This is a genomic window from Collinsella aerofaciens, from assembly GCF_040910325.1.
Classification (GTDB): Bacteria; Actinomycetota; Coriobacteriia; order Coriobacteriales; family Coriobacteriaceae; genus Collinsella; species Collinsella aerofaciens_BL.
Genome location: NZ_JBDGAV010000001.1, coordinates 1 through 115343 on the forward strand (window position 1 = coordinate 1; position 115343 = coordinate 115343).

The 115343-nt window shown below is 61.6% G+C and carries 95 protein-coding genes (1 of these 95 running past the window's edge); 65 read left to right on the forward strand and 30 right to left on the reverse strand.

Going from position 1 to position 115343, the window contains the following annotated elements; genetic code table 11:
• Positions 1–406 precede the first annotated feature (406 nt).
• From bilR to AB5Z25_RS00035, 7 genes are all read left to right on the forward strand, one after another.
• Positions 407–2437 carry a bilirubin reductase, long form gene (gene bilR, locus AB5Z25_RS00005; protein WP_368134418.1) on the forward strand — a complete coding sequence of 677 codons (2031 nt, stop codon included), beginning with the start codon at positions 407–409 and terminating at the stop codon, positions 2435–2437.
• A 449-nt stretch (positions 2438–2886) separates the two neighbouring features.
• Positions 2887–3282, forward strand: coding sequence for a helix-turn-helix domain-containing protein (locus tag AB5Z25_RS00010; RefSeq protein ID WP_055310268.1), 396 nt, complete (start codon positions 2887–2889; stop codon positions 3280–3282).
• 284 nt (positions 3283–3566) lie between these two features.
• Positions 3567–6449: a proton-conducting transporter transmembrane domain-containing protein gene (locus tag AB5Z25_RS00015; protein WP_368134420.1), complete on the forward strand. Its 2883-nt coding sequence runs from the start codon at positions 3567–3569 to the stop codon at positions 6447–6449.
• 12 nt (positions 6450–6461) lie between these two features.
• Positions 6462–7076, forward strand: a complete 615-nt coding sequence (locus AB5Z25_RS00020; protein WP_368134421.1) for an NADH-quinone oxidoreductase subunit B family protein — start codon at positions 6462–6464, stop codon at positions 7074–7076.
• On the forward strand, positions 7076–7795 hold the full coding sequence (locus AB5Z25_RS00025) for an NADH-quinone oxidoreductase subunit C (RefSeq protein WP_368134423.1): 720 nt from the start codon (positions 7076–7078) through the stop codon (positions 7793–7795). Before AB5Z25_RS00020 ends, AB5Z25_RS00025 begins: the two co-directional genes overlap by 1 nt.
• A 5-nt stretch (positions 7796–7800) precedes the next feature.
• Entirely contained in the window at positions 7801–8889 is a 1089-nt protein-coding gene (locus AB5Z25_RS00030) for a hydrogenase large subunit (protein ID WP_368134424.1), read from the forward strand.
• 7 nt (positions 8890–8896) lie between these two features.
• On the forward strand, positions 8897–9238 hold the full coding sequence (locus AB5Z25_RS00035; protein WP_368134425.1) for a 4Fe-4S dicluster domain-containing protein: 342 nt from the start codon (positions 8897–8899) through the stop codon (positions 9236–9238).
• 798 nt (positions 9239–10036) lie between these two features.
• On the opposite strand, the gene AB5Z25_RS00040 is transcribed toward AB5Z25_RS00035, so the two are convergent.
• Together AB5Z25_RS00040 and AB5Z25_RS00045 are read right to left on the reverse strand one after the other, a co-directional pair.
• The gene (locus AB5Z25_RS00040) at positions 10037–10666 is read right to left on the reverse strand and encodes a response regulator (RefSeq protein ID WP_368134427.1); all 630 of its coding nucleotides are present in this window, start codon (positions 10664–10666) and stop codon (positions 10037–10039) included.
• The gene (locus AB5Z25_RS00045) at positions 10663–11808 is read right to left on the reverse strand and encodes a sensor histidine kinase (protein ID WP_368134429.1); all 1146 of its coding nucleotides are present in this window, start codon (positions 11806–11808) and stop codon (positions 10663–10665) included. Before AB5Z25_RS00045 ends, AB5Z25_RS00040 begins: the two co-directional genes overlap by 4 nt.
• A gap of 197 nt (positions 11809–12005) precedes the next feature.
• Here AB5Z25_RS00045 and AB5Z25_RS00050 point away from each other — a divergent pair, with 197 nt between their 5' ends.
• From AB5Z25_RS00050 to AB5Z25_RS00075, 6 genes are all read left to right on the forward strand, one after another.
• The gene (locus tag AB5Z25_RS00050) at positions 12006–12944 is read left to right on the forward strand and encodes an ABC transporter ATP-binding protein (RefSeq protein ID WP_349071247.1); all 939 of its coding nucleotides are present in this window, start codon (positions 12006–12008) and stop codon (positions 12942–12944) included.
• Between the two features lie 9 nt (positions 12945–12953).
• Complete coding sequence (locus AB5Z25_RS00055; protein ID WP_368134430.1) at positions 12954–14141, forward strand: ABC transporter permease; 1188 nt, start codon at positions 12954–12956, stop codon at positions 14139–14141.
• Positions 14128–15333 carry an ABC transporter permease gene (locus AB5Z25_RS00060; RefSeq protein ID WP_368134431.1) on the forward strand — a complete coding sequence of 402 codons (1206 nt, stop codon included), beginning with the start codon at positions 14128–14130 and terminating at the stop codon, positions 15331–15333. The genes AB5Z25_RS00055 and AB5Z25_RS00060 overlap by 14 nt, the downstream gene beginning before the upstream one ends.
• A 325-nt stretch (positions 15334–15658) precedes the next feature.
• Positions 15659–16372 carry an ABC transporter ATP-binding protein gene (locus AB5Z25_RS00065; protein ID WP_368134432.1) on the forward strand — a complete coding sequence of 238 codons (714 nt, stop codon included), beginning with the start codon at positions 15659–15661 and terminating at the stop codon, positions 16370–16372.
• Positions 16373–16380: 8 nt separating this feature from the next.
• Complete coding sequence (locus AB5Z25_RS00070) at positions 16381–19047, forward strand: ABC transporter permease (RefSeq protein ID WP_368134434.1); 2667 nt, start codon at positions 16381–16383, stop codon at positions 19045–19047.
• A gap of 206 nt (positions 19048–19253) precedes the next feature.
• Complete coding sequence (locus tag AB5Z25_RS00075; protein WP_368134436.1) at positions 19254–20459, forward strand: DUF362 domain-containing protein; 1206 nt, start codon at positions 19254–19256, stop codon at positions 20457–20459.
• Between the two features lie 164 nt (positions 20460–20623).
• On the opposite strand, the gene AB5Z25_RS00080 is transcribed toward AB5Z25_RS00075, so the two are convergent.
• On the reverse strand, positions 20624–21589 hold the full coding sequence (locus AB5Z25_RS00080) for an alpha/beta hydrolase (RefSeq protein ID WP_368134437.1): 966 nt from the start codon (positions 21587–21589) through the stop codon (positions 20624–20626).
• Between the two features lie 186 nt (positions 21590–21775).
• Here AB5Z25_RS00080 and trhA point away from each other — a divergent pair, with 186 nt between their 5' ends.
• The 8 genes from trhA to AB5Z25_RS00120 all read left to right on the forward strand — a co-directional run bounded on the left by trhA (position 21776) and on the right by AB5Z25_RS00120 (position 31005).
• Positions 21776–22459 carry a PAQR family membrane homeostasis protein TrhA gene (gene trhA, locus AB5Z25_RS00085; RefSeq protein ID WP_172676303.1) on the forward strand — a complete coding sequence of 228 codons (684 nt, stop codon included), beginning with the start codon at positions 21776–21778 and terminating at the stop codon, positions 22457–22459.
• 110 nt (positions 22460–22569) lie between these two features.
• On the forward strand, positions 22570–23943 hold the full coding sequence (locus AB5Z25_RS00090; protein ID WP_368134439.1) for a hemolysin family protein: 1374 nt from the start codon (positions 22570–22572) through the stop codon (positions 23941–23943).
• 24 nt (positions 23944–23967) lie between these two features.
• On the forward strand, positions 23968–24801 hold the full coding sequence (locus AB5Z25_RS00095) for a cyanophycin synthetase family protein (RefSeq protein WP_368134440.1): 834 nt from the start codon (positions 23968–23970) through the stop codon (positions 24799–24801).
• 136 nt (positions 24802–24937) lie between these two features.
• Positions 24938–25327, forward strand: coding sequence for a YtxH domain-containing protein (locus AB5Z25_RS00100; RefSeq protein ID WP_035136593.1), 390 nt, complete (start codon positions 24938–24940; stop codon positions 25325–25327).
• The gene (locus tag AB5Z25_RS00105) at positions 25327–26082 is read left to right on the forward strand and encodes a PRC-barrel domain-containing protein (RefSeq protein WP_055252569.1); all 756 of its coding nucleotides are present in this window, start codon (positions 25327–25329) and stop codon (positions 26080–26082) included. The genes AB5Z25_RS00100 and AB5Z25_RS00105 overlap by 1 nt, the downstream gene beginning before the upstream one ends.
• 72 nt (positions 26083–26154) lie before the next feature.
• A complete protein-coding gene (locus AB5Z25_RS00110; protein WP_368134441.1) occupies positions 26155–27561 on the forward strand; it encodes a polysaccharide deacetylase family protein in 1407 nt (468 codons plus the stop codon).
• 328 nt (positions 27562–27889) lie between these two features.
• Positions 27890–29734 (forward strand): magnesium transporter, encoded by a 1845-nt coding sequence (locus AB5Z25_RS00115; RefSeq protein ID WP_349104313.1) that lies wholly within the window; start codon positions 27890–27892, stop codon positions 29732–29734.
• 74 nt (positions 29735–29808) lie between these two features.
• Positions 29809–31005 (forward strand): Nramp family divalent metal transporter, encoded by a 1197-nt coding sequence (locus tag AB5Z25_RS00120; RefSeq protein ID WP_099432833.1) that lies wholly within the window; start codon positions 29809–29811, stop codon positions 31003–31005.
• Positions 31006–31558: 553 nt separating this feature from the next.
• Here AB5Z25_RS00120 and AB5Z25_RS00125 read toward each other — a convergent pair.
• Positions 31559–33775, reverse strand: a complete 2217-nt coding sequence (locus tag AB5Z25_RS00125) for an acyltransferase family protein (protein ID WP_368134443.1) — start codon at positions 33773–33775, stop codon at positions 31559–31561.
• Positions 33776–33961: 186 nt separating this feature from the next.
• On the opposite strand from AB5Z25_RS00125, the gene AB5Z25_RS00130 reads away from it, so the two are divergent.
• The 12 genes from AB5Z25_RS00130 to AB5Z25_RS00185 all read left to right on the forward strand — a co-directional run bounded on the left by AB5Z25_RS00130 (position 33962) and on the right by AB5Z25_RS00185 (position 45964).
• The gene (locus AB5Z25_RS00130) at positions 33962–34924 is read left to right on the forward strand and encodes a ribokinase (protein WP_368134445.1); all 963 of its coding nucleotides are present in this window, start codon (positions 33962–33964) and stop codon (positions 34922–34924) included.
• Positions 34925–34954: 30 nt separating this feature from the next.
• On the forward strand, positions 34955–35929 hold the full coding sequence (locus tag AB5Z25_RS00135; protein ID WP_368134446.1) for a nucleoside hydrolase: 975 nt from the start codon (positions 34955–34957) through the stop codon (positions 35927–35929).
• Between the two features lie 226 nt (positions 35930–36155).
• Positions 36156–37166: a LacI family DNA-binding transcriptional regulator gene (locus AB5Z25_RS00140; RefSeq protein ID WP_368134447.1), complete on the forward strand. Its 1011-nt coding sequence runs from the start codon at positions 36156–36158 to the stop codon at positions 37164–37166.
• Positions 37167–37407: 241 nt separating this feature from the next.
• Complete coding sequence (gene tnpA / locus AB5Z25_RS00145) at positions 37408–37866, forward strand: IS200/IS605 family transposase (protein ID WP_368134448.1); 459 nt, start codon at positions 37408–37410, stop codon at positions 37864–37866.
• A gap of 304 nt (positions 37867–38170) precedes the next feature.
• Positions 38171–39571 (forward strand): L-fucose/L-arabinose isomerase family protein, encoded by a 1401-nt coding sequence (locus AB5Z25_RS00150; protein WP_368134449.1) that lies wholly within the window; start codon positions 38171–38173, stop codon positions 39569–39571.
• Positions 39572–39573: 2 nt separating this feature from the next.
• Positions 39574–40410, forward strand: a complete 837-nt coding sequence (locus AB5Z25_RS00155; protein ID WP_368134450.1) for a transketolase — start codon at positions 39574–39576, stop codon at positions 40408–40410.
• Positions 40403–41341, forward strand: coding sequence for a transketolase family protein (locus AB5Z25_RS00160; protein WP_368134451.1), 939 nt, complete (start codon positions 40403–40405; stop codon positions 41339–41341). The genes AB5Z25_RS00155 and AB5Z25_RS00160 overlap by 8 nt, the downstream gene beginning before the upstream one ends.
• A gap of 171 nt (positions 41342–41512) precedes the next feature.
• Positions 41513–43000: an FGGY family carbohydrate kinase gene (locus AB5Z25_RS00165; protein ID WP_368134452.1), complete on the forward strand. Its 1488-nt coding sequence runs from the start codon at positions 41513–41515 to the stop codon at positions 42998–43000.
• 141 nt (positions 43001–43141) lie between these two features.
• Complete coding sequence (locus AB5Z25_RS00170; protein WP_346963378.1) at positions 43142–43450, forward strand: DUF6198 family protein; 309 nt, start codon at positions 43142–43144, stop codon at positions 43448–43450.
• A 26-nt stretch (positions 43451–43476) separates the two neighbouring features.
• Complete coding sequence (locus tag AB5Z25_RS00175; RefSeq protein ID WP_368134454.1) at positions 43477–44415, forward strand: ROK family protein; 939 nt, start codon at positions 43477–43479, stop codon at positions 44413–44415.
• A gap of 271 nt (positions 44416–44686) precedes the next feature.
• Positions 44687–45175, forward strand: a complete 489-nt coding sequence (locus AB5Z25_RS00180) for an S-ribosylhomocysteine lyase (protein ID WP_118652431.1) — start codon at positions 44687–44689, stop codon at positions 45173–45175.
• Positions 45176–45319: 144 nt separating this feature from the next.
• Positions 45320–45964: a DUF4867 family protein gene (locus AB5Z25_RS00185; RefSeq protein ID WP_346963377.1), complete on the forward strand. Its 645-nt coding sequence runs from the start codon at positions 45320–45322 to the stop codon at positions 45962–45964.
• Positions 45965–46159: 195 nt separating this feature from the next.
• On the opposite strand, the gene AB5Z25_RS00190 is transcribed toward AB5Z25_RS00185, so the two are convergent.
• Positions 46160–47266 (reverse strand): ATP-binding protein, encoded by a 1107-nt coding sequence (locus AB5Z25_RS00190; protein WP_117747030.1) that lies wholly within the window; start codon positions 47264–47266, stop codon positions 46160–46162.
• Positions 47267–47669: 403 nt separating this feature from the next.
• Between AB5Z25_RS00190 and AB5Z25_RS00195 the strand changes: the two genes are divergently transcribed.
• The 4 genes from AB5Z25_RS00195 (at position 47670) to AB5Z25_RS00210 (ending at position 53238) form a co-directional block, all read left to right on the forward strand.
• Entirely contained in the window at positions 47670–49100 is a 1431-nt protein-coding gene (locus AB5Z25_RS00195; protein ID WP_368134456.1) for a 6-phospho-beta-glucosidase, read from the forward strand.
• Between the two features lie 225 nt (positions 49101–49325).
• The gene (locus AB5Z25_RS00200) at positions 49326–51125 is read left to right on the forward strand and encodes a histidine kinase N-terminal 7TM domain-containing protein (RefSeq protein ID WP_368134458.1); all 1800 of its coding nucleotides are present in this window, start codon (positions 49326–49328) and stop codon (positions 51123–51125) included.
• Complete coding sequence (locus AB5Z25_RS00205; protein WP_368134460.1) at positions 51125–52621, forward strand: sensor histidine kinase; 1497 nt, start codon at positions 51125–51127, stop codon at positions 52619–52621. Before AB5Z25_RS00200 ends, AB5Z25_RS00205 begins: the two co-directional genes overlap by 1 nt.
• Positions 52618–53238: a response regulator transcription factor gene (locus tag AB5Z25_RS00210; protein WP_368134461.1), complete on the forward strand. Its 621-nt coding sequence runs from the start codon at positions 52618–52620 to the stop codon at positions 53236–53238. The genes AB5Z25_RS00205 and AB5Z25_RS00210 overlap by 4 nt, the downstream gene beginning before the upstream one ends.
• A 110-nt stretch (positions 53239–53348) precedes the next feature.
• Here AB5Z25_RS00210 and AB5Z25_RS00215 read toward each other — a convergent pair whose 3' ends face one another.
• From AB5Z25_RS00215 to AB5Z25_RS00240, 6 genes are all read right to left on the reverse strand, one after another.
• Positions 53349–54191, reverse strand: coding sequence for a hypothetical protein (locus tag AB5Z25_RS00215; RefSeq protein WP_368134463.1), 843 nt, complete (start codon positions 54189–54191; stop codon positions 53349–53351).
• A gap of 80 nt (positions 54192–54271) precedes the next feature.
• A complete protein-coding gene (locus tag AB5Z25_RS00220) occupies positions 54272–55510 on the reverse strand; it encodes an SPFH domain-containing protein (protein WP_368134465.1) in 1239 nt (412 codons plus the stop codon).
• Positions 55511–55558: 48 nt separating this feature from the next.
• Positions 55559–56881 (reverse strand): hypothetical protein, encoded by a 1323-nt coding sequence (locus tag AB5Z25_RS00225; protein ID WP_270226369.1) that lies wholly within the window; start codon positions 56879–56881, stop codon positions 55559–55561.
• 24 nt (positions 56882–56905) lie between these two features.
• Positions 56906–57643 carry a DUF4428 domain-containing protein gene (locus AB5Z25_RS00230; protein ID WP_022094560.1) on the reverse strand — a complete coding sequence of 246 codons (738 nt, stop codon included), beginning with the start codon at positions 57641–57643 and terminating at the stop codon, positions 56906–56908.
• Positions 57644–57917: 274 nt separating this feature from the next.
• Positions 57918–59429 carry a nucleoside hydrolase-like domain-containing protein gene (locus AB5Z25_RS00235; protein WP_368134467.1) on the reverse strand — a complete coding sequence of 504 codons (1512 nt, stop codon included), beginning with the start codon at positions 59427–59429 and terminating at the stop codon, positions 57918–57920.
• 176 nt (positions 59430–59605) lie between these two features.
• A complete protein-coding gene (locus AB5Z25_RS00240; protein ID WP_368134469.1) occupies positions 59606–60943 on the reverse strand; it encodes a carboxylesterase family protein in 1338 nt (445 codons plus the stop codon).
• 490 nt (positions 60944–61433) lie between these two features.
• Here AB5Z25_RS00240 and AB5Z25_RS00245 point away from each other — a divergent pair, with 490 nt between their 5' ends.
• The 8 genes from AB5Z25_RS00245 (at position 61434) to AB5Z25_RS00280 (ending at position 69893) form a co-directional block, all read left to right on the forward strand.
• Positions 61434–62861 carry a PTS transporter subunit EIIC gene (locus tag AB5Z25_RS00245; protein WP_368134470.1) on the forward strand — a complete coding sequence of 476 codons (1428 nt, stop codon included), beginning with the start codon at positions 61434–61436 and terminating at the stop codon, positions 62859–62861.
• A 211-nt stretch (positions 62862–63072) separates the two neighbouring features.
• Positions 63073–64386, forward strand: a complete 1314-nt coding sequence (locus AB5Z25_RS00250; protein WP_368134472.1) for a glycoside hydrolase family 140 protein — start codon at positions 63073–63075, stop codon at positions 64384–64386.
• A 245-nt stretch (positions 64387–64631) separates the two neighbouring features.
• Positions 64632–66173: a helix-turn-helix transcriptional regulator gene (locus AB5Z25_RS00255; RefSeq protein WP_368134473.1), complete on the forward strand. Its 1542-nt coding sequence runs from the start codon at positions 64632–64634 to the stop codon at positions 66171–66173.
• Between the two features lie 144 nt (positions 66174–66317).
• Complete coding sequence (locus AB5Z25_RS00260; protein WP_368134474.1) at positions 66318–66770, forward strand: hypothetical protein; 453 nt, start codon at positions 66318–66320, stop codon at positions 66768–66770.
• 17 nt (positions 66771–66787) lie between these two features.
• A complete protein-coding gene (locus AB5Z25_RS00265; RefSeq protein WP_368134476.1) occupies positions 66788–67114 on the forward strand; it encodes a hypothetical protein in 327 nt (108 codons plus the stop codon).
• Positions 67115–68350: a hypothetical protein gene (locus AB5Z25_RS00270; protein WP_368134478.1), complete on the forward strand. Its 1236-nt coding sequence runs from the start codon at positions 67115–67117 to the stop codon at positions 68348–68350. It abuts the gene before it with no gap.
• Between the two features lie 74 nt (positions 68351–68424).
• The gene (locus AB5Z25_RS00275; protein ID WP_368134479.1) at positions 68425–69180 is read left to right on the forward strand and encodes a hypothetical protein; all 756 of its coding nucleotides are present in this window, start codon (positions 68425–68427) and stop codon (positions 69178–69180) included.
• 35 nt (positions 69181–69215) lie between these two features.
• The gene (locus tag AB5Z25_RS00280) at positions 69216–69893 is read left to right on the forward strand and encodes a hypothetical protein (RefSeq protein WP_368134481.1); all 678 of its coding nucleotides are present in this window, start codon (positions 69216–69218) and stop codon (positions 69891–69893) included.
• 63 nt (positions 69894–69956) lie between these two features.
• Here the strand turns inward: AB5Z25_RS00280 and mgtA are convergent, their stop codons facing one another.
• A complete protein-coding gene (gene mgtA, locus AB5Z25_RS00285) occupies positions 69957–72725 on the reverse strand; it encodes a magnesium-translocating P-type ATPase (protein ID WP_368134482.1) in 2769 nt (922 codons plus the stop codon).
• A 439-nt stretch (positions 72726–73164) separates the two neighbouring features.
• Between mgtA and pyrE the strand changes: the two genes are divergently transcribed.
• A complete protein-coding gene (gene pyrE, locus AB5Z25_RS00290; RefSeq protein WP_117630014.1) occupies positions 73165–73848 on the forward strand; it encodes an orotate phosphoribosyltransferase in 684 nt (227 codons plus the stop codon).
• Between the two features lie 319 nt (positions 73849–74167).
• Here pyrE and AB5Z25_RS00295 read toward each other — a convergent pair whose 3' ends face one another.
• Both AB5Z25_RS00295 and AB5Z25_RS00300 read right to left on the reverse strand, forming a co-directional pair.
• Positions 74168–75022: a MurR/RpiR family transcriptional regulator gene (locus AB5Z25_RS00295; RefSeq protein WP_368134483.1), complete on the reverse strand. Its 855-nt coding sequence runs from the start codon at positions 75020–75022 to the stop codon at positions 74168–74170.
• A gap of 42 nt (positions 75023–75064) precedes the next feature.
• Positions 75065–77665, reverse strand: a complete 2601-nt coding sequence (locus tag AB5Z25_RS00300; RefSeq protein ID WP_368134485.1) for a glycosyl hydrolase — start codon at positions 77663–77665, stop codon at positions 75065–75067.
• Between the two features lie 115 nt (positions 77666–77780).
• Here AB5Z25_RS00300 and AB5Z25_RS00305 point away from each other — a divergent pair, with 115 nt between their 5' ends.
• The 4 genes from AB5Z25_RS00305 to AB5Z25_RS00320 all read left to right on the forward strand — a co-directional run bounded on the left by AB5Z25_RS00305 (position 77781) and on the right by AB5Z25_RS00320 (position 82007).
• A complete protein-coding gene (locus tag AB5Z25_RS00305; protein ID WP_368134487.1) occupies positions 77781–78788 on the forward strand; it encodes an AraC family transcriptional regulator in 1008 nt (335 codons plus the stop codon).
• A gap of 172 nt (positions 78789–78960) precedes the next feature.
• Complete coding sequence (locus tag AB5Z25_RS00310) at positions 78961–80409, forward strand: glycoside hydrolase family 1 protein (protein WP_368134488.1); 1449 nt, start codon at positions 78961–78963, stop codon at positions 80407–80409.
• 268 nt (positions 80410–80677) lie between these two features.
• Positions 80678–81214: a PTS sugar transporter subunit IIA gene (locus AB5Z25_RS00315; protein WP_055310775.1), complete on the forward strand. Its 537-nt coding sequence runs from the start codon at positions 80678–80680 to the stop codon at positions 81212–81214.
• A gap of 235 nt (positions 81215–81449) precedes the next feature.
• Positions 81450–82007 carry a hypothetical protein gene (locus tag AB5Z25_RS00320; protein WP_368134490.1) on the forward strand — a complete coding sequence of 186 codons (558 nt, stop codon included), beginning with the start codon at positions 81450–81452 and terminating at the stop codon, positions 82005–82007.
• 316 nt (positions 82008–82323) lie between these two features.
• On the opposite strand, the gene AB5Z25_RS00325 is transcribed toward AB5Z25_RS00320, so the two are convergent.
• The 8 genes from AB5Z25_RS00325 to trxA form a co-directional block, all read right to left on the reverse strand.
• Complete coding sequence (locus tag AB5Z25_RS00325) at positions 82324–82992, reverse strand: HAD family hydrolase (protein WP_368134491.1); 669 nt, start codon at positions 82990–82992, stop codon at positions 82324–82326.
• 105 nt (positions 82993–83097) lie between these two features.
• Positions 83098–84132: a hydrogenase expression/formation protein HypE gene (hypE, locus tag AB5Z25_RS00330; protein ID WP_195232889.1), complete on the reverse strand. Its 1035-nt coding sequence runs from the start codon at positions 84130–84132 to the stop codon at positions 83098–83100.
• Positions 84133–84216: 84 nt separating this feature from the next.
• Positions 84217–85329 carry a hydrogenase formation protein HypD gene (gene hypD / locus AB5Z25_RS00335; RefSeq protein WP_368134492.1) on the reverse strand — a complete coding sequence of 371 codons (1113 nt, stop codon included), beginning with the start codon at positions 85327–85329 and terminating at the stop codon, positions 84217–84219.
• Complete coding sequence (locus tag AB5Z25_RS00340; RefSeq protein ID WP_117736746.1) at positions 85329–85589, reverse strand: HypC/HybG/HupF family hydrogenase formation chaperone; 261 nt, start codon at positions 85587–85589, stop codon at positions 85329–85331. Before AB5Z25_RS00340 ends, hypD begins: the two co-directional genes overlap by 1 nt.
• Positions 85590–85720: 131 nt before the next feature.
• Positions 85721–88189, reverse strand: coding sequence for a carbamoyltransferase HypF (gene hypF / locus AB5Z25_RS00345; RefSeq protein ID WP_368134494.1), 2469 nt, complete (start codon positions 88187–88189; stop codon positions 85721–85723).
• 42 nt (positions 88190–88231) lie between these two features.
• Complete coding sequence (gene nikR, locus AB5Z25_RS00350; RefSeq protein WP_199580128.1) at positions 88232–88744, reverse strand: nickel-responsive transcriptional regulator NikR; 513 nt, start codon at positions 88742–88744, stop codon at positions 88232–88234.
• 1 nt (position 88745) lies between these two features.
• Positions 88746–88994: a hypothetical protein gene (locus AB5Z25_RS00355; protein WP_006235225.1), complete on the reverse strand. Its 249-nt coding sequence runs from the start codon at positions 88992–88994 to the stop codon at positions 88746–88748.
• A 221-nt stretch (positions 88995–89215) separates the two neighbouring features.
• Positions 89216–89536: a thioredoxin gene (trxA, locus tag AB5Z25_RS00360; RefSeq protein WP_195535683.1), complete on the reverse strand. Its 321-nt coding sequence runs from the start codon at positions 89534–89536 to the stop codon at positions 89216–89218.
• A gap of 201 nt (positions 89537–89737) precedes the next feature.
• Between trxA and tnpA (AB5Z25_RS00365) the strand changes: the two genes are divergently transcribed.
• The 3 genes from tnpA (AB5Z25_RS00365) (at position 89738) to AB5Z25_RS00375 (ending at position 91981) form a co-directional block, all read left to right on the forward strand.
• Positions 89738–90133: an IS200/IS605 family transposase gene (gene tnpA, locus AB5Z25_RS00365; RefSeq protein ID WP_195364121.1), complete on the forward strand. Its 396-nt coding sequence runs from the start codon at positions 89738–89740 to the stop codon at positions 90131–90133.
• 5 nt (positions 90134–90138) lie between these two features.
• Positions 90139–91320, forward strand: a complete 1182-nt coding sequence (locus tag AB5Z25_RS00370) for an RNA-guided endonuclease TnpB family protein (protein WP_368134497.1) — start codon at positions 90139–90141, stop codon at positions 91318–91320.
• A gap of 91 nt (positions 91321–91411) precedes the next feature.
• Positions 91412–91981: a hypothetical protein gene (locus tag AB5Z25_RS00375; protein ID WP_368134498.1), complete on the forward strand. Its 570-nt coding sequence runs from the start codon at positions 91412–91414 to the stop codon at positions 91979–91981.
• A gap of 60 nt (positions 91982–92041) precedes the next feature.
• On the opposite strand, the gene AB5Z25_RS00380 is transcribed toward AB5Z25_RS00375, so the two are convergent.
• Complete coding sequence (locus AB5Z25_RS00380; protein WP_368134499.1) at positions 92042–93322, reverse strand: sensor histidine kinase; 1281 nt, start codon at positions 93320–93322, stop codon at positions 92042–92044.
• Positions 93322–94044: a LytR/AlgR family response regulator transcription factor gene (locus AB5Z25_RS00385; protein WP_368134501.1), complete on the reverse strand. Its 723-nt coding sequence runs from the start codon at positions 94042–94044 to the stop codon at positions 93322–93324. Before AB5Z25_RS00385 ends, AB5Z25_RS00380 begins: the two co-directional genes overlap by 1 nt.
• A gap of 293 nt (positions 94045–94337) precedes the next feature.
• Here AB5Z25_RS00385 and nadA point away from each other — a divergent pair, with 293 nt between their 5' ends.
• Genes nadA through AB5Z25_RS00405 form a run of 4 tightly spaced genes read left to right on the forward strand, consistent with a single transcriptional unit; the run spans position 94338 to position 98205 of the window.
• Entirely contained in the window at positions 94338–95363 is a 1026-nt protein-coding gene (nadA, locus tag AB5Z25_RS00390) for a quinolinate synthase NadA (RefSeq protein WP_368134502.1), read from the forward strand.
• A 56-nt stretch (positions 95364–95419) separates the two neighbouring features.
• Positions 95420–96796 (forward strand): L-aspartate oxidase, encoded by a 1377-nt coding sequence (locus tag AB5Z25_RS00395; protein WP_368134503.1) that lies wholly within the window; start codon positions 95420–95422, stop codon positions 96794–96796.
• Between the two features lie 3 nt (positions 96797–96799).
• Positions 96800–97660, forward strand: coding sequence for a carboxylating nicotinate-nucleotide diphosphorylase (gene nadC / locus AB5Z25_RS00400; protein WP_368134504.1), 861 nt, complete (start codon positions 96800–96802; stop codon positions 97658–97660).
• Complete coding sequence (locus AB5Z25_RS00405; RefSeq protein ID WP_316365645.1) at positions 97660–98205, forward strand: transcription repressor NadR; 546 nt, start codon at positions 97660–97662, stop codon at positions 98203–98205. Before nadC ends, AB5Z25_RS00405 begins: the two co-directional genes overlap by 1 nt.
• 176 nt (positions 98206–98381) lie before the next feature.
• Here AB5Z25_RS00405 and AB5Z25_RS00410 read toward each other — a convergent pair whose 3' ends face one another.
• Positions 98382–98633 (reverse strand): ferredoxin family protein, encoded by a 252-nt coding sequence (locus AB5Z25_RS00410; protein WP_158564522.1) that lies wholly within the window; start codon positions 98631–98633, stop codon positions 98382–98384.
• Between the two features lie 477 nt (positions 98634–99110).
• Here AB5Z25_RS00410 and dnaK point away from each other — a divergent pair, with 477 nt between their 5' ends.
• The 5 genes from dnaK (at position 99111) to AB5Z25_RS00435 (ending at position 106072) form a co-directional block, all read left to right on the forward strand.
• Positions 99111–101003 carry a molecular chaperone DnaK gene (gene dnaK / locus AB5Z25_RS00415; RefSeq protein ID WP_006235214.1) on the forward strand — a complete coding sequence of 631 codons (1893 nt, stop codon included), beginning with the start codon at positions 99111–99113 and terminating at the stop codon, positions 101001–101003.
• 2 nt (positions 101004–101005) lie between these two features.
• Entirely contained in the window at positions 101006–101848 is an 843-nt protein-coding gene (locus tag AB5Z25_RS00420; RefSeq protein WP_368134505.1) for a nucleotide exchange factor GrpE, read from the forward strand.
• A gap of 108 nt (positions 101849–101956) precedes the next feature.
• Complete coding sequence (locus tag AB5Z25_RS00425; RefSeq protein WP_368134506.1) at positions 101957–102922, forward strand: DnaJ C-terminal domain-containing protein; 966 nt, start codon at positions 101957–101959, stop codon at positions 102920–102922.
• A 73-nt stretch (positions 102923–102995) separates the two neighbouring features.
• Entirely contained in the window at positions 102996–103412 is a 417-nt protein-coding gene (locus AB5Z25_RS00430) for a heat shock protein transcriptional repressor HspR (RefSeq protein ID WP_195535675.1), read from the forward strand.
• 359 nt (positions 103413–103771) lie between these two features.
• The gene (locus AB5Z25_RS00435) at positions 103772–106072 is read left to right on the forward strand and encodes a hydratase (protein ID WP_368134507.1); all 2301 of its coding nucleotides are present in this window, start codon (positions 103772–103774) and stop codon (positions 106070–106072) included.
• A gap of 571 nt (positions 106073–106643) precedes the next feature.
• Here AB5Z25_RS00435 and AB5Z25_RS00440 read toward each other — a convergent pair.
• Both AB5Z25_RS00440 and AB5Z25_RS00445 read right to left on the reverse strand, forming a co-directional pair.
• Positions 106644–107120, reverse strand: coding sequence for a hypothetical protein (locus AB5Z25_RS00440; RefSeq protein ID WP_368134508.1), 477 nt, complete (start codon positions 107118–107120; stop codon positions 106644–106646).
• Positions 107121–107660: 540 nt separating this feature from the next.
• A complete protein-coding gene (locus tag AB5Z25_RS00445) occupies positions 107661–108329 on the reverse strand; it encodes a hypothetical protein (RefSeq protein ID WP_117770268.1) in 669 nt (222 codons plus the stop codon).
• Between the two features lie 234 nt (positions 108330–108563).
• Between AB5Z25_RS00445 and AB5Z25_RS00450 the strand changes: the two genes are divergently transcribed.
• The 3 genes from AB5Z25_RS00450 (at position 108564) to AB5Z25_RS00460 (ending at position 112352) form a co-directional block, all read left to right on the forward strand.
• Positions 108564–109235, forward strand: coding sequence for a hypothetical protein (locus AB5Z25_RS00450; protein WP_147333364.1), 672 nt, complete (start codon positions 108564–108566; stop codon positions 109233–109235).
• 183 nt (positions 109236–109418) lie between these two features.
• The gene (gene clpB, locus AB5Z25_RS00455) at positions 109419–112046 is read left to right on the forward strand and encodes an ATP-dependent chaperone ClpB (RefSeq protein ID WP_368134509.1); all 2628 of its coding nucleotides are present in this window, start codon (positions 109419–109421) and stop codon (positions 112044–112046) included.
• A 132-nt stretch (positions 112047–112178) separates the two neighbouring features.
• Complete coding sequence (locus AB5Z25_RS00460; protein WP_368134510.1) at positions 112179–112352, forward strand: hypothetical protein; 174 nt, start codon at positions 112179–112181, stop codon at positions 112350–112352.
• A 132-nt stretch (positions 112353–112484) separates the two neighbouring features.
• On the opposite strand, the gene AB5Z25_RS00465 is transcribed toward AB5Z25_RS00460, so the two are convergent.
• From AB5Z25_RS00465 to AB5Z25_RS00475, 3 genes are all read right to left on the reverse strand, one after another.
• Complete coding sequence (locus AB5Z25_RS00465; RefSeq protein ID WP_368134511.1) at positions 112485–113987, reverse strand: hypothetical protein; 1503 nt, start codon at positions 113985–113987, stop codon at positions 112485–112487.
• Positions 113988–114223: 236 nt separating this feature from the next.
• Complete coding sequence (locus AB5Z25_RS00470) at positions 114224–115231, reverse strand: DUF5692 family protein (RefSeq protein ID WP_368134512.1); 1008 nt, start codon at positions 115229–115231, stop codon at positions 114224–114226.
• Between the two features lie 63 nt (positions 115232–115294).
• A protein-coding gene (locus AB5Z25_RS00475; RefSeq protein ID WP_368134513.1) for a TetR/AcrR family transcriptional regulator crosses the window boundary here: on the reverse strand, positions 115295–115343 show its end. Its footprint extends 614 nt past the window's final position; the window shows 49 of its 663 coding nt (coding positions 615–663); its start codon lies off the right edge, out of view; the stop codon is at positions 115295–115297.

A 115343-nucleotide genomic window follows, 5' to 3' on the forward strand; every position in this document is an offset into this window, starting at 1 on the left:
CGCCTTTAGACGCGAGCCCGGAGCCCGTGGGTTATACCCTAAGAGCAAACCACCCTTTTTAAGGGTGGTTCTGATTTATTTCGGGACCGTGTTTTCGGTTCAATTCTCGGCCTCTCAAACAAAATCTCGATCTGTAACATCTAGACCCGATTTGGGCGGCTAGGTGTTACAGATTGAGATTTTCTAGCAGGCGGGTTTGGTTTGTCTCGATCTGTAACAGTAAGACCCAGTTTTGCCGCGTAACTGTTACAGATTGAGACAAACCGAAGGGCCGCCCCGCCCACCCCCATCCACCTGCCGCCACCTGATATTCGCCGATTTTCGTTGTGCCGCTGTACCCCCATGCCATATCCTCTAGACAACTACGCGGCATCATCGCCGCCGCGCCTACAAGAGAGGAATATCCATGACCACACCTGCAACTAAGCTGCTCCAGCCCATTACGGTTGGCCCCCTTGAGCTCAAGAACCGCATTATGTTCCCGCCGCTTACCACCGGTTACGAGGAGCGCGACGGTTCCATTGGCGAGCGCAGCCTGGCTTTTTACGAGCGCCTGGCCCGTGGCGGCGTGAGCTACATCGTCATCGGCGACGTCGCTCCCGTTATGACCGCGAGCCCCACGCCCAAGTTGGCGACCGACGCTCAGATCCCTACGTTTAAGGCACTGGCCGACGCCGTCCACAAGCACGGCGCCAAGGTCGCGCTGCAGCTGTTCCACCCCGAGTACGATGTGCCCGGCGTCGGCCGCATGGTCATGGGTTCCATGGCCGCCGCCAAGGCAGCGCAGGAGGCCAAGGCCGCCGGCGACGAGGAGACCTTTGCCGCCAAGATGGTCGAGTCCAACGAGATTCGTAAGCAGGCCTACGCCAAGCTGCACCACGACATGCAGCACTTTGTGAACGAGGCGAGCGTTGAGCAGCTCACCCAGATTAAGGAGGCCATCGCCGCCTCGGCCGCCCGCGCGCAGCAGGCCGGCATCGACGCCATCGAGGTTCACGGCGACCGCCTGGTGGGTTCGCTGTGCTCGGCCATCCTCAACCAGCGCACCGACGAGTACGGCGGCTCGTTCCAGAACCGCGTTCGCTACGCGCTGGAGGTCGTCGCCGCCATTAAGGAGGCCGCGCCGCAGCTGATGGTGGAGTACAAGCTTCCCGTGATCATGGAGAACCCCGACGGCACGCCGCGCGGCAAGGGTGGTCTGCAGCCCGACGAGGCCTGCGAGTTTGCCAAGCTGCTCGAGGGCGCCGGCATCGACATGATCCAGGTCGCGCAGGCAAACCACACCGGCAACATGGGCGACACCATTCCGCCCATGGGCGCCATGCCCTACAACTGGACGCTGCCCGTGGCCGAGCGCGTCAAGGCTCTGGTCTCCGTGCCGGTGGCAACCGTCGGCCGCGTGGTTTCGGTCGAGGCCGGCGAGAAGATTCTGGAAGACGGTTCGGCCGATATCATCGCGTACGGCCGCTCGCTCATGTGCGACCCCGACATTGCGCTGAAGGCCGCCACGGGTGAGCCCATTCGCGAGTGCCTCAATTGCAACAAGGGCTGCGTCGACGCGATTCAAAACCGCAAGTACATCTCGTGCGTGCTCAATGCCGAGAACGGCGACGAGGCGACCATCGCCATCAAGCCGGGCGAGGGCGACAAGAAGATCGCCGTGGTGGGCGGCGGTATTGCCGGCCTGGAGGCCGCGCGCGTGGCAGCCAAGCGCGGCTACAACGTGACCGTCTACGAGGCGAGCGATCATCTGGGCGGCCAGATTGTGCTGGCGGCCGCGCCCCCGCGCAAGGACGAGATCATGCGCTCGGTCGAGTATTACGAGAAGATTCTGCCTGGCCTGGGCGTGAAGGTTGAGCTCAACCACGTCGCTAGCCCCGCGGACCTCAACGCCGCCGACGCCGCGATTGTGGCCGTGGGCGCGCACGACGTGGTCATCCCCGTTCCGGGTGCCGACTCGGACAAGGTCGTCTCGAGCTGGGACGTGCTGGCCGGCAAGGTGGAGCTCAGCGGCCGCGTCGCCGTCATTGGCGGTGGCCTGGTGGGCACCGAGACTGCCGAGTATCTGCTGCAGCACGGCTGCGAGGTGGCGATCGTGGAGATGCTCGACAAGATTGCCGCGGGCGAGTCTGAGACCATTCTGCCGCTGATTATGAGCGACTTTGCCGAGCACAACGTGGAGCAGCACGTGAAGACCCGCCTGACCGCCATTACTGACGAGGGCGTGGAGGCCGTTCGCACCGCCGAGGACGGCGCCGAGGAGCCGGTGAAGATCGCCTGCGATTACGTGGTGATGGCCGTGGGCTCCAAGGCCAACGCGTTTGACCTGGATGGCGTGACGGTGCCCGTGACCTGCGTGGGCGACTGCTCGGGCGAGCGCACCGCCGACATTGCGAGCGCCATTCGCACGGCGTATCACGCGGCCAACGAGCTGTAGTTGGACATCGCGGCCAGGCGGGGCGGTAGCACGGATCCGTCTCGCCCGGCTGTGTCCCGTCGGGTGTCAACCGGTGCGGGGCCTGCAAGCGCAGCAGGTCCCGCCCTTTTTGTTTTGCTCCAGTGGATGGCAATGCGCGGTAATCATGAGGAGTGAGGACGTCTACTGCATTGCAGATCACTCAAAATTATTGTGGGAGGGGTTAATAACTATATCCTCTATACCAAAGGACATAAAGAGATGTCAATTTTGTTGACAAGCGAATGACGATTAGCTGCGAGTCAGCTACCAGCGTAAATAATCGATAAAGAAATGTCGTAATTTGGTGCCAAATGCCCAGATAACGCCGCGTCTATTTTAATTAACTGCTTTGAGCAAACAGTAAAATGCTACTATCTAACTTGCACGTAAGAAAGCAGATTAACGGTTAAGGCTAAGAAGTGGCAGGTATGTCGGAAGCAACTAGGACTCGCACGCATGCGCCCGAGGTTAGGCAGCGCGCCGTCGAGATCCTCCAAGAGGGGGTCGGCCATCGCGCCCTCGCCGCGGAGCTTGGCATTCCCCAGGCCACAGCTCGTCAGTGGGCCCGCGCGTATGCTGTGGGCGGTGCCGACGCCGTTCTCAACGCCGGTTCGCATCATCACACCTATTCGTACGAAGTTAAGCTCGCCGTGGTCAAGGACCGCTTGGAAAACGGCTTAACGGTTCGCGAGGCCATGATCAAGCACAAGATTCCCAGCGAGTCTTCGGTCAAGGCTTGGTGCCGTCAGTACCGCGAGAGCGGTGAGTCCGCACTGGTCGATAAGCCGCGCGGTCGCAAGCCGCGCGTTAAAAAGGCGAAATAGCAAACGGGATGGTGCGCCCACAGGGGCGCATTTTTCTTGCCGCGCCAACTTTTTGGACCGGTGCGAGCCTATCGGGACATTCTCCAACGTGGCCAATAAACCGCGCAGCGGCCCGCGCGCCTGTCGCCGCGGTAAGGAAACGTTGCCCCTCTACTCCAATGAGGACAGACTCCTTACCCCGTACGCCTAAAACTCCCCAGTTGACCGAAAACCCGCCGCCGCTACTCCTCAACTGAGCTATAACGTTAAACAATTGCAGCGTTTTTGCATGGGGGAGTGATGGTATGACGCTACTGTATTTCCTTACCCTGTTTCCGCTGGTACCGGCGCTGGGCATGCTGCTCGCGCGCGGTGACCGCGCCCGCGATGCGGTAGGGCTTGTAGGCTCCGGCATTATTATGGCGGTGACAGTTGTAGTCGCCGTCATGTTTTTTGGCACGGGTCCGCAGAGCTTTGAGGTCGCCCCCGGCACCTCGCATGTGCTCTCGATCATCAGCTCCGTCATCGACGTAATTCTGTGCGCCGTCATCCTGTACAACGCGCGTAAATATAAGAGCACGCTCACCACGGCGCTCGGCGTGGTGCAGCTGGTGGGCTCGCTCGCCTTTGCAGCTATGACGCTGCCCACGACCGAAGCCGTCACGGCAACGCCGCTCTACCTAGACTACATGAGCGTGATCATGGTCCTCGCCGTCGGCATTGTCGGCAGCCTAATCTGCGTGTATGCCTTGGGCTACATGAAGGACTTCCAAGCGCACGATGAGCACGAGGCTGCGCTGCGCGGGCAGACCGCGCCCGACCGTCGCCCGCAGTTCCTGGCGCTTATGTTCCTGTTCCTCTCAGCCATGTTCGTCATCGTGACGAGCGACAACCTCGAGTGGCTGTTCTGCGGCTGGGAAATCACCACCGTGTGCTCGTTCCTTATGATTGGCTACACGCGCACGCCCGAGGCCATCAAGAACGCCTTTACCCAGATCATCCTCAACATGCTGGGCGGTATCGCGTTTTTGGCCGGACTCATGTACCTGCACGTTAACGGCATGCCGCTGACCATCTCGGGCATGATCGAGCTTTCCGGCGCCGGTACCGCGCAGTCCGCGCTGCTGGTGATGCCGGTCGTTCTGCTGTCGCTCGCCGCCCTTACCAAGGCCGCGCAGATGCCGTTCCATACCTGGCTGCTCGGTGCTATGGTTGCACCCACTCCCACGAGCGCCCTGCTGCACTCGTCAACCATGGTCAAAGCCGGCGTGTTCCTGATGGTCAAGCTGAGCCCGCTCTATGCCATCTATCCCGTGACCGGCTTTATGGTCACGAGTGTGGGTGCCATCACGTTTTTGCTCGCTGCCCTCATGGCCATCTCGCAGAGCAACGCCAAACGAGTGCTCGCGTACTCCACCATTTCCAACCTGGGCCTCATCAGTGCCTGCTTGGGTGTCGGCGCACCCGAGGCCGTGTGGGCGGCCATCTTCCTGATCCTGTTCCACACAGTGGCAAAGTCGCTGCTGTTCCTGTGCGTGGGCACGGCCGAGCATCATATCGGCAGCCGCAACATCGAGGACATGGACGGTATGTTCAGCCGCATGCCGCACCTGACGCGTCTGATGATGCTGGGCATCATGGGCATGTTTGTGGCGCCGTTTGGCATGCTCGTGTCCAAGTGGGGCGCCCTGGTGGCGTTTGCGCAGACCGGCAACGTGCTCATGATCATGGTGCTGGCCTTTGGCTCGGCCGCGACGTTTTACTTCTGGGGCAAGTGGCTTGCCAAGCTTTCGGGCGTCGACCCCACGGCTCAAAACGTTGAGGTCAATGTCCATAAGACCGAATGGATGGCGCTCAACACCATCGCCGCGCTGCTGATTCTGTGCTGCGTGGCGTTCCCGGTTATCTCGAGCGGCCTGGTGTCGCCTTACTTGGCCATGGTGTTTGGCCGCGTGCCGTACGTTATCGGCAAGGACGCCATGTATCTAATGGTCGTTATCGTGGCGTTTATCGCCGTGGTGCTGCTGACTTCATTCCGCGTGAGCAACAAACCGCACGTAAACGTATATCTTTCGGGTGTGGGAACCGACAATTACCGCCATTTCCGCGGCTCGATGGGACGCGAGGTGAAGGCCGAAAAGCGCAATTGGTACTCGGAGGACGCCCTTGGCGAGAAGCGTATTGGCCCCGCGGGTAGCGTCGTGTGCTGCAGCATTATCTTGTTTGCGCTGCTGTGTTGCGCGTGGATTGGGCCCGAGAGACTTGCCATGAGCGCGCCCTCGGTGCTGCGCGGCAAGTATTTCGAAGGCTCGGGCGTCGTGGGCATATTTATTGGTACCGTGGCGTTTGCCTTGCTGGCGCCGCTTGTGGGCGGCCTGATTGACGGTCTTGACCGTAAGCTTTCGGCTCGCATGCAGGGCCGCGTGGGCCCGCGCTTGCTGCAGCCCTTCTACGACGTTGCCAAGCTGCTGCGCAAGGCCCCCGCCAGCGTAAACACCATGGACGATACCTACATGGCGTGTGCGCTCATCTTTACCGTGGTGGGCGGCGGCATCTTTGTGTCGGGCTCCAACACGCTGCTGTGCGCCTTTATGGTGACGCTCGCCGCGATCTTTGTGGTGCTGGCGTCCGCCTCGACGCAAAGCCCGTTTGCCCAGGTCGGCGCCGATCGTGAGTTGCTGCAGGTTATGAGCTACGAGCCCGCCGTTCTGCTGATGAGCGTGGGCTTGTACCTTGCCACCGATAGCTTCGATTCCATCGCCGTGACGGGGCAGTCGGCCCCCATCATCGTGTACAGCGCGCCCATTTTCCTCGCGCTGCTCGCGGTGCTCACCATCAAGCTGCGCAAGTCGCCGTTTGACCTTTCGTACTCACATCACGCGCATCAGGAGATCGTCCAGGGCGTCGCCACCGAGATGAGCGGCGGCACGCTGGCCAAGATGACCCTTATGCACTGGTGCGAGACCGTGCTGTTTTTGATGTGGGTGGGCATGTTCTTTGTTTGGGACAACCCGGTGAGCTGGGTCGTAGCCCTGGTCGTGATGGCTGCGACGTATTTTGTCGAGGTGCTGATCGACAACACCTTTGCCCGCAGCACCTGGCGCAGCTGCTTTAAGCTCGGATGGGGCGTGGCGCTGGTGTTTGGCCTGCTCAACCTTATGCCCATCCTCGTCGACGTATTTATTTAGGAGGCGGCATCCATGGATCATAAAATGTCGCGCTCGCCGTGGGTTATTCATTACGACGGCTCGAGCTGCAACGGATGCGATATCGAGGTGCTGGCCTCGCTCACGCCGCTGTTCGATGCGGAGCGCTTTGGCGTGGTCAACACCGGCAACCCCAAGCATGCGGATATCTTTTTGGTGACGGGGTCGGTCAATGCCCAGAACCTGCCCGTCGTGCGCCAGATCTACAACCAGATGCTCGAGCCCAAGTGCGTGGTGGCCTGCGGTATCTGCGCGTGTTCGGGCGGCGTGTTCCGCGATGCCTACAACGTGATCGGCGGCGTGGACCGCGCGATTCCCGTGGACGTGTACGCGCCCGGGTGCGCCATTCGCCCCGAGACGGTGATCGATGCCATCGTGGAGGCGTGCGGCATCCTGGACCAGAAGGAGGCCGTGATGCGCGCCGGCGGCGATCCGCTCACCGTGGGCGGCGCCGCTACCTGGGACGGTGGCGTTGAGCTGGGCGAGGACGGGTTTGTGGCTGGGGCTGGGGCCGGCGACGCGCCTGCCGGGACGCCCGCCGCGTCCGTCGCTGACGACGCACCTGTTGAGACGCCCACCGCGTCCGTCGCTGCAAAGGAGGCCGAGTAATGCAAAAGGCTATCTATACAACCGTCGGGATCGATGAGCTCCTGTCGCATGTCCAGGCGCTCAAGGGCGTCGGCGCGCGCTTTGTGCAAATGCACGCCGAGCGCAACGTCGACGACGGCTCGTATCGCCTGCTCTATACGTTTATCAACGTTCGTGCTGCTCAGGAGCATATTGCGCAGGACGGCAGCTATGCGATCGAGAACCTGGTGGTTGAGGGCATCGACCAGTACCAGGAGATTCCGTCCATCAGCTCGTATTATCCGGCGGTGTTCCCGTTTGAGAACGAGGCGCACGACCTATTTGGTCTTGCCATTACCGACATGCAGATCGACTTTAAGGGCTTTTTCTACCAGGTCTCGACTGCCGAGCCCATGAGCGTTATCACGCCCGAGGTTAAGGTCGCGCGCGAGAAGGCCATGAAGGTCCGTGCCGCCGCCGAGGCCAAGGCGCGCAAGGCTGCGGCCGAAAAGGCCGCCGCTGCCGCGGCCGCTGCGGGGGAGGCTGCCACGGGCGCTGGCGATGCTGCGGGGGAGGCTGCCGCTCAGCCCGATGCGGCTGCCGGCTCCGATGCTCAGCACGATGAAGCTGCTGCGAAGGCTGCGCTCAAGGCCGCCGAGATGGAGGCAAAGCTCGCCGCCATGGATCCCGAGAAAGCGGCCAAGGTCCGCGCGGCGCTTGCCGCCAAGGCCGCCCGCGACAAGCAGAAAAAGGAGGCGTAAGGTCCATGGCACATCGCTCCGTTATTCCGTTTGGCCCGCAGCACCCGGTGCTGCCCGAGCCGCTTCATCTGGACCTGGTGATCGATGACGACCGCGTCATCGAGGCAATTCCGCAGATCGGCTTTGTGCACCGCGGACTCGAGAAGCTCACCGAAAAGCGCGACATGCACCAGTTTGGCTACATCGCCGAGCGCATCTGCGGCATCTGCGCCGTGGGCCATAGCTATGGCTATGCCAACGCCTGCGAGCGCATGCTCGACATCGAGGTGCCCGGCCGCGTGCAGTATATCCGCACCATTTTGCACGAGCTTTCGCGCATTCACTCGCACCTGCTGTGGCTGGGCTTGCTCGCCGATGCCTTTGGCTTCGAGGCGCTGTTCTATCGTTCGTGGACCCTGCGCGAGCAGATCCTCAAGATCTTCGAGAGTACCTGCGGCGGCCGCGTGATTCTGTCGATTAACGAGATCGGCGGCCTTAAGCACGACATTGAGGACTCCGAGCTGGCAGGCATTGTCCAGACGCTCGATGCCATGCGTCCCGACTACGAGGCCCTGGTGCATACGTTTTTGGACGACAATAGCTGCGGCGAGCGCCTGCATGGCGTGGGCGTGATCAGCAAGAAGGACGCGCTGGACCTTTCGATGGTCGGCCCGTTCGGTCGTGCCTCGGGCGTGGACTATGACGTGCGCATGTTCGGTGACGGTGCCTATGCGGACCTGTCTGCGTTTGAGCCCATCGTTGCTAGCGATGGCGACTGCTATGCCCGCTGCCAGGTGCGTTGTGCCGAGGTCACGCAGGCCATGGACATCATCAAGGAGCTTGTCGGCAAGATCCCGCACGACGGTATCGGCGGGCGTACCAAGCTTACGCCGGCCGACGGCGCGCGCGGCGAGGTTGTGATTGAGCAGCCGCGCGGCGAGGCGTACTACTATGTGCGCGGCAACGGCACCAAGAACCTGGACCGCTTCCGCGTGCGCACGCCGACGTCGCAGAACCTGGCGGGTCTGACGCATGCGCTGCAGGGCGTGCTTCTTGCCAACGTGCCCATGATTATCCTGACCATCGACCCCTGCATTAGCTGCACGGAAAGGTAGGCGCGGCATGAGTTTGCTGACATTTGCCAAGACGGCCTTGGGCTCTATGGTCAAGCAGCCGGTAACGGTGTGCTATCCGCAGGAGAAGCTCGCGGCGCCCGAGCGCCTGCGCGGGCATATCGTCAATGACATGGACGTCTGCATTTGCTGCGGCATGTGCGCGCGTCGTTGCCCGGCGGGCGCGCTTGCGGTCGATCGCAAAGGCGGAACGTGGTCGATCGACCCGTATGCCTGCGTGGTGTGCGGCGAGTGCATCGAAAGCTGCCCCAAGCACTGCCTGACTATGGATACCGCCCGCACTCCAGTCGCGGCGAACAAGGCTCCCACGGTAGAAACTAAGCCGGAGTAGCGCTGGAATTGAGCTGGAATAGGGGCCGGCGGGGCAAAAATGCCCCATCGGCCCCGCGCGTGAACGCGCGGCTAAGCCTCCGCGAACAAAACTATGCCGGAATACGGGGCTGGATTGCGAACCTCCGACCATACAGAAAATTGCAAAAACAAAACCGCAGGTAGATAACCTGCCGTTTTTCAAAAAATGGAGGTATGGATGAGGGTCCCGACTTTAGCCCCGTAATCCGACACAGTTTTGAAATGACACCATATCAGTACCAGCCCCTGATCCCTTGGGGACGGAGGAAAACGGATCATTTTGGCCTCGCGAGGGCCATCGCGTGACCCGTTTGCCACGAAATGGGCCCATCTACTACGTTTAAGCCGCTACCCTCAACCATGGCAAGTAATGCGAAATAAAAACCGCAGGTAGAACGCCTGCGGTTTTTCATGAAAAGCGGGTATGGTCGGGGGTATCGAGTCAAACGTAGTAGATGGGCCGATTTCGTGGCGGGCGCCGTCAGCCGATCTCCGCGGGCGGAAGAAAACGGATCATTTTGGTCCCGTGAGGCTTGCGGAGGCACTCGTGCAGGGCCGCCCGAACAAAACTATGTCGGTTTACTACGATGAATTCGACATTTCCGACCATGACTGCATTTTTCTAAATATTGCAGGCGTTCTACCTGCGGTTTTGCAAGCACGCAATTTGCTGTGGTCGAAGGTGGGCGATTCATCGTAGTAATCCGGCATAGTTTTGAAATGGTATTAAATCGGTTACAGCCATTTTGCTATGCCGGGGCGGTCGGTCGTTGGGCAATTACCCTCGCAGGTAGGCGATGGCAATCTGCGTGCGGTTGCGCAGGCCCATCTTTGCCAGGATCGAGCTGATGTGGTTGCGCACGGTGCCTTCGCCCATGTATGCCGTGGCGGCGATCTCCTTGTTGTCGAGGCCGCGGGCGATGAGCTCGGCGACTTCGAACTCGCGGTCGGTCAGGCCGGCAAAAGCCGCGGGCCGTCGGGGCATGCTCGCCGCGATGCCCACCCCATCAAAATCGATATCCTCGATCGCCTTGCCCTCGAGCACGCGTTTGCCATCCATGACCTGCGTCAATGCTGGCGGAATGGCGGCGATATCGGTCTTGATCAGGTAGCCGCGGGCACCCAGTTTGAGCGCCGACACAATGTACTCGTCATCCGAGAACGTCGTCAGAAACACCACGCGTGCTGCAGGATCACGCTCAAGGATCTCGCGTGCCGCCGAAAGTCCGTCGCGCCCCGGCATCTGAATGTCGAGCAGCGCGATATCGGGCGCGTGCTCAGCGTAGAGCGCGACCGCGTCGTCGCCATTGGCGCCGGTGCCCACTACCTCGATTTGCGGCTGGGCGCCCAGGATGATCTTGAGCGAATCGACCACCAAGCGGTCGTCGTCGACAACGATGAGCCTCATCGGTCCTCATCTCCTTGCTGTTTGGGAACGGTGGCAAACACGCGCCAGCCGCCGGCGCCGGTGCGCGGGCCGGCGGTGAAGGTGCCGCCAAGCGCCTCGATGCGCTCGCGCATGGAGGCGAGCCCCATGCCCTCCGCGGCGCCGCGGCCGCTTGCTTGAACCCCGCCCGTGCCGTCGTCGGCAATGATGAGCTGGTAAAACGACGGATGCTCCATACATCGTACAGTGACAGCATGGGCGCAAGCGTGGCGCATGGTGTTGGAGAGCGCCTCGCGCAGGACCGCCGCAAAGCAGTTGGCGACGTTTGCGGGTGCATGCTCGGCCATAACTTCAAGCTCAATCTGCGGACCGCCGTCCGAGCGCGCGCCTTCGACAATGCGTTCGAGCTGTACGGAAAGGTCGATGGCGTTGTCGTTGAGCGCGTGGACGCTGGTGCGCACAAGCTGGAGCGCCTCGTCAACCGTGCGTTTGACGTCGGCGAAATCGGCGGCAACCCTGGGCTCGTCGGCGTGCACGACGCGCAGGGCCTCGGTCTGCAGCGAGGCGCGCGTGAGCTGGTGGCCGACGTTATCGTGGATCTCGCGCGCGATACGGGCGCGTTCGGCGAGTGTCGCGAGCTCGACTTCGTAGTCCTGACGATCGGCAAGGTCGCGGTTGCGCGCTTCGAGCGCGAGAGCTCGTTCCTGCAGCTCGTCGCGGATGCGGCGCATGCGCTGCTGCTCGCGCTCCAACTGGGCGGTACGTAGCGATAGCAAGGTGGCGGCAACTGAAAGGATGGCGGTCAGTAGAAACGTTCGGGCGGTGAGCGCGTCGGCGCGTAGGTCCGCAATGAGCGCAAAAGCAAAGACGGAGCCAATGCTCAGTGCGATCCAGGCACGCTCACGGTGCACGCGTCGTGCGATGTCATAGAGGGCGAGAGGCGCAAACGGCACAAACGGCGGCACGAAGACGGCCGCGATGATGTAAGCGCAGCTCGCGGCCTCGCTTGTGCGGCGCGTGCGTTCCTTCTGCGCGAGCTCGGCCAGCGAGGTGGCAATAACACCAAGGCAAAACGCCGCGACCAGGCGAGCGTCCACAGCAAGGCCCGTGGCGGCTGCGATGCAGCAAGCCAGCACGATCGATTTGTCGAAAAGCCTGTTCATACGGGTATTGTACGCGAAGCCGCGCGTGGTGGAGGGACCGCCTGCGCAACCGTGACATTCCTCCCACGCGGCAAAGCGGGGACGTCGGCAGGCCGCACGGCCAAGCTCCGCACTCGTGACAAAGCTCACTGGTGCGCGCCGCTTGCTCCTGCGATGATGCAATCGTACCGGGCCGCAATCAACAGAAGGGCCGCCTCATGACAGACATCGTCCACGTCGAAAACCTCGTCAAGCGCTACGACGACCTTATCGCGCTCGACCACTTTAGCCTGAGCATCGCCCCCGGCGAGATCTTTGGCCTGCTGGGCCCCAACGGCTCGGGCAAGACCACGTCCATCAACTGCATTCTGCAGCTGCTCGCCTACGACAAAGGCACCATCGAGCTGTTCGGCGAGCCCATGACGCCCGCCCGCTACGACCTCAAGCGCCGCATCGGTGTGGTGCCGCAGCAGGTGGCGGTGTTTGACGAGCTTACGGTGCGCGAGAACATCGACTATTTCTGCAGCCTTTACGTCAACGACCGCAAGCGCCGCCGCGCGCTGGTGGACGAGGCGATCGACTTTGTCGGGCTGGGCGACTTTACCAAGTTTCGCCCCGGCAAGCTCTCGGGCGGCCTGGCGCGTCGCCTCAACATCGCCTGCGGTATCGCGCACAAGCCCGAGCTCATCTTCTTTGACGAGCCCACGGTGGCGGTCGACCCGCAGAGCCGCAACGCCATCCTGGAGGGCATCTGCCGCCTGCGCGACGAGGGCGCCACGGTGGTGTATACCAGCCATTACATGGAGGAAGTCGAGCAGATTTGCAGCCGCATCATGATCATGGACGGCGGACGTGTGCTGGCGCAGGGCACCAATGACGAGCTCAAACGCATGATTCAAATGGGCGAGCGCGTGACAGTCGAGGTCAGCGCCGTAGAGACCGCCACGGTCGAGCGGCTGCGCGCCCTCGAGCACGTGCTTTCGGTTGAGTTGTCCGGCGGCGAGCTCGTCTGCACCTGCGAAGCGAGCCCGCACAATTTGGTCGACATCCTCGACACGCTGCGCGCCGCCGATGTGGCGCTCGGCCGCGTGTGGAGCGAGCCGCCGACCCTCAACGACGTGTTCCTCGAGATCACCGGCCGCGAGCTGCGCGACTAGGGGGCAGCCATGTTCAACACCATTATCATCACGGTCAAAACGCTGCTGCGCCGGCCGAGCACGTGGGTCTGGGGCGCCCTCTTTCCCATCGCGCTTTCCACGATGTTCATGTTTATGTTTGCGAACCTGAGCTCCGACGGCACGGTCGACCCGGTGCCGGTTGCCGTCGTGGCGGACAAGGTCTGGGACGCTTCGACCTTTAAGGATGTGGCGACGTCGCTTGCCAAGGAAGGCGACGACCAGCTGCTCGAGATCCACGAGCTCGACGACGCAGCCGATGCGAACCGTGCGCTCAAGGCCGGTGAGGTCGCGGGTATCTATACGGTCGACGCTGCGGGCACGCCCAAGCTCACGCTGCTATCGAGCTACGACAGCTCGCGCGCATCATCGGTGCTCACCGATCGCAGCATCCTGGAGACGGTGGCAAGCTCGTATACACAAAATGCCGAGCTCATGTCCCAGATTGCCCAGGACAACCCGGCGGCGCTCGCCGACCCCGAGGCGGTTGCGCGCGCCCTGTCGCTCGAGGGCGGCACCCGCCGCGTAAGCCTGACACGCACCACACCCGACGGCACGGTCATCTACTATTACGCGCTCTTTGGCCTGGTCGCGATGATGTCTGCCGAGTTTGCCGCCTTGAGCGTCATCGACCTGCAGCCCAATCTGTCGGGTCTTGGCGCGCGTCGCTGCGTGGGCGGTCTTTCCAAAACGGCGTCGCTGGCCGGTATCTTTGTGGGCTCGTGGCTGGTCTCCTTTGCCTCGATGGCGATCGCGATCGGCTACGTGCGTCTGGTCGTGGGCGTCGACTTTGGCGGGCGCGAGGGGCTGTGTTTGGTGGGCGGCGCCGCTTCCGCGCTTGCCGCCACGGGCTTGGGACTCTTTGTGGGCACGCTTCCCGTTAAGGGCGGCAAGGCGTCCAAGTCTGGCATCCTCACGGGCTTTGCCACTACGTGCGCCCTGTTCGCCGGCCTCTACGGCGAGCCAGCGATGGCGCTTGCCGACGACGTCGCCCGCGCCTGCCCGGCCGAGTGCTGGCTCAACCCCGTCAAGCTTATCTGCGACATGTTCAACCGCCTGAATTTCTTTGAAGACTTGGGGCCTTTTGCCGTTCGCGCGGGCGCGCTGGTCCTCATGACGCTGGTGTTTGTTGCCGCCGCCACGCTGATTTTTGGAAGGAGCCGCTATGAGCACCTTTAAGACCGCGCTTCGCATGGCGCTGGCGCACCCGTTCTACCTGCTCATCTATACGGTGTTCATTTCGCTGATGGGCGTATTCATCGCGGCATCTGTGAGCTGGAACTCGTCGCAGCTCACCGAGTACAAGCCCTACGACGCCAACGTGATCGTGGTCGACCGCGATGGCAGTGATCTTTCACTTGCGCTCACCAAGCACCTAGGTTCGCGGTTTGACCTGGTCACGGGCGTCGGCGATGACACGTACGACCTTGCGGACGCGCTCTCCAAGAGCAACAGCGCCAAGGGCAGCGCCGACTGCGTGTTCTTTATCCCGGAGGGGTTCGAGGACGACCTGGTCGCGGCTGCCCGCGCGGGGGAGTCCCTGCCCAAGCTCGATGTGACCTACGGTGCCGGCACCATGGCGGCGGCGCTTTCGTCTGCCGAGGCTTCGCGCTGGATCTCGCTCGCGGGCGCTGCAGCCGCACTTGAGCCCACTGCCTCCAACGGCGACGTTGCCAAGGCCGCCGAACATGCCGCTGCAAAGCGCGCGGAGGTCCAGATCGAGCGGGTCAAGGTCGACTCGGCTGCTGCCGCCACGCTCGAGTCGTACTTCAACTTTGGCGCGTACGCGATTATCTCGTCGGTCATCGTATCGGTGGGGTTGGTGTTCTCGGGCATGAACGAGCCCGAGCGCGTGCGTCGTATGGATGCCGGCCCAATCTCCGAGCGCCAACGTTCGCTTGCCGTGTTTGCCGCCGCCGCCGTGCTCACCGTCTGCATCTGGTTTGTGTCGAGCATGATGGGCGTCGTGGGCTTTGCCGGCGCGGTCGCCGAGGTCGGCGTGGGCCGTGTGTGCCTGGCACTGGCGGCGACGTTTGCCCTGGCGTGCACGCCGCTGGCCGTTGGCTTTGCCCTTTCGGGCCTGGGTGCGCGCGAGGAGCTGCTCAATGGCGTGGGCAACCTGCTCGGCATGCTCATGACGTTTTTGGGCGGCGCTTGGATGCCGCTGTCGCTGATGGGCCCGGCCGTGCAGACCGTGGCGCACTTTGTGCCGACATATTGGGTGAACGACGCGATCGGCAAGGCGCTCGCGTCGGACCTGACGTCTGCCATGTTGGGCGACATCGCCTGCGACCTGGGCGTCACCGTGCTCTTTGCCGTGGCCATCGCCGCCGCAGGCCTGGCCCTCTCACGCACCAAATCCCGCGCCTAGTCACCTAGTCATCGGGTACTCATTGGGGACAGACTTAAACGACCAAGAGTGGTCATTGGGGACAGACTTAAACGACTAGTCATTGGGGACAGTCTTTGCCGATCGGCTGTTTTGCCGGCTGGGTTGGCAAAGACTGTCCCCAACTGCCGGTAGGAAAGGAACGTCCCCAACTGCCGGGTGGCGAAAGAGTGTCCCTAACAGCTAGTCATTTAAGAACGTCCCCAATGACTAGTCTGAAATAAAATCCAGGCCTCGCTCCAAAATAGTTCGCCATGGTTTACTATTACGCTCATAAAGTAGTACGAGGCTAACAACGGGGGATACCATGGCAACGCAGGAAGCCTATGTCCAGGTTAAGGATCTCAAAAAGCACTACGGCGACGGTGATGCGCGCCTGACGGTGCTCGACGGCATCGACACGTCCATCAATCGCGGCGAGATCTGCGTCATGCTGGGGCCCTCGGGCTCGGGCAAGTCCACGTTTCTTAACCTGATCGGTGGCCTGGAGGATGCCGACGCCGGCTCCATCATGGTGGACGGCTGCGACCTCACGGTGCTCAAGCCCGCCGACCTGGGTGAGTACCGCCGCCGCGAGCTGGGCTTTGTCTTTCAGTTCTACAACCTGGTGCCCGACCTCACCATCAAGGAAAACATCGAGGTCACGGCGCACCTGTCCAAAAACCCGCTCAATGTCGACGACCTGCTGCGTTCGCTGGGCCTCTACGAGCACCGCAACAAGTTCCCGCGTCAGGTTTCGGGCGGCCAACAGCAGCGCTGCGCCATCGGCCGTGCGCTCGTCAAGAACCCGGGTCTGTTGCTGTGCGACGAGCCCACGGGCGCGCTCGACTACAAGACGTCCAAGGAAATCCTGCAGCTCATGGAGGATGTCAATCACGAGTACGGCTGCACCATCATCATCGTCACGCACAACGCCGCCATCGCCCGCATGGCCAACCGCGTGCTGCGCCTGCGCGACGGACGCATCGTCGAGGATGAGCTCAACGAGTCGCCCGTCGCGGCCGCCGAGCTCGATTGGTAGGCGGCGCCATGACACCTCTCGCAAAACGTCTCCCGCGCGAGCTGCGCCGCAATATCGGCAAGTACCTGGGCATCTTTCTTCTTATGTGCGGAAGCATCGCCCTCACCTCGGGCTTTTTGCTCGCGGCCCACTCCATCGGTTGCCTTATCGACGACATGCGCGATGCGTACACGATCGAGGACGGCCGCGTGACCACCTCCTTCGAGGCCACCAAAGACCAGCTCAAGGCTGCCGAGGACGCGGCCGGCGATGTCGGCGGCGTCACGCTCTACAAGAATTTCTCCATCGACGCCATCATCAAAAAGACCGCCGGCGACGACGGCACCAAGCGCACGCTGCGCACCTATGCGCACCGCACCAAGGTCGATATCGCGTCCTACTGTGAGGGCAGGGAACCCAAGGCGGACGATGAGGTGGCAATCGACCGTGTCTTCGCCACCAACAACGACCTCGCCGTGGGCGATAAGGTCGAGCTTGAGGGCCGCACCTACACCATCTGCGGCATCATGACCCAGCCCGATAGCCAGGCGCTGTTCCTCAACAATTCGGACTTTACGGTGAACACCATCACCTATGGTGTTGCCGAGGTCACCGACGCCGGCTTTGCCGCGCTCGAGGATGCCGGCGGCGCGCCTGACTACACCTACTCCTTCACCTTTGCCGATCGCGATCTCTCCACTGCAGACCGCATCGATGCCGAGCAGGATATGGTCGAGGCGCTGACCGATGCCGATGCGTGCGTCGACGACCTGATCGATGCCGATTCCAACCAGGGCATTGGCTACGCGCGCGACGACGTAGACGGCGACTCCATGATGTGGATGACGCTGCTCGACATCATCATCGTGATCATGGCGTTCGTCTTTGTGGTCCTTACCGACGCCACCATCGAGGAGGAGAGCGCCATCATCGGCACGCTGCTTGCCAGCGGCTATCGTCGACGCGAGATCGTGCTGCACTACCTTGCGCTTCCCGCCATCGCGGGCGTGGTCGCGGCGCTTTTGGGCACTGCGCTCGGCGTCGTGTTCTTTACCGAGCCCATGCGCAGCCTCTATTACGACTCGTACAGCCTGCCGCCCTTCCAGGTGTACTGGAGCTGGGAGATCTTTGTGAAGTGCGCCGTGGTTCCCGCCGCCGCGCTCATTCTCATCACGCTGGTGGGCCTGCTTCGCAAAATGGGCAAGACGCCGTTGCAGTTTCTTCGCCACGAGGCGAGCGGCAAGTCTGGCACCAAGCGCGGCCTGCGGCTGCCGGAGCGAATGGGCTTTGTCTCGCGCTTCCGCCTGCGTATCTTCCTGCGCAACCTGGGCAACTTCGCCACGCTCTTCGTGGGCATTGCGTTTGCCTCGCTGCTGCTGCTCTTTGGCCTGGCGATTCTGCCCACGATGACGCACTACGCCGACAACCTCGAGACAAGCCTGGTCGCCGAGCACCAGTACACGCTCAAGGCTCCGCTGGAGCTCGAGGGCACCGCCGAGGAGCGCGAACAGTGGTCGGCACTCGAGCGCTTGCAGTCGGTTGACGGCGCACTGCTTTCTGCCGCCCAAGATGCCGATGACGAGCTTGACGACGCGGCCGATGCGGCGCAGGCGGCAGCCGATGCCGCGACCGCATCTCCGTCTGCCGAGAGCCTGGCCGCAGCGCAGGACGCGCTCGCCAAGGTCCAGGACAAGAAGGATGCGCTTTATGCGCGCCTCGATGACCTTGCCGATGCTCTCGGCTGCGACCGCGATGAGGCTATCGACCTGATCGGCAAGGCCTCTAAGATTGACACCGACAACGACGATATCCACCCGGTCAATACGACCGATAACGGCGCGGGCGCAATCGCACAGGCTGAGAAATACGCCGTCTACCAGCTGCAATACGACCGCGGTGGCGGAAATGGCGAGGAGACGATTTCCATCTACGGCATCTCGCCCGATTCGCGCTACTGGAAAGGGCTGGACGTCGGCAACGGACGCGTTGTCTTTGGCGGTGGCTTGCTCGACAAGTTTGGCTGGAGCGAGGGCCAGAAGGTCACGCTCAGCGACAAGTACGAGGGTGAGTATTATTCCCTTGAGTACGCGGGCAAGGACTGTGCCTGGGGCTCCAAGTCGGACATGAATATCTATATGAGTATCGACGACTTTAATGAGCTGTTCGACAACGACGCCACCTACTTTAACGGCTATGCGAGCAACAAGAAGCTCGACCTCGATGCTCGTTACTTTGCCGGCGACACCACGCCCGACGACATGCGCGCCGTGGGCGACCAGTTCATCGGCATGATGAGCAAAATGATCGGCATGATGGTTGGGCTTGCGGTGTTCATCTTCTTGCTGTTTATGTACCTGCTGACCAAGGCTGTGATCGACCACAGCGCCCGTTCGATCAGCTACATGAAAGTCTTTGGCTATCGCGATAGCGAGATTTCGCATCTGTACATCCGCTCGATCACATTGTGCGTGGCAGCGTCACTCGTGCTGAGCCTGCCGGTCATTATTGGCTCGCTCACGGCCATCTTCCGCTCGATGTTGCTCGCCTACAACGGCAATATCGAGATCTACGTGCCCGCTTGGTCCATGGCGGCGTGCGCAGGAATCGGCTTTGCGACCTACCTGGTCGTGGCACTGCTGCACACGCGCTCCATCAAGCGCGTCAGCTTGGCCGAAGCCCTCAAAGTGCAGGAGTAGCCATCGGGGACAGTCCTTGCCATTCGTCGGCTCGCCGGCCGGCTGGCAAGGACTGTCCCTAACTGCCGGGCGGCGAAAGAGTGTCCCTTGCGACTGGTCATTTAAGAACGTCCCCAATGACTAGGTTCCGTACTTGACTTTAACTCTGCTTTAACTGGTACCATCCTCTATGTCTGTAACGCCATATAGACCGAGGGGATAGATCTATGACCGCAACTGCACCCGCAGCACCCGCTAAGGTGTACTTCACCAACCTGCGCACGCATGCTCGCGAGAGCCAGCTCGACAAGCTCAAGCGCCTCATCCGTCACGCCGGAATTGAGCAGATCGACTTTGAGAACAAGTTCGTCGCCATTAAGATTCACTTTGGCGAGCTGGGCAACCTGAGCTTTTTGCGTCCCAACTACGCCCGCGCCGTCGCGGATGTCGTGAAGGAGCTGGGTGGCAAGCCCTTCCTCACCGACTGCAACACGCTCTATGTGGGTAGCCGCAAAAACGCGCTCGAGCACATTGATACCGCCTACCAGAACGGCTTTACCCCGTATGCTACGGGTTGCCAGATCATCATCGCCGACGGCCTCAAGGGCACCGACGAGGCGCTTGTCCCGGTCGAGGGCGGCGAGTACGTGCACGAGGCCAAGATCGGTCAGGCGCTCATGGATGCCGATATCGTGATCAGCCTCACCCACTTTAAGGGTCATGAGCAGGCCGGCTTTGGCGGTGCCATGAAGAACCTGGGCATGGGCGGCGGCAGTCGCGCCGGCAAGATGGAGCAGCATGCCGCCGGCAAGCCGAACGTCGCGGCCGAGCACTGCATTGGCTGCCGTGCCTGCGAAAAGATTTGCGCGCACAACGCCATTTCGTTTGACGATACCCGCGAGCGCGAGCTTGCCAACGGCAACACCCGCACGGTGCACGTGGCCGCCATCGACCACGATCGCTGCGTGGGCTGCGGCCGCTGCATCGGCGTGTGCAACCAGGACGCCATCAAGCCCGGCTATGAGGCCGCGGCCGACGTGCTCAACTGCAAGATCGCCGAGTATACGAAGGCCGTCGTCGACGGCCGCCCGAGCTTCCACATCTCGCTTGCCATGGACATCAGTCCCAACTGCGACTGCCATCCCGAAAACGACACGCCTATCGTCAACGATATCGGCATGTTCGCGAGCTTCGACCCGGTCGCCATCGACCAGGCCTGCGCCGATGCCGTCATGGCATCCGAGCCGCTGCCCAACACCGAGCTCACCGATAGCGCGGCCAAGATGGAGCACAACCACGAGCATCTGGAGGGCGAGCAGGCCAAGGACCCCTTCTGCATCACGCATCCCGACACCGACTGGCGCGTGTGCATCGCGCACGCCGAGAAGATCGGCCTGGGCACGAGCGAGTACGAGCTCATCGAGGTCAAGTAGCGTCGTCCTATTGGACGAACCAAGCGCCTTTGTGGCGTTAGTTGAGTAAAAGCCGCCCACGAGCACAACGCTCGCGGGCGGCTTTTCAGAAGTGCGGTGAAAAATCGAATAGCGCGGACCACAAACCGTTTTTTGGCAACAAAACCCCAGACGTTGCTTTTTGCCTAAAAATTCTTGTCGAGGAAGTTGTCGACCGTGTCCCAGTAGAGTTCGGGGTCGACCTGCGCGCTCTTGGCGTGGGTGGCGCCATGGATGGTGAGCTTTTGCTTGACCTTGCTAGCGCACGCGTCGTAGTTTTGGTCGAGCATGCTGTACGGCACAAAGGTGTCCTGGTCGCCGTGGATAAACAGCATGGGAACCGTCGCGTGTTTGAGTTGCTCCACACTGCTCGCCTTATGAAAGTCGTAACCCGCGCGCACGTTGCACACCAAGTTTGCTACATCGAGCAAGGGAAAGCTGGGCAGGCCGAACACGTCCTTGAGCTGTAGGGAAAACTCGTCCCAAACACTCGTATAACCGCAGTCCTCGATAATGCATTTCACGTTTGCGGGCAGAGGTTCCCCCGCGACGTTCATGGCGGTTGCCGCGCCCATCGACTCGCCAAAGACCAGGATGCGCGCCTCGGGGTCAGCCTGAACGATCCGCCCAATCCATGCGACGATGTCGAGGCGCTCGGGCCATCCCATGCCGATATAGTCGCCGCCGGAGCGCTCGTGGGCGCGGGCGGCGGGTGCGAGTACGTTCATGCCGCGGTCGTGGAAGCGTTTGGCGTATCGGGCCATACCGATGGGCTCGTTGGTATATCCATGCAGGCAGACGGCGTAGTCGTGTGTGCTCTCCGACGCAGCAAAATACCAGGCGGCAAGCTCGGTCCCGTCGTTCGCGGTGAGGCTGCTGCTCTCGCGGTTTTCCTTAAACCACGCCCGTGCCTCGCCCTCCTCGGCGTCCATCTGCTCGCCCTTTTCGGCGTCCTTGCCATCCTGCATCATCTTCATGGTGTACGGCGCTTGGGGATTCAGCGCGAAGTCAAACAGAAAGTTGCCGGCAAATCCGAGCAGCGCAACGACAGTCACCAGTGCAACAATGCCGGCTATCTTGAGCTTTCGATGGGAACGTGCGTTTTGAGACATGCGGTATTCTCCTATAAGATGTTAATACATCAACATTTAATGCAAGCGCATTATGGACGTTCGCCGTTGATGCGTCAACAGGCAAAGAATGGGTAAACAAAGGGTCACGTATAGTGCAAATTTCGCACGTACCCAGACGCTTTGATATAGTGTTGAGAACTCTTTACGTTGGAGGATGTAACCGGCATGTCCGATTCGAGCGACAGTTCTAAGCCGCGACCCAAGACCGCGGCCGTTCCACACTACACAGTGGGCGAGGAGATCATGAACTCCGTCACCCATGGTGTCGGCTGCCTGCTGGGTATCGCGGGCCTGGTGCTCCTGATCGTATTCGCCGCCCTGCGCGGCGGAGGCCCGGCCCATATGGCTGCGGCGATTGTCTATGGCGTCAGCATTATCCTCGAATACCTAGCCTCCACGCTCTACCACGCGATTCAGCCCGCGCGCGCCAAGCGCGTGTTTCGCATCATCGACCACAGCTGCATCTACCTGCTCATAGCCGGCAGCTATACGCCGTTTTGCCTCATCACGCTCGCAAACGACGGCGGCGCTGTGCTGTTCTTTGCCGTATGGGCCATCGCCATCATCGGCATCGCCCTCGAGTGCTTCCTACGCGAGCGCCAGCCGCATTGGGTAAGCGGCCTGGTCTACCTGCTGATGGGCTGGCTCGTTGTCTTTAAGCTGCCCGAACTTGTTGCGCTGCTCAACCCCGTGGCACTTGCCCTGCTCGCCGTCGGCGGCGTGTGCTACACCGCGGGCGTGCCGTTCTATATCGCCAAAAACGTGCGCTATCTGCACAGCGTGTTTCACCTGTGGGTGCTCGCCGGCAGCATCTTCCAGTTCATGGCGGTGATCCTCTTCGTAATCTAGCGACCACGCCTGCGCGCCCGCGTTCTCGTTTGGGCGCCGGTGCAATTGCCGTATCCGCCATCAACGTTTTAACCTGACGTCCCGAATCTTGGAGGTTCGAGAAACTCCCGATGGACATAACCATCTCCCTTATCACCACCCTTGTTTTGACCCTCATCAATGGCTACTTCTCTATGTCCGAGATGGCGCTCACCACGGCCAAGCGCGCCGTGCTGGAGCACGAGGCCGAGGAGGGCGACAGGCGCGCCGAGCGCGCCATTAAGCTGGCCGCCGATTCCGACGAGCTGCTCGCCACCATCCAGGTTGCCATCACGCTCGTGGGCTTTGCCTCGTCCGCCGTCGCCTCGACGAGCCTGTCCGACCCGCTCGCCACGTGGCTCATGAGCTTTGGCATCGCGCCGCTCTCCGCTATCGCGCGCGGCCTGGCGCCGGTCATCATCACCGTCGCGGTCGCCTTCGTGTCCATCGTGATCGGCGAGCTCGTGCCCAAGCGCATCGGCCTGGCAAATGCCGAGGGCGTGTCCAAGCAGGTTGTGGGCCCGCTGTCGTTTTTCCAAAAGATCGCCCGTCCGCTCGTGTGGCTGACCGGCGCCTGCTCCGACGGCTTGGCCCGCATCCTGCGCATCAAGAGCGCCGACGACCGCCAGAATGTCTCGGAGGAAGAGATCAAGTACATGGTCTCGGAGCAGGATGACCTGCTCGACGAGGAAAAGCGCATGATCCACGAGATCTTCGACCTGGGCGACACCGTTGCCCGCGAGGTTATGGTGCCGCGCGTGGACACCACCATGTGCGAGGACGACGAGACGGTCGCCGACGTGCTGTCCGCCATGCGCCAGACCGGCTTTAGCCGCATCCCCGTCTATCACGAGGATCCCGACAACGTCGCCGGCATCGCGCACATCAAGGACCTGATTCAGCCTTCGCTCGACGGCAAGGGCGACCAGCCCATCGCCGACTTTTTGCGCGACGCCACCTTTGTGCCCGACACCAAGGACATCCTGCCGCTGCTGTCCGAGATGCAGACCTCGCATGACCAGATCGTAGTGGTCGTGGACGAGTACGGTGGTACGGCCGGCATCATCACCATCGAGGACATCGTCGAGGAGATCGTGGGCGAGATCGAGGACGAGTTCGACCCCGATAACAAGTACCTCACGCGCCTTTCGCGCCGCGAGTGGCTCGTCGATGGGCGTTTTTCGTGCGATGACGCGATTGAGCTTGGTTGGCCGCTCGAGGAAAGCGATGATTATGAGACCATCGCCGGCTGGATTTTGGAGCTTTGCGACTCGGTGCCCGACATCGGAGAGGTGTTTGAGGTCGCGGGGTACAAGTTTAAAGTTCAGTCGATGCGTGGCCAGCGCATCTCGCTCATTCGCGTGATCGCTCCGGCCGAAACCGATAAGAAGGATTCCGAGTCTTCGGCAGAGAAGCCGGCGGCGTCGGGTGCGGGTTCCGCGAATCCGCACGACGGCGACGAGTAGGACAAGGAAGAGTAGGGGAGAGTTATGGCAGGCCTGTTCAACATCCTTAAGGTCACCGTCAGCGAGGACAAGATCTGCGCGCATGTGCTGGTGAACCCCGGCATGCCGCTCATGACCTCGGAGGATATCGAGGCCACGGCGCGCGTGTATTACCTGGTGCCGGCGATTGCCAAGCACCTGTGCCTGGGTGATTCCGGTCGCGAGTTCCAGGACTGCATGGGCCAGACCGAGCTTTGCCATCTGCTGGAGCACGTGACGGTCGAGCTCATGAACGAGACCGGTCTTGCCGGTAGCATCTCGTGCGGCCGCACGCGCGTAAGTGAGCACGACGAGCGCGTCTTTGAGGTTGAGCTTTCGTGCCCCGACGACGCGCTGGCCATCGGTGCGCTGTCTTCGGCCACTTTTATGATGGACTGGGCGTACCTGCACGCCGACCAGCCTGCCCCCGACGTGGAAGGCACGGTCGCGGGCCTGCGCAACCTGGTGCTGGGCATGCGCGCCGAGGCCGAGGGCAAGGATCCTCACGAGGCCGTCGCCGCTGCGAACGGCGAAGATGCTGCCGAGGACGAGGGCGCTGACGAGGGCGATGTGCCGGCCGACGCCGAGCCCGTTGCCGATGCGACCGCCGAGCCTGTTCCCACCGAGCCCCAGGGCGTCCCCAACTTTGACGACGAGCCCCAGGTGGCGATTGATACCGAGGGCGCGGTTGCCGAGAACCACGAGGCCTCCGCTGCCGTCTTTGGCGGTGCTGCGACGGTTCCGGCAGGACCTGCGCATGAGGGCGGCCTGCCGCTCGTGGACGGCGCCGGCGAGGACCCGGGTGCCACGGTGGCCATGCCGGCTATGCCCCAGGAGTAGGCCTACGCGTTTATCACCATCACGTACCTGCGCCTTTGCCGTACGCAGATGAGCGGAGCGGCAAGTGATGCGCTGCGGGTATAATGGACAGCATTCAAACGGTGGGCACCGACGTGCCCGCAGGAGAGGAATGATCATGGGTAAGACTTTCAGCTTTGTCTCCGGCGCACTTTTTGGTGCCGCTGCCGGCGCTATTGTCGGCGTTGCTCTGGCCCCGCGCTCGGGCGCCGAGACCCGCGCCATGGCTGCCGATATCGCCAACGACGCCTGGGACAATATGCGCGACACCTACGAGCACAGCGCCGAGGAGGCCCGTGCTGCGGTGAATGACTTTGGCCCGATGGTCGACGCCAAGACCGACGACCTGCGCGCCAAGGTCGACCTGGCCCGCGAGCGCATGGACCAGCTGCGCGAGCAGCTCAACGACGCCATTTCGGGCGGCAACGTGACGCCTGCCGCCGACGTCGTGGTCGAGAACGCCGTCGAGGCTGATACCGAGGCTGCGGAGCCCTCGACCGAGGCATAATGCGCGCCGGGGATTTTGTCGGCGCCAAGATCTATCGCAAGCCTACCGAGGACAAGCGCACCAAAAAGGACGGCACGCCGCGCAGCCCTAAAAAGCTCGGAAAGATTCACTTTCCGGTCTTTACCCCGGGCGGTACGCGCGTGGTCGGCTTTATGGTCCGCCAGTCCGATATCGCGGGCATGATCGAGCGTCCCGACCGATTCGTGGCGCTCGACGCCATTGGTGTCTACGAGGGCGCCATTGCGGTCGATGACGTCAAGGACACGTACGATGCCGCTGCCGCCAAGCGCCTCGACATCAACTTGGACGATTGCATCATCTGGGTCGGTATGGACGTGCGCACGGAATCGGGCGACGTCGTGGGCTATTGCTCGGATGTGGAGTTCAAGCCGCGTTCGGGCATCGTGCAGGCATTCTATGTGACCGCCGGTGCTGCTTCGAGTGTTTTGGTTGGTGACACGCAGGTGCCGCCGACGATGCTGCGCGGCTATGAGAACGGCGCGATGGTCGTCTCGGACGAGGTCAAGTCGCTCGGGTATTCGGGCGGTGCGGCTGCCAAGGCCGCCGAGGCCAGCGTCGTGGTGGGCGACAAGGTCAAAAAGGGCGCCAAGGTGCTCGACGACAAGGGATCGGTTGCCGTGGACAAGGGCAGTCGCGCACTGGGCAAGCAGCTCGGCAAGACGCGCGGCATGTTCAAGGCCTTTAAGGACGAATACCAAAAGGCGAGCGGAGGCTCGTCAAAAGCTACAAAATAGCGACGTACCAAATGATGGGAGGCAAGCCGGAGACCTGTTGCTCCGGCTTGCTGTGTTTATGGGGGAGGGCATATGCGCCAAAACGGATCCAACTTAAACGGGCGTTCGGGTGCGCGTCCGACGGCGCGCCGCGACCTGGGGCAGCTGCCCAGCGGTCAGCGCAAGCGTCACCGTAAGCCCGGCGCGATGTATCTCAACCATAGCCGCGGCTTTAGCGATCGCAGTGCGCGCATCGGCAACAGCCGCACACCCCGTCGTTCGTCTCGCCTGCCCTATGCGCTCATCGCCGTGGGTTGCGCACTCGTGCTGTTTATCGCTGCCGTCGTGGGCTACGTCAACCGCAGCGTGGACGTGGAGCTCAACGGCCAGAAGACCGCGGTGCGCGTGGGCTCTACGCTGCAGAATCTCATCGACGAACAGGATTTGACTGACACCTACGACGCAGGCGACCTGCTGGCCGTCGATGACAGCGTGCTCAAGCGCCATGGTGGCGAAAAGCTGTCGGTGAAGGTCGACGGTAAGCGCGTGAAGCAGGGCAAATGGGATGGCCGCGAACTTGAGGGCGGCGAGAAGGTGACGGTCAAGGATGGCCGTAACACCTACGAGAAGCACGAGGTTCAGGCTACGGTTATCGAGCCCAAGCTCAAGGTCGAGGGTACGGGCGCTATCGAGTATGTGCAGACGTGGGGTGTCCAGGGCCGCTCCGAGGTGTGGGTTGGTGAGCAGTCGGGCAAGACGCAAGACCGCGGCGAGGTTGTGCCCGCCACCGATTGCGTTGTTGCGTGCGCCAGCGTGGCGCCCAAGGGCAACAAAAAGTACGTGGCGCTGACGTTTGACGAGGGTCCGAGCGGCGCCACCAAACAGATCTTGCAGGTGCTCAAGGAAAAGGGCGTCACCGCGACGTTCTTCATTTCGGGCGATGCGGCCGAGGCCTCGCCTGCCACGGCCAAGGCGATTGTCGATGCCGGGTGCGAGATCGGATCCAACAGCTACAGCGACGATTCGCTCAAGGGTCAGGACCGTGACGCGGTACGCGAACAGATCACGAAAGGCACCGATGCGATTAAGTCGGCGACCGGCGTAAAGACGATGCTGTTGCGTGCTCCCTACGCTGCCTTTGACGAGCAAAACTGGATTGATGCGATGGACCTGGTCTCCGCCGTGGTCTCGTGGAATATCGACTCGGGCGACTGGCTGCTCAACGGTGCCGACGAGCAGGTCTCGACGGTGCTCGATTCGGTGACGCCGGGCAATATCGTGCTGCTCACCGATAGAGACGAATGCGCCGAGCAGACGCTCGAGGCGCTGCCGCAGATTATCGACGGCCTCATCGCCGACGGCTACAAAATCGTGACGCTCAGCGACCTGGTCAAGACGGACACGTCGCTGAGCAAAAAGCTCACCTCGCTGACGAAGGTCACCATGCCCAAGGACGCCGTGCTCCCCCAACTTGCTGAGGACAATGACACCACAGGGTAGTTATTGGGTAGTCATTTAAGAACGTCCCCAATGACTATGTCACGGGTGCGTCAGCGTTTGGTATGCCTGCAATGTGCAGCGCATAAATTCGATGCCGCAGGGCGATGCTGATGCTATAGTTACTGCGGTTAATGAGGGTCAAGAGAAAGGTTACAGGTGAAATCCAAACCTCGACCATACAGTCGATGACCCCATGCAGGTGCTTTTTGCGCATGCACGGGGTGTAAGCGTCGAGCGGCGTGCCGCCCGCGCATGCGTATACATATCCAGAAGCCCCCGGACGCCGCACGCGCGGCCGCGTCCGGAGGAATAATGATGGGGAGCACCATTGAATTATCTGAGTGAGATGCTCAAATTGCCGGTCTTGGACGTCGACGGCGAAAAGCTCGGCGTGGTCAACGATTTTGGTATTGCTACCGGCGAAGTTTTTCCGCACGTGACGTCGCTCGCGTTCCGCGGACCCGGCAAGACGCCGTTTATGATCAGCTGGCGCAAATGGGTCGACCGTATCGACGAGACGGGCGTACACCTTAAGACGTCGGCTACCGAAATTCGCTTTTCGTACCTGCAGCCGACCGAACTCTTACTCGCCCGCGACGTGCTTAACAAGCAAATTGTCGACACGCAGGGCATGAAGGTCGTGCGCGTAAACGACATCAAGTTTTCCATGTCGGGCGAAAATCAGCTGCGCCTACTGGGTGCCGAAGTTGGCGCCCGCGGTCTGCTGCGCGCGATCAGCCCCACACTCGAGCATGTCGTCGAGGGCTTTATGAAGCACCTGGGCAAGCCGCTCAGTGAGGACATCATCGCTTGGTCCTACATGGACCTGCTCGACCGCTCGACCAAGAACATTCAACTCTCGGTGTCGCATAAGACGCTCGGCGAGCTACACCCTGCCGACATCGCCGACATTATCGAGCAGCTCGACCCGCGCCTACGTGCGCAGGTGTTTGCGCAGCTCGATACTGCCCAGGCCGCCGAGGCCATCTCGGAGTTCGATGACGACGAGCTTATGACCGAGATGCTCGAGGGCCTGTCCGATACGGACGCATCGTCGATGCTGGCCATGATGGACCCGGACGACGCCGCCGACCTGATCGACGAGCTCGATTACGAGAAGGCCGAGAAGCTCCTGCGCCTGATGGGCGTCAAGGAGGAGAAGGCGATTCGTAACCTGCTGGGCTATGAGGACAACACCGCCGGCCGCATCATGACCTCGGAGTTTGTCTCGCTGCCCGCCACGGCGACGGTCGGCGATGCCATCGAGGCGATTCGCAAACTCGATGAGGACTTCGAGAGTGTCTATTACGTCTATACCGAGGATCCGAGCGGCATGCTCACCGGCGTGCTCTCGCTGCGCACGTTGATCGTGGCCGACCGCGATGCCACGCTGGGCCAGCTCGCCTATCGCGACCTGGTCTACGTGTCGCCCGACGAGGACCAGGAAGACGTGACGGACGAGATGACCAAGTACGACCTGGTTGCCATCCCTGTCTGCGACGAGAACCGTCATATCCTGGGTATCGTGACCTTCGACGACGCCATGGACGTTATCGCCGAGGAGCATCAGGAGGACCTGCAGATCGCCGGTGTCGGCTCGGGCGATAGCGCGTCGGACGACTCGACGAACGTGCTCAGCTGGTTCGTGCATCGTCAGTACTGGGTCGTCGTGTGGGGCATCGCCTCGTGCATTATGGCGACGGTGCTGGGGACGGCGCTGGGCTCCGCGCATCTGGTGGTGTTCCCCATGTGCGCCATGCCGCTCGTGCTGCTGGCGGCCTCGCGCATGGTGTCGTTCGTCAAGAACTACTTCCTCGAGTACGACGGTCACGACGACGAGCCCAAACCGTACCTGGGATTCTTCTTCCAGAGCACGGGTATGGGCCTGATCCTTTCGCTTGTTACTTACCTGTGCGCGCAGCTGGTGCGCACTGCCGCGTTCCTCGATGCCCCTATGTTTGAGGAGCAGCTCTTTACCGGCTGCTTTAACATCGCGGCCATCATCTGCCTGGTGGGCAACATGAGCGCCGTGATTTACCTGATGGTGCTGTTCTGGCGCGATGAGCACGACCTTAATACGTCGGGTACCGCCATGAACGTCATCGCCGTCATGATCTCGTGTGTGGCGTACTGCATCGCCGCGGTGCTGCTCACCATGTCGGTCATGGGGTAGGTGGTCGCGTGCAAAATACGAAGCAAAAGCCGAGCGCCAAGCAAAAGCTGACCATCGCGGCCATCTTTGGCGCCATGGGCCCCGGTCTTCTGGCGGCGCTTTCGGGCAATGACGCTGGCGGCATCGCCACGTATTCCAGCGCGGGCGCCAGCTATGGCTATAAGATGCTCTGGATGCTTCCCGTCATGACCGTGCTGCTTATCGTGACGCAGGAGACCGCGGCGCGCTGCGGATGCGTCACGGGTAAGGGCCTGGCGTCGCTCATTCGCGAGCGCTTTGGCGTGCGCAAGAGCGTGCTGGCCATGGCAGCGCTGTTGATCGCCAACACGGCGGTGACCATCTCGGAGTTCGCGGGTATCGCGAGCGGCCTTGCTCTGTTTGGCGTTCCGGCGAGCATCTCGGTGCCGCTCGTGGCGCTGCTGGTGTGGATGCTTACCATGTCGGGCAGTTTCCAGCGCATCGAGAAGATTCTGCTGCTGGTAAGCTGCGTGTTCGTGACCTACATCGTCGCCGCGTTTATGGCCGGCCCCAACTGGGGCGAGGTCGCGGTCGACTTGGTCGTCCCCAATATTCAGAACGATCCCAGCTACGTGTCGCTCGTGGTCGCAACGATCGGTACCACCATCGCACCGTGGATGATCTTCTTGGCTCAGAACAACGTGGTCGATAAGAATGCGGGCGAGGACGACATCGTGTTGCAGCGTATTGATACCGTGAGCGGCTCGCTTGCCGCCGATGTCATTGCCGGCTTTATTATCATCACGACCGGTACGGTGTTGTTCCCGGCGGGCATTCAGATTAGCGATGCCGCCGATGCCGCCCGCGCACTGGAGCCCATCGCGGGCCAGTGGTCCACGGTACTGTTTGCCTCGGGCCTGGTCGCGGCGAGCTTCTTGGCCGCCTGCGTGCTGCCGGGCGTTACGTCGAGCGCTATCTGCGAGGCATTTGGCTGGGAGCGCGGTGCCGACCGCAGCTGGGACGAGGCCCCGGTTTACCGCGGCATCATTACGGCCATCATCGGTATCTCTGCCGTGCTGGTGCTTATGCCCGGCGTCGATCTGTTCCAGATTATGATGACCTCGCAGGTCATCAATGGCGTGCTACTGCCCGTGGTTCTGGTGTTCCAGGTGGTTATCGCCGCCGACCGTCACATCATGGGTGCCAACCGCAATGGCCGCGTGTGGAACGTGCTCACTTGGGCGACTATCGCCGTGATTACGGTGCTGACAGTCGTCATGTTTGTGCTGCAAGCGATGGGCTACAGCGCTTAACGCCCACTTTTGCTTCCGAACAGGCCGCAGCGATGGGCTGCGGCCTGTTTTTTGTCTGCTATAGGGTGTTAGTTATATAGCAATGGACAAAAAATGCCAAATAAGAGTACTGTTGCTAAGCGAATAGCATTTACATCCTAAAAGATAATGAACATAGCCTTTAGTATGTTCATTAAAATTGGCTCCAATACGCCTTAAACCAGTCAGGTTGGCTGCTTTAGGGGGTTGTAGGGGTCGCTCGGACGTCATTTTGGGTGGTTTTGCTTGCTACTAAAATGGTAACAGTACTCATATTTGCCCTTTTTTGCCCACAGACCTTTGAGGGTGCGGCGAAAAGGGCTTGTTTTGATTGTTTGGGGCAGGCACGAGGCGCGGAAACGATGTCTGGAGCGACGGAGCGGCCCGGAATTCATCCGTAGAGGTCTTCCTCGGCTGTGTCAGGAGTTGTCCCTAGGTGCCGGCACATAAGGAACGTCCCCAACTACCGGAAGGGGGGGCGTCTGCCGTGGCAGGCGCCCCCCCCTTTCCGGATGTGGGAAGTTTGTGCTGCAGGTTACTTGTCGGTGCCCAGCTTGTGCGGCTTGAGAGCGAGCGCATTGACGAGTGCGTCGGTGGCAGACTTGACGGCTGCCGGCTGCGGATCGTTGACGTGATCCTCGGGATGCACGGGCAGGTCCTTCTTGACGGCATCGTGGATCAAGTCGAGGTACTCAGTCACGCCAGTGGTCGATAGATGCGTGCCATCGCCATCGAACAGGTCGTTGCGGTTGGCACTGTATCCGTACCAGTCGATAACGCGTACGTTCTTGTAGCGCGTAGCGGCGTTGGCGATGGCCTGGTTGGTAGAGCCAACCCACGGCTGCGGGCTGCGCGTGTTCACAAACACCACAATACGCTTATCTCCTGCATCGGCCATGATGGCGTCGATTTGGTCATCCGTTACCAAACCGTTGGTGCCCAGCGCAAAGACCACGATCTTGCCGGCAAGGTTCTGCTGGATATAGCCCTCAAATGTCGCGCGGCCCGCATCAAACTGGCGGCCCTTTTCGGCATCGATATGGCTGTGCGGAAACACGCCGTCAAAAGTGTCCACGGCACGCAGCGACACGGAGTCGCCGATCATAAGCAGATCGTAGGAGCCATCGGGGAAGCCATCGTTGTCCTTGTCGGTGTCGTCGGCCGCCTGCTGGTCGGTGGGTGCGGTGTTTTTGGCTTCCTTGTTCAGAACTTCGGCGCCCTCGCCGCTCAGTGCGGAGGTCTCCGGCACAAAGATCAGGCCGCCCAGTGCAACGACCAACACGACAGCGCAGGCTGCGCAGGCAGGGACGTGCGCGCGCACCCAGTTGGCGGGCGTGGCGGTGCCGTCGCGGAACTCGGATACGGTGCGCCCAAAGGCGCCCTTTCTAAACGGCGTCTCGATAAAGCGATATGAGCATTCGGCCACGGCGACCACCAACAGCACCTGCAAAATGTATTGCCACCAGGGCGTATCGTTGATGTTGGCGACCGGGTTCATGAGGAGCAGCAGCGGATAGTGCCACAGGTAGATGCTGTACGAGCGCTTGCCAACCCACACGAGCGGCTCGGCGGACAGCGCGCGGGCAACCATTCCCTGGGGCTGCACGCAGGCCGCGATGACCATGAGCGTGAGGATCGAGCATAACAGCGTGCCGCCGCGATACTGGAACGCGGTGTAGCCGTTGGTGAGCGCGACCATGGCGGCAAGGCCAACCAGACCCACGACGCCCAACACATCGATGGATGCGGGCGAGGACCAAAAACGCACGAGGGCGCTCGGCTGTGCCGGGGCGGTCTCGGCTGATTCGTCGGCCTTCTCGCCAGGCTTGCCCTCGGCGTTCTTGCCGTGCTTGGAGGCGCCAGCCAGGCGATTGAGCCCCAAACGACGAGCGAGACGCACCGGCGCCAGGTCGCGATCGGGGATAAAGGCCATCCAGGCACCCAGCAGCAGCGAGAACACGCGGGTGTCGGTGCCGTAGTACACGCGGCTGGGGTCGGCGGCAGGGTTGTAAAGCACCATCATGGCGAGGGCAGATACCGCGGCAAGGCCCAGAACCACGCGGCGCGTGTTGGGTTTGCTCACATGCATGGATACCATGGCAAACAGCAGTGGCGGCCAAATCAGGTAGAACTGTTCCTCGATGGCAAGCGACCAAAAGTGCGTGAGCGGCGAGGGGTCGCCCAGAGCATTGAAGTACGAGACGTTTTGGGCAATCTGCCACCAGTTGTTGAAGAACAGCAGCGACGGCAGGATGTCGGGGCGCATCTTGGTGAGCATCACGTGGTTAAAGATAGTGCACAGCGCGCAGGTTACAAACACTACCGTTACCACGGCGGGGACTAGGCGACGGATGCGGCGGATCCAGAAGCTCTTGAGGTCGATGCGGCCGGTCTTAGCGACTTCGTTGAGCAGCAAGCGCGTGATCAGATAGCCCGAAAGCACAAAGAAGATCGTGACGCCGAGCAGACCGCCCTGCGCCCACGTGAGGTTGAGGTGATAGAGCACCACCGCGACGACGGCAAGCGTGCGCAGGCCGTCAAGGGCAGGGATGTAGCGGGACTTGGGGCGAGCAGGCGTCTGCTCCGCGGCGGGAGTGTTGGCGCGGCCCGCGTTGTTGGCAGAAGCGCGATGGGGGCTCGTGGTGCGTCGCGGCTCGTTGGCACGGCGTTCGCTCTTCACGCGTTCGTGCGGCGCCGGCTCGTTGCCCGTGCGGCGTCGACCGCGCGAGCCCGATTGCGAGAATTGTTCCATAAAACATCATCCAATGACGAGAATAATCAGCACGTATTCATTGTAGCTGCCTGCTCCTGTGAATGCTTGCTGCTGGCGCAACCTCAAGGGTGCGTTCACATCAAAGTGAACTAAAGTTATAGAGGTGCGAAGGCGCGCAATCGACGGTCGACGGTGGGTGCAAAGCCCGCAGATGAGGAGGTTTCCATGGCAGATCGCGGCATCGTTGCGGTGTTCGGCAGCATGAACATGGACCTTTCGGTGGCGTGCGAGCGCATACCGCGTGCGGGCGAGACCGTCGGCGGCAGCGGGTTTATCACCAACGCCGGCGGCAAGGGCGCCAATCAGGCCGTAGCTGCCGCGCGTATGGGCGCGTGCACGCACATGATCGGCGCGGTCGGTCGCGATGCGTTCGGCGCGTCGCTCGTGGCGGGGCTCCAAGGCGCCGGCGTGGACTGTGACTTTGTAGTGCATCGCGATGACGTGGAGACGGGAACGGCGACCATCATTCGCTGCGAGGGCGACAACCGCATCATACTGTCACCGGGCGCCAACCATGCGCTTGCGGGCGCGGACGTTGCCTGCGCGCTGAGGCGTCTGGTGGCCCATGAGCTCGACGGCGGCGCCAGCGAGATTGCCCCGGCTGCCGGAAGCGTCTTTATCGCCCAGGGCGAATGCGACCTTGCGGCGACGGCCGAGGCGCTTGTTTGCGCTCACGAGCTGGGGTTCTATACGGTCTTTAATCCAGCGCCCGCCTGCGAGCTGCCTGCGGAGGTCTGGCCTGCGGTCGACCTGGTCTGTCCCAACGAGACCGAGTGCCAGGTGCTGACGGGCATTCTGCCCACGGATGACGCGAGTTGCGTCACCGCGCTCAATGCGCTGCTCGACAAGGGTGCCGGGGCTGCGGTCATCACGTTGGGCGGTGCCGGCTCGGTTTCGCTCGGCGATGGCGGTGAGCTGCTGCGCATGCCGGCACTTTCGAGTACGGTAGTCGATACCACGGCCGCCGGCGATACGTTTATCGGCGCGTTGGCGGCGGCTCGCCTAGAGGGCTTGCCGCTCTTTGAGTGCATGGCCGCGGGTGCTCGCGCCTCGGCAGTGACGGTGTCGCGCCTGGGCGCTCAGCAATCGATTCCCATGCGCGCCGAAGTTGAACATTGGTTTGGTTAAACGATAAAGACGGAGAAGCGGAGTAGAACAATGGCAATCAAGAAGCTGATCCTTGATCTGGATATGGGTGTTGACGATGCGATGGCGCTGGCCTATGCCATCGCGAGCCCCGAGGTGGAGCTCGTCGGCATCACCACGTGCTTTGGCAACGTGCGCGTCGAGCAATCGGCGCACAACTGTCTGGCAGTGCTCGATCTGCTGGGTCGCCCCGAGATTCCGGTGTACCTGGGCGCCGATCGTCCCATTAAGGCGACTGAGCCCTATACACCGCCGGCGTCCACCACGCTCATCCACGGCAAGAACGGCATTGGCGGGGCGAGCGTGCCCGCGTCGCCGTACGAGCCGGTGGGGGCGACGTCGGCTGATGGCAACGCGGCGGTCGATTATCTGATCGATGCCGCGCGCACCTATGGCTCCGATCTGATCTACGTGGCGACCGGTCCGCTCTCCAACCTGGCACTTGCCTTGGAGCGCGATGCGGCGGCGATGATGTCTATCGGTCGCGTGGTCGTGATGGGCGGCGCCCTGACCGTGCCCGGAAACGTGAGTGCGGGCGCCGAGGCCAACATGGCAAGCGATCCCGAGGCGGCCGATGCCGTGCTGCGCTCGGGCCGCAAGCTCACCATGGTGGGCCTGGATGTGACGCATCGCGTGGTGCTCACGCGCCGCGACGTTGCCGGCTGGACGGGCTCGGGCACTATGGCTGGCTGCGCGTTTACGAGCATGGTCGAGCACTATATCGGTTCGTACGAAATGAACGCGCCCTACCTGGGCGGCTGCGCGCTGCACGATCCGCTGGCGGTTGCCGTGGCGATTGATCCCACGCTCGTGGGTGCGCTCGGCTGTAACCTGCGCGTTGACTTGCTGGGCGAGTACCGCGGCCGCACCATCTGCGATGAGCGCCGTGTGGCCGACCCCGACAAGAGCGCGCTCGTGGCGCTCACCGTGGACGCCCCACGTTTCCTCGCGGAGTTTAAGACGCGCATGGCCCGCGTCCTGGGCTAAATGATTTTCACGCCCCGTCCCATGTAGTCAATTTGGGACGGGGCTTTTTTAGCTACCGAGTAAATGCGCCCGTTGGGGGAATAGTTGTGCCGCTTCGCTTGACAACAGGCTAAACTAGCTAATAAAAATTTACTATTCTGTTTAGATTGAATTTGCGGTCGTTTAGTTGCCGAGCCACGGGCGGTCAAGCCACGATGCTCGGCCGCGACCGTTGCTAGGGGGAACGATGGCTAAAGCAAGCGTCCGCGAGATCAGCCGCATTACCGGCTTCTCGCCCGCAACCGTGTCCAACGCACTCAACCGCAAGCGCAGCGTGAGCGAGGAGACCGCCAAGGTCATCCTGGAGTGTGCGCAGTCGCTCGGCTACCAGCAGTCGACGCAGCTCGAGAGCATCCAGTTTGTGCTCGCGCGCAAGACGGGTGCCATCCTGGACGAGAGCACCTTCCACCCTGCGGTCATCGAGGGCGTGGAGCGCCAAGCACGCCGCCACGGCATGAGTACGAGCTTTGTCTCGCTCGACTTTAGCGACCTGGACGCCGTGCGCCCGCAGGTCGAGGGCCTGATCGCCGATCCGTCAGCCGCTATCGTGCTGATGGGTACCGAGCTGGGCGAGGAGGACTACGCCCTGTTTGCCAACGCTGCTGCCCACCTGATCGTGCTCGATGGCTGGAGCGATCGCCAGTACTTCGATGCCGTGGTCATCGCCAATACCGATTCGGTGCTGCGCGCCGTTGACCATCTTATCGAGAAAGGTCACAAGCAGATTGGCTATCTAGCGGGCGACCTGCGTATCCGCAACTTTAAGGACCGTGAGCGCGGCTACCGTCAAGCGCTTGAGGATGCGGGCCTTGAGCCCAATCCGGCATGGCATGTCACCCTGGGCACCACACTCGAGGGCGCTTATCACGACATGGGTGCCTGGCTCGACACCGTCTCGCGCGACGACCTGCCGACGGCCTTCTTTGCCGAAAACGACGTACTCGCCGTTGGTGCCATGCGTGCCCTCAACGAGCATGGCGTGCGCGTGCCCGACGATGTGTCGATGATCGGCTTCGACGACCTGTCCGTGGGCGCGTTCTCCAATCCGCCGCTCACCACGGTGCATGTTCCCAAGCACGAGGTGGGCGAGATCGCGGTGCGCCGTCTGGTGGGCAACATCCGCAATCCCAAGAGCTATACCTGCAAAACGGCCGTCTCGACCTATTTTGTCGAGCGCCAGAGCGTGCGCGAAATCTAGGCGGAGACGGCATCGCCTGCAGCGTGCCAAAGCTCGCTAGGGCAGTTAACATAGCGCTATTCAAAAGAGGGTCCTTCGGGGCCCTCTTTTTGTTCAAGACTTTAGTCTGCTGGCCGCGCAGCGGCCAGCTTTAAACCACCCGCTATGCGGGTGGAGACAAACGGCTTTACAAAGCCACCCCTCCGACCGATATTGACGATTGTTCAGGCCGTCAAGAATTCGAGTCGAAGGGGTGGTCGCCATGGCCCAGAAGGCCTACAGCCTTTCCCACACGAAGTGGATGTGCAAGTACCACATCGTGTTCACGCCGAAGTATAGGCGCAAAGTGATCTACAACCAAATCAGGAGCGACATAGGGGAGATCCTCAGGAAGCTGTGCGAGTACAAGGGGATCGAGATAATCGAGGGGCACCTGATGCCCGACCACGTGCACGTGCTGCTGGCGATCCCGCCGAAGTACAGCGTCGCGAGCGTCATGGGCTACCTGAAGGGGAAGAGCTCGCTGATGATATTCGACAGGCACGCCAACCTCAAGTACAAGTTCGGCAACAGGAAGTTCTGGGCGGAGGGCTACTACGTGTCCACCGTCGGCCTGAACGAGGCGACGGTCGCCAAGTACATCAGGGAGCAGGAGTCCCACGACATCGCGCTGGACAAGCTGGGCGTGAAGGAGTACGAGGACCCCTTCAAGAGGAGGTGACCCCGCCGGTTTGACCGGCACGCCACGGGTCAAGATGCACTAGGCCTGGACGAAGTCCGGGCCCGCGCCTTTAGACGCGAGCCCGGGGCCCGTGGGTTATACCCTAAGAGCAAACCACCCTTTTTAAGGGTGGTTCTGATTGCCCTTGTATGTTCAGATTGTTTACATACCGTTTAGGCTGATTTCTCTACCGTTTACGAGACTTTCGCGCTAAACTTTTAAACAAAAGAGTAAAACATCTAGTAAACAGAACAAAACGAAACATGCGTCTGTTTACTGAACATGTGACTAGGGGAGGACGTACATGGATAAGATCAAGCTCGGTTTTGTGCCCACGCGCCGCAGTATCTTTAGCGCGCCGGACGCGATCAAGTATCGCGGCTTGACGGCTGATCGCCTGCGCGAGATCGGCGTCGACATCGTGGACATCGACGACATTAATGACGAGGGCCTGCTGTTTGACGACAGCCATATCGAGCCTATCGTCAAGAAGTTCCGCGCCGAGGGCGTCGACGGCATCATGCTGTGCCACGCCAACTTTGGCACCGAGTACGTTTGCGCCCGCCTTGCCCGCGAGCTCGGTCTGCCTGTGCTGCTGTGGGGCCCGCGCGACGAGCGCCCCGAGCCCGACGGCACCCGCCTGCGCGATAGCCAGTGCGGCCTGTTCGCCACCGGCAAGGTTCTGCGCCGCTTCCAGGTTCCCTTTACCTATATGACCAACTGCCGCCTGACCGATCCCGAGTTCGAGCGCGGCGTCTGGGACTTCCTGGCCGTGTGCAACGTCGTTAAGACCTTCAAGCACACCCGCATCCTGCAGATGGCCACCCGCCCGTTCGACTTCTGGTCGACCATGTGCAACGAGGGCGAGCTGCTCGAGAAGTTCAACATCCAGCTTTCGCCCATCCCCATGACCGAGCTTGTTCAGGCCGTGCGCGACGCCCAGGCCGACGAGCAAGCCATGGCCGCCATGCTCGCCCACATCGCCGACAGCTTTGAGATCTGCATCCCCGAGGACAAGGTCCCCGCGGTCGCAGGACTCGCCATCGCCATGAAGCGTCTGGTCGAGAAGTACGGCTGCAACGCCGGCGCCATCCAGTGCTGGAACGCCCTGCAGGACGAGCTGGGCATTATGCCCTGCGCCGCCAACGCCATCCTCAACGAGATGGGTATCCCCGTCGTCTGCGAGACCGACATCCACGGCGCCATCACCGCGCTCATGGTCGAGGCCGCCGATCTTGGCCGTCACCGCGGCATGTTCGCCGACTGGACCGTCCGCCATCCCGACAACGAGAACGGCGAGCTGTTGCAGCACTGCGGCCCCTGGCCCTGCAGCTGCGCGGCCGTCAAGCCCAAGCTCACCTATCCGCTGGCCTTCGATCACCCCGGCGCGCTAACGGCCGAGGCCAAGCACGGCGATCTCACCCTTGCCCGCTTTGACGGCGACAACGGTGAGTACTCGCTGCTGCTGGGCAACGCCCGCGGCATCGACGGCCCTGCCGGCATGGGCACCTACCTGTGGGTCGAGGTCGAGAACCTCAAGCGCCTCGAGGCCAAGATCGTCGAGGGCCCCTACATCCACCACTGCGTGGCCATCCACGCCAACGTGGTGCCGGTGCTCTACGAGGCGTGCAAGTACATCGGCATCGCCCCCGATCTATATGACCCCATCGAAGAAGACGTCAAAGCCTACCTGCGAGGAGAGTAGAAATGGCAACGATTGAAGAGCTTGAGTCCCTGCGCTGGGACCTTCGCCGCGATTGCGTCGACATCATCATGGCCGGCGCCGGCGGCCACATCGGCGGCGACATGTCGGTCATCGACGCGCTCATGACCCTCTACGCCAACCATCTGAACATTTCGCCCGAGACCGTCGACGATCCCAACCGCGATCGCTTCGTGCTCTCCAAGGGCCACGCCATGGAAGCCTACTACGCGGTGCTGTGTCACGAGGGCTATCTGGATCTCGACGACGTCAAGGCCCGCTTCTCCAAGTTCGGCAGCCCCTACATCGGCCATCCCAACAACAAGCTCAAGGGCATCGAGATGAACTCCGGCTCGCTGGGCCATGGCCTGCCCGTGGCCGTCGGCATGGCGCTTGCCGGCAAGATGGACGGCCGCGACTACCGCGTCTACACCATCATGGGCGACGGCGAGCTTGCCGAGGGCTCGGTCTGGGAAGGCGCCATGAGCGGCGGCAACTACCAGCTCGATAACCTGTGCGCGCTCGTGGACCGCAACCGCCTGCAGATCAGCGGCAGCACTGAGGACGTCATGAAGCAGGACTCGCAGGAGGAGCGCTGGGCCGCCTTCGGTTGGAACGTGCTGTCCATTCCGGGCAACGACGTCCAGGCCATCGACGCTGCGCTGACGCTTGCGGCCGAGACCAGCGGAAAGCCCACGGTCATCATCCTCAACACGGTGAAGGGCTATGGCTCGCCCGTCATGGAGGACAAGGCCGGCTGGCACCACCACCTGCCCAACGACGAGGAATATGCCCAGATCATCGCCGATTTCGCTGCCCATAAGGAGGCCATCAATGGCTAACAAGATCGCCAACCGCAAGGTTATCTGCGACACGCTGCTCGAGGCCGCCGCGACCGATAAGGACATCGTCGTCCTGTGCTCCGACTCCCGCGGCTCCGCGTCGCTCACGCCGTTCTTCGATCAGTATCCCCAGCAGTCCGTTGAGGTCGGCATTGCCGAACAGGACCTGGTGAGCATCGCCGCCGGTATGGCTTCGTGCGGCAAGAAGGCCTGGGCCGCCTCGCCGGCGTCCTTTGTGACCACGCGTTCGTATGAGCAGTGCAAGGTCGACGTTTCGTACTCCAACACCAACGTCAAGCTCATCGGCATCTCGGGCGGCGTGTCCTACGGCGCCCTGGGTATGAGCCACCATTCCGCTCAGGATATCGCCGCCATGAGCGCGATCCCCAACATGCGAGTGTATCTGCCGAGCGACCGCTTCCAGACCGCCGAGCTCGTGCGCGCCTTGGTCGCCGACAACAAGCCGGCCTACATCCGCGTGGGCCGCAACCCGGTCGAGGACGTGTACGCCGAGGATGAGTGCCCGTTCCAGATGGACCGCGCTACCTGGGTGCGCCGCGGCACCGATGTGACGATCGTCGCCACCGGCGAGATGGTCCGCCACGCCGTGGACGCCGCCGACCTGCTGGCCGAGCGGGGTATTTCGGCAACGGTGCTCGACATGTACTGCGTCAAGCCGCTCGACGCCGAGGCCGTGATCGAGGCCGCCAGTGCCACGCGCGCCGTCGTGACCGTCGAGGAGCACAGCCCCTTTGGCGGCTTGGGTTCCATGGTCGCGCAGGTCGTGGGCGAGCATTGTCCGCGTCCGGTCAAGTGCCTGAGCCTGCCCGACGCGCCGGTCATCACCGGCACCTCGCCCGAGGTCTTCGCACACTACGGCCTCACCGGCGAAGGCATTGCCAAGACCGTTGCCGAGTTCCTCGGCAACTAGTAGACACAGACGCTGCGCGGCCGCCAAGCACCGCACCTTGCCGTTCAAACCGTCGCTTGCGTACACAAAGTACGCGGCGCTCCTCTTTCACGGCAATCTGCGGCACTTGGCGGCCGCTCGCTCCTTGTCCGCCAGGCTGTCTTTGCTTTGGCGGAAGGAATGGGAGAGTACATGAGCAAATACATCATCGGAATCGATCAGTCTACGCAGGGCACTAAGGCGCTGCTGGTGGACGAGGGCGGCCATCTGATTCATCGTGCCGACCGCGCACACCGCCAGATCATCAACGAGGCCGGCTGGGTGAGCCATGATCCGGCCGAGATCGCCGCCAACGTGCTGGCCGTGGCGCGCGCTGTGGTGGAGGAGACCGGGGTCGATCCGGCCGATGTCGCCGGCATCGGCATTTCCAACCAGCGCGAGACCACCGTTGCCTGGAACCGCACGACGGGCGAGCCGCTGTGCGACGCCGTGGTGTGGCAGTGTGCCCGCGCCCGCGAGCTGTGTGACGAGCTTGCGGCGCGCGAAGGCGTGACCGAGCTGGTGCGCGACACGACGGGCCTGGTGCTCTCGCCTTACTATCCGGCGGGCAAGATGGCCTGGATTCTCGCAAACGTGCCGGCGGCTGCTAAGGCCGCGGCGGCGGGCGAGCTTTGCCTTGGCACGATTGACGCCTGGGTGGTCTGGACGCTTACGGGCGGCGCGGAGTTTCGCTGTGACTGGTCCAATGCCAGCCGCACGCAGCTCTTCGACCTGCGCCGTGGCTGCTGGAGCGAGCCGGTGTGCGAGGCCTTTGGCATCGATCCGGCCTGCCTGCCGCAGGTGACCGATTCCGACGGTCTGTTTGGCACAACGGACCTGGATGGCTTTTTGCCCGCACCCGTGCCGGTACACGGCGTGCTGGGCGACAGCCATGCGGCCCTGTTTGCGCAGGGTTGCCACAGCCGCGGCATGGCCAAAGCGACCTATGGCACCGGTAGCTCGGTCATGATGAACGTCGGCAACGAGTTTGTCGCCAGCTCGCACGGGCTTTCGAGCTCGCTTGCGTGGCGTATGGATGGCGTGACCGAGTATGTACTCGAGGGCAACGTGAGCTACGCCGGCGCCGTCAAGACCTGGCTGCGCGACGACCTGGAGCTCATCAACAACCCCGAGGAGGTCACCGACCTGTGCTACGCCGCCAACCCGGCGAGCCATGTTTACTTTGTGCCGGCGTTTACCGGCCTGGGTGCGCCGCACTGGGCAAGTGATGCCGAGGGATGCGTTTTTGGTATGACACGCACCACGGGCCGCGCGGAGTTCGTAAAGGCTGCCGACGAGTCGATCGCCTATCAGATCTTCGACGTGATCGATGCGATGGTCGAGGATTCGGGCGCAGCGCTGGCCGAGCTTCGTGTTGACGGCGGTCCCACGCGCGATGCGTACCTGATGCAGTTTGAGAGCGATTTGGTCGGCTCGCCCATCCGCATTGCGAGCAACGACGAGATGAGCGGTCTGGGCGCGGCTTGGGCCTGCGGTATCGCGCTGGGCATGTATACGCGCGATGTCGTCGACGTCTACGGCGCCCGTGGCATCGTGGAGCCGTCGATGCCCGCTGACGAGCGAGCCAAAAAGATCGCCGGCTGGCGCCATGCCGTCGAGGCGACGATTGCGTACGAGTGACGCCTTGGGGCGATGTTACGGAGCGCTATTCGTGCCGATAGGTGAAGATGCGAACGAGAGAGTGATGTGATGCGGTAGAGTCCAACGCGTCGAATGATGGTCTACGTATGTGGGATTCTATTCCTGAGCTGCGGCGTTGTAATGAATGCACGCACAGCGCTCGGCGTGACGCTGGGCGTCTCTGCGCGGCTCGTTCCCGTTGCGCCCGACGGCATGGTGCAGACGCTCTCCCAGGTGTTTCACTGTGAATTTGGTAAGGCGAAGTATTTCTTTGACGGGAGCTGTGTGGGCATCTCACTGGTCTACGGGCTTGTGCGTACGGGTGCTGCGGTGGGCATCGGTATCGGCACCGTAGCCGCCGCGCTCCTGGCGGGCGGTATCTGCACGTTTTGGGGTCGTCTGCTCAACCGCAGGCTCATGGCCTTTATGGAAGAGCCTGCGAGCATGTAGACGCATTGAGCGAGAGGGGAGCGGCCATGAGGCAGCTGTTTGGAATTGATATCGGCGGAACGAGCGTCAAATGGGCGATTGTGAATGAGAGCTACGAGTTTGGTGACCGTGGTTCGATTCCGACGGCGTTCGTCTCGGCCGATCAGCTGGTCGACGCGCTCGCGGCACTCGTAGGGCCGTATCGCGGACAGGTTGTAGGCGTGGGCATCTCGGCCCCAGGTGGCATCTTCGGTTACGAGGTCGATCCAGACGGGACGATCCATCGCGGTGGTGCGCTGCCGTACATGGACGGGTTTCCGCTTGGCCGAGCGCTGCGCGAACGGCTGGGGCTGCCCGTGACCGTTGTCAACGACGGCAAAAGCTGTGCGCTTGGCGAGTACGCTGCCGGCGCGTTGCGCGGCGTGGACGTGGGTTGCGTGGCGGTAATCGGTACGGGCATCGGCGGAGGCATCGTGGTTGACGGCCGGGTGCTGACAGGTGCGGGCGGCTTCGCGGGCGAGTTCAGCTTCCTGTCCAACAACGTAAGCGAACCGCTTGATCATCGTGATACGTTCGCGACTTCGAGCGGATGGCACGGCCTGCAGAATCTCGTGGCAGTCGAACTTGGCATTTCGGATGAAGCTGAACTGGAGGCCCTCGATGGCCGACGGATCTTCGAGCTACTGGAGCACGGGAGCGCGTCCGAAGTCGCCGCCGTGCAGCGCGGATTGGATGCCTATGCTGAGCTGTTTGATCGTGTGCTTGTGAATCTGCAGTGCGTCATCGACCCGGCAGTCTTCGCGATTGGTGGTGGCATCAGCTGCCATCCCGCGCTGTTCGAGGCGCTCGACCGTAAGATGGATGACGTCATGGCGCACTACACTGGTTTTCTGAAAGATATGCCTCGTCCGCACGTGGTCTCGGCGCAGCTGGGTAACGACGCCAATATCTACGGTGCCGTCGCAACTTGTTTGCAGGTGCTGTAAGTGCAGGCCATCTATTGGTCTGGTGGCGATTACAGTCGCTGCCGGGTTTTTGGCTGTTGAGCTGCTCGCACGCTCTGCATTGCGGACGACGCAGCATCAATAGGTGAGGGGTCAGAAAACTAGATGCTGAACGGTCGATATTATCGGCTGCGCGGCGCCCCGTCCCAAAGTAGTCATTTGGGACGGGGCTTTTTTGACTGCTATCATGGGTGGGATTGTTGCGACCAGCTAAAAGAGCCCTGTCCCAAATTGACTACCGAGAGGATCTGCCATGGAGCGCATCGCGAGTTTTTCCGTTGACCATCTGCTGCTTGAGCCCGGCGTGTATGTGAGCCGCGTCGACCGCGATCCGGCGACCGGTGCCGCCGTCACCACCTTTGACCTGCGCTTGACCACGCCCAACAAAGAACCGGTTATGAACACGGCCGAGTGCCACACCATCGAGCATCTGGGCGCGACGTTCCTTCGCAACCATGCCGAGTGGTCGAGCCGTATTGTCTACTTTGGCCCTATGGGCTGCCGCACGGGCTTTTACCTGGTTGTGTTTGGCGAGGTGACGAGTGAGGAGATCTTGCCGCTCGTGCGCGAGTTGTTCGAGTTTGTTGCTGGCTTCGAGGGCGATGTCCCCGGTGCCGCTCCCGAAGAGTGCGGTAACTACCTGGACCAGAATCTCCCTATGGCAAATTGGCTCGCGCGTCGCTATCTCGACCGCGATCTGATCGATATCGATGAGGCACACCTGCACTATCAGCAGGCGTAAAGGTTTCGTCGCTCAAAATGAGTTCACTGGGCGCCTTCGCTTATGCGGGGGTGCCTTTTTGTTGAGCGGACATGGCGGACGTTTAAAACCGCGCGTGATTGTTCTAGAATGTTCGTAATATCACACAAACGAACAGGAGCGAACATGCATATCTACTCTGTTACCGACCCCGAATTCAAACCCTATGGCCGCGTGTGGGATGACGTCCCGTCCAGCCTGACCGCCCCGCTCGTCGAGGCGCTCTCCGCAACGCCCATCCCCGAGGGCAGCAAGTACGTGGCCTCCGCGCCTGAGCTGGAGCAGGTCGAGGGCGCCGATGCGCTCGGCCTGCTCATGTATGGCGGCCGTCCGTTCCAGCTGGGCTGGTGCAACGGCCACAACACGAAGCTCAACTGCTTGGAGTATCACCGCGCGAGCGAGTTCAACCTGGGTGCTCGCGACTTTATTCTGCTGCTCGCCAAGCGTGAGCAGATTGTCGACGGCAAGCTCGACACCGCGCAGGTCAAGGCGTTCCGCGCGCCCGCCGGCACGCTCGTCGAGGTCTACGCCACCACGTTGCACTACACGCCGTGCATGGTCGACGACGGTGGCTTCCAGGTGATGGTTGCGCTGCCCGCCGGCACCAACGGTCCGCGCCCCGAGGCTGCGGCCGACATGCCCGCGGCCGGTGATAGCTACTGCTACTGGAAGGCCGACAAGTGGGTTCTCTGCCACGCAGATAGTCCCAAGGCTGCCGAGGGCGGCTACGTAGGTCTCGTCGGCAAGAACCTCGACATCACCGTGGACTAGGGTCTTCCGTCTCAATCTGTAACAGTTGGCGCGCTAAATCGTCTCTATCTGTTACAGATCAAGACGAACCACGGGGGCCGCCCGAACAATCTCAATCTGTAACGCCAAGCCCGGTTTTGACGGCCTAACTGTTACAGATCGAGACAAGCGGGCCCAACCCACCACAAAGGTGCCTGCCCCCTTTGCGGTGGTTGCCTAGAGCTGGCTGCGCAGGTAATCGGCCATATAGGGGACGGCGAAGCGCACGTAGCCGCGGCGCGCCTGCTCGATAACGCCGGCGTCGATGAGGCGCCGGCGATACTTTTGCGCATAGTCGGGTGTGACTGACATGCGCTTCGCAACATCAGAAATGCGAGACACAGCGTCTTCGTCATCAGTCATTGCGGAGAGAAACGCGACGTCTTGGTCTGACAGCGCGGCGAGCGTCGTTTCGCACACATCGTTTTCGAAATCGACTTTCGACGCCTCGATGGCTCCGTCGATTAACCCTTGCGTCGCACGTTCGCCTGTCCTGCAGCGATTGGCGATGTTATAGCCGATGAGTTGCAGCATATAGGGCGAGCCTTGGGTTGCGCGAGCGGCACGGAGGCGAAGATCGCTTGGAATATCAAGGCCGAGCTCATCGAAAGCCCGCTGGTAATAGGTATCGACATCTCCGACCGAAAGTGGCTCGAGCGTGACCTTTCGAGCGCGGTTGAGAAATGTCAGCACACGGTCATTGAGTGTTGCGCAGACGGCTCCCGGAAGGCCCGCCATGACGAGCGCGACGTTGAGTCGTTCGCCGACCAGCTCTTGATAGGCGGTGACGAGCTGTCTGATCTCGGGTGAATTTGCTTGGAGCTCGTCGATGAGGATGAGGATGCCGTGCCCCTGCTCGGTCAGTTTGCGCGCGAGCTGCGTGAGCTTGAACTGAAAGCTCTTGGTCTCCTGCACGTCTCGTGTGAACTCGAGGCCTGCCGAGAGCCCGAAAACACTTAGGCTGCCGCTCGCGAGTTTGGGAAGGCGGCGTTTGTTGACGTAAGGTTTGCCTGCTTCTTGGATTTTCTCGACAATGCGCTCGAGCATATCCTCGGAGGCTACGGTAGGCGTGGCGACAACAAAGCCGAGCTTGCGTGCGCGGTCGGCAAGTTCCCACAGAAGAACTGTCTTGCCGCTGCCTCGCTGTCCAAGCATGAGCATGGCTCGGTCGCGATTGCCCGGTTCCTGCTCAAGGCCGGATATGAATGTCGAAATTACAGTTTCGCGCCCGACGAGATAGGATGGGCGATTTCCAAATGAGGGGGAGAAGATGGTTTCAGTCATAAGTCTCCTTTCCTTTCTTTCCTATTTTTTCCTTTCTTTCCTATTCAGTCAAATGGTCTGCCACCCGAGGGCGCCTTCGCTGTTGTGGAGGCGCCCTTTTTTGCAAGTGAGTAGACTTTTTGGCTTAGTCTGACCACGCCGGAACATGCCAGGTAAGCGTCGGTTTTGATGGCGTCAAAGGCGGGTCTGGTTGAGTTTTGCCAAAAAGTCTACTCACTTGACGTTCGCGGCGTGTGGGCGGGTGCTTTTTCGTGCACGCGAGGTATCAAAAAGTGTCAGGAGCGCACCGTCTGCCGATATGCGGGAGCGAAAAGAAGTGTCGACCTGCGCCGTTGCCGTTGAGCGACGTGCCGTTTATAGAGATACTGAGCCTATGACAAACAGCGTGTGAAAGGATCGATGTATGGCTTTCCGTAATGACTTCCTGTGGGGCGGCGCGACGGCTGCCAACCAGTGCGAGGGCGCCTACAACGTGGACGGCCGCGGCCTGGCCAACGTGGACGTGGCCCCGCACGGCTCCGAGCGCTTCGCGGTGGTCTCCGGCCAGCGCAAGATGCTCGACTTCGAGGACGGCTACTACTATCCCGCGCAGACCGGCATCGATTTTTACCATCACTACAAGGAGGACATCGCCCTCTTTGCCGAGATGGGCTTTAAGACCTTCCGCATGAGCCTGGCATGGACCCGTATCTTCCCCAACGGTGATGAGACCGAGCCCAACGAGGCCGGCCTGGCCTTCTACGAGGACGTGTTCCGCGAGTGCCAGGCGCACGGCATCGAGCCGCTCGTGACCATCACGCACTTCGACTGCCCGATTCACCTCATCAAGGAATACGGCGGCTGGCGCAACCGCAAGCTCATCGACTTCTACAAGAACCTCGCGACCACGATCTTCACTCGCTACAAGGGCCTGGTGAAGTACTGGCTCACCTTTAACGAGATCAATATGATTCTGCACCTGCCGTTTATGGGTGCCGGCCTGGTCTTTGAGGAGGGCGAGAACAAGGAGGCCGTCGAGTACCTGGCCGCCCACAACGAGCTCGTCGCCAGCGCTTGGGCCACCAAGATCGCCCACGAGATCGACCCCGAGGTCAAGATCGGCTGCATGCTCGCCGCCGGTAGCTACTATCCCTACAGCTGCCGTCCGGGCGACGTGCGCCAGGCACAGCTCGACAACCAGGACAACTACTTCTTCGTCGACGTCCAGAGCCGCGGCTATTACCCGGCCTATGCCGTCAAGAAGCTCGAGCGTCTGGGTATCGATGTGGGCATGACCGACGAGGACCGCGAGATCCTGGCCGACAACACCGTCGACTTCATCAGCTTTAGCTACTACTCCACCCGCTGCTCCGCGGGCGCCGACAATCCCGATGTCGAGAAGACCCAGGGCAACGCCTTCGCCGGTGCCAAGAACCCCTACCTGCAGCAGAGCCAGTGGGGCTGGGCCATCGATCCGCTGGGCTTCCGCATTACCCTCAACGACCTGTACGACCGCTATCAGAAGCCGCTGTTCGTGGTCGAGAACGGCCTGGGCGCCAAGGACGTTGTGGAGGAGGACGGCTCCATCAACGACGACTATCGTATCGACTACCTGCGCCAGCACATCGCTGCGATGCGCGACGCGGTGACTGAGGACGGTGTCGACCTGCTGGGCTACACCACCTGGGGCCCGATCGACCTGGTCTCGGCCGGCACGGGCGAGATGTCCAAGCGCTACGGCTTCATCTACGTCGACCGCGACGATGCCGGCAACGGTACCCTCAAGCGCTCCAAGAAGAAGAGCTTCGACTGGTACAAGAAAGTTATTGCTTCGAATGGCGAGGACCTGTCCTAAGGGCACCGAGCCCCCAACCTCATAGTCTCCTAACCAAAGCGCCCGGCGAGCAGTTTGTGCTTGCCGGGCGTTTTGCCGTCCGCGGATTTTGGGACATGCGGCCCGTTTTTTGAGCCCGCCTGTCGGTACACTAAAAGCACTATGGGTACCCGCGAGCGACATATCGGCCATGCGGCCGCCCGATCCGCGCCGGTAGCGGATCCCAGGGGCGGCAGGCTCTTCGCCATGCCGCGATTCCTCGTTGGCATAACGCACCTGGTGTACCGTCGTCGCGCCTTCGTCATTGCCGGCGTCATAACCGCACTGTTTCTTCTGCTTTTGGCGGTCTTGCCGGCGTCATTCGCTTCCGATCCCAAGCTCTCCAACACAGTGCCCATCTATAACGAGGTGTCCAAAGAAGTCGTGGACGGGCTTATCCATTCGAGCTCGATTCCGCTGCTCCTCGCTGCCGTCGCGTTCTCAATCTGGGGTGTGCTGGTCTATCTGCGCTGTCTGGATTACGTCTTGCGCCGGCGCCTCGTTGCCGTTGCCACCATCAGCGCCCTGTGGATGATCGAGGTCATCCTCAAGTACAAGTCGTTCACGCCGTTCTATGCCACCGTGCTGTGGTACCTGTACTATGTGCCCATGACGCTCATTCCGCTCCTCTACCAGCTGTGCGGCCTGCGCCTTGCGGGGTTGGAGCATCATCGTGCGGGTCGCCGCTACCGCACGGCCCTGTGGATCGCGGCCATCCTGCTCATTGGGTTTGTGCTCACCAACGATTTCCACCGGCAGGTATTCCACTTTGACCGCACAAGCGACACCTGGAGCAACGACTACACGTACGGCTGGGGTTATTTTGCCGTTCTGATATGGACGGCCTTTAACTTCGTGGCCTTTTTCATTTTGGTGGGGCGCTCCTCGTCCTTCCGTATCCAACGTTTTTCGAGCACGGCGGCACTCGTGCTGCTGGGCGGCGCGTTCTTTGCCATTTCGTACGCCCTGCGCGTGCCTTGGGCATGGAAGCTCAACTTTTCGCTCGTCTACTGCGTGCTGTGCGTGGTGACGCTCGAGATTTGCCTCGATTGCGGCGTTATACCGTCGTACCACGGTATTGCCAACATTTTCGACACCCTGCCGCTCGATCTGAAGGTTATAACGCGCGACCTGCAGGAAGTCTATGCCACGCCGGTATCAAAGCCGATTCCGGCAGGCGTGCGTGAAGAGCTGCGCATTCAGGAGCACGGGCATTCCCACGCCTTTACCGTGGCGTCCGATCCCGATGTGATGTACCGCGCCTTTCCACTGCTGGGCGGATCGGCATTGCTCGCCCAAGACGTATCGGAGCTCAACGAGCTCAATCGCGAGCTGGCGTACCGGCGCATGGAATTGCAGCGCCAAAACGAACTGCTTACGGCCGACTACGATCTTAAGACGCATCTTGCCGACCAGGAGGCCGAGGCCTTGCTGATCAAAGATGTTGACCAGGCGCTTGCCCGCGCGCTCGATGAGATGTATGGGCTGCTGAGCTCGCTGCCGCCGTTAACCGATGAGGCATCCTCGCACGAGCGCTATCGCATGCTGCAATGTGCCAAGATGCTCGTCGCCTATTGCAAACGCAAGGGCTCGCTCACGTTGGCGCAGCATGGGGAAAGCGGATTTAACCGCGATCGCATCCAACTCATTGCCAACGAGCTGGCAAGTGACTTGCGCACCATCGATGTCGACTGCGCTTCGATCATCGCCATACAGCGTCCGATGCATGCCAGTACGGTAAGCGCGCTGTACGACTGCGTGTATGACTTTGCGTTTTTCGCCTACACCACCGATCATCCGGCACTCATGTACCATCTGAGCGAACACGATTCGTGCAGCGTGGAGCTGCGTGCCACACTCTTTTCCAACGACGAGGAAGACTTGTCGCAGACGCCCGCCGCGCACGAGCTCGAGGTTGCACTGCAGGGGCGTAACGTGGCGTATCGTCTTGAGGGCGAGGCCGGTCAGCTGCGTATGATCGTGCTGATGCCGCGGGCGGGTGAGTGATGATGCAGATGCCGCTTATCCTTCCCCAGATCGTTGCGCTCGATGTGCTCTTTGCCTTGGTGGCATGCCTGCAGACCATCCATGTTCCGCTCATCGCATCGCGTCGTTCGTCTTACAACCGCAAAGTGATTTGCGTCTACGAGGCGAGCCTTGTGCTGCACTTGATTATCTCGGCCGTCATCTTGTTCGCGTCGAGCGGGTCGCATCTGGTGGCGCCGCTCTATGTCGTCGCCGAGGCGGCGGGCGCGCTGCTATGGCTCAACGCCGCGATTGCCGCCTATGGCGTAGTCCTTATGGTGCATTATCGCCGTCCCGTTATGATGGCTGAGCTGCTGCTTGTTGCCGCCGTGACGCCGCCGGTTGTTTGCGTCATGGGCTCGACATGGCCTGCAGTCCTTATCGCGGAGGGCGCGTTCTTCCTGTTCCGCTCCATCGCGGCGCTTTTGATGGACGTGCGCAACCGCCAGGAGGACATCACGGCGTTTTCGACAATCGAGACCATTAACGTGATCCCCGTCGGCATTCTGTATCTGGATTCGAAAGGCCGCCCGTTGCTCATGAACCGCTGCATGCGCAGGAACCTCGTGGAGCTTCACATGCCCACCGACCTGCACGACATGAGCGATACGTGGAACGGCCTTCGAAAACTCAGTGCGCAGATGCCCGAGAGCAGCAAAAATCGCGTTCGAATCGACCTGGACCGCTTTGGGGAGTCGCGTGCGGTGGTCGAGGTTTCCTCCTCCGAGATTCGTCTGTTCGCATGTGATGAGGTTATGGTTTCGGGCCGTCCCTTTGAGCGCATTATTGGCTTGGACGTGACGGAGTACGCGCATGCCCACGACCGTCTGGCGCAGGCCAATCACCTGCTTGAGCTTGCGGGTCAAGAGCTCCAGGCCCAGATCGAAGAAGTCAAAAAGGTTGCCGACAATGCGGCCTACCTGCGCATGCGTGCCCGCGTGCACGATGTGATCGGCCAGCGCCTGTCCATCCTTCATCGATATCTGGAAGAGGGGCGTCTGGATGACGAGTCGCTCGAGCAGATTGACCCGCTGCTGCGCTCAATCGCTGCCGATCTGCGCAGCGGGGGCGACACCGAACCGGCAGAGCAATTGGGCGATATCGTCCATGCCTTTGGCCTGGTGAGCGTGCAGATCGATGTGGAGGGCGAGCTGCCAAACGACGCGCGTGTCGCCGCAGCATTTTTGCAGATTATCCGCGAAGCCTCGACCAATGCCACCAAGCATGCACAGGCCCATCAGGTCCATGTGCGCCTGTGGCAGGAGGGGACGGAAGACGACGCTGTCGCGCGGATGGTCGTTTCTAACGACGGCGCGCCTGCACCCGTATCGTATCGCGAGGGAACGGGTATCCCAGGTATGAGGCATGTCGCACAGAATCTGGGCGGCAGCCTGGAAGTCCACACCGCCCCGCCCTTCACGCTTACGGTGTCCATCCCGCTCGCCTCCAGCGCCACGGTCCAAAGGAGAAGTTCATGATTCGCGTGTTAATCGTCGAAGACCAGGCTATCTTGCGCGAGAGCCTCGCGCGCTCCGTCGGTGACCAGCCCGACATTACGGTTGTTGCCGCGATCGCCGACGCCTCGGATGCCTTGGACGTTGTGCTTAAGGAGCGCCCGGACATGATACTGATGGACGTATGTACCGAGCATGATTCCAACGGCATCGTGGCGGCGGCGCGCATCAAAGAACAACTGCCCGAGTGCCGCGTCATTATCATGACGGGTATGCCCGAAATCACCTTTGTGGACCAGGCGCGCGAGGCGGGCGTCGACAGCTTTGTGTACAAGAACGTTGGTATCGACGAGCTATTCGCCGTGATGCGCTCCACGCTGGCGGGTTACTGCACGTTTCCCAAGCCGCCCGAGAGCATCTTCTCGGGCACGGCGGCCCTCGACGATGTCGAGCTGTCGATCTTGCGCCTTGCCTGCGAGGGTAAAAGCCGCCGCGAGATCGCGGCCGAGCTGTTTATGAGCGAGGGCACCATCAAACGCCGCATCTCGGAGATTCTCAATAAGACCGGCTACGACAACATCATGCGCTTGGCCGTGCGCGCAGTAACGGAGGGCAGCATCGTTCCCAACATGGAGCGCTAGCGCTCGTTACGCATCGGCATAAAGCGGCGGGGCCGCAGGATCAACTCCTGCGGCCCCGCCTGGCATGTGCGCGGATGTGTCCGCCAATCCGTGGCTATCGGTGTCTGCCGTTACGCGATGGTTGCGCTGTAGGAGGCGACGTCCTCGTAGGAATCGGTCAGGTAGGCATCGATGCCGATGGTCGTGTTGACGAGGTCGTCAAGGCTATCGAGTGTGCCGTTCGAGAAGGTGAACTCTTCGGTGGCGTTGGTGCCGGGCATCAGGTGAGCCGAGAACCAGGCTTCCTTCATGGTGCCGTTGACGTTGGTCTTGCCGGTGGGGGCGTAGAAGGTCAGGTCCTTGTCGCTCTTGTTGGTGATGTTGACGACAAAGCCGATGTCGCCCCAGTCGTCCTTGAACTTCTCGGTGATGGTGATGGTGCACAGATCGTCATCGGCGACGGTGACGGCGGGGGAGATTTCGACGCTCTGGACATCTTCGTCTTCGACGGCCTCATCGATCTCCTCTTCCTTCTCGGCCGCCTCGCGATCCTTCTTCACCGTACCGGACAGGTCCTTGTCGGACTTGGTAAAGACAAGATTGCCATCATCTTCTTCGAGGATGAGTTTTCCGTCCTTGAGCTTCATGTCATGCGACTCGTCTTCGGCGGTGATGGTTACGGTGGTGGCGTCCTTTGCCTCCCATTTAAGGTCGACGACTTCAAGGAACAGGTCGAGGGCGCCTGTACCGTCCTCATCGAGAATCAGGATGCAGTGGACACCCCAATCCTCGAGCATCTTCATGTACTCATCGGTCAGCTCTTCGCCCTCCATGGTTCCACCCGAGAGTTCCCAGCTGCCGACGAAGTTGGCCTTGGGGTCTTTGCCGCCGCCGCTGCAGCCCGTCAGGGCAAAGGCGAGCGCCAGGACGCATGTCAGAAATGCGAGTACGGACTTTTTGAACGTTGTCTTCATGGTGTCCTCCTTTATCGAACGAAACCCATAGAAGCAAATGCGGGGGTGGCGGATCCCCCGCCAATTACCAGATAGAGGGGCTAGGGCCTGGGCGTTCCGCAGTTGCTGCAGAACTTGCCGCCGTTTTCGTTGCCGCAGTTGGGACAGAACCACTTGGTCGGTGCCGGGACGGGCGCGGGGCTGCCGCACTCGGAGCAGAACTTGCCGGTGTTGGTGGCGCCGCAGCTGCAGGTCCATGTGTCGGCCGCAGGTGCGGCGGGAGCCGGTGCGGGAGCGGGTGCCGGAGCCGGCTGCGGGGCGGCCTGCTGCTGCGCCTGGCCGGCGGCGAACAGCTGGCTGGCGTTCATACCGCCCATGCCGCCTGCCATGCCCATGCCCATAAAGCCCGCCATCGCGCCGTTGGGGTTGGCGGCTGCCGCGCGCATTGCGTCGCTCTGGGCGCTGGCAATGTTGGCTGCCGCCATAGTGGGATCGAGCATGACCGCGGCTTTCTGCAGGTCCTTGATCATCTGCTCGTCCTCTTGCGAGGCGGCGATGGAGTTGACGCCAAAGCTCACGATCTCGACGCCACGCAGGTCGCGCCAGTCGGCAGAGAGGACCTCGTTGAGCGCACGGGCGAGCTCGGTGGTGTGGCCGGGGATGGCGCTGTAGCGGATGCCCATCTCCGAAATCTTGGCAAAGGCGGGCTGCAGGGCGGTGAGCAGCTCGGACTTAAGCTGGCTGTCGATCTTGTCGCGCGTATAGCTATCGGTCACGTTGCCGCACACGTTGGTGTAGAACAGCAGCGGGTTGGTGATGCGATACGAATACTCGCCGTTGCAGCGCACGGAGATGTCGACGTCCAGGCCAATGTTGTTATCGACCACGCGGAAGGGCACGGGCGAGGCGGTGCCGTACTTGTTGCCGATGATCTCCTTGGTGTTGATGAAGTAGACGCGCTGGTCCTTGCCCGCGTCGCCGCCAAAGGTAAAGCGGCTGCCGATATTGGCGAAGGTCTCCTTGATGGAGTCGCCCAGGTTGCCGCTAAAGACGCTCGGCTCGCTGCCGGTATCGAAGACGAACTCACCGGGCTCCAGCGCGACTTCGATGATCTTGCCGTTTTGCACCACGAGCATGCCCTGGCCGTCGTTGACGGCGATGACCGAGCCGTTGGAGATGACGTTGTCCTCGCCGCGCGTGTTGGAGCTGCGGCCACCGGTGCGTTTGCTGCCCTTGCAGGCCAAGACGTCAGCAGGCATCGATTCGCAATAGATAAATTCCTTCCACTGGTCGGCCATGACGCCGCCGGCAGCTCCCAATCCAGCTTTCAAGAGTCCCATGGTAATCTTCCTTTCTCGTCAAAGGCCGGGTGGTATTGGTTGGATTGCTTAGTCGTCCTTGTCGTCTTTCATGACAACGGTGGTCTCGGTGTGGCTGAAGGTGTCGTGCTTCTCGGTCAGGTCGAGCTCGCCGCAGTACTCGTCGGCGTGGGTGGCCTCGTTGGCCGTCTTGAGCTGGCCTACCAGTAGCACGTCTCCGATAATCACGATGATCAGCGGCGCGATGACGTTGATGAGGATGCCCTCGATATCAAAGGTGAGGTAATCTGGATCGAAGGCGTATTCCCCCATAAAGAGAATCTGGGAGAGGATAAATCCGATCACAAAGAACAGCACCGAGGCGATGGCGAGCTTGGGCTTGGAGCAGGGGAGCTCGCCGACCAAGCGGCCGGTCTGGCCGTTCATGGCAAACAGGTAGCTCTTGCCGTTCCACGAGGTGGAGAGCATCCAGACGGGGAACAGGGCGTAGTCGCTGTCTTCCCAGGTGTAGTCGAGCTGCTTGCTTTCGACCGTGGCATCGTCGTATTCGTCGACGACGGTCTCGCGCAGGGCCGAGATTGTGCTTTCTTCCATACGGCGTTCGGCGCGCGCCTTGCAGGTCTCGCAGTCCTCGTCGTAACGGTTGGCGATGTAGCCGGGCATATATGCGACCGAGAACGGGCGCAGCGCGTCGTAGTCAAACGGCTCGATGGCGTCCATGTGGCCGTCGGGCATCTTGGACGATCCGTCGACGGGCACGCGCTTAAACGAGATATTGCCCTTGCGATAGGCATCGTAGTGGTCGGTGGTCGTGACGGTGCGGTCGGATTCCTCGGTCACGGTCTCGTTGGTCGCGTCAAAGTACACTTCGCCGTCAACGCGGGCGCCGTAGAGCCAAAACGGCACGTAGACACCTTGGACCTCGTCGATGTGGTTGCCGGTGACAAAGCTCTTGGGCAGCAAGATCTTGCCCTTGTAGTGTTCCTTGAGTGCGGCCGTGACGTCATCGCGCCCGAGCTTAAACGGAATTACTAGGTCGGGCGAGAAGTCGCCCGAGAGCTGGCCGGGCGCCACGGCGGAGTTGCCGCAGTACGGGCAGGTGGTGACGGCGACGGTGCCGTCGGACACGAGCTCGGCGCCGCACGACGAGCAGATGTAGCCGGCGTTTTGGGCGAGCTCCTGCACCGCGTCGTCGGCGACGGGCTTGGGCGTTGCGGCTGCCGCATCGGCTTTGGCGTCGGCCTTGTCCTGGCGCTCGCGATAGAGGGCCTCGACTTCTTCGACTTCAAAGCGCGAGTCACAGTAGTCGCAGACGAGCTTTTGCTCGGCACTGGCAAAGTGAAGGGGGCCGCCACACGCGGGGCATTGATAGTTGACGCTCTCGAAGGCCATGATCGGTCCTTTCGCTGCCGGAGGCTATGCGCCGATGGCGCCGCCGCAGTATTCGCAGCGCCCGCTGGCATCGGGAATGGTGGTGGCTCCGCAGAAGGGGCAGGTGACCGCGGTCTTGGGGGCCTTGGCGGCCACGACGCTATCGCGCGTCTCCTGGCGCAGCTGCACCAGCGCGTCGCGGACCTCGGTTGCCTGGCGCTTGGCCTCGCGGTATTCGATGGAGCCGCGCTGATCGATGGTGGAGTCGTTCACGCGCAGGTTGATCTCGGTAAAGTACGGCGTGTTGACGTGAATGGTCAGGTTAAAGTCGTAATCCAGGTCATAGCGCGGCGGATTGTAGCTCTCGCGCTCGCCGTCCTTGGTCTCGCGATAGATCTCGGTGCGATGCTCGTCGATATCCATATCGCAGCCGAGTACCTGCGAGAACTCGATGATGTCGGGATTGGCGTCGCGCCAGCGGCTCTGCGAAGTGATGATCAACAGGCCCGCGTCCTCATCGAGCATAATATTGGTGCGCCCGGCAGAAAGCGTGCGCGTGGGGTTGAACGAGGCCAGGCGCTCGGCGTTGGCCTCGCGGTAGGCGAGTTGCTCGCGGATGTCGTCCGCGGTGCTGGAGCGATAGCCGTGAAAGTAGGGGGAGAGCTTGCCGGCGCACTCTTTGCACAGGTAGCCTTCATTGATTTTTGTCTTACCTAGAAGTCCCAGCTCGGTACCGCAAATCGCGCACTCTTTCTTCTCGAACATCTTGTCAAAGAAGCCCATGGTTGCCTCCCATCAACTGGTAGCGTGTGTCACTTTTGATGATGGGGGAGTGCGCGATCCTTCGCGATACCCAGACGGCTCAAGGAGTCTCCACAACTGGGACACATGGCCCATTTTTCATCCCCAAATAACTTGCGGTGAAATAGTTCCTAAATGTGGGCCATAGAAGGCCAAACAGGAACTATTCCACCGCAACTTCTGGGTAGTCATCGGGGACGTACTTAAATGAGTAGCAGTTGGGGACACTCCATGCCGAATGTGGGCGCCGTCCTTGTTATGCCACGGTCACGGCGACCTGGGCGTAGCGGGTGCAGGGGCGCTCGGCGCGGGTTTTAACGCTGAAGGTGAGCACGAAGCGGTCACCGGGCTGCGCGTCGGCGGGTACGGTGAACGTGGCGTCCGTCGCGCATTCCTGCCATAGCGACAGATCTTGAGCGCCTGCATAGCGCGACGGTCCCATGGTGACATTCCAATGAGCATCGAAGCCCCTGCCATCGGGGTCGACGATGGTCGCTGCAAGAGCAACGCGCTCGCCGGCCGCGGCGCTCATGTCGCCCGTGACCTCGGCAACATACGCCGGATGCGAGCAGGCCGCGGGCTCATGGGCGCACCACTGCGCGCGAGCGGCGAAGTCTTCCTGGTAGGCGCGCAGATAGGGGTTGGGGTTGCCGTCCACCGGCGTACCTATGGCAGCAAAACCGGCAGGCGCATCTGAGTGGGGATGCCCGTCAAGGAACATGCGGCCGAGCAACGTGTCAAAGTCGCGGTTATCGATGCCGCGCAGGCCAAACGGCAGCAGCGGAATATAGGTCATCGAGTCGCCCTCGGCCATAAAATCGCCGCGCTCAAATTGCATCGCGGGCATGCCTTCTAAGCCCCAATCCAAGCGGGCATGCTTGCCAAACTGGAACCTCTCGGGCTCGTTTTCGTACACCTTGCCATCGCCATAGAGCATATAGCGCGCCATAAGGGGACCGTTGCCCTGCGTGAGATTTTGCTCGGGCCAGGGAGCCTGAAAGAGCGGCAGCGTATCGGGCTGAGCCATCTTGGCATCGACATAGCCGCCATACATATAGGGCACACACCAAAAGATGAGATCGGGGAAGAGCTCATGCCCATGGTCGAGCCAAGAATTGTCCTGCCCCACACCATCGGCAACGCCCATCACGCGTACCTTCTGATAGACACACTGTTGCACAGAAGGCCATTCGGGTGTGGCGCGATAGCGCTCGGCAATGCTCATCAGGGCGCGAACGATCGTATTCATACCGCCCCAACTGAGCAGCCAAAGCGTGCGCGGGTCATCATCCAAAATCGCCTGAGCAATCACGCGCGAACCCTCAGACTCCTCACGCACATCGCCTTCAAAGGCAACATTGCCCACAAACGTACGCTCAATCATCTGAGCAGGCGAGGGAAACGGAGACTCGCCGGCAGCGGCCGCATTAGCCTGCAGCTGAGGCCAGGCCTGGGCATACTCATTGCTCCAGAGGCTCTCGATCCAATGCTCAGGAAACGGTCGATACTCACGAAGCTCCCCAGCAAGCGGATCAGGCTCATGAGGCACAACATCCCATTCATAAGAGCGACGCCCTTTAGTCCGCCAATGCGGATTCACCTCACCGAGCGTATGCACGCCATCCCCAAGAAAGTGATACTGCGAAGCCGTATACACCACAGCCTGAACATCGAGCAAGTTGAGATACAGAGCCAAATGAACGAGCGAGTTCATATCATCGACTTCCATATCAGTAGTAACAATCACCCGAGTTAAATCGCGAGTCATAAGAAAGCTCCAACCAAAATCATTTCAGCCAGTTACGCGCAAGGCAAGACGGGACCCACGTCCCCATCGCCGTCAACCCGGCGGCCCGGTTGCACAGCGCGAAGCGCGTGGTGCAACCGGGCCGCATGCCCGAGGACATTTTCAGAGGTAAGCCCTCGGCCCCGTGATGGGATAGATTACCTGTCGACCCTTGCCGACCACTCCCAGCAGCCCACCGGCTCGCCGTCGATAAGTACGTTGCCCCCGTCGAAGTCTTGATAACACATGTCGTTGAATTGGTGGATCCACACGCCATGGTTGAACGTCTTCTTGGGCGAGCCGTCGGCCTCGCGGTAGCGCCCGGTCAGGTCCTCGACATGGCTAAAGTAGGTGAGATGCACGTTGGCGCCGGCAGCGCGCAGGCGAGCCGTGAGCGGCAGCACGGTCTCCTGCGGTATCACGAGCTCATCGCCCTTGGAGTGCGTAAACCACAGCGGTGTCTTGGCAAGGGCAGCAACGTCCTCGTCCGTGGCGTTGTACCACGGCGCGCAGCAGGGAAGGCCCGCGGCGAAGAACTCGGGGTAGTCGGCGCACAGGCGCAGCGTCATAAAGCCGCCGTTGGAAAGGCCAGCGACCACGATGCGGTCGGTGTCGATGCGGTCGGCATGCTCGGCGACAAACTCGTCGATGAGCGCCTTAATGACGGGGGAGTAGATGCTCTGGTTGGAGTGGCCGAGCTGCTCAGTGCCGTTGTCCATCCAAAACGTGGGCGACTGCGGCACGAGAACCCAGGCAAAGCCGCCAAAGTAGCGCTGGATCTGCGCCTGGCTGATGGCCGTCACGCGGTTGCCGATATAAGCGCGCGTGGCGCCCTCGCCTTGCGTAGCGCCCTTGCCCTCGCCAGCGCCGTGCAGGTACACCACGAGCGGGGCCTTCTGGGGCACGACTGTCGTTTCGGGCGCGAAGGGGTTGAAGCAGGCGGAGTCCTCGGCCTTAAAGCTGGGCTCAAAGAAGCCGTACTCGAGCGCGATGCCGTTGACGGCGGTCTTTTGCGTGGCATTGCTCCAGCCCTTGAGCGCGGGGCAGATGTCGCCGCGGCAGGTGTCAAAGACCAGGCCGCAGGTTGGATCGTCACCGTCATTGCCGGGAAGGGCCGCGAGCTGCGTGATGCGCAGCTGGTCGTCGAGCAAGCGCGAGCCCATCACGCTGCCCTCGATCTTCTTGGTCAGGCGCTGCTCGGCGATCTCGAGCGCCACATGGGTGCCAAAGGCGAGCTTGCGTCCGCACTCATCGCACGGATGGGCGGCGAGGACGTCGACATAGCCTACGGAAGGTGCGGCGTGGTCGGCGCCGCGCTCTTTGCGCATCAGGATCTCGCCCGTGCGTTCATGGCGCTCTACATATATATGGAAGGTGCGCGCATCGATATCGTTGGCGCGAACGGTGCACGGCAGGTCGAGCACGACTTTGCTGATCCAGGGGCCAAAGTCTCCCAGCGTGGTGACGGTTGCGTAGGTGCACGATTTGAGTTCCATGAGCTGCCTCCTCTGCGCCGCGAGTGGTAAACATCAGCGGCAATACAACTTAAACATGTTTAGTTTAATGCAGAGCTACAGAACAGGCAGATGAACTCGGTAAACGGTCAAAATGAACACTCAACAAATTACTAAACATTCGTTTATCACCATTTAGCAGGGCTTTTGTTGATGGGTCAACAAAGAATAGAGGTGTTTACCAAATTAAAAGACCACGTAAATAGGCATTTAGTAGCAGAGCGTCAAATAGACAATCCCTTACCGTTCAAGTACGTTCACCCCCGATTTCCTACCGTTCACCGGACTACGGACGGCAAAATTGCCACAAATTAGACGTTCCGTGTAAACTTAAGCCCGTAAACGTTCAGTAAACACATTGTTTACGACAGCGTATCCAAGGGTTCGGTAGCCGTAAGGGGTTATAGTCGCCGAGCCAAAGGCGTGCCTACGCCCAAACGAGTAGGCACACGATGATATGGGGAGGGGTCCCATGGCAGTAGATAACAAGCAGATTGCCACCGATGTCCTCGAGCTCGTGGGCGGTGCGGAGAATGTTTCCGTCGCCACCAACTGCATGACGCGCCTGCGTCTGACGCTCAAGGACAACAGCAAGGCCGACGTGGAGAAGATCAAGAAGGTCAAGGGTGTTCTGGGTTGCCAGTTCGCCGGCAGCCAGCTCCAGGTCATCATTGGCCAGAACGTGCCCAAGGTGCTCGCCGAGTTCGTCGCCATCTCCGGTGTTAAGCAGGGTGCCGCGGTCGACGAGAATCTCGACACTCCTAAGGAGAAGTTCGAGCTCAAGAACCTGCCAAACATCATCCTCGACTATCTGTCGGGCTCCATGACCCAGCTGATCCCGCTGCTCATGGCCGGCGGTCTGTTCCGCACCATCGCTGCGGTCCTCGGTCCCACCATGCTCGGCGTTCTCTCTGACACCGATCCGACCTACACGTTCCTCTACACCACCCTGTACGAGGCCACGTTCACCTTTATCCCCATCTACCTGGGCTATGCCGCCGCTAAGAAGCTCGGCGCCTCCCCGGTTCTGGGCATGCTCCTCGGCGGCGCCCTCATGGCCCCGTCCGTCGTGAGTGTCGCGACCCAGGATGGTGGCGGAATCATCTCCGTCTATGGCATTCAGATCGCCGCTGCCAACTATCAGCAGTCCGTCCTGCCGATTATCCTTTCGGTGCCTGTCCTCTACTTCGTCGAGAAGTTCTTTAAGAAGGTCATGCCCGACGTGCTCTCCACGGTCTTCACGCCGTTCTGCACCATGATCGTTACCATCCCCATCGCCTTCATCGTCCTCGCCCCGCTCGGTAACGAGATCGGCAGCCTCATCGCTAACGCCCTCTTTGGTCTTGCTGACATGGGTGGCATCGGTATCCTGCTCGTCATGGCCGTCCTCGGCGCCTTCTGGCAGCTCTTCGTGGTCTGCGGTATGCACATGCCCGTCATCCTGCTCGCTCAGGTTCAGATCATCGCTGCCGGCTACGATCCCTTCGTCTTCGTTTCCACCAACTGCGCTATGGCCGCTGTCTGGGGCTGCGCCTTCGGTGCCTTCCTCAAGATGAAGAACCCCGACGAGAAGGGTCTTGCCCTGGGCTACGTCATCTCCGCCATCGCCGGCGGCGTCACCGAGCCCGCACTCTTCGGTATCCTCATGCGCTTCCGTCGCACCATGTTCGGTATGTTCATCGGCGGTGCCATCGGCGCTGTGTTCTCCGGCCTCATGGGCGTTACCTATTACCTCGCCGGTGGTGCCTCCAACTTCCTGGTCTTCACCAACTACCTGCAGGGTGGCCAGATGAACACCGTCTGGGCTATCGTCGGTATGGCAATCTCCTTTGTCATCGCCGCTGCCGTCGTCTTCGTCGCCGGCTTCTCCAAGGAGGAGCTCGCCGAGATGGAGGCCTAAGGCCAAGCCATTCGGTCGCATACGACCTTACCTACACGACAGGGCCCCGTCAGGCGCAAGCCCGGCGGGGCCCTTCTTGCAAGGTAGACTGGAGTGGGCAAGTGGTGTCCGCCCGCAGGGGTTTGTTAAACGGCGGGGGCTTTCGCATCAGGGGTTACCGCGAAAGCTTCTGCCGGTTCGCAATTCCTTTATCGAGCGAAAGGACATGCAGATGAGTTTGGGAAAACTGACCGTCAACGGTCGTCAGGACGGTTTTTTGTGCGAGGGCAAGCCGTTCTTTTGGTTTGCCGATACGTGCTGGAGTGCGTTTACCAGCATCCCCGAGGCCGACTGGGACTACTATCTGACCCGCCGCGCCGAGCAGGGCATGAACGTGCTGCAGATTAACACGCTGCCGCAGTGGGATCGCTGCTGCCCCGATCTGGGCATTTGGCCCTATGCCAGCGAGGATGGCGTGCGCTTTGATTGGTCTCAACCCAACCAGGCGTATTGGGAACGCGCCGCCGCCATGTGCCGCGCTGCCGTCGAGCACGGCATTCGTCCGGCGCTCGTGCTCATGTGGTGCAACTACGTGCCCGGTACCTGGGGCGCTAAGATCGCCGAGCGTTGCGGTGCCGAGGTTATGCCGCGCGAGGAGGTCCGTGCCCACGTTGCCCGCGTCGTCGAGAACCTGGGCGAGTTCGATCCCGTCTATGTGGTGACGGGCGACACGGACTTTGCCGGTGACGAGGCGATTGCCTATTACGAGGATGCGCTCGACGAGGTTGCGAAGCGCGCGCCCGAGGCCCTGCGTACCATGCACATCAATCGCGGTAACCGCACGATTCCCGCGCAGTATTTGGACCGCCTGGACTTCTATATGTTCCAGCCCGGCCACAACTACGAAGGCCAGCCCGAGGCCTGGCACCTGCCCCAGGACTTTATCGCCAGCTATCCCAAAAAGCCGATGGTCAACTCCGAGCCCTGCTACGAGCAGATGGGTGCGTCGCGCAACGTGTACTGGCGTTTTACCGCGCAGGACTGTCGCGCGAGCGTGTGGTCTTCGATCCTTGCCGGCGCCAGCGCGGGCGTGACCTACGGCGCCCACGGCGTTTGGAACTGGCAGACATCGCGCAGCCAGGGTTCGGTGCTGGGCGAGGGCTTTGACATGCCGTTCCGCTGGCAGGAGTGTCTGCAGTTTGCGGGCGTGTGGGATTTTGCCGCCATCGAGCACGTGCTTGCCGGCCTGGGTGCCACGGCTAGCGACGACGCTCTCGCCGTTATCCCGGCACAGGAGCTGCTCGATGACGCGCGCGAGTCCATCCGTGTGGCGCGTATTGGCGAGCGTGTCGTCACCTATCTGCCGCGCACCACGGCACTTACGTTTAAGCTCGATAGTGCGCGCGGCTGGTCGGCGACGGCCCTCGACATGGAGGCCAAGCGTATCGCCAAGCTGCCCGTTCGCGACAATGGCGACGGCACCGTGCGCGTGGCTCAGCATTCCTTTGAGCACGACGCCCTGGTGATCCTGACGCCCGAGCACTAACACCCGAGCTCCAACACTTCCGATCCCTCCATCCCCTTCTCCATCGCACGCAACCCAGTCCCTCAATAAGTTGCGGTGAAATAGTTCCTAAAAAGCACCCCCAGCCGGACAAACAGGAACTATTCCACCGCAACTGCTGTTGGGGCATTTGCGCCGGATGCGTAACAGTTCGGGCATTGCGTGGATACTAAGACCCATTCTCCATTAAAATGGTTTTCCGGACATCTAAGCGGGTGGGGGTTACCATGAGGGACCTGGGAGATACAACCGCATATTTGCGCCGGGGCATACGGGAGATTCTGTGCCTGGCGCTTTTCTTTTTCACGTTTTTGGCCGGCGAGTACTTCTTTGACGTACGCGTGGCCGAGTTTGTGCCAGCGAACGAGGTCGTTATCTACGAGAGCATCGTCGTCGGCGCGAGCGTGATTGGCTATTTTGTGCGTCCTCTCCTGTACTATCGCCGTCCCCAGGCAATCGATGCAACGAGCGATATGACGGGCGTGCTGCTGGTGTCGGCATTGCTGCTGCTGATTATGGCGGCGCAGTTTCAGGTCGTGATTGCGGGCGGTCTGGTGGCGTGCTGCGCCTTGGGCTACTGCGGATCGACCGCCCATGCCAATCTGGCGCGGCGTTTTGCGCAGACGCCTTGTCTGGCACGTGCCGTGGCGGTTTCTTATGCTGCGGGCATTTTGGTACAGGTGCTCAACCATATGGTGATGCCTGCGGGCATTCCTCAACAGTTTGTCCTTATTGCCTGTGCGATTGCGCTGGTTGGGCTGCTTCACGGTACCCGCCGAGCTAAATTACGCGATGAGTCCGCGCCCGAGTTCGAAGCCGAGATTGCCGAGCTATCGGTCGATGCGTCGGAGCATGGCGCCAAGTGGCGCGATAATCCCGAGGCAAAGGCGGCCTTCCAAGGTGCCGTAGTGCGCTTGACGGTGGCGACCGCCTGCCTTACCGGCGTATTCGCGGCTCTCAATGCCGGTCTTACGACCTCGCATGCCGCCGGCGCCATCGATCTGGGTGACTGGCCGCGCTTGCTGCTGGTTGTGAGCGCGCTTGCCGCCGGCGCCCTGTATGACCTGCGAGGACGCTCGTATATGAATATCATCATGACGTGCGCCGCCATGCTGTCCACGCTCTCGTTCTTTGTGCTTATCACCGATGGCAACGGTGGCAATGCGCTCGCTGCCACGATTATCTTTTACCTGGGCACGGGCTTTTTCGTGGTGTTCTTCACCGCGAAGTTCGCCGCGATTTCGATGTATGCGCGCTGGTCGTATTTGTGGCCGTGCATGGGCCGCGCCATCAACAATATTTGCTCAATGCTTGTGACGGCGCCGGCGGTGGCGATCATCTCGAGCCAAAACGTGCTAATGGCGGTAGGTGTCGTACTCGTGCTATTTGTCGGCATTGCGATCTCGCTGCTGGGGCAGTTTGGACAGGGTGCCGAGGCCGAGGCTGCGCACAGCGGGCTGGCGTTTGCCACCGACGATCTTGGCGTGAGCCGTGCGCCCGATCAGGCCGACGCGGTGCCCCTGGAGGTGCCGGAGCTTTCGTTTGACGATCGGCTCGATGGCTTCGTTACCGCCTTTGGGCTTACGAAGCGCGAACGCGATGTGCTGGAGGCGTTGGTCGTCTCGGACGACAGCGTGCAGGACGTGGCGGCGCTCTTCCTTTCGCGTTCTACGCTCTACCGCCACATCGCCTCGATCAACAAAAAGACCGGTGCCGCCTCGCGCGTGGGCCTCATCAACTTCTTCTGGTCCTGGACACCCCAAGACTAGCTAACCACCACAAAGGGGGCAGGCACCTTTGTGGTGGTTTTTACCTGCGAAAATGTGAATATGAGACATTTGTCACCTGCCGTTTTGGCGCTCAAAGGCATATGAATGTGATGTTGAGCGAAGCAGAACGGAAGGGGTGCACCTATGGCGTCTCGGGGTTGCGCGTCTAATAAAATTGCCGGCGCGCTTATCGCCGTGGTGGTTGTTGCCGCGGCGGTGACGCTTGTGCGGGCATACGGCTTTGGTGCCCGTGCCGACCAGGGAAAGAACGCCGCGCAAGCGTCGCTGAGTGATCGTGCTGCCGCTCCGGTGGCGGTCAAGCTTATCGAGAACGGCGAGACGCGGGCGGTCTATGAGACCGACGATGCCGAGCTGGTCGCATCGACCTTTGCCGCGCTCGACGATTGCACCGTGGGAGATGCGGTGGATGAGCGGATGAGCGACGCCGGTCGCACGCTCGTCTTTGTCTATGCGGACGGCTCGGAGCGGTCGGTGGAGCTCGAAGGCAAGAATATCGTGCTCGACAAGACGGCATATCGTCTCGACGGTGCCGACGAACTGTGGCGACAGCTTGCCGCCATCAAAAACAGCCAATGAAATGAGGGGTGTACGGGATGAGTGACTTGAGATTCTGTCCGGCGTGCGGAGCGCAGCTGCCTCGGGTCGCCGGCGTGCCGGTGCGATTTTGCCCGGGCTGCGGCGTCCGGCTTGAGGACATTGCATGCGGCCCGGATGCCACGGGGTCTGTGAATGATGCGGCTGACAATGATGGCGCGGGTGAAGGTTGCGAGCCGAGTGTGGCCGTGCCGGCAGATGTGCCAACGCGGAGTGCCGAGGCGGCGTCGCCGTCTGGCAACACGGCCGCGGCGGACGCTCCTCGCGCCGGCGAGCTTGAGCTCCATACCGCATGCGATGCTTCTGGCGGTCAGGCGCTCGCGTAGGTGGCGTTGCCGCGGGGCTGGCGTATCGAAGAGGCGCATCTTGAGCGCGGCGGCAGCTTCGATTGCCCGATTTCGGTTGGCGTGACGGCAGCGGGTCCGACGGGCGAGCGGATTATGTACCGCTCCGAGCTCTGCTACGTGGATGCGGGCGCCGTTGCCAGGCGTATCCCCACGCAAACCGAGCACAAGGCGTTTATGCACGTGGAGGCAGCCTGCGACGAGTTGGCCCAGGCCTGCGCGGCACAGCTGGGCGCGCAGGCGGAGGTTGTGGCCGAGCAGCCGTACCCATCGAGTGCGGCGGTCGATATCGAGCACGAGCGTGCCCGCGTAAAGCGCGAGGCGGCAAACGACTTTGCGATTCAGGGCTTTTCGATGGAGCCGAGCGATGTGATCTATGAGTGCCGCATGCGTAGATATCGGATCGCGGGTGCCCCGGTGCCCACCGAGCTTGCGGTGGCGGCCAAGGTCGAGGGCTATGTGGCCTCGATCGGCGGAGTCGCGGGCTCTATGGGTAAAGGCATTGCCGCCGGGGCCGAGGCGCTGCTGGGCGCGGGCCTTGCGAGCGGGCTCATCGGCGGCGTTCTGGGCAAGCGCCTGCGCGAGCGCCAAGCGGCGGCAGCGGCGGGGCAGGGCGTCGCGCAAGAGCAGGCTGCGGATCAGGGCGATTGCCCAGACGAGGCACCGTTCAAGCCGGGAGCGGCCGACTTGCTGCAGTGGCGTATCAGGGACAGTTTCTGTCTGGTTGCGCCAGAAGGCCGTCTGGACGAGGCAGCCTCTACGGCGCTTGCCTCAATGGCATCGACCCTGCGGCTCAACCCGTCGATTGCGCGCGAAGCGTGCGCTCAAAAGCAGCAGATGGTGCTCGAGCAGCGTCAGCGCACGCAGATGAACATCGCCCAGCAGCAACAGCAGTTCGCGGCCTGGCAGCAGATGCATGCCTCGCAGCAGGCGGCGTTCGACAGCTACCAGCAGGCTTGGTTTGAGCGCAGCGATCGTCAACACGCCGCGAATATGGCCGCCAGCGCGGCCAATTTCTCCAGCGCAGGTGTGGGAACGGGCGCGGCGTCGTATTCCGATGCCATCCGCGGGGTCAACCATTACACCAGGCCCGACGGTACCGATGTCGAGGTTTCGGTGATGGCGGATCAAGCTTGGGTGAACGGCTCGGGCGACGTGATCGGCACGCGCGATGGCTTTGAGCCCGGTTTTGGCTGGACGGAGCTGCCCCGTCAATAGCGTGAGTGGGCTACGGGAGGATCGGTGTCGAGGCGTTGCTCGGCGCTGTGATAAGAAACGGGAAAGGAACAACGATGAGGGAGACGGTTATTTCGCGCACGGCGTTTGTCGCGGCGGCGGGAACGGCGTTGCTGACGCTTGCGGGATGCGGCGGACAGCAGGCGCAGGACACGACGGGTTTTAACGACGATCGCCCGGTAAAGGACAAGATGGATGCGGGCTCGTCATCGGGTGATTCCGGTGATGCGGGCGGCGGTGCGGACACAGACAGCGGCTTGGCGGACGCGTTCGATACGTGGTCGGATGACTGCTGGGATGCGCACCGCAACATCAGCATCGCAGCGTTGCTCGAGCTTAAGGGCTGGCAGTTGCAGGAGTTTGCGTCGCAACAGGGTTATACCTGGCAAGATGCGCTCGAGATGTACGAGAACGAGGCAGGTCGCGTGCTCAGCGTCTGCAATATCAGCAAGGATGGCGCAACCGAATGGCTCGGCGAGGATGAAATCGGAAAGCTCGACAAGGGCGGCACCGGGAGTACCGTGATGTTTACGCTGCAGCTTGCGGGCTATTCGAGCTGCGAGGATGTTATCGCGGGCTTTTCCGTTCCGGTTGAGGACCGCGCGCAGATTACCTCGGGCTCGTGGATTGCGTGCGTCTACGGTTCCAACATGGCGCGTCACGTTGCCATGGTGAGCCAAATGGAAAACGGCGACTACCGCCTGGACCTCATTACCGAGGAGGCCATCAAAACCGGTACGTTTACCCAAGGCGGCGGTGCCCCCACGATTAACGAATTTTGGCAGGAGAAGACCGGGCGTGCGCTCGGCTAAGTGCGATGCGGCCAATAGCATAGCGAGGGACGAACATGATGAACGAGATGACGATGAGCCGTGCGGTCTTTGTGGCGGGCACGGGCGCGGCGGCTTGCGCGCTGGCTGGCTGCTCGGGCACAACGGGCGGCGCCAAAGCAGCGAGCACGGCGGACGCCGCCTGCGTGGACGACAATGCTAACGTGACGGTCTATGCCGCGATCAACTTGGCTGGTGCCGATATGGTGCGCCTGCTCAAACATCAAAATTATGAGTGGCAAGGCGAGAACGTGGGCTACGGCGCCGTCGATGACGCGGGATTTTTCGCTTTTACCTTTTCCAAGGTTTCGGACGATGTGGACGAACTTGCGAACAGCGCGATACCGCTTTCGGAGTCCGAGTACGAGGAGCTTGAACCGGGCGGCGGAGACGAAAACATCGCGATTCTGCTCTCGGTGGGCGGCTATACGAAGGGCGAGCGGGCGCTTATCGGCGCGATTGGCGATGCGGCGATGGTGCAGGAGAAATGCACGATCGATGATACCCAGTATTGGCTGGTCAAGGCGCTTGACGGCCACCGCTACGTGATTATGGCCAACGACACCGAAGACGATGGCGATAGCGCTCATGACATCTATATCTACAATGAGGCTTTTATTCGAACCGGCTACTTGAGCGGCGGCGACCAGATCGATATCGATGAGCTCTGGAGCCGCCTGACCAACGCCTCGTAACGCTCCAAAACCACCACGAAGGGGATAGGCACCTTTGTGGTGGTTTTGCCTTAGGGCTGTCTGTTACAGCAGCTCACCGTGACGGGCGATGTAGCGGCGCTTGGCCAGCTGGGTCAGTGCAATGTAGGCGGCGACGATGCCGATGAGCAGTGCAAAGAAGCTCAGCGGCAGCGGCGTGAGGCCCAGTGCATCGGCGATAGGGCTTGCCGGCAGCCAGGTGACAAGCGCCAGCCCCAGCACGGTGAGCACACACAGTGCGGGGGCGGCGTGATCGCGCGGGCTCGGAAGACGCGGGGAGCGCAGCATGTGGATCACGAGCGTCTGCGACCACATGGACTCGACAAACCAACCGCTCTGGAAGAGCGCCGTAAAGGCCGCCATGTCTGCGACGTCGCCTACAGCGGCAAGCTCTGCCCAGCTTGCGCCCACGGCGGCGGGGCACACCACAAAGAAGAGCGCGGCGAAAGTCGCGATATCAAACAGTGAGCTCACGGGACCCAACTCGAGCATAAAGCCCTTAATGGACGCGGCGTCCCAGGCGCGCGGACGGACAGTCCAGGCGTCATCGACGGTGTCCCACGGCAGCGCGATGCATACGATCTCGTAGACCAGCGACAGCAGCACCAGCTGCAGAGCGCTCATGGGCAAGAATGGCAAGAACAGGCTCGCGACGGTCACGGATAGCACGTTGCCAAAGTTGGAGCTCACCGTGGTCTTGAGGTACTTGAGCAGGTTGCCGTAGGTGCGGCGGCCTTCGATGATGCCGCGCTCGAGCACGCCCAGGTCCTTCTGGAGCAAGATGATGTCGGCGGATTCCTTGGCGATGTCGACGGCCGAATCGACCGAGATGCCGCAGTCGCTCGCACGCATGGCGGCGGCGTCGTTGATGCCGTCGCCCATAAAGCCCACGGTGTGGCCGAGCAGCTCGCGCATGACGCGCACCAGACGCGCCTTCTGCAGCGGCGAGAGCTTGGCGAAGAGGTAGGTGTTCTCGGCGCGCTCGGCAAGCTCGGCGTCGTCGAGCGCATCGATCTCGGAGCCTAGCAAGACGTTGCTCGCGTCGATGCCGATCTGCTCGCAGACGGTGGCGGCGACACGGTCGTTGTCGCCGGTCAGGACCTTAACGGCTACGCCCTTGGCCTCGAGGGTGGCGACGGCGCCCGCGGCACTTGCTTTGGGTGGATCGAGGAAGGCCAAAAAGCCCATCAGCACCATGTCGCACTCGTCGGCGATGCCAAACTCGCCCACGGTGCGCGGGTTGGTCTTCTGCGCCACGGCGATCACGCGCAGGCCCTCGGCATTGAGTCCTGCCACCTGCTTGCGAATCTGGGCAAGCTTCTCGTTGGTAAGCGGCTGAGCGGTGCCGTCCACCTCGACGTAGGAGCAAATCTCGAGCATTTCCTCGGCAGCGCCCTTGGTGACCATCTGGGTCTTTCCTTGGGCGTCGGCGACGACCACGCTCAGGCGACGACGCGAGAAGTCGAAGGGCACCTCGTCGACCTTGGCGTAGCGGTCGCGCAGGCTCTGGCCCAGCATGGAATCGGGCACGACGGTCGAGAGCGTAACATCGGCGCGGTCGATAACGGCCAGGTCGATGAGGTTCTTGAGGCCGGTCTGGAAGAAGCTGTTCAAGAACGCATGGCGCAGCACGCGCGTATCCTCGTTGCCGTCGGTGTTGAGGTAGCGCTCGAGCACGATGCGGTCCTCGGTGAGGGTGCCGGTCTTGTCGCAGCACAGCACGTCCATGGCGCCGAGGTTTTGGATCGCAGACAGTTCCTTGACGATGACCTGGCGGCGGGCGAGGTCCTTGGCACCCTGCGACAGACTCGTGGTCACGATGACGGGAAGCATTTGCGGCGTGATGCCCACGGCCACGCTCGTGGCGAACAGCAGCGCATCGATGACGTTGCCCTTGGTGGCGGCGTTGATGGCAAAGACGGCCGGCGCCATGACGAGCATCAGGCGCACCAGCAGCATCGAGACGCTCGAGACGCCGCGGTTGAACGCGCTCTTCTCGCCGCGCCCGTTGAGCATCTTGGCGATGCCGCCCAGGTAGGTGTCCGAACCGGTGGCCACGACAAGCGCCATGGCGGTGCCGTTTTGCACGGAGGTGCCGGTAAAGACGATGTTCTTGCAGGCGGAGAGCGGCAGCGTGGAGCTGTCGGCGCCTTCGACGACGGTGGCGACGGCGGTCTTCTCGACGGCCTCGCTTTCGCCGGTGAGGGCGGACTCGATCACAAACAGGTCGCGTGCGGTGATGATGCGGGCATCGGCCGGCACCATGTCGCCGGCGGAGAGGCGGATCACGTCGCCGGGGACGAGCTCATCGAAGGGTATCTCGATGCGCTCGCCGTCGCGCAGGGCGGTGCAGGTGTTGGAGACCAGGTCCTTGAGGGCCTCTGCCGCATTGCCGCTGCGTGCTTCCTGGATAAACTTCATGCCGCCCGATACCAGTAGCATGATGCCGATGACGATGACCGTGGAGGGGTCGCGCTGCGGCTCGGGCACGGCGAGCACGTCGATGTAGAGCGAGACCAGCGCGAGCGCGGCGAGGATGCCGGCGAAGGGGTCGATGAAGGCGTCGGCGATGCGGCGGGCAAGTGTCTTGGTCGGCGCCTCGATGGTGTTGGGACCGGCGGCGTCCAGGCGCTCGGCGGCCTGCCCGGCGGTGAGGCCGTCAGCCGTGGCGTCGAGCAGCACGAGGGAGTCCTCGGCGCTATGGGTTGCGGCAAAGATGGTGTTCTTGGCAAGGCCGGCGTGAGCGGCAGGGCGCGCCGTGCGGCGGCGCTTGGAGATGACTTCGAGTACCGTGGCGGTTTTGAGCATCAGCATAGGGTCCTCCTTGTTAAAGGGAGTTAGCGTACGTGTCGTATTGAATTGCAAAAAACCTAGATGTCGCTCACGTCATGCTCGCGAATCACCACAAGGGGGGGCAGGCACCTTTGTGGTGGTTTTGGTGATCGACTGTTGGCGCTTATGCGTGCGCGGAATCCTCGCGGCGTGCCGAGGGCGACATGCAGGTTTTTCGACTATGGCTGCCTTCCATGGCACACCTCCTTAAGGCCGGGCGCAGCGCGCTTTGGGTATCTCGTACCCGTTTCAATCCGCCGGTATTTTTGACGAGGGGGTTTGCCGTGTCAACCCCATTGTTCGGAAAATCATCGCCCCTGACAAAGCCCTTACAGAGCGCCATGGCTTCAAAGCGCGCCCGCATCGACGTCCTACCTGCGCTAAACTGTGAAGCACGTACGCGATTACGAGAGGAGCCCGCATGGAGGCTTACAAGCAAGAGTTCATCAAGTTTATGGTCGAGTCCGACGTTCTTAAGTTCGGCAGCTTTACGCTCAAGAGCGGCCGTCAGTCCCCGTTCTTTATGAACGCCGGCGCTTACGTGACGGGCTATCAGCTCAAGAAGCTGGGCGAGTACTACGCCCAGGCCATCCACGATAACTTTGGCGACGACTTTGACGTGCTGTTTGGACCGGCCTACAAGGGCATTCCCCTGGCCGTCGTGACCGCCATTGCCTACCACGAGCTGTACGGCAAGGAGGTCAAGTACTGCTGCGACCGCAAGGAGGCCAAGGACCACGGCGCCGACAAGGGCAACCTGCTGGGCTACGAGCCCCAGGACGGCGACCGCGTAGTCATGGTCGAGGACGTCACCACCAGCGGTAAGTCCATCGACGAGACCTATCCCAAGGTCAAGGCTGCTGCCGATGTCGAGATCAAGGGCCTCATCGTGTCCCTCAACCGCATGGAAGTCGGCAAGGGTGGCGTGACCACCGCGCAGAAGGAGATCGAGGCCAAGTACGGTTTCCCCGTCGCGAGCATCGTCTCCATGGCCGAGGTCGTCGAGACCCTCTACAACCACGAGATCGACGGCAAGGTTGTCATCGACGACGAGCTCAAGGCCGCCATCGACGCCTACTACGAGCAGTACGGAGCTCGGGAGTAGTTACGGCGTTTTACCAAACGCCGTAACAGCTCGACGCTGCGCGGGCCGCATTTGGACAATCTGACGTTCAACTTCAAGGGCGCGACCAGAAGGTCAGCGCCCTTTCGTTTCACGTCACCTTGTCTCAAATGCGACCCGCTCGCTGTCGGTGCCAAGACATCGGCGTTGTCTTAGCTGGTGCTTGGATCCCTTGGGGACGGAGGAAAATGTACCATCCAGAATGAGCGTGGATAATCTCCCGTTTTTGGCCTGTGTGGGGGCTCAAAGTGGGAGATTATCCACGCTCATTTGATAAGTGTCCGAAAATCCACGCTCGTTTCTATTTGAGCCCCGGGAGGCGGGTGTAGGGGAATGAGCGTTCTAGAAACTCGGCGCAGCGGGCGTAGTCTTTGGCGAAGTAGCTGCTGTAGAGCGAATCGAGCACGTATTGCACGGCGATGTGGCTGGCGAACTGCGTGATGCGGTGCGTCATGCTCTCGTGGTCGCTCACCGTGAGGTAGGCGGCAAAGCCGGGGTGCAGGCGCGCACAATAAGGTGTGCCGATGACAATGACGGGAACATGTCGGCTGCTGAGGATCGGCAAGATTTCCTTGAGGTTGGGCGCAAGGCCGCTGTAGGAGATTACGATCGCCACATTGCCGGAATCCGAGGCGAGCGCCGTGCGCACCTGGGCCTCGGTGCTGCTGTAGCATGTGGCGCTCTTGCCGGACGAAAGTAGGCGGTCGCGGAACATCCCCGCTGGATAGAGGTTGTGCGAGCCGGTGTAGATATCGACCTGCCGTGCCTTCGCGATCAGTTTGGCGGCGTGGTCGAGCTGCGCGGGGTCGAGCAGCTCCTGCGTCTCGGCCAGCGTGGTCTGGTAGAGCCCTTCCATGCGCTCCATAACCTGCGCGGGCGTGGACGTGGCATCGAAGGGAAAGTTGATGTCCACGTCGCGGCGGTTGCCTGCTTCGGTCGCCAGGCGGATAAGCTCGACCTTGAGGTCCTTAAAGCCCTCGAGGCCGAGCTTTTTGCAAAAACGGTGCACGCTTGCGACCGAAACATTGGCGCGGGCGGCAAACTCCTTAATGGAGAGTCCGCGGATGTCCTCGCCCATGGCAAGGGCCGAGATGCCGAGCTGCTGCTCGGTAGGGGTTAGGCCCTGCGCCTCGGTAATCTTGCGTTTGATATCCATTCGAACTCCCGCACTCGCCAAACCTGCCAAAAAGAGACGGGTTTATTTTGGCAGGTTTTGCCCGAGAAGGGTAACGGGGCCGAGGACACCGCTGGGCGCGACGGGCTCGGTGAGGGCGAAGATGTCGGAGGTCGCATGGTCGAGCGTGTTGATGACATCGATGGCGAGCTCGTGTGCGCCGGCGGTAAGCGCGCCTGTCGCAAAGCGGTAGGGCGGGCAGATGCGCGTGCCGAGCGTTTGTCCGTCGAGTGTGAGCGTTGCGACTTCGTAGACATCCCCTAGGTCAATGACGGTGTGGGCGAGGTCATCGGCCAGCTCGAACGACGTGCGATAGCGGAACGTACCACATACGCCGGGGAACTGCTCGGCCGTGAGGTCGCACAGGCGCTCGAGCTTTTGCGGCTCGCCAAAGGTTCCATCGCTGCCGGCAGGGGAGAGGGCGACGGTCCAGGGGTGGCTGATGTCGAGGGCGAGCGTTGCACGTGTGCTCGTGTCGGTGCAGTCCGCGGGCTCGATTGCGCCGCTTGCCTCCAGAACAACAACGCAGCTCTCGTAAGGCGCCAGCTCCAGCACGCCGTCAAACGCAACGGGCTTGGTGCTGTTCAGCAGGTCGAGGCGCGTTCCGCAAAGACACTTGTCTTGCGGAAGCGAAACCGTGCAGCAAATGCTTTCACGTGGGTGCTCGTTGACCAACATGACGTAGGTCTCGCCGGCACGCTCGTAGCGAAGTGCGCGCAGCCAGGGCTGTGGCCTATCGGTCACAACGGTCTGCAGCCCCGCGTCTGCCAGCGCGTCCGCCACATCGGCAAGTGGCGTTGCCGTAAGCCCGTCCAGATCGGCTGCGCCATCCGCGTCATAAAGAGCGCCGGGCACTTCGTCAGCAGCGAGCACCGTGACACCCGCGGCCATCATGCGCCTCACCTCTTCCGCTGTAGCCGCGCCAATAAACGAGGCGCCCGGCATGACAAACGCCTGGTAGAGACAGCCGTTAACAGCCAGCATTCCATCGGCAATCGAAACCTCGTAACGCCCCTCATCCTCAAAAGCCTCGGCAGGCACAAAGTCAAAATCGATCTGCGCGCGCGTGAGTTCGGCCGCCACGCGCTCGACGGGCATGGCGTTGCCGGCCCATTCGGCGTCGGCATGGTACAGAATGGCGACGGGGCGAGCGGCAGCGCCTTCCGAAAGGAGCGTCGCCGTGCGATTCATATAGCGCATGAGCTGGCCAAAGTGCGGCCATTGCGGGTTGTTGCCGTGCGCGTAAAAGTGCGGCGGGCAGTCCCAATCGGGGAAGGGCGCCATGCTAAACGCGTGCGGCGTAAACCAGTTAATACCGCGGACGAGCATATGGTCGGCGATCCACTTCATCTCGCGCAGGCCCTCGTGCCAGCCAAAGGCGCCAAAGACCTCGGCCATGCAGCGCCCCTGCTTTTTGGGGTCGAGGCGCGCTGCCGAAGATCCCAACTTGGCGAGCGCGTACGTAAAGAACTCCATGTTCCATGCGCCGTGGAAGTAGCTGTAGCGCCCGCGGTCAATTCCGGGGGCAAGCTGGTTGATGACCACATCCACGCCAGCCATGTCCTGCCCCGCGACCGCGCGGAAGTAATGTCCGGCGCCCTGGCCCAGGCGCGTGTGACAACTCTTGTCCTCGATCACGTGGCCAATGTGCATGACGCCGTGCGCGCGGCACCAACCGCCAATCTGCTCGTCAAAGCAGCTGCGGTAGAGCTGCGTAGCAAGGTCCATATAGGCGTGGCGAACCTGGGCGCCGTTTGCCTCGCGCGTCCAAAGGCCGTGCAACTTAGCAAGCCAATTCTCGCCAAGCGCATCGCGCAGGCGGTGGGCAAGCTCGTTCGACCACGGCAACGCTAGGTCGCCTCGCCCGATAAAACTGCTGGTAGAAGCATCGTCGAGCGTGGTGCCCTTCTCGTTCATAAAGCCGGGCTCATCGGTGAAAAAGCCCAAGATCGTTTTGCCAAACTCGTCGCTCAGATGCTCAAACGTGGGCTCGTAGACGGCGTCGATGAGCGCGTGGCACGAGGCGGCGTCGACCATGTTGATGTACTCATCGCGAAAGCCGGTCTTTTGGCTGGTGGCGTACAGCACGATCGTAGTGACGCCGGTGGGGGCGTCAAAACGCAAGCGGGCGGGCGTTCCATCATCTCCTTGCTCAACGGCGAGCGCAAGGTCGAGCGGCGCACCAGCGGCATCAAAAGCTGCCACGCCCACAAAGCGCTCGGTGGGGTCCATGAGATTACCGAGCTTGATAGTCGTGGACGGCTGGGGACCAACGACCGTAATCGTGCGATGCTTGAGCACGGTTTTCTTGAGCGCGGGGTCGACGTCATCGCCCGCAAGCGCGCCGTTGGCATAGCCTGTGGGGAAGTGGGCGTCGTCGAGCAGCCAGATCTTTAACCCCAGGCGCTTGCACTCGCCGATGATAAAGCGCAGGTCAGACCACCAGCCGTCGCGACAGAAATCGGGATGCGTGCGCGATTCCAGGCAGACCTCGCGGATGTCCGCCCCAGCGATCTGCTCCAGATACTCGGTGATCGTCTCGCGCGCCTCGCCCTTGAGCCACAAGAACGGAAGCACGTGGTTGTCGTAGATGCCGCCAAGCACCTGCTCAAAATACGCCGCCATATACGCTCCTCCAAAACAGCCTTTCAAATTCATTGAAGTCAGAGTACGCCGAGCGCGCAGCCCTGCTAATATCAAAACCACGGCAGAATATGACCGAATCAACGATGGTGATGTAATGGATATCGCACGGCTGGACAACCTTCTGCTCGAGCTGACCAACAGTGAGCGAGCCTATCGCGCGGGCGCCCATTACGACTGGAGCGATGCACTCGGTCAAGGTAATCAGGCAGATATTGATGGCCGATGCATTCGAAAAATTGGCAACCCAGCGCTCGCCCTACGACAAGAAGGCATGCCCGATGGTCTATCGATTGTTCGCAACTCGCGCTTCAATCCCGTGCCGGAACATGTCCACGATTATGTCGAAATCAGCTATATCTATCGAGGACGAGCGCCGCAGATCGTCAACGGCGCGCCGCTCATGCTCGCTCAAAACGAGGTCCTCCTGCTCGATGTCGCCTGCCCGCATGCCGTAGGCGAGCTCGGCGAGCACGACATTATGCTGAGCGTTATCATCTCGCGGCCAATGCTGCGCCGTAGCCTGGAGCAAAGCCTTTCGCCCACAAGCGCGGTCTCGAGCTTCCTGCTCAACGCCCTCACGGACGAAACGGACCACCGCGGACACGTGCATTTCCATACGGGCGGCAGCCGTCGCGTGCGCCGCTACATGCAGGAGATGCTGTGCGAGCGTCTGGACCCCACGCCAGCGAGCCCCCAGATTGTCTCGAGGCTGTTCGAGCTGCTGCTGGTTGAGCTCATGCAAAGTTACGAGGCCGCGCTGTTGCAAGCGGACGCGCCCGCGCTGCCATCGGCGCAGGTCGCGGCTGCCATGGGCTACATCGAGCGTCACGCTCGCGACTGTACCCTCGAGGACCTAGCCCGCCACCTGCACCTGAGCCCCAACTACGCAAGCGCCCTGCTCAAGCGTCAGACAGGCCGCACGTTTATGCAGCTGGTGCAAGAGAGCCGCCTAGCGCGCGCGGCGACGCTGCTCGATGCCGGCGCCATCGCGGAGGTCGCAGCGCACGAGGCGGGCTATGCCAACATGAGCTTCTTCTACAAAAAGTTTGCCGAGCGCTATGGCTGCACGCCGGCTGCCTATCGTCAGCGTTTGCCCAGATAAAACCGACCAAAATAAACCTGTCCCTTTTTGACAGGTATCAGGAAGTGTCAGGGGCGGGCAGGCGGCGGGGCGCCGCTGCGAAAAGAAGTGTCGGGTTTGGCGCGGCCGCTCCCGCATGCCCCGCGCGTGGGCGATACTCGGCTTATCGACCCACGATGCAAAGGAGATGCTCATGGCAAACATCAAGTTCCCCGAGGGTTTCTATTGGGGTGGCGCTACCGCCGCCAACCAGTTTGAGGGCGCTTGGAACGTGGACGGCCGCGGCGCTTCCGTCGACGACCACTTCCTGGGCGGCAGCTACAAGGAGCCGCGTCAGATCACGATCGACATCGACCCCAACCGCTTCTACCCCAACCATGACGGCATCGATTTCTACCATCACTACGAGGAGGATATCGCGCTGTTCGCCGAGATGGGCTTCAACATGTTCCGCATGTCCATCTCCTGGAGCCGCATCTTCCCCAACGGCGACGATGCGCACCCCAACGAGGCCGGCCTCGCCTTCTACGATCGCGTTTTCGACTGCCTGCGCGCCCACAACATCGAGCCGCTCGTGACCCTCTCGCACTACGAGATGCCCTATCACCTGGTCGAGAAGTACAACGGCTGGGCGAGCCGCGAGCTCATCGGCTTCTTTGAGAAGTATTGCCAGACCGTCTTCGACCGCTATCAGGACAAGGTCAAGTTCTGGCTCACCTTCAACGAGATCAACTGCGGCACTATGGACATGGGCGCCATGATGGAGACCGGTCTGATCCAGGGTTTCGAGGGCCCGGCAAGCGCCATCAAGACCACCGCCCAGCAGCGTTATCAGGCCCTGCATCACCAGTTTGTCGCCAGCGGCCGCGTCGTGCGCTACGCCCACGAGCACTACCCGCAGTTCAAGATGGGCAACATGGACGGCTTTATCCTCTCCTACGCCGCCACGTGCGATCCGGTCGACGTGTTCGCTACGCAGCAGCAGATGAACTCCATGAACTGGTACTGCTCCGACGTGCAGGTGCGCGGCAAGTATCCGTTCTATGCCAAGCGCTTCTGGGCCGAGAACGACGTCGAGCTCGCAATGGAGGACGGCGACCTGCAGGATATCGCCGACGGCAAGGTCGACTTCTACACCTTTAGCTACTACATGTCCGGCACCGTGGGCACCCACAAGGACCACGAGATGACCGAGGGCAACATGACCTTTGGCGGCAAGAACCCCTACCTGGAGTCCACCGACTGGGGTTGGCAGATCGACCCGCTGGGCCTGCGCATCGCCCTCAACGAGATCTACGCCCGCTACGAGATTCCGCTGATGGTGGTCGAGAACGGCATGGGCGCCTACGACGAGGTCGAGGAGGATGGCTCCATCCATGATCCGTACCGTATCGCCTATCTGCAGAGCCACATCAAGGCCATGGGCGAGGCCGTCGCTGACGGCGTCGACCTGATCGCCTACACCTGGTGGGGCCCCATCGACCTGGTGTCCGCCGGCACCGGCGAGATGCGCAAGCGCTACGGCTTCATCCATGTCGATAAGTACGACGACGGCACCGGCACCTACGAGCGCCGCCGCAAGGACAGCTTCTTCGCATACCAGAAGATCATCAAGTCCAACGGCGCTGAGGGCTTGGAGTAATTGAGTTCCGGCGATTGAGTTCCGGCGTTCTGACGAACGCCGGACCGGCGGCCGATTTCGTGACCACGAATGTCGACGACGACGGCATCTGGAACGCTTTTGTGCATCTGGGGCTTATCGAGGATTAATCGACAATATGAGTGCCACCGGGGAAAAGCGTTGGGATGGGTTCGCGATTCGAGTCCCCACCTTAGCATTTGAGCCATTTGGCACTATAATCACCATAGGCATGCGCACTTCGTTGCGCTTAATCAAGAGGAGAAAACGTATGGGTCTGTTTGACATGTTCAAGAAGAAGGCTGAGCCCGCGGCTGCCGCTGCTCCTGCCTCCATCTCTGCTTCTGCCGGCGCCGACGTGCTGTGCTCGCCCGTCAAGGGCAAGGTCATCAAGATGGCCGACGTGCCCGATCCCGTCTTTGGTGGCGAGGTCCTGGGCAAGGGCTGCGCCGTGTGGCCCGAGGACGATCTGGTCTATGCTCCCTGCGACGGCAAGGTGACCGTCACCATGGGTCACGCCGTGGGCCTGCAGTCCGATAGCGGCATCGAGGTTCTGGTGCACGTCGGCGTCGATACCGTCAACATGAACGGCGACGGCTTCGAGGGCTTCGTCAAGGCCGACGACGTCGTCAAGGCCGGCCAGCCCATGCTCAAGATCGACCGCGCCAAGATCGCCGCTGCCGGTTACAAGGACTGCGTCGTCGTGGCCGTGTCCAACACCGCCGAGTTTGCCGACGTCGAGCTTGCCGTCGAGGCCGACTCCGCCGTCGCTGCCGGCGATGCTATCGTCAAGGTTGTCCGCAAGTAAATCGCGGCATCGCATAATGTCTAAGGGTGGTCGGATTGTCCGGCCACCCTTTTTTATTGCACCGCAGGGGAGCGTTTTATTGCGCGTTGGGCGGGCTTGCAAACCGTTCGGACGCTAAAACGAACCGACCGCGCCTTCGTGCTGCCGAGGGTGTTCATAAGTGGATAGTATGTGCTTACTATCACAACGTGCGCCGCGTTTGGGAAGCGCGGTGCCGCTCATTGGGAGGAACATCATGAAAAAGAAGCTGCTGCTTGCGCCCCTCATGGCCGTTTTGGTTGCATGTGTGGTCGTGCTTTCCGGCTGCGGAGGCCCCTCGATCGAAGAGCTCATCACCGAGGACCTTACGACTCAGTTCGATGAGGTCAAAAACGGTGGCGACGATTTTCTCTCTGGTCTGGAAGAGGCTTCGGGCGACGAGTTCGAGCAGCTGGGCATCGATCCCAAGGAGTATGCCAAGACCTATCTCGAGGGCTTTGATTACGAGATCGGCGACGTGACGGTCGACGAGGACAAGGGCGTTGCAACCGCCGAGGTCTCCATCACCTGCAAGTCCATGAACAAGATCGTCGAGGACTTCTCCACCCAGTATCAGGAGAAGGTCGCTGCGCTTGACACGGTTCCTTCCGATGGCGAGCTGTACAAGATGGCCGGCCAGGTGATGGTCGATGTGACCAAGGCTACCGAGCCCAGGAAGACCACGGTTATCTTCAAGTACACCTGCAACGACGACGGCGAGTGGTCTGCTGACGACTCCGTCAACTCCGAGATGATGGATGCGATGCTGAGCTAGTTTGTTGCGGCGTTTTACCAAACGCCGCAACTGCTCGACGCTGCGCGCCGCCCAAGCCGACAATTTGTCACTCAAAAGGCGAGGCATGACCAAAAGGTCTATGCCTCGCCTTTTTCATGCCAACTTGTTCGGCTTGGGCGGCGCTCGCTGTCCGTCCTCTACCTGCGGTGTTGCCATTGTTGAGGGGCAGCTAATTTGGGACGGGGCTCTTTTAGCTACCCCGTGCCCATCTAAGTTGCGGTGAAATAGGGACTGTTGGGGGCAGTAGGCCGGCAATCAGTCCCTATTTCACCGCAACTTATTGGTGGGCGGCTCGCTACTCGCCCAAGATCAGCGCGGCGAGTTCGTCCTGGGTGTCCACTACGTAGTCGGCGCCGGCGGCTTCGAGCTCTGCTCGGCCGCGGAAGCCCCAGGTGACGCCGGCGCTCTTAAGGCCGGCATTGTGGCCGGTCAGAACATCGACATTCGAATCGCCAACGTAGAGCGTGGTTGCCGGGTCGGCGCCCAGCTCCTCCATTACATGCAGCGTGACGGGAGCCTCGGGCTTGGGTGGAAACGCGTCGACACGACCCTGCACCAGCGCAAAACGATCGGGGCCAAAGTACTTTTCGATAAGCGGAGCCGCCGAAATATGGTCCTTGTTGGTGAGCACGGCAAGCTCAACGCCCGCGGCGCGCAGACGGTCGAGCATCTCGACCGTGCCGGCATAGGGGGCGGTGTGGTCCTCCTTGTGCTCGCCGTAATAAGCCCTAAACTCGGCGAGCGTCTGCTCAAACATGCGGCCGTCGCCCGCGTACTCGGCGGGCATAAAGCGCTCGACCAGCTTGAGCATGCCGTTTCCCACCTTGTAGCGGTACTCGTCCACGGCAAACGTGGGCCAGCCGTGCATCTCGCAGGTATGGTTGCCGGCGGCCGCCAGGTCCTCGAGCGTGTTGAGGATGGTGCCGTCCAGGTCAAAGATCACATGGGAAAACGCTGCTGCCATGGGTGCTCCTGCCGTTTGAGTTGTAAAGCGCACCCCATGATACTGGGCATGCGTGCCGGGCATGTTTGGAATCTGAATATCTTTAATAGCCCTGAGCCTTTGTCGTTAGCAAATCCTCGGCAGCTGCTCTCCCACGAGCATGTCGAGTATGCGGGTCGAGCCCCAGCCGGTGCGTACGCGCACGGCGGGGCGGGCGTCCTCGGCAAGCGGCAGCACGCGACCGATGATGGCGGCATTCTCGCCGTAGCGGGCGGCGCGCATGGCGGCCAGTGCCGCATCTGCCTGTTCGGCCGGCACCACGGCGACCATCTTGCCCTCGTTTGCCACCTGCAACACATCATAGCCGAGCATCTCGCAGGCTGCCTGCACGTCGGGGCGTACGGGCACGGCATCCTCGTCGACCTCCATGGCAACGCCGCTGGCCTGGGCAAACTCGTTGAGCGTGGACGCCAGGCCACCGCGAGTGGGGTCGCGGAAGCAGCGTGTGTCGGGTGCTGCGGCAAGCACATCGGCAATCAGGTGGTTGAGCGGCGCGGCGTCGCTTTCGATGGTGCTCGAAAACGCCAGACCCTCGCGCTGACTCATGATGGCGATACCGTGGTCGCCGAGTGTACCCGACACCAGGATGACATCGCCAGGCTGGCAGTTGGCGCCGCTGAGCGCCACGCCCTCGGGCACCTCGCCCACGCCGGCGGTATTGATGTAGACGCCGTCGGCCCCGCCGCGCTCGACCACCTTGGTGTCGCCCGTGATGATCGCCACGTCCGCCTCGCGCGCCGTTTCGGCCATGGTCTGCACGATTTGACGCAGCTTGTCCATGGGGTAGCCCTCTTCGAGGATAAAACCGCATGAGAGGTAGCGCACGTTGGCGCCCGAGGTCGCGACGTCGTTAACGGTTCCGCACACGGCGAGTCGGCCGATATTGCCGCCGGGGAAGAACTGCGGCGAGACTACAAAGCTGTCGGTCGACATGGCGATGCGCCCGCTCGCGGGCAGCGCAGCGACGCCGGCATCGTTGCCCTCGAGCAGTTCGGGCGACCCAAAGGCATCCAAAAAGACCTCATCGATGATGCGTTTCATCATCTGGCCGCCAGAGCCGTGGCCCAACAGGACAGTGCTATCGGTGGCAGTACGGGACATATCGAAAACTCCAATCGAGGACGGAATTATATGGGTGAGGTGCAGCGTCGACCGGCCCGCCGTTCGTTAGAGCGGCGGAACTCATTAGCCTCGGTAGCGGAAATATGCTGCACAGCTGCCCTCGGAACTCACCATGCAGGGGCCGACGGGATGCTCGGGTGTACAAGCTTGGCCGAACAGAGGGCAGTCGCTCGGCGTAATGGCCCCGCGCAGCACGTCGCCGCAGCGGCACCCACGCGGCTCGACCGTCGTCTCAACGGGCACGTCAAAGCGAGTGCGGGCATCAAAGCGCGAGAACTCGGGGCGGATGGAAAGGCCCGAGTTGGCAATCGGCCCCAGCCCGCGCCACGTGGTGTCGCATGGCTCAAACACCTGCTCGACCAGCTGGCGCGCCACGGGGTTGCCGTTCGCATTGACACCGCGGCGGTAGGCGTTGTCGATCGCCGGCCTGCTCTCGACAACCATCTGGACCAGCATGCAGATGCCCTGCAAGATGTCGACCGGCTCAAATCCCGTGACCACACCCGGGGTATTGAACTCGTCGACCAAAAAGCTAAAGGGCGCCAGGCCCGTGATGGTGGCGACGTGGCCCGGCAGGATAAAGCCGTCGATAGTGGTCTCGGGATCGTTGGCGATGGCGCGCAGCGCCGGCGGCGTGGTCTTATGGGCACAGTAGACCGAGAAGTTCTGCAGCCCGCGCGCGTCTGCCTCCAGGATGGCGGCGGCGATGGTAGGCGTCGTGGTCTCAAAGCCGACGCCCATAAAGATGACCGGGCGATCGGGGTTGTGTTCGGCGATATCGAGTGCATCGAGCGGGGAGTACACAATGCGAATATCGCGCCCCGCCGCCTTTTGCGCGGCGAGCGAGGTAGACGACCCGGGCACGCGCATCATGTCGCCAAAGGTGGTGATGATGGCGCCGTCCATCTTGGCGAGCGCGATTGCATGGTCGATATCGCGGTTGGCGGTAACACAGACGGGGCAACCCGGACCGCTCAGCAGTTTGAGCCCGGCAGGCATAATGGAGCGAAAGCCATAGCGACCGATGCTCACGGTGTGCGTGCCGCAGACTTCCATAAGGTTGATGCTGCGGTTGCCGACAAGCTCATGAATGCGCCCGATGAGCTCGCGAGCCAGCTTAGGATCGCGGAATGCCGAGAAGTCGATACCAGAGCGCGCCGGCTGTCCGGCCGCCACTAGTAAGCCTCCGCCGGGTTGGTGGCGAGCTGGTCCTCTTCGGCCAGCTCGGCCATGGTATTGACGAGCTCGAGTGTCTCTTGGGCCTCCTGCTCGTCGACAATCTGAATGCCAAAGCCGGCGTGCACGAGAATATAGTCGCCTACCTGTGCCGTCGGCACGAGGCGCAGCGAAACGGGGCGCTCGATGCCCATCATGTCGACGGTCGCCTTAAGGTCGTCGTCGCGTTTGACCACTTTACCGGGAACGGCAAGGCACATAATGTTCCCCTTTTATACGTTTTGCGCTGGATAGGCGCCTAATTACCCATCAGTTGATGGTAGCGCTCGCGGGAGTCACGAGCAAACGCGTTACACCTGTGAGACGGCGGCGCGCAGACTGGCAAAACAGCCTATCGCGATGTTGTCTGCGCAAGACGAGCGCTTGCGACCGCCGCCTGGCCGTAGGCGATGCAGCCGTCATTGACGGGTGCGGTGTGGGGGACAAGGACAGTAAGGCCTGCGCTTTTGAGCTCGCGGGTGAGGAACTGAAGCAGGAGTCGGTTCATGAACACGCCGCCCGAGAGCACGACGGTGTCGATGCCTTCACGGACGCAGATCTCGCTTGCGATGCGGGCCGACGCGCGTGCGATGGTGACATGGAAGTCGAGCGCGAGCTTGCCGGCGGGCACGCCGGTCCTGATTCCCTCCAAAAGCGCCTCAAAAAGCGGTCTGGAGTTCAGAACATGGCAGTCGTCCGGACGGGATGATTCGGTTACGGAAAAGCTGGCCATATTGCCGGTGGGGCAGGCACTTTCACTGCTGAGCGCGCGCCAGGCGGCGGCTTCGAATTCTATGGCGGGTTCGCCCTCGTAGGTTGTCTTGTCGCAGATGCCCAGAATTGCTGCCGCGGCATCAAAGAGACGCCCCATGCTGCTGGTACGCGGGCTGTTGATGCCGCGCTCGATCATGGTGGCTGTCACGCTGCGCGTTTGCTCGTCGAGGCTGTCCAAAAGCCGAGCGGCGCCTGGGTGCTCGAGCAGGCCGAGCTCACTGAGCAGGGCAAAGGCGTTGCGGCGGGCGTCGCGCACGGAGGCCGCCCCGCCGGGGAGCGCCCAGGTGCGCAAATGCGCGGCGCGCTCAAAGCCGCCAAGGCTGGCAACAAGAAACTCGCCGCCCCAAATGGTCCCATCGGTACCGGCGCCGGTGCCGTCAAAGGCGATGCCAAGGACGCGCGCGTCGGTTGTAAGCTGGCCCGCGGCGATAGCCTCGGCCATTACGCTCGCGATATGCGCATGATGGTGCTGCACCTCGACGAGCGGCAGATTGCATTTTCGCGCCTGCTCGCGCGCCCACTGGCTCGATAGATAGCTGGGATGTACATCGCAGGCTAAGGCGGCGGGCGCCAAGTCAAAGAGATCTTCCAAGCGCGTGCGCGCGGCGTTCCAGGCATCGAAGGTCCCGCCGTTTTCAACATCGCCGATATGCTGCGACACAAAACAGGTTGCCTCGCCGTTCGCCCCTTCACGCGTGAGCGCAATCGTGGCCTTTTGTTGTGGCCCGCAGGCGAGCACGCAGGACGGAGCGCCGTCGAGCGCCGGCAGCGGCAGCGGCTGGGGTGCATATCCGCGAGCGCGGCGCACGGGCATAACGGCGCCGTCGACCACGCGCACTACAGAGTCGTCGTAGCGCGAGAGGATCGCGCGGTCGTTACCGAGCAACGCGTCGGCGATGCCGGCGGCAACGAGGTGTTCCCAGGCAAGATCGTCGTCGGTCTCGATGGGCTCTTCGCTCAGGTTTCCGCTGGTCATGACGAGCGCGTGCATACCGCGGGCTTCTGCCGCGGCAAGCAGCAGATGCTGAAGCGGGGTGTAGGGGAGCATAACGCCGAGCTCGGGCAGGTCGCGCGCGACGGACGGTGCGAGCGCGAGGGCGTCGGGAGAATCACCGCTCTCGCAAACAGCACGTCGGCGCAGCAGCACAATGGGGCGAATGCTGCCGGCCAGCAAGCCGCGCTCAACGTCGCTGATATGGCACAGGCGTTCAGCGTCGGCAAGGCTGCGCACCATAACGGCAAGTGGCTTGTTGCTGCGGCGTTTACGGCGGCGAAGCTCGGCTACCGCCTGCTCGTTGGAGGCGTCACAGGATAGATGGAATCCGCCCAGGCCCTTGATGGCGACGATGCCACCAAGGGCCAGCAGCTCAACGCAGCGGTCGATAATGGCGTCGCTGGTCTCGCGCGTGGTGCCGACGGCCAGCGGCGCGGCGGCTTCGCCCGGCTCATCGCCCACGCTCGCTTCGCGCCACATGATATGCGGCCCGCAATTAAAGCAGGCATCGGGCTGCGCGTGAAAGCGACGGTCGAGCGGATTGGCATACTCCGCGGCACACTCAGGGCACATGGGAAAACGGTCCATCGAGGTAGCCGCTCGGTCATAAGGCAGCGATCGGATGATGGTAAAGCGTGGGCCGCAGTTAGTGCAGTTGATAAAGGGGTAGTGATAGCGTCGGTCGGCGGGATCGAACAGCTCGCGCAGGCAATCGTCGCAGGTGGCGATATCGGGCGAGACGAGCGTCGTGTGCGCGGTCTGGTCCTGCGATGCTACGATGCGAAAACCCTCTTCATTGGCGGCATCCCAACCGTTGGCTGCCAGGTCCACAACCTCGACATGCTCTACGCGGGCTGCCGCAGGCGCATGCTCAGAAAGCGCGGCAACAAAAGCATCGAGCGCACCGGCCAGAGCATGCGCTTCGATATGCACGCCGTCGCCCGCGTTGAGCACCCATCCGCAAATGCCATGCGCCATGGCCTCGCGATACACAAACGGCCGCATGCCAACGCCCTGCACAATGCCCGTTACATGAATATGCACATGCCGCATGCGACACCCCTCATCAAAACCGACCAAATAGGGACAGGTGCGCTACAGCCCCAGGCTCTGCTTGGTGGCGGCGCACGTGAGCTCGCCGTGCTTAACGCCGCGCAGGCCCAGCAGACGGTCGGCTAGTTCGTAGACGCGCTCGCCGCGACCCTTGAGCGCCAGAATCTCCAAGCAGTTGTGGTGATCCAGATGCACGTGCATGGTCGATACGATCTCGTCGGTGTAGTCGTGCTGCACTTCGTCCAGACGGCGCGTCAGGTCGCCGGTATGGTGGTCGTAGATCATGGTGAGCGACCCGATAACATGCTCATCGGGCGTGCGCATCTGCTCCTTGGCGATCGAGGCGCGAATCAGGTCGCGCACGGCCTCGGAGCGGTTGGCCACGTCGCCGCGGCGCGCGATCTGTTCGTCAAAACGGCGCAGCAGGTCGTCCGGTGCGGTAACCGAAAAACGGACCAGCTCGGAGCCGGAACCACTACAGCGGCAGCCCGCGTCACCGTCCGCCCCGTGCGGATGCTCGTGCTCGTACCCGCAGCCGTGCTCGTGTTCGGCCACGTTACACCAGCTTCACGGAGCCGACGGAGTTGTGGTCGGCCTCGATGGCCTCTTCGTAGCCCTCGAGTGCGTCGTGGGCCTCGTGCAGCGCGGCCATGGCTGCCTCGAGCTTGGCGCCGATGCGCTCCATGTCAAAATTCTCGGTCGCATGCAGCAGCTGATGGCTCCACTCGTGAGCGAGCTCGATGGTGTCGTCGACCTGCTTGACGCTCATGGCAAGCTGGCTCATGTTCATTCCAACATCATGCATGGGAAATCTCCTTTTGTATGGGGCAGTTCAGTGGTTCAGATTTTACTACGCCCACTCTGTGCGCAGCTGCATAAGAAAACGGGTGCGAGTCTGTGCGACTCGCACCCGTTCACTGGGGGCTGTTTGTAACTACCATACTATCCGTGGTCGCACGCGCCGCACCCGGCAGTCCGGCGAGCGGTGCAAAACCGCTCATGGACGGCGGGTAAGTAACAAGCGTATTACAGATGCTTCTCCAGCAGCGCCTGCAGCCTCGCCTTGGGCAGAGCGCCAACCGAGCGGTCAATCTCCTCGCCGTTCTTAAACACAATCAGCGTGGGGATGCTCATGACGCCATACTTCATGGCCAGGTCCTGGTTATCATCGACGTTGCATTTGGCAACGGCAAGCTTACCCGCCAGCTCATCGGCAACCTCGTCAACGATGGGCGAGAGCGATCGGCAGGGCCCGCACCACGGTGCCCAAAAATCGACCAGCACGGGCAGGCTGCCGTTAACGATGGAATCGAAGTTCTCGGGGGTAATCTGCTTAATGTCAGCCATGGTGACCTCCATAATGTGACGCGGCTCAGCCGCGTAAAACTCAGTACGACCGTGCTTATACCCAGCGGCCCGCAAAGCAACCACTCGCGGGCGGCTCTTTTATCAAAAGCGCCGCAAAACCCCTTTCTTCAGATATGGGGATATAAGGCGCATCGGCGTCAGCCGATATACATATACGGCTGCAAGTGGTATACTGTTTTCATGGATAGATACAGGAGCAACGACAACATAGTCTGGGACTGCGACTACCATGTGGTCTTCTGCCCGAAATACCGCAGGAAGGTGCTCGTGGACGGCATCGGCTCCCGCTTCGAGGAGATCGCGCACGAGGTCGCGGAGGAACTCGATTTCGAGATAAGGGAAATCAAGGTCATGCCCGACCGCGTGCACATGCTCGTCTCAGTCGACCCCCAGTTCGGCATCCACCGGGCCGTGAAGCGCATCAAGGGCAGGACCAGCCACGACCTGCGCGCCGAGTTCCCGCAGCTGAAGCGCAAGCTGCCGACGCTCTGGACGAACAGCTACTTCGTCTCGACCGTCGGCGGGGCGACGCCCGAGGCCGTCAGGCAGTATATCGAGGACCAGAGGAACGCGTGAGGGCCATGGACAAGACCTTCGAGTACCGCATATACCCGAGCGCCGAGCAGGAGGCCCTCCTGCAGAAGACCTTCGGCTGCTGCCGCTGGGTCTACAACAGGGTGCTGGCGATGAGGCGGGACGAGTACGCGCGGACGGGCAAATCGAGGCACATCAACTCCTACATCACCCAGATCCCCGCCTGGAAGAGGGCGGACGCGCCGTGGCTCTCCGAGGTGGACTCCATGGCACTGCAGCAGTCCCTGCGCGACCTGGACAAGGCATTTAAGAACTTCTTCCGCGCACCAGGCAAGGTGGGCTTTCCGAAGTTCAAGTCCAAACGCGCGGGGAGGAAGAGCTACCGCACGAACGGCGTCGGGATAATCGACGCCAGGCACGTGAGGCTGCCAAAGCTGGGGACCGTCAGGGCGCGGGTGAGCCGTCCCGTGGAGGGGCGCGTCCTGTCCGCGACGGTCAAGCAGGTGCCGAGCGGCAAGTACTACGTGGCGATATGCTGCGTGGACGTCCCCGCCACGGACGCGCCGGCCCCGACCGTCGGGTTCCTGGGAGTCGATGCGGGAATACACGACATAGCCACCTGCTCCACGGGGGAGCGCCTGCCCAACCCCAAAAACCTGCAAAGGAGCGAGAGGAGGCTGGCGCGGGAGCAGCGGCGGCTCTCGCGCAAGCGGAAGGGCTCCGCAAATCGCGCCAGGCAGCGTGTCAGGGTCGCGCGGGCGCACGAGAAGGTTGCCAACCGGCGGAAGGACGCCCTGCACAAGTTCACGACGCATGCGGTGGGAGAAAGCCAAAACATCGCGGTCGAGGACCTGAACGTCAGGGGCATGCAGAGGAACCGCCGCCTCGCCAAGGCCGTGGGCGATGCCGCCATGTCGGAGCTGGCGCGCCAGCTCGAGTACAAATGCGCATGGTCGGGGCGCGGCTTCGTAAGGGTGGGCAGGTTCTATCCGTCCAGCAAGACGTGTTCCGCATGCGGTTACGTCTACAGGGGACTGACGCTGGCCGAACGGGTATGGGACTGCCCCGCGTGCGGCATGCGTCACGACCGCGACCTGAACGCCGCCGTCAACATCGCCCGCGAGGGAAGGAGAATCCTGGAAGGTACCGCAGGGCATGCGGGAACCGCGGCAGACGCCGCAAACGCTTGTGGAGAGGGCGTAAGACCTACGGCTGCATGCGCAGTCTAGGCAATTCTCGGTGAAGCAAGAATCCCCTGGCTTTAGCCATGGGGAGTGTCAAATAATGGTGGGCACGCAAACGATTGGAGAGCGCATACCTATGTCACAAAGCCAGAAAAAAGAAGCCATCGCCCAGGCGGCCGAGCAGGAGCTCGCATCGCTTGCGGGTCGTGGCGTGCGCATCGCAGGCAACGCGTGCTCGCCGATTGTGCTGGTAAAAGGCGATTTGGATGAGACCGAGCGCTCGGGCGGCGAGCTTGCCGCAGGCGCGGATGGCGCGGCGCTGCGTAAGGCGCTCGGGGCCATCGGTTATGCGCCCGAGGATTTTTGCGTGCTGGCAAGCGTCGCCGGTGCGGGCGACGGAACGGTGGCGGTGGGCCATGCCCTGCCGTGCGAGCTGTTCCGCGAGGCGCTCGAGGCGCTGGACCCCGAGGCGGTGCTGTTGCTGGATGATCGTGCGGCCGATACCATGCGCGAGACCTATGCCGATATGCTCGTGGCGATCGATGACTTCGACACCGCCATGCTCAAGCCCGGCTTGATCGCCCATGTGCAGGGTCGCCGCGTGCTCGCGCTCGACGGTTTTGAGGCGGCGCTCACTGACAAAGCCGCCAAGCAGCGCATGTGGGCATACATCAAGCAGCTGACCCCGGCGGCCGCTCCGCTGTAGCGGATTGGCGCCGGTAAGGCGGCCCTGACGGGTCGAGCGCGGCGCCGGCTTATCGCGTCCCTACATCACAGCGCGCGGCTCAAACCGATCGCCGTTAATGCGGAACTGACAGTTGCCGTTCATGCGCTCCACGGCAAGCTTAATGCTCTTGGTGCCAAAGCCGTGACCGGCATGTTGGGTCACGGGCATGCCATCGACCATGCGCGGCGCGCGCCCAAACGTATTGGAAACCAAAAGCAGCAGCTGGCCGTCCTCCAATCGTAGGTCAAAGTCGACGAATCGCTTTCCTTGGGGTGCAGCGCTTGCGGCGGCGATAGCGTTTTCCAAGGCATTTGAGAGCACGCTAAACAGGTCGGCGTCACCTACGTGGATGGTTTCGGGTACGGAGGCGCGCAGGTTGGCGGTAATGCCGTTTCTATTGATATCCGAGTTAAATGACGAAAGCGCAATGTTTACGGTCTCGTTGGCACAGTAGCGGCGCACGGCGGTGCGGTCGTTTGTCTCACAGAGTTCGTTGATGCGCCCGAGCGCCTCGTCGACGTGACCCTCTTCGATTAAAACCGCAAGGCCGCGCAGGAAGTGCCGCATGTCATGGCGCAGAACCGAAAGCTCGCGTCCAGATTGACGCCAGGCTTCGAGCTCTTTGATAGCTGCGCTATCGCGGGTCTCGAGCATCCAACGCTCGCGCTCGGCGGCCTCTTTAGCCTCGTATTCGCGCAGATACACAGCAAGAAACATAAGGTAGAAAGCGCAAAGCGCAAACGCCAAAAACTCAACGGTCACAACCGAGCCCGAGTGGAACAACGTGGTGTAGACGTTGGTGGCGTAGTCAAAGATGTAATAGACGAGCGGCAGGATGAGCAGAATCTCGAGCTCGGTAGGGCTTTTGACTGCCAAGCGCGGACCGATGTCGCCGGCCCAGTGCAGCAGGAGCGCAAAGACGGCGACCGTGGTGATAATGCGTGTCGCGTAGTACGCGATTTGCGAGCCGCAGGCGGCGAGCGCGGCGATGCCCATCCAGTTGCTAAATTGGCAGCTCAGGTATGCGCTGGTGACGCCGAGCATAACGAGCAAAGGGCTCAGCCGATAGCGCGCGCACAGATAGATGACGAGCGGCAGATGCACGACGAGCGGATACACCTGTCGAGCGAAAAGTTCGCCGCCAAAGACATTGGCGAGCGCAAAGGCGGTACCGGTGAGCACGTCAACCGCGATCAGCTCAAGCGCATGACGGCGGTTGATCTCGACCCCGCACAGCGCTGCCGAGGCGAAAACGCCAAAGAGCAGGGTCGTTGCGTGGTGGATTGCCCAAAGCAGCATTTCGGCCGTGGGGAGGAGCATCAGTGCCTCCCGCCCTCAAAGCGCGCCGCAAAGTAGGCATCTTGGAACCCCTGCTTGCAACTGCGTGCCAACGGGATACAGGCGCCCGATCTCATGAAGATCTCCGTGCGGTCAAAGTGATCGATATTGCGCAGGTTGACCTGGTAGCTGCGGTGGCATTTAAAGAAGACTGCGTTTTGCTCCAAGCGGTCCTCGACGCTGTGGAACGACTCGAGTGCCTCGATGTCGCGTCCGTCGCGCAGGTGGAAGACCACGTGCTTGTTGCGCGCCTCGGCATATTCGATGTCGGACAGGCGCAGGGCGTGGTAGCCAAAGGAAGTTTTGATTACGAGCTCGTCGGTTGCCGCCGGGCGCATGCTCGAAAGCTCGTCGAGCAACTGCGCCAGGCGTTCGTAAGTCACGGGCTTGAGCAGATAGTCGAAGGCACGGACCTCGTAGGACTCCAGTGCGAACTCGGGCGACGAGGTGAGAAACACCAGGCGCACGGCGGTGTCGGCCTGGCGCAGTTCGCGTGCGGTGTCCATGCCGTTGACGAGCGGCATGATCATGTCGAGCAGAATGATGTCGGCGCGCGATGCGGCATGGCGGGCCAGCAGGTCCTCGCCACGCGTGACGAGCGCAACATCGACCGCCGTGCCCGTCTCGCTCGACCAACGGTCGATCATCCGGTGCAGTCTATCTAGAAAAGCGACGTCGTCGTCGCAGGCAATAATCTTGAGCATTCTGAGCCCCCTTAGTAGTTCGATTTTGCCACATTGGGTGCGGACCGCTCGCGGAGGCGTGTCCCATTTGCGCCCCACGTCGCGCAACTCGCGCCGAGCGGTATTGCGGTGGCAAAAGATGCTTCCTGCGCTATCGAGAGCTCGGCTATCCTCAGCTTGCCAGTTCGAAAATGGACCTGCCATATGATTGAATCTTTATTTCAACTTTACACCTAGGTTTACAGCTGTCTTGTCAGCTGTAAACCTAGGTGTCATACTAAAGCCCCAAGATTCGCCAAAAGAGAGGGGCCTTGATGGCACAGAGCGCGAACATGGATGCATCGGAGCTTGCACGCGACATTGCGGCCGGCCTGGCATCGGCAACGACGGCAACGGAGCGCGCGGCATTGGTGCCCGCAGAGCTCGTCGAGGCCATTCAGCAACTTAAAACCAAACGCGACGCGGTGATCCTGGCACACTATTACGTGGCACCCGAGGTCCAGGCTGTGGCCGATTACGTCGGCGACAGCTTCTACCTGGCAAAGCTTGCCAAGAGCCTGCCGCAGCAGACCATCGTGTTGTGCGGCGTGGAGTTTATGGGCGAGAGTGCCAAGCTGCTCAACCCCACCAAGACCGTGCTGCTGCCCGAGCCGGGCGCGGACTGTCCCATGGCGCACATGGTCAAGCGCGAGACGGTCGACGCGGCGCGCGCCGAGTACGGCGACGACCTGGCTGTCGTCTGCTACGTCAACTCCACGGTTGAGATCAAGAGCTGGAGTGATGTGTGCGTCACCAGCTCCAACGCCGTCAAGATCGTGTCTGAGCTGCCGCAGCAGCATGTCCTGTTCATCCCCGATCAAAACTTGGGCCGCTTCGTAGCCGAGCAGGTGCCGCAAAAGCACGTCATTCTCAACAAGGGCTACTGCCCGCGCCACCACATCATCACCGTCGAGCAGATCGTCGACGCGACGGAGGCCCACCCCGACGCGCTCGTACTGGCGCATCCCGAGTGCAAAGCCGATGTGCTGGCCGAGGCCGACTACATCGGCTCCACCGCCGGCATCATCAAGTATGCCGAGGAGTCGGACGCCAGCGAATTCATCATCGTGACGGTCCGCGGCGTGCTCTACGAGCTCGAGCGCCGCTGCCAGGGCACCGGCAAAAAGTTCTACTTCCCCGCGGTGCAGCCCACCTGCGTCAACATGGATCTCATCACGCTCGAAAAGCTCGTGCGCTGCCTGGAGACGGGCGAGGGCGAGGTGCAGATCGGCGTCTCGGACGAGGCTGCCGACCAGGCAAAACTTACGCTCGACCGTATGCTCGAGTGCGCAGCGCGCTAGAACAATGTGGCATGAGGGACGGTTCCTTATGTCACATTACAAAGGAGAGGATTCCTGTGGAAACCAAGCAATACCCCGATATGGAGTGCGACGTCGTCATTGCCGGCTGCGGCGTGGCGGGCCTGTACGCAGCTCTCAACCTGCCGATGAGCACGCGCGTGATCATGCTTTCCAAGGGTGCTGTCGACGAGTGCGATTCGATGCTCGCGCAGGGCGGCATCTGCGTACTGCCCGAGGGCTCGGACTACGATGCCTTCTTTGAGGACACCATGCACGCCGGCCATTACGAGAACCGCTGCGAGAGCGTCGACATCATGATCCGCTCGAGCCGCTCGGTCATCAACGACCTGCTAGCGATGGGTGTGGATTTTGAGCGCAAGGCCGACGGCAGCCTCGACTTTACCCGCGAGGGCGCGCACAGCCGTCCGCGCATCGCCTTCCATGCCGATATCACCGGCAAGGAGATTACGACCAAGCTGCTCCAGGCCGTTCGCAAGCTGGATAACGTGCAGATTTTGGAGCACGTAGCCATGACCGATATCCTGACGGGCGAGCGTGACGGCGCCACGGTGTGTGCCGGTGTCGTCGCCGTTCCCGTGGACGAGGACAACTCGGTTCGCCCCGCCGACGAGCTGACAAATGCCGCCGAGGGCGTGCATGCCGGCGAGCCGTTTAAGATCCATGCCCGCCACACGCTGTGGGCGACGGGCGGTATCGGCGGCGTATACGACCACTCGACCAACTACCCGCAGCTCACGGGCGACGCCTGCTACATTGCTCAGGAGCATGGCATTAAGATGGAGCACTTGGACTACGTGCAGATTCACCCCACGGGACTGTTCTCGCCGCAGCCGGGCCGCACCTTCCTGATCAGCGAGAGCTGCCGCGGCGAGGGCGCGATTTTGCTCAACGCCGCCGGCGAGCGCTTTACCGACGAGCTTCAGCCGCGCGATGTGGTCGCTGCCGCTATTCGCGAGCAGATGAAGCAGGACGGCATCGAGCACGAGTGGCTGAGTTTTGCCCCCGTCGAGCGCGATGTGGTGACCGGGCACTTTGCCAATATCCGCGCGCGCTGCCTGGAGGACGGCCGCGACATCTTGGACGAGCCCATCCCCGTTACGCCCACGCAGCACTACTTTATGGGCGGCGTGTGGGTCGACAAGGACGGCCGCACCTCGATGCCCGAGCTCTACGCCGCCGGCGAGACGGCCTGCAACGGCGTTCACGGCAAGAATCGCCTGGCTTCAAACAGCCTGCTCGAGGCGCTGGTCTGGGGTCGTCGCGCCGCGTGGTATATGCGTACCGGCGAGTCACTGGCCGTGGAGCAGGCAGGCGATCCCGCGCTCGATGGCCGTCATCGCGCCCTGGGCGCCGACACCCTGGCAATCGATGATTTGGCCCGTGCCGCCGGCACGCAGGCCGTGGAGGAGTAGACCATGAATCCCATTACCATGAAGCTCGTCGTCGATGATCTGATTCTGCAGGCCCTGCGCGAGGACATTACCTTTGAGGACGTGAGCACGGCGAGCGTGTGCCCCACGGCGCGTCCCGCCACGGTGGAGCTTATCGCCAAGGCCGACGGCATCATCGCCGGCTTGGATGTGTTTGCCCGCACCTTTGAGCTGCTGGATCCGCAGAGCTCGGTGCTGTTTGATGTCGTCGATGGCGACGAGGTGCATGCCGGCGATCACGTGGGCCAGGTGCGCGGCGACGCGCGCGTGTTGCTTTCGGGCGAGCGCGTGGCGCTCAACTACCTGCAGCGCATGAGCGGCATCGCTACTTACACGCATCGGATGGCGGCTGCGCTCGAGGGCACCAAGACCGTGCTTGTCGACACGCGCAAGACCACGCCGGGCATGCGCGTGTTTGAGAAGGCGGCGGTTGAAATCGGCGGCGGCAGCAACCACCGCTACAACCTGTCGACGGCCGTCATGCTCAAGGACAACCACATCGATGCCGCCGGTGGCGTGACGCGCGCGATCGAGATGGCGCGCGCCCATGCGTCGTTTACCACGACGGTCGAGATTGAGTGCGAGAATCTGGACATGGTGCGCGAGGCCGTGGAGGCCGGTGCCGACATTATCATGTTCGACAACATGACCCACGACGATATGGCTGCCGCGATTGAGCTTATCGCCGGCCGTGCTAAGACCGAGTGCTCGGGCAACGTGGACGCCAGCAATATCCGCGCGCTCGCCGACCTGGGCGTTGACTTTATTAGCTCGGGGGCGTTAACGCACTCCGCGCCGATCCTCGACCTCTCGCTTAAGCACCTGCGTCTGCTGGACGGTAAATAATGGACGCCCGCGAGCGTCGCCGTGCCATCATGGCCGTGCTCGAGGGGGCCAAGGGGCCCGTATCGGGCAGCGCGCTTGCCCGCGAGGTGGGTGTGAGCCGCCAGATCGTGGTGCAGGACATCGCCCTGCTGCGCGCCGATGGGCACGATATCGTGGCGACCAACCGCGGCTACGTGCTGCAGGAGGCGCCCAGCAGCCCCGCCGTGCCTACGCGCTTGGTCAAGGTTCGCCACAGCGTGGAGCAGGCAGGCGATGAGCTCACGAGTATCGTCGACGCGGGTGGCGCCGTGCTCAACGTGATCGTCAACCATCGTGTGTACGGCAAGATCACGGCCGACCTGGACATCCGCAACCGCCGCGATGTCGAGCGCTATCTGCGCGATATCGAGAGCGGCAAGAGCTTTCCGCTACTAACGGTGACGAGCGGCTATCACTTCCATCGTATTGCGGCGGAGGACGAACAGACCCTCGACGAGATCGAGGCGATGCTCAAGGAAAAAGGCTACCTAGCAGACCTGATGCCCTACGAGGATGATTTGTCCTAGCCCGACACCGTCTTTATAAGTTGCGGTGAAATAGTTCCTACAATCGGCATCTAAGCAATGAGCCAGGAACTATTCCACCGCAACTGCCCACACATGCAAAAGGAGGCCTCCGCGGCGATGCGGAAGCCTCCTTTTTTGTGCACGGTGTACTTTTGAGTGTGCAAGTGGGGGAGTTGTTACTCCTCGACGATCTCGGTGATCGCGCCAGCGGGGCAAGCGTCCTGGCAAGCGCCACAGGCGACGCAGGAGTCCTCGTCAGCGACGGTAGCGACGTCCTGGAGCTCCAGAACGCCAGCGGGGCAGGAGTCGACGCAAACGCCACAAGCGATGCACTCGTCGGCATCAATTACGGGATGAGCCATGGTAGTTTCCTCTCTGTTGACCGACGCTACAGGCGATGCGCGCCGGTTTGATTCGGGCAAAAACATACCACGGGAGCGACTGTTTGCAATACCCTCTGGCCGGCATCTTCATACCGTTCGCCGAGTATGCCGCGGCTTACTAAAAAACATGCAGGTGAGGCCGTTGAGCTGCGTAAATGTTAGCTAAAGGTGACTTGAAATATAGGGCGATTGAGCGTGCTTTTGGAAAGCGTGTCCCGGAATCGACGCTCAAAACGGGTCACGCCTTCCTCGGGGTAGCCCCAAGACCACTCCGTGTGGCTCCGGCCCAAACCTCAGCCATCTCTACATAGATCTCGATAGATTTGCCCAGAACTCAAACAGGGCGTCTACCTGCGTATTTGCGAACCTAAACTCTTGGCAATAAGAAATCTTATATGAATTGACTTAGATTTTGTATATTCCGGCCCATAAGGGGATACACTACATCCTGAAAGACAAGCCGAAACACCGCTCGGCAGACCGCCGAGTCGGTGCAAACGCACAAGAGAGAGGGAATTTCTAATGGGCAAGATTCTTGGTATCGACCTTGGTACTACTAACTCCGCAATGGCCGTTCTCGAGGGCGGTTCTCCGACCATTATCGTGAACGCCGAGGGCGACCGCACCACCCCGTCCGTCGTGGGCTTCCGTGCCGACGGCGACCGCGTCGTGGGTAAGGCCGCTAAGAACCAGGCTGTCACCAACCCCAAGAACACCGTGTTCTCCATCAAGCGCTTCATGGGCCGCAAGTACTCCGAGTGCACCTCCGAGATCAAGACCGTGCCGTATGAGGTCAAGGAGGGTCAGGGTGGCCGTGCCGTCGTCGACATCGAGGGCAAGGATTACACCGCTGAGCAGGTGAGCGCCATGACGCTCGCAAAGATGAAGGCTGACGCCGAGAAGTATCTGGGCGAGACCGTCACCGACGCCGTCATCACCGTTCCGGCCTACTTCAACGACGCCCAGCGTCAGGCCACCAAGGACGCCGGTAAGATCGCCGGCCTCAACGTCAAGCGTATCGTCAACGAGCCGACCGCTGCTGCTTTGGCCTATGGCCTGGACAAGCAGGGCACCGACCAGCGCATTCTGGTCTTCGACCTGGGCGGCGGTACCTTCGACGTCTCCATCCTCGACCTCGCCGACGGCGTGTTTGAGGTTCTGTCCACCTCGGGCGACAACCACCTGGGCGGCGACGACTGGGATCAGCGCGTCATCGACTGGATGGCCGATAAGTTCCAGCAGGAGAACGGTGTCGACCTGCGTCAGGACCCCATGGCCCTGCAGCGTCTGAAGGAGGCCGCCGAGAACGCCAAGAAGGAGCTCTCCGCTGCCCAGCAGACCACCATCAACCTGCCGTTCATCACCATGAACCAGTCCGGCCCGCTGCACCTCAACTACACGCTGACCCGCGCCGAGTTCGAGAAGATCACCCGCGACCTGCTCGAGCGCTGCAAGCAGCCTGTCACCAACGCCCTGCGCGACGCCAAGCTTAAGCTCTCCGATCTGACCGAGGTCATCCTCGTCGGCGGCTCCACCCGTATGCCCGCCGTTCAGGAGCTCGTCAAGACCATGACCGGCAAGCAGCCCAACATGTCCGTGAACCCCGACGAGGTCGTTGCTGACGGCGCTGCCGTCCAGGGCGGCGTGCTCACCGGCGACGTCGAGGGCATCCTGCTGCTCGACGTTACCCCGCTGTCGCTGGGCGTCGAGACCATGGGCGGCATCATGACCAAGATGATCGACCGCAACACCACGATCCCGACCTCCAAGACCGAGGTCTACTCCACCGCTGCCGACAACCAGACCAGCGTCGAGATCAACGTGCTCCAGGGCGAGCGCGAGCTTGCCCGCGACAACAAGTCGCTCGGTAAGTTCCAGCTGACCGGTATCCCGGCTGCCCGCCGCGGCGTGCCGCAGATCGAGGTCACCTTCGACATCGACGCCAACGGCATCGTCAAGGTCTCCGCTAAGGACAAGGGCACCGGCAAGGAGCAGCAGATCACCATCTCCGGCTCCACCGCGCTTTCCGACGACGAAGTCGATCGTATGGTCAAGGACGCCGAGGCTCATGCCGAGGAGGACAAGAAGCAGAAGGAGGAGGTCGAGGTCCGCAACCAGACCGACAGCCTGTGCTACTCCACCGAGCAGACCCTCAACGAGCTGGGCGACAAGGTTTCCGCCGACGTGAAGTCCAAGGCCGAGGCCGCTATCGCCGACGCCAAGAAGGCGCTCGAGGGCTCTGACGTCGAGGCTATCAAGGCCGCCGGCGAGTCCCTGCAGTCTGTGGCCTACGAGCTGGCCCAGGTTGTCTACGCCGACGCTCAGCAGCAGACCGACGGTGCCGCCGGCGCCCAGCCTGCCGACGATGACGTTGTCGACGCCGACTACGAGGTTGTGGACGACGAGGACAAGTAATCATGTCCGCTCGTAAAGCTCGCACGGAGGCGGCTGCCGCTGGTGCCGCCCCCGTTGACTCTGAGGAGAAGGACGTGAAGATTCCCGTAGAGGCCGTCGACGATACCGAGGCCAATGAGGCCGCGGCCGCCGAGGCTGCCGAGAACCAGGTAGAGGATTCCAACAAGGAGGCGACGATGACCGAGGACGAGATGGTGGAAGCCGCTATCCGCGCCGGTGAGGAAGCCGCCGACAACGACTTTAAGCTCAAGTTCGAGCAGGCCCAGAAGGAGCTTGCCGACGTGCGCCATGAGCTCGATGCTGCGGCAGAGGCTCAGAAGGCCGCCGAGGACAAGGCAAAGGACGCCACCGAGCGCACCGCCCGTCTGCAGGCCGACTGGGAGAACTTCCGTCGCCGCACCGCCAACGAGCGCATCGCCGAGCGCGAGCGCGCGACCGAGAAGCTCGTCACCGCGCTGCTGCCGGTGGTCGACGATATCGAGCGTGCGATTGACCATGCCCGTAGCCAGGAGCTTTCCGACGACTTTAAGCAGTTCGTCGATGGCGTTGACGCGGTGCATGCCAAGCTGCTCGACGTGTTCGCGCATGAGGGCGTTGAGCCCATCGACCCCAAGGGCGAGGCGTTCGATCCGCTCGAGCACCAGGCCGTGGGACGTGTCGAGGACGCAGCGCAGTACGACGAGACCGTCAACGACGTGTACCAGAAGGGCTACCGCATGGCGGACCGCATCCTGCGCTCCGCGATGGTGACGGTGACCTACGGTGGCGAGAAGCGCCCCGCACCGGAGCCCGAAGCGGCGCCCGAGGATGCTGCGGCCGATACGGCCGAGAGCACCGAGGAGTAATTGAGAAGGGCCCCGGGGCAACACCCGGGGCCCTTTCTGGCCTAGTGCTATATGAAAGCATGAGCCGCCGTCCGCGGGGACGGCGGATGAAACAGGAGAGGAGCTACGATGGCTGCAGGCAAAACCTTCTATGACATCCTGGGCGTATCCAAGAGCGCCTCCGACAAAGAGATCAAGAGCGCGTTTCGCAAGCTCGCGCAAAAATATCACCCCGATGCCGGCGGCGACGAGGCCAAGTTTAAGGAAATTAGCGAGGCCTACGAGACGCTTTCGGACGAGAAGAAGCGCAAAGAGTACGACCAGATGCTCATGTTCGGCGGCATGCCGGGCGCGGGCGGTGCGTATGGCGGCGGCTACGGTGCCGGCGCTGGTACGAGCGGCTGGGGCGATATCTTCGACAGCATCTTTAGCGGCAACGGTGCCTGGGGCAGCGATTGGGGCTCGGGCTTTGCCGGGACCGCGGGCGCTGCCGGTGCCGGCGCGGGCCGCAACCGCGCGCGCAAGGGCGGCGACCTGTCGCTGACCGTCGACGTAACGGCCGAGGACGCGTTTCGCGGCGTGACGCACAAGGTCACCTACCGCATTCCCTCGACGGGCGAGCAGCAGACCATTACGGTCTCGGTGCCCGCGGGTGCCGTGGATGGCGGCAAGCTGCGTTACAAGCGCCGCGGCGAGTACGGCGTTGCCGGAGGCGAGCGCGGCGACCTGGTCGTGACCACGCACGTGGAGGAGCATCCGCTGTTTAAGCGCAAGGGCGCCGACGTGACCATGGAGGTGCCGATCTCGGTCTACGAGGCGGCGCTCGGCTGCACGGTGGACGTGCCCACGCCCGGTGGCGCGACGGTTCGTCTGAAGGTGCCCGCGGGTACCCAGACGGGCAAGAAGTTCCGCTTTAAGGAGATGGGCGCGCCCGACGTCAAACATCGCGGCCGCACGGGCGCGCTGCTTGTCGAGATCAAGGTGCAAGTTCCCACGAACCTGTCCGGCGACGAGCGCGAGGCCATGACCAAGTTGCGCGAGGCCGACACGCGCGACTATCGCGAGAAGGTCAACCGTTACAAGGCGACGTACTAGTTTGGTTGCACGGCCCGCGGGCTAGCCGTAGGCCTATGATTGAGATGTGCGAGACGGAAAGGGGTCAGGTAGCATGGCCGAGGACAATAGGAACAAACCGCTGTACATGATTAGCGTGGCGGCCGAGCTGACCGGCATGCACCCGCAGACTCTGCGCGTCTACGAGTCCAAGGGCTTGGTGAACCCCCAGCGCTCGGGCGGCAACACGCGTCTGTATTCGCGTGCCGATATCGAGCGCCTGGAGCTTATCAACCAGCTCACCGACGAGGGCATTAACCTTGCCGGCGTGGTGCGTATTCTCGATATGAAGGAGCGCGCCGAGGAGCGCGAACGCGAGAACGAGAAACTCCGCGCCCGCGTGCGTCAGCTCGAGGAAGAGCTGCACGAGTACAAGATGCAGAAGAAGATCACCGCCCTGGCTCCGCGCGACGGCTCGGTTAACCCCGAGCAAGTCATGCGCAAGCTACTGGGTGCGGGAGGAGATCTGTAGGTTCCGCCGTTCTGCCGAACGGCGGCCCTGCCGACGCTGCGCGGGCCGCATTTGGACAATCTGACGTTCAACTTCAAGGGCGCGACCAGAAGGTCAGCGCCCTTTCGCTTCACGTCACCTTGTCTCAAATGCGGCTCGCTCGCTGTCCGTCCTCAACCTGCGACGTTGTTTTGGCTGGCACTTGGGGACGTTCCTTTTGTGCCGGCACTTGGGGACACTCCTTGCACCGATACCGCCCTCTGCTTTACTGAGATAAAGTGAACGCCGAGATTCGTAACCCGCTGGCAATCGTTCTATGGCACGATATTGAACGAATGTATGCTATGCGCCCGAGCCTTTCGGGCAGAGTGGGAGACAGTATGGTCAAGCTGTACGAGGACGGCATCTACCTGCGCGGTGGCAGCGAGGTTGTGCCCGCGGCCGAGGCTGCTGAGCGCGGCATTACGCAAACGCCCGAGGACGCCAAGCGCGGCACCATCGCTTATTCGATTCTTCAGGCACATAACACGTCGGGCGACCCCGAGGCGCTCAAGATCCGCTTCGATGCCATGGCGAGCCACGACATCACCTTCGTCGGCATTATCCAGACGGCGCGCGCTTCGGGCATGGAGCAGTTCCCGCTGCCCTACGTGCTCACCAACTGCCACAACTCGCTGTGCGCCGTGGGTGGCACCATCAACGAGGACGACCACGTCTTCGGCCTTTCGGCTGCCAAGAAGTACGGCGGCATTTTCGTCCCGCCCCACATCGCGGTCATCCACTCCTTTATGCGTGAGAACTTCGCCGGCTGCGGCAAGATGATCCTGGGCTCCGACTCGCACACCCGCTACGGCGCCCTGGGCACCATGGCCGTGGGCGAGGGCGGCGGCGAGCTGGCCAAGCAGCTGCTGCGCGACACCTACGATGTCGCCTATCCCGGCGTCGTGGCCATCTACCTCACGGGTGCCCCGCGCCCCGGCGTCGGCCCGCACGATGTAGCGCTCGCCATCATTCGTGCCGTCTTTGCCAAGGGCTACGTCAAGAACAAGGTTATGGAGTTCGTGGGCCCCGGCATCGCGAGCATGACGACCGACTACCGCAACGGCGTCGACGTCATGACCACCGAGACCACCTGCCTCTCCTCCATTTGGGCTACCGACGAGGACACGCACGCGTTTTTGACCATGCACGGCCGCGGCGACGACTACCGCGAGCTCAAGCCCGCCGATGTCGCCTACTACGACGGCTGCGTCGAGGTCGATCTGTCGAGCATCAAGCCCATGATCGCCCTGCCGTTCCATCCTTCCAATGGCTTTGAGATCGACGAGCTCAACGAGAATCTTGAGGACATCCTGCACGAGGTCGAGCTCGAGGCCGCCAAGATCGGCGAGGGCAAGACGCACTTTAGCCTGCTCGACAAGATCGTCGACGGCAAGCTGCACGTGCAGCAGGGCGTTATCGCCGGCTGCTCGGGCGGCAACTACGATTCCGTGGTGCAGGCGGCCCGCGTGCTCAAGGGCGCCAACACCGGCTGCGGCGAGTTCTCGCTGTCGGTCTATCCCACGAGTCAACCCGTGGCGCTCGAACTCACGCGCCGCGGCTACATCTATGACCTTATGGAGGCCGGCGCGATCGTGCGTACGGCGTTCTGCGGCCCGTGCTTCGGTGCCGGCGATACACCTGCCAACAACGGCCTGTCCATCCGCCACACCACGCGCAACTTCCCCAATCGTGAGGGTTCCAAGCCGGGTAACGGCCAGCTGAGCGCCGTGGCCCTGATGGACGCTCGTTCCATCGCGGCGACCGCTGCCAACGGCGGCGTCCTGACGCCTGCGACCGACCTGCCCGAGGAGACCTGGGACGAGGCCTGCGAGTACACCTTCGACGACGCGCCGTACAAGAAGCGCGTGTATTGGGGCTTTGGCAAGGCTGAGCCTGCCGACGAGCTGGTCGAGGGACCCAACATCAAGCCGTGGCCCGCGATGGAGCCGCTCGGCGACGACATCCTGCTCAAGGTGTGCTCCAAGATTATGGACCCGGTCACCACGACCGACGAGCTCATTCCCTCGGGCGAGACGAGCTCCTTCCGCTCCAACCCGCTGGGCCTGGCCGAGTTTACGCTCAGCCGTCGCGACCCTGCCTACGTGGGTCGCTCCAAGGAGGTCGATGCCGTGGAGAAGCGCCGTGTTGCCGGTGAGGCTGCGGGCGACTTGGCCGAGCTCGATGCCGAGCTTGCCGGTGTGTTTGAGGCGCTGGCTAGCGCGGGTGTCGCGGCCGATGCCAAGACGACCGAGTACGGCTCCATGATCTACGCCAAGAAGCCCGGCGACGGCTCCGCCCGCGAGCAGGCCGCGAGCTGCCAGCGCGTGATCGGCGGCCTGGCCAATATCGTCCACGAGTACGCCACCAAGCGCTATCGCTCCAACGTGATGAACTGGGGCATGGTGCCCTTCCAGATGGAGACCGAGCCCAACTTTGAGGTGGGCGACTACGTCTTCGTGTCGGGTATTCGCGCCGCGCTCGACGGCGACCTGAAGGACATCGCCGCCTACGTGGTGCGCGCCGATGGTGCGGTTGAGCAGATTGAGCTCTACATTGCCGACATGACGGCAGAGGAGCGTGCCATCGTCAAGGCCGGCTGCCTGATCAACTACAACAAGTTCAAGGCCGCTGCCGAGTAACGTTGCTGTACGCCCCGGACACACCTTTCCCTCGTGCTCACGCGCTTCGCGAGGGTCGCCCGAGGGAAAGGTGTGGCAGGGGCTACCGCGACGTTCTCGTTGGGTCTTGAGGGACGCTAATAAATAGACTTGCTTGATGCCGCCTCTGTTATCGGGGCGGCTTCTTTTGTCGAAAACCACCATGAAGGGGTAGGCGCCTTTGCGGTGGTTCCGTTTGTCTCGACCTGTAACATCTGGGCCCCTATTTGACGAGCGGTTGTTACAGATTGAGACAAACGATCGCCGCCGATCATTTCATCTCAATCTGTAACATCTAGGATCGAAAAGGGCCGCTAGATGTTACAGATCGAGACAGTGGAACATCGGAGCCGAAACCACCACAAAGGTGCCTGCCCGGCGGGTCCTTATTTCGATGGGGTCCAGGTTATTTCATCGTCAAATAGCCAAGTGCGTGCCGAGCCACTGTTGCGCGCTGTCTGCGGATCGGGCTCGCAGGTTTGTTCGTAGGCATCCTCGGTACACCGATCCATAAAATCGACGACTGCCGTCTGGTCGCCCTCCATGACGTAGATTACGTCGCCATCCGAGATATAGACCCCCGGTCCTTCATTGTCCACGCAGCCGGGGTCGTATGAGACGTTGCACAATTTGCTCCCGTTTGCCGCATCGAGCTCAAGGGTCGAATGATACCCGCCAACCATTTGGCCGTTCTTGGCTCGATATGTTGCGGCGCCCACCGCTTAAACGTCTTGCCTTTGAGTAAACTGGTTGCCTTACCGATAAGCTGCTCATTTTGGGTATAGCGCGTGGCTCCAAGTTCGATTCGGGGATAGTTACTGACCCCAAGCGCTGCGGGCGTACCGTCGAAATCGACGGTGATCGAATCGGGTTTGACGATATCGGTGAGGATTTCGATGGGGTAGCTTACGGTTTCAACCGCCGCCTGCGTTGCCGAGGCAGGGAGAAATGCGAGATAGATAATTCCTACGCCGACTGCGGTAATCGCAAACGCTAAGACGAGCAGGCCGATATAGGTGGAGCGTTTCACGGCGGGTACCTCGCAAACAGTATGCATTCATTAAGATAAGCGATACCAGCTTACGACAATATTCAAAAGAAAGCGATCGGTCGAAATGACGGGGCGAAAAGGCCCTATTGGGCTTCGATTTGACCTCTAATAGGAATATTTGCCCCACTCATTCTGGGCGAGAGGTCAATAATTCAGTTCACGAGTCTTGAGCGATACTATTCTCACTAAACTCACTATTTTCACAGTAAGCACTATAAATACGATAGGGAGGACGACGAGAACGTTGTGACGTGCGATAGCTAAGCCGTTTAAGCCGGACTCTGACCTTGAATCTCCGCCTCTATCTGTGCGAACGGGCTATTGTCGGTTCTCGATTCCATCGCTGCGTTTTCGTTGGGTCTTGAGGGACGCTAATAAATAGGCTTGCTTGATGCCGCCTCTGTTATCGGGGCGGCTTCTTTTTGTCGAAAACCGCCACAAAGGGGACAGGCACCTTTGTGGCGGTGGGGACGAGCTCGATGTTGTTGTGATCGTTGAGCGGCATGTTAATGGGCACCTCTACAGAATTTCATCTGGGCTGGCGGGTTTGGTTGTTTTGGGGATGCCGAGTTTGGATGACGCGAAATCGTCAACATTGTCCTTAATTCCGTCTTTGGTGTAGACAGTGACCATATAGGTGCTGTGTCCGAATTCGCCCTTGTCGCGTGTTGCCCAGGCATCCCAGTAGGCGGCCCCGTTTCGCCCTTTGATTTTTCCGACACGGCGGAGTTCTGTTCGCTTTAATTTCTGGTTGCTATAGATGGTTCGACCGGCTTCCGCGGTGAGCCCGCACTGTCCAAGCAGCTTGTCGAGGACTTGGTTCATGTGGCGCTCATCGGTGTTTGGTGCGTAGTCGTAGGCGAGGGTGATGGAGTCAAGGGGCTGGTCGTCGATCAGATAATTCATTGTCTGAGGTTCGAGGCAGAAATAAGGAGAGCATCCGTCGACCTTGCCGAGCAACGGTAACTTGGACTGCCAACTTCCGGTGGGAATTGCATATTCGTAGAACACGCCACGGCAGACAAAGGAGAGCGAGGTGGCACGCGAGCCGGCGTCGATCATCCCGCAAAGATCGAAGGGCGAGGCGATACCAAAAGAAAAGGGCGTGATGACGATAAGGAAGAGCATCACGATGGGTATGGCGAGAATGGCGATGACGTTGCGACCGGTGGAATGAGACGGCTTCATATGCGCTCCTCGAGACAAAGAGCTGTTGAGGATAGGCAGAAATGGATATGTTCAGAGAACAATTCAAGTTTAATCTCATGGCGTGAGATGGTCGACCGTTAGCGTCGAAAACCACCACAAAGGTGCCTGTCCCCTTTGTGGTGGTGGGGAGCGCGCGGCTTCTTTTGGTGATAGTGTTAGCCGGCGGTATCATTAGGACAAATGGCGCGGGTTTGCATTGTGAGGTGCTTTGCTGTGAGAAGTCCTGCCCGTATTGGATTGATTGTCTTGGCGCTTGCGATCGCTGTGGTTGGCGCGGGCGCTGTCGGTATGGCATTTCTACCTGCTGCGGTGACGGAGCCGGTGGTCAAGCCTGTGACTCAATCTGTCGAACTTCTGACCGGCGACGACAAGCCTGAGACCATTACCGTTGATTTTGATGAGCAACCGGCTGCGCTGGGCATTAGTAATTATCCACGCATTCAGCTTGGGGCTATGCGCTATACCACGGATTCTGGTCTGATCGACAGGGCGTCCGAGCTGCTCAAGGGCAAAATCTTTAAGCGCTGGTATGGATATGCGTCCTATCGGGCAAAAGCGAACGACATGGTTGGCGGATGCCACTCTTCCATCGAGCTGGACACTGCAAACGGCGCAAAGTTATGTGATGTCTCGTACGATCCGGGCTACGAGGACAATGAGGGTCCGGGCATCTACATCATGGACGGCGATGTCGCCTATGTCATGGAGGGCGACCAGACCGAGCTCAACGATTTTATGGGCCAGTGTATCCAAGATGCCTATAAACAGACCTGCTTGCCTGACCCGCAGGCTGCACGCGATAGTGGGTCTGCCCGTACATGGCTGTTCGAGGATGAGATGCCCTGGACCGTCGAATCGGGAAGTACGGGTCCGGCGAAGGAGTAGAGACCGCGACCACCACAAAGGTGTCTGTCCCCTTTGTGGTGGTTTGCATGTCGTGGGAACACTCAGAAAATCTTATATATAGAGACTTAGATTTATGTATAAGATCGCACAAAGCTGGCAACAATACTTCTCGAACAACGTGAAGCCGCCCCGTAGGGCGGCCGCCCCAAGAGAGGTGATTCCATGAGAATCGATAAGCTAGCAATGACGTCGCGCGAGGCGTTGCAGACCGCCATGAGCACGGCTGCCGATGCGCAGGCCGGCGCGGTGGAGCCGATTCACCTGCTGTCTGCCCTGCTCGGTGCCGGCGAGCGCAATATCTCCGTGATCATCGAGCGCATCGGCGCTGATCCGGCCCAGCTCGCACGCTCCACGCAGGATGCCGTCGACCGCGCGCCCAAGGTTTCGGGCGAGGGTCAGCAGATGGGCCTGTCCAACGAGCTCGTCCGCGTCATCGAAAAGGCCGAGAAGAAGGCCACCAAGATGGGCGACAGCTTTGTGGTGACCGAGCATCTGCTGATGGCGCTTGCCGAGGACAAGGGCGAGGCTGGTCGTGTACTGCGTGACGCTGGCGTGACCAAGGAGCGCATCGAGCAGGTCTACGAGGAGCTGCGTGGCGATGACCGCGTGACGTCTGCCGAGGACAAGACCCAGTTTGAGGCGTTGGAGCAGTACGGTCGCAACATCTGCGATCTTGCCCGCGCCGGTAAGCTCGACCCGGTCATCGGCCGTACCGACGAGATCCGCCGTACCATTCAGGTTCTGTCCCGCCGCACCAAGAACAACCCCGTGCTCATCGGTGAGCCGGGCGTCGGTAAAACGGCTATCGTCGAGGGCATCGCCCAGCGTATCGTGGCCGGCGATGTGCCGAGCACCCTGCGCGACCGCGACCTCATCGAGCTCGACATGAGCGCGTTGGTCGCCGGCGCCAAGTACCGTGGTGAGTTCGAGGACCGCTTAAAGGCCGTGCTCAAAGAAGTGCAAAAATCCGAAGGTAAGGTCATCCTGTTCATCGATGAGCTTCACACCATTGTGGGCGCGGGTGCCACCGAGGGCTCCATGGACGCAGGCAACATCCTCAAGCCGGCGCTCGCCCGTGGCGACCTGCATGCGATCGGCGCGACCACGCTCGACGAATACCGCAAGTACATCGAGAAGGACGCGGCGCTCGCCCGTCGTTTCCAGACCGTTATGGTGAGCGAGCCTACCGTCGAGGACACCATCTCGATCCTGCGTGGCCTCAAGGAGAAGTACGAGATCTTCCACGGTGTGCACATCACCGATAGCGCGCTCGTGGCCGCTGCTGACCTCTCCGATCGCTATATCGCCGACCGCTTTCTGCCCGACAAGGCCATCGACCTGGTCGATGAGGCCGCAAGCCGCCTGCGCATGGAACTCGACAGCATGCCGGTCGAGATTGACGCCACCACGCGTCAGCTCACCCAGCTGCAGATCGAGGAGCAGGCGCTCATGAAGGAGACCGACGACGCCTCCAAGGAGCGTCTGGAGGCCCTGCGCCAAGAGATCGCCGAGGTCCAAGAAAAGCTCAACGTGCAAAAGGCCGGCTGGCTCAACCAGAAGAACGCCATCGACCACGTGCAGGAGCTTAAGGGACAGCTCGACGAGGCCAGAAGCGAAGAGGAGCGCGCGACGCGCAACGGCGACCTGGGCCGTGCGTCCGAGCTGCGCTACTCCGTGATTCCGGGTCTGCAGCAGCAGATTCAGGATTCCGAGGCTGCGCTCGAGGCACAAAAGCAGAAGGACGGCGAGGGTCTCAACGAGCAGGTGACCTCCGATGAGATCGCCGAGGTCGTGAGTGCCTGGACCGGCGTGCCCGTGTCCAAGATGATGCAGGGCGAGCTCGACAAGCTGAAGGGCCTGGAGGGTGAGCTGCATAAGCGCGTCATCGGCCAGGACGAGGCCGTCTCCGCCGTCGCCGCGGCTGTGCGCCGCAGCCGTGCGGGCCTCTCCGATCCGGACAAGCCCATCGGCAGCTTCTTCTTCCTGGGCCCCACCGGCGTGGGCAAGACCGAGCTCGCCAAGGCACTTGCCGAGTGCCTGTTCGACGACGAGCGCGCGCTCGTGCGTATCGACATGTCCGAGTACATGGAGAAGTTCAGCGTCCAGCGTCTGATCGGTGCGCCCCCGGGATACGTGGGCTACGACGAGGGTGGCCAGCTCACCGAGGCCGTGCGCCGTCGTCCGTACTCCGTGATCTTGCTCGACGAGATGGAGAAGGCTCATCCGGATGTCTTTAACGTGCTGCTGCAGGTGCTTGACGACGGCCGTCTAACCGATGGTCAGGGTCGCCAGGTGTCCTTCAAGAACACGATTATCATCATGACGTCCAACGTGGGCTCCAAGGCCATCGCCGAGCTTTCCGGCAAGGACGAGGAGGAGATGCGCCATCAGGTCAACGCGGCCATGGCTCAGACCTTCCGCCCCGAGTTCCTCAACCGTATCGACGATATCGTGGTGTTCCATCCGCTCGGCATGGCGCAGATCGAGAAGATCGTCGACATCCAGCTCGCCGACGTCCGCGCGCGTCTGGCCAAGGAGCGCATGACGCTTGCCATCACCCCGGCGGCCAAGCAGATGCTCGCCGTGGGCGGCCTGGACCCCGTGTTTGGCGCCCGTCCGCTCAAGCGTCTGGTTCAGCGCGAGGTCGTGGATGCCATCGCCGCCGCTATCATCGACGGCACGGTGCGCGAGGGCGATCAGGTGACGGTCGATGTCGACAAGGACGGCGGCTTTACCGTCGTGTGCGACAATACGCCGGCGGCCACCTACGAGGTCCCCGACGCCGAGTAGATTTTTGGGAGATGCCTTAAAACCTGCCAGTCGTCTCTAAACGCCAAGGGCGGCGGATCCAATTGGGTCCGCCGCCCTTTTTCGTGCGACAATCGATGATGTTGAGCGGATGCGATGTAAGGAGCTATGCAGATGAAAGACGAGAACAAGACAAGTGCGCCGGCGCCCAAGCCCACGTCCAAACCGGCACCCAAGCCGCGCGACCCCTATATCCGCGCCGAGAACGAGGACGACGACGGCTACGATCCCTACAGCGATCGCCGCCCCGAGCGCGAGCCGATGTTCGAAGCCGACCCCTGGCGCTGAGTGCCACCCAAAAGGCCACCAATAAGTTGCGGTGAAATAGGGACTGTTTTGCGGTTTGACCAGCAAAAACAATCCCTATTTCACCGCAACTGCGTTAGGGATGTGGATGTTGGGCGGCTGTCTTCGGGCCGGCTAGTCCTGGGCTTTGATGCTCGGCAGGAGAATCTGGGCGAGGTAGTCGGTCTCGAGTTTGGTCGCGGCGTCTGCGTTGCCGTCTTTGCCAACCAGGTCGTTCTTAATCTGGCTATAGGTGTAGCGGTTGCCGGTCGTAAGCTCGACAAGTTCAATAGCCTGGTCCATGGGATAGGTCGACACAGGGTCCTGCGTGCGTCCATTAACGGTTTGCGGAATCACGTACGGATAGACAGGGCCGCTGGCGTAGACGGTGTAGCCGTTGCCTAGGCTGACCGTGCCCAAAACCGTATCGCCGTCGTCGGGCATAAAGGTCTCGCCGTCGCGCGCTGCGACAAGTGTCACGATTGGCGTATTGGTGTCATCGCCCAGATAGATGCACAGCGTGCTGCCGTTTTGCCAGGTCGCGACCTTGCCATACCACTCAACCGGAATATCGAGCTGATACAGGTTCGTCGCCTTGTGTCGAGCGTCGGCATCGCGGGCGGACTGTGCCTCGCTTGCGCTTACGGCGTTGGCGGCGGCATCACGGCGCGTAATTGCCGCCTGCTGGAGTATCTTTGCCGCGGCGGCAGAGCTTGCGCCCCCTTCCTCGGCATACTTGGCGGCGGCATCGATCTGGTCGTCGGTCACCGTGTCGGCCGAAGGTACCTTGAGCTTAAAGGTGGCTTGAGCGCGCAGGTCCTGTCCGTCACTCTCGACCGTAACCTGTGCCTTGGTGGTCGGGACGGTGTAGATGGTGCCGTCGGCAGCGATGGGGGAGGCGGCGATGGAGAACGTGTAATCGCCGGGCAGCAGCTTAATGCCGCGACCGTGCTCATCAACATAGAGCGTCTCGCTCACAGAAGAGCCGTCGGAGTCCTGGCCACTCACCTGCACGGGGATCTTTGAGCCGGTGGAGCAGTCGAGTCCCGCGGCATGTACGCCAATTTGCACCGACATCATGGTATGGGCGTTTGCGGCAACCACGGCGGCCTGCTCTTGCTGGTATCCGTTCCAAGCTGCATAGCCCGCGCTGCCGGCGACGAGCGCGACGGCAACAACGCCTGCCACCATCAGGTTGCGTCGCTTGGGCGACATCTTGCGGTGACGGGCCTCGGCCTCATGTGCAGAGGGAACGGACGGTAGGGGGATATCGCCCATGGCGATGGTCTCGTCCACGGCAGGCGCAGAGCCTAAGCCAGGGAGCTCGCGGGTCAGCGAATCTTCGGCCGGCAAGTTGTCGAGCAAGATGGTTTCCTCGCTCGTGTCGGATTCGGGCTGGTCGTCGGCCTCGCATTCGGATTCCTCGTGCCCCGCCTCGTCTTCGGTGGGCGCGGCGCCATCGTCTTTTGCATCCTGATCATCGGGCTGCGCCTCGATTTCCGGCTCATCCTGCACATCAACACTCGAATCGTCAAACGCAACATCGTCAAGCGAAATCCGGTCTAGGCTCTCCAGGGCCTCGGCACACGCTTCTGCATCTTGGGCCGCATCCTCTTGGCCCATCGTCTCATCTTTCATATATCCCCCAAGCTCAATATCGGGACAACACTGTACCCAAAAACGGGACCCCATAGAGCCGCCGCATGATTTGAAATCCGATTTTATATATGCGCGTGTTTTTGAATAGATGAATAGAGACGCAATGACAAAAGCCCCCGGAAAGCGAGTGGAACGCTTTCCGGGGGCTCTAAGAGACATTGGGTTGAATGTCTGGCGAGCGGGCCTATGCCCAGGCGCCAACAGCGACTAACATGTTACTCGGCGTGCGCGTAATCCACCTTGGCGCGGCGAGCGGTAGCCTTCTCCCAATCGCTGGTGCCCTCAAAGACATCCTGCTTGTAGGGATTGCGGCCGAGCTTCTTGGCGCGGTAGGCGATGTAGATGATCGCGGCGACGTTGGCGATCAGCGCGGCAATCGAGACCGCGGTGGCGGCGCCGGGGTCGAGCGTGGAGTGGGTCACAAAGATGGACTCCTCCTGGAAGTACGGGAACACCTGGGCAAACATGCACCAAATAGCAAGCGTAAAGGCGCGGTTCTGAATCCAGCCGCCCTTGTTCCAGATAAAGGCGGCGACGGTGGGCGCCAGCAGCAGCGCAAAGCCGCAGAACCAGGAGTGGGTGGGCAGGCAGTTGTAGGTGTAGCAGAAGTTCCAGATATCGTAGGCGATGATGTAGACCCAGGTCATGTCGGGCCACAGCATGTCGGTCTGATCCTCGGAGGCGTAGACGCTCCACCAACCGGTCATGCAGAAGATGTTGATGATACCGGCGATGCCGTTGAACACGTTATTCCAGCCGGCCAGCTGCGTAGCACCTTCGGAGGTGACCCAGGTGGATTCGCCCAGGACAAAGAAGTGATAGGCGCTCTCGAAGTCGGACACGACGGCAATCATGATGTTGATGGCGACGATCACAAACGGCCACGCGCGGAACCAATGCGCCTTGCCGATCTTGCCCCACTGGTACTTAATGGCAATGAAGCCCCAGCAACCGGCCAGCGCCGCGTATACCTTGGCGTAGTGGAACCAGCTGTTCTGGTACACATGGGTGGGGTTGGTGAGCGCCCACTCGGCACCCTGCGAAACGCCCACGGCGATAGCGATGCAGTAGATGGTCATGGCCAGCGGAGCCACGCCAAAGATGATTGCCGCGCCCAGCTTGGTGCGGCGGCCGACCTCGTTGAGCACGATCAGGCCAATAAAGACCATGGCCCAGCCGGCCCAGTGGATAAGGGTATCGCTACCCCAAACATCGAACAGCATGCTGCTCTCCTTTCACACGCCCGCGGCCCCTCTTCTGATCGCGGGCAGTTTGGCCAAATGGCGTCAGTCCTGGGGCTTGCGCTCCGGATACTTGGCGGTATAGCCCTCGATG

Bases quoted from the DNA above. Each gene is read 5' to 3' on its own strand.
- AB5Z25_RS00130 (WP_368134445.1), top strand. From the start codon at position 33,962: ATGGCAGATCGCGGCATCGTTGCGGTGTTCGGCAGCATGAACATGGAC.
- AB5Z25_RS00200 (WP_368134458.1), top strand. From the start codon at position 49,326: ATGCCGCGATTCCTCGTTGGCATAACGCACCTGGTGTACCGTCGTCGC.
- AB5Z25_RS00060 (WP_368134431.1), top strand. From the start codon at position 14,128: ATGAGCACCTTTAAGACCGCGCTTCGCATGGCGCTGGCGCACCCGTTC.
- AB5Z25_RS00185 (WP_346963377.1), top strand. From the start codon at position 45,320: ATGCATATCTACTCTGTTACCGACCCCGAATTCAAACCCTATGGCCGC.
- hypF (WP_368134494.1), bottom strand. From the start codon at position 88,189: ATGCGGCATGTGCATATTCATGTAACGGGCATTGTGCAGGGCGTTGGC.
- AB5Z25_RS00260 (WP_368134474.1), top strand. From the start codon at position 66,318: ATGGCGTCTCGGGGTTGCGCGTCTAATAAAATTGCCGGCGCGCTTATC.
- AB5Z25_RS00035 (WP_368134425.1), top strand. From the start codon at position 8,897: ATGAGTTTGCTGACATTTGCCAAGACGGCCTTGGGCTCTATGGTCAAG.
- AB5Z25_RS00075 (WP_368134436.1), top strand. From the start codon at position 19,254: ATGACCGCAACTGCACCCGCAGCACCCGCTAAGGTGTACTTCACCAAC.
- AB5Z25_RS00385 (WP_368134501.1), bottom strand. From the start codon at position 94,044: ATGCTCAAGATTATTGCCTGCGACGACGACGTCGCTTTTCTAGATAGA.
- AB5Z25_RS00015 (WP_368134420.1), top strand. From the start codon at position 3,567: ATGACGCTACTGTATTTCCTTACCCTGTTTCCGCTGGTACCGGCGCTG.
- AB5Z25_RS00235 (WP_368134467.1), bottom strand. From the start codon at position 59,429: ATGACTCGCGATTTAACTCGGGTGATTGTTACTACTGATATGGAAGTC.
- AB5Z25_RS00025 (WP_368134423.1), top strand. From the start codon at position 7,076: ATGCAAAAGGCTATCTATACAACCGTCGGGATCGATGAGCTCCTGTCG.
- AB5Z25_RS00195 (WP_368134456.1), top strand. From the start codon at position 47,670: ATGGCTTTCCGTAATGACTTCCTGTGGGGCGGCGCGACGGCTGCCAAC.
- AB5Z25_RS00280 (WP_368134481.1), top strand. From the start codon at position 69,216: ATGATGAACGAGATGACGATGAGCCGTGCGGTCTTTGTGGCGGGCACG.
- AB5Z25_RS00170 (WP_346963378.1), top strand. From the start codon at position 43,142: ATGAATGCACGCACAGCGCTCGGCGTGACGCTGGGCGTCTCTGCGCGG.
- AB5Z25_RS00155 (WP_368134450.1), top strand. From the start codon at position 39,574: ATGGCAACGATTGAAGAGCTTGAGTCCCTGCGCTGGGACCTTCGCCGC.
- AB5Z25_RS00095 (WP_368134440.1), top strand. From the start codon at position 23,968: ATGGCAGGCCTGTTCAACATCCTTAAGGTCACCGTCAGCGAGGACAAG.
- AB5Z25_RS00375 (WP_368134498.1), top strand. From the start codon at position 91,412: ATGTCACAAAGCCAGAAAAAAGAAGCCATCGCCCAGGCGGCCGAGCAG.
- AB5Z25_RS00405 (WP_316365645.1), top strand. From the start codon at position 97,660: ATGGACGCCCGCGAGCGTCGCCGTGCCATCATGGCCGTGCTCGAGGGG.
- AB5Z25_RS00300 (WP_368134485.1), bottom strand. From the start codon at position 77,665: ATGGCGGCGTATTTTGAGCAGGTGCTTGGCGGCATCTACGACAACCAC.
- AB5Z25_RS00125 (WP_368134443.1), bottom strand. From the start codon at position 33,775: ATGGAACAATTCTCGCAATCGGGCTCGCGCGGTCGACGCCGCACGGGC.
- trxA (WP_195535683.1), bottom strand. From the start codon at position 89,536: ATGGCTGACATTAAGCAGATTACCCCCGAGAACTTCGATTCCATCGTT.
- AB5Z25_RS00310 (WP_368134488.1), top strand. From the start codon at position 78,961: ATGGCAAACATCAAGTTCCCCGAGGGTTTCTATTGGGGTGGCGCTACC.
- AB5Z25_RS00435 (WP_368134507.1), top strand. From the start codon at position 103,772: ATGGTCAAGCTGTACGAGGACGGCATCTACCTGCGCGGTGGCAGCGAG.
- AB5Z25_RS00370 (WP_368134497.1), top strand. From the start codon at position 90,139: ATGGACAAGACCTTCGAGTACCGCATATACCCGAGCGCCGAGCAGGAG.
- trhA (WP_172676303.1), top strand. From the start codon at position 21,776: ATGTCCGATTCGAGCGACAGTTCTAAGCCGCGACCCAAGACCGCGGCC.
- AB5Z25_RS00410 (WP_158564522.1), bottom strand. From the start codon at position 98,633: ATGTTTTTGCCCGAATCAAACCGGCGCGCATCGCCTGTAGCGTCGGTC.
- AB5Z25_RS00275 (WP_368134479.1), top strand. From the start codon at position 68,425: ATGAGGGAGACGGTTATTTCGCGCACGGCGTTTGTCGCGGCGGCGGGA.
- AB5Z25_RS00165 (WP_368134452.1), top strand. From the start codon at position 41,513: ATGAGCAAATACATCATCGGAATCGATCAGTCTACGCAGGGCACTAAG.
- AB5Z25_RS00315 (WP_055310775.1), top strand. From the start codon at position 80,678: ATGGGTCTGTTTGACATGTTCAAGAAGAAGGCTGAGCCCGCGGCTGCC.
- AB5Z25_RS00460 (WP_368134510.1), top strand. From the start codon at position 112,179: ATGAAAGACGAGAACAAGACAAGTGCGCCGGCGCCCAAGCCCACGTCC.
- AB5Z25_RS00470 (WP_368134512.1), bottom strand. From the start codon at position 115,231: ATGCTGTTCGATGTTTGGGGTAGCGATACCCTTATCCACTGGGCCGGC.
- AB5Z25_RS00135 (WP_368134446.1), top strand. From the start codon at position 34,955: ATGGCAATCAAGAAGCTGATCCTTGATCTGGATATGGGTGTTGACGAT.
- AB5Z25_RS00065 (WP_368134432.1), top strand. From the start codon at position 15,659: ATGGCAACGCAGGAAGCCTATGTCCAGGTTAAGGATCTCAAAAAGCAC.
- AB5Z25_RS00210 (WP_368134461.1), top strand. From the start codon at position 52,618: ATGATTCGCGTGTTAATCGTCGAAGACCAGGCTATCTTGCGCGAGAGC.
- AB5Z25_RS00355 (WP_006235225.1), bottom strand. From the start codon at position 88,994: ATGCATGATGTTGGAATGAACATGAGCCAGCTTGCCATGAGCGTCAAG.
- pyrE (WP_117630014.1), top strand. From the start codon at position 73,165: ATGGAGGCTTACAAGCAAGAGTTCATCAAGTTTATGGTCGAGTCCGAC.
- AB5Z25_RS00150 (WP_368134449.1), top strand. From the start codon at position 38,171: ATGGATAAGATCAAGCTCGGTTTTGTGCCCACGCGCCGCAGTATCTTT.
- dnaK (WP_006235214.1), top strand. From the start codon at position 99,111: ATGGGCAAGATTCTTGGTATCGACCTTGGTACTACTAACTCCGCAATG.
- mgtA (WP_368134482.1), bottom strand. From the start codon at position 72,725: ATGCTGATGCTCAAAACCGCCACGGTACTCGAAGTCATCTCCAAGCGC.
- clpB (WP_368134509.1), top strand. From the start codon at position 109,419: ATGAGAATCGATAAGCTAGCAATGACGTCGCGCGAGGCGTTGCAGACC.
- AB5Z25_RS00045 (WP_368134429.1), bottom strand. From the start codon at position 11,808: ATGAACAGGCTTTTCGACAAATCGATCGTGCTGGCTTGCTGCATCGCA.
- AB5Z25_RS00220 (WP_368134465.1), bottom strand. From the start codon at position 55,510: ATGGGACTCTTGAAAGCTGGATTGGGAGCTGCCGGCGGCGTCATGGCC.
- AB5Z25_RS00225 (WP_270226369.1), bottom strand. From the start codon at position 56,881: ATGGCCTTCGAGAGCGTCAACTATCAATGCCCCGCGTGTGGCGGCCCC.
- AB5Z25_RS00080 (WP_368134437.1), bottom strand. From the start codon at position 21,589: ATGTCTCAAAACGCACGTTCCCATCGAAAGCTCAAGATAGCCGGCATT.
- AB5Z25_RS00070 (WP_368134434.1), top strand. From the start codon at position 16,381: ATGACACCTCTCGCAAAACGTCTCCCGCGCGAGCTGCGCCGCAATATC.
- AB5Z25_RS00190 (WP_117747030.1), bottom strand. From the start codon at position 47,266: ATGACTGAAACCATCTTCTCCCCCTCATTTGGAAATCGCCCATCCTAT.
- AB5Z25_RS00250 (WP_368134472.1), top strand. From the start codon at position 63,073: ATGAGTTTGGGAAAACTGACCGTCAACGGTCGTCAGGACGGTTTTTTG.
- AB5Z25_RS00105 (WP_055252569.1), top strand. From the start codon at position 25,327: ATGCGCGCCGGGGATTTTGTCGGCGCCAAGATCTATCGCAAGCCTACC.
- AB5Z25_RS00040 (WP_368134427.1), bottom strand. From the start codon at position 10,666: ATGAGGCTCATCGTTGTCGACGACGACCGCTTGGTGGTCGATTCGCTC.
- AB5Z25_RS00175 (WP_368134454.1), top strand. From the start codon at position 43,477: ATGAGGCAGCTGTTTGGAATTGATATCGGCGGAACGAGCGTCAAATGG.
- AB5Z25_RS00325 (WP_368134491.1), bottom strand. From the start codon at position 82,992: ATGGCAGCAGCGTTTTCCCATGTGATCTTTGACCTGGACGGCACCATC.
- AB5Z25_RS00055 (WP_368134430.1), top strand. From the start codon at position 12,954: ATGTTCAACACCATTATCATCACGGTCAAAACGCTGCTGCGCCGGCCG.
- AB5Z25_RS00245 (WP_368134470.1), top strand. From the start codon at position 61,434: ATGGCAGTAGATAACAAGCAGATTGCCACCGATGTCCTCGAGCTCGTG.
- AB5Z25_RS00340 (WP_117736746.1), bottom strand. From the start codon at position 85,589: ATGTGCCTTGCCGTTCCCGGTAAAGTGGTCAAACGCGACGACGACCTT.
- nadC (WP_368134504.1), top strand. From the start codon at position 96,800: ATGAATCCCATTACCATGAAGCTCGTCGTCGATGATCTGATTCTGCAG.
- nadA (WP_368134502.1), top strand. From the start codon at position 94,338: ATGGCACAGAGCGCGAACATGGATGCATCGGAGCTTGCACGCGACATT.
- AB5Z25_RS00430 (WP_195535675.1), top strand. From the start codon at position 102,996: ATGGCCGAGGACAATAGGAACAAACCGCTGTACATGATTAGCGTGGCG.
- AB5Z25_RS00445 (WP_117770268.1), bottom strand. From the start codon at position 108,329: ATGAAGCCGTCTCATTCCACCGGTCGCAACGTCATCGCCATTCTCGCC.
- AB5Z25_RS00180 (WP_118652431.1), top strand. From the start codon at position 44,687: ATGGAGCGCATCGCGAGTTTTTCCGTTGACCATCTGCTGCTTGAGCCC.
- hypE (WP_195232889.1), bottom strand. From the start codon at position 84,132: ATGTCCCGTACTGCCACCGATAGCACTGTCCTGTTGGGCCACGGCTCT.
- AB5Z25_RS00120 (WP_099432833.1), top strand. From the start codon at position 29,809: ATGGGCCCCGGTCTTCTGGCGGCGCTTTCGGGCAATGACGCTGGCGGC.
- AB5Z25_RS00090 (WP_368134439.1), top strand. From the start codon at position 22,570: ATGGACATAACCATCTCCCTTATCACCACCCTTGTTTTGACCCTCATC.
- AB5Z25_RS00320 (WP_368134490.1), top strand. From the start codon at position 81,450: ATGAAAAAGAAGCTGCTGCTTGCGCCCCTCATGGCCGTTTTGGTTGCA.
- AB5Z25_RS00305 (WP_368134487.1), top strand. From the start codon at position 77,781: ATGGATATCGCACGGCTGGACAACCTTCTGCTCGAGCTGACCAACAGT.
- AB5Z25_RS00380 (WP_368134499.1), bottom strand. From the start codon at position 93,322: ATGCTCCTCCCCACGGCCGAAATGCTGCTTTGGGCAATCCACCACGCA.
- AB5Z25_RS00215 (WP_368134463.1), bottom strand. From the start codon at position 54,191: ATGAAGACAACGTTCAAAAAGTCCGTACTCGCATTTCTGACATGCGTC.
- tnpA (WP_368134448.1), top strand. From the start codon at position 37,408: ATGGCCCAGAAGGCCTACAGCCTTTCCCACACGAAGTGGATGTGCAAG.
- AB5Z25_RS00160 (WP_368134451.1), top strand. From the start codon at position 40,403: ATGGCTAACAAGATCGCCAACCGCAAGGTTATCTGCGACACGCTGCTC.
- AB5Z25_RS00420 (WP_368134505.1), top strand. From the start codon at position 101,006: ATGTCCGCTCGTAAAGCTCGCACGGAGGCGGCTGCCGCTGGTGCCGCC.
- AB5Z25_RS00295 (WP_368134483.1), bottom strand. From the start codon at position 75,022: ATGGATATCAAACGCAAGATTACCGAGGCGCAGGGCCTAACCCCTACC.
- AB5Z25_RS00205 (WP_368134460.1), top strand. From the start codon at position 51,125: ATGATGCAGATGCCGCTTATCCTTCCCCAGATCGTTGCGCTCGATGTG.
- AB5Z25_RS00255 (WP_368134473.1), top strand. From the start codon at position 64,632: ATGAGGGACCTGGGAGATACAACCGCATATTTGCGCCGGGGCATACGG.
- AB5Z25_RS00050 (WP_349071247.1), top strand. From the start codon at position 12,006: ATGACAGACATCGTCCACGTCGAAAACCTCGTCAAGCGCTACGACGAC.
- AB5Z25_RS00010 (WP_055310268.1), top strand. From the start codon at position 2,887: ATGTCGGAAGCAACTAGGACTCGCACGCATGCGCCCGAGGTTAGGCAG.
- AB5Z25_RS00020 (WP_368134421.1), top strand. From the start codon at position 6,462: ATGGATCATAAAATGTCGCGCTCGCCGTGGGTTATTCATTACGACGGC.
- AB5Z25_RS00240 (WP_368134469.1), bottom strand. From the start codon at position 60,943: ATGGAACTCAAATCGTGCACCTACGCAACCGTCACCACGCTGGGAGAC.
- AB5Z25_RS00465 (WP_368134511.1), bottom strand. From the start codon at position 113,987: ATGAAAGATGAGACGATGGGCCAAGAGGATGCGGCCCAAGATGCAGAA.
- AB5Z25_RS00030 (WP_368134424.1), top strand. From the start codon at position 7,801: ATGGCACATCGCTCCGTTATTCCGTTTGGCCCGCAGCACCCGGTGCTG.
- tnpA (WP_195364121.1), top strand. From the start codon at position 89,738: ATGGATAGATACAGGAGCAACGACAACATAGTCTGGGACTGCGACTAC.
- AB5Z25_RS00425 (WP_368134506.1), top strand. From the start codon at position 101,957: ATGGCTGCAGGCAAAACCTTCTATGACATCCTGGGCGTATCCAAGAGC.
- AB5Z25_RS00100 (WP_035136593.1), top strand. From the start codon at position 24,938: ATGGGTAAGACTTTCAGCTTTGTCTCCGGCGCACTTTTTGGTGCCGCT.
- bilR (WP_368134418.1), top strand. From the start codon at position 407: ATGACCACACCTGCAACTAAGCTGCTCCAGCCCATTACGGTTGGCCCC.
- AB5Z25_RS00140 (WP_368134447.1), top strand. From the start codon at position 36,156: ATGGCTAAAGCAAGCGTCCGCGAGATCAGCCGCATTACCGGCTTCTCG.
- AB5Z25_RS00265 (WP_368134476.1), top strand. From the start codon at position 66,788: ATGAGTGACTTGAGATTCTGTCCGGCGTGCGGAGCGCAGCTGCCTCGG.
- AB5Z25_RS00230 (WP_022094560.1), bottom strand. From the start codon at position 57,643: ATGGGCTTCTTTGACAAGATGTTCGAGAAGAAAGAGTGCGCGATTTGC.
- AB5Z25_RS00110 (WP_368134441.1), top strand. From the start codon at position 26,155: ATGCGCCAAAACGGATCCAACTTAAACGGGCGTTCGGGTGCGCGTCCG.